104 protein-coding genes, 5 tRNA genes and 1 pseudogene (1 of these 110 running past the window's edge) are annotated in these 112,910 nt (G+C 64.1%); 67 read left to right on the forward strand and 43 right to left on the reverse strand.

All coding sequences use genetic code 11. The features are described 5' to 3' along the window. Nucleotides 1–499: SDR family oxidoreductase (locus CCOS865_RS19565; RefSeq protein ID WP_119143877.1), on the forward strand; the 499-nt coding region annotated here is incomplete at its 5' end. 858 nt (nt 500–1,357) lie between these two features. On the opposite strand, the gene rimO is transcribed toward CCOS865_RS19565, so the two are convergent. Continuing rightward, on the reverse strand, nt 1,358–2,695 hold the full coding sequence (rimO, locus tag CCOS865_RS19570; RefSeq protein ID WP_119143879.1) for a 30S ribosomal protein S12 methylthiotransferase RimO: 1,338 nt from the start codon (nt 2,693–2,695) through the stop codon (nt 1,358–1,360). A gap of 234 nt (nt 2,696–2,929) precedes the next feature. Here rimO and CCOS865_RS19575 point away from each other — a divergent pair, with 234 nt between their 5' ends. Beyond that, nucleotides 2,930–4,828 carry a potassium transporter Kup gene (locus tag CCOS865_RS19575; RefSeq protein WP_119143881.1) on the forward strand — a complete coding sequence of 633 codons (1,899 nt, stop codon included), beginning with the start codon at nt 2,930–2,932 and terminating at the stop codon, nt 4,826–4,828. Nucleotides 4,829–4,864: 36 nt separating this feature from the next. Here the strand turns inward: CCOS865_RS19575 and CCOS865_RS19580 are convergent, their stop codons facing one another. The 5 genes from CCOS865_RS19580 to CCOS865_RS19600 all read right to left on the reverse strand — a co-directional run bounded on the left by CCOS865_RS19580 (nt 4,865) and on the right by CCOS865_RS19600 (nt 9,550). Continuing rightward, complete coding sequence (locus tag CCOS865_RS19580) at nt 4,865–6,157, reverse strand: virulence factor family protein (protein WP_119143882.1); 1,293 nt, start codon at nt 6,155–6,157, stop codon at nt 4,865–4,867. Next, a complete protein-coding gene (mprF, locus tag CCOS865_RS19585) occupies nt 6,157–8,799 on the reverse strand; it encodes a bifunctional lysylphosphatidylglycerol flippase/synthetase MprF (protein ID WP_119143883.1) in 2,643 nt (880 codons plus the stop codon). The genes CCOS865_RS19580 and mprF overlap by 1 nt, the downstream gene beginning before the upstream one ends. Before the next feature lie 252 nt (nt 8,800–9,051). After that, a tRNA-Met gene (locus CCOS865_RS19590) sits at nt 9,052–9,128 on the reverse strand. Between the two features lie 132 nt (nt 9,129–9,260). After that, nucleotides 9,261–9,337, reverse strand: a tRNA-Met gene (locus CCOS865_RS19595). Nucleotides 9,338–9,473: 136 nt separating this feature from the next. After that, nucleotides 9,474–9,550 (reverse strand) — tRNA-Met (locus CCOS865_RS19600). A gap of 220 nt (nt 9,551–9,770) precedes the next feature. Here CCOS865_RS19600 and dinB point away from each other — a divergent pair. Next, nucleotides 9,771–10,829 carry a DNA polymerase IV gene (dinB, locus tag CCOS865_RS19605; RefSeq protein WP_167469092.1) on the forward strand — a complete coding sequence of 353 codons (1,059 nt, stop codon included), beginning with the start codon at nt 9,771–9,773 and terminating at the stop codon, nt 10,827–10,829. A gap of 151 nt (nt 10,830–10,980) precedes the next feature. On the opposite strand, the gene CCOS865_RS19610 is transcribed toward dinB, so the two are convergent. The 3 genes from CCOS865_RS19610 to CCOS865_RS19620 all read right to left on the reverse strand — a co-directional run bounded on the left by CCOS865_RS19610 (nt 10,981) and on the right by CCOS865_RS19620 (nt 15,112). Then, the gene (locus CCOS865_RS19610) at nt 10,981–11,934 is read right to left on the reverse strand and encodes a hypothetical protein (RefSeq protein WP_119143887.1); all 954 of its coding nucleotides are present in this window, start codon (nt 11,932–11,934) and stop codon (nt 10,981–10,983) included. Between the two features lie 21 nt (nt 11,935–11,955). Further along, nucleotides 11,956–13,671, reverse strand: a complete 1,716-nt coding sequence (locus tag CCOS865_RS19615) for a proline--tRNA ligase (protein ID WP_119143889.1) — start codon at nt 13,669–13,671, stop codon at nt 11,956–11,958. A gap of 160 nt (nt 13,672–13,831) precedes the next feature. Beyond that, complete coding sequence (locus CCOS865_RS19620; protein ID WP_119143891.1) at nt 13,832–15,112, reverse strand: OprD family porin; 1,281 nt, start codon at nt 15,110–15,112, stop codon at nt 13,832–13,834. Between the two features lie 767 nt (nt 15,113–15,879). Between CCOS865_RS19620 and CCOS865_RS19625 the strand changes: the two genes are divergently transcribed. Both CCOS865_RS19625 and CCOS865_RS19630 read left to right on the forward strand, forming a co-directional pair. After that, on the forward strand, nt 15,880–16,299 hold the full coding sequence (locus tag CCOS865_RS19625) for an HIT family protein (RefSeq protein WP_119143894.1): 420 nt from the start codon (nt 15,880–15,882) through the stop codon (nt 16,297–16,299). A gap of 4 nt (nt 16,300–16,303) precedes the next feature. After that, nucleotides 16,304–16,510 (forward strand): SlyX family protein, encoded by a 207-nt coding sequence (locus CCOS865_RS19630; RefSeq protein WP_119143896.1) that lies wholly within the window; start codon nt 16,304–16,306, stop codon nt 16,508–16,510. 44 nt (nt 16,511–16,554) lie between these two features. Here CCOS865_RS19630 and CCOS865_RS28585 read toward each other — a convergent pair whose 3' ends face one another. After that, nucleotides 16,555–17,148 (reverse strand): cold-shock protein, encoded by a 594-nt coding sequence (locus CCOS865_RS28585; protein WP_119143898.1) that lies wholly within the window; start codon nt 17,146–17,148, stop codon nt 16,555–16,557. Between the two features lie 280 nt (nt 17,149–17,428). Between CCOS865_RS28585 and CCOS865_RS19640 the strand changes: the two genes are divergently transcribed. The 25 genes from CCOS865_RS19640 to CCOS865_RS19760 all read left to right on the forward strand — a co-directional run bounded on the left by CCOS865_RS19640 (nt 17,429) and on the right by CCOS865_RS19760 (nt 37,134). Further along, nucleotides 17,429–17,902 carry a Dps family protein gene (locus CCOS865_RS19640; RefSeq protein ID WP_119143900.1) on the forward strand — a complete coding sequence of 158 codons (474 nt, stop codon included), beginning with the start codon at nt 17,429–17,431 and terminating at the stop codon, nt 17,900–17,902. Nucleotides 17,903–18,084: 182 nt separating this feature from the next. After that, nucleotides 18,085–18,414 (forward strand): ribbon-helix-helix domain-containing protein, encoded by a 330-nt coding sequence (locus CCOS865_RS19645; RefSeq protein WP_119144840.1) that lies wholly within the window; start codon nt 18,085–18,087, stop codon nt 18,412–18,414. A 93-nt stretch (nt 18,415–18,507) separates the two neighbouring features. Then, a complete protein-coding gene (locus tag CCOS865_RS19650) occupies nt 18,508–18,729 on the forward strand; it encodes an FmdB family zinc ribbon protein (protein WP_119143902.1) in 222 nt (73 codons plus the stop codon). A 94-nt stretch (nt 18,730–18,823) separates the two neighbouring features. Further along, nucleotides 18,824–20,599, forward strand: coding sequence for an aspartate--tRNA ligase (aspS, locus tag CCOS865_RS19655; RefSeq protein WP_119143904.1), 1,776 nt, complete (start codon nt 18,824–18,826; stop codon nt 20,597–20,599). A gap of 111 nt (nt 20,600–20,710) precedes the next feature. Beyond that, nucleotides 20,711–21,457 (forward strand): YebC/PmpR family DNA-binding transcriptional regulator, encoded by a 747-nt coding sequence (locus tag CCOS865_RS19660; RefSeq protein ID WP_119143906.1) that lies wholly within the window; start codon nt 20,711–20,713, stop codon nt 21,455–21,457. 193 nt (nt 21,458–21,650) lie between these two features. Beyond that, the gene (gene ruvC / locus CCOS865_RS19665) at nt 21,651–22,175 is read left to right on the forward strand and encodes a crossover junction endodeoxyribonuclease RuvC (protein WP_119143908.1); all 525 of its coding nucleotides are present in this window, start codon (nt 21,651–21,653) and stop codon (nt 22,173–22,175) included. A gap of 108 nt (nt 22,176–22,283) precedes the next feature. Further along, nucleotides 22,284–22,901, forward strand: coding sequence for a Holliday junction branch migration protein RuvA (gene ruvA / locus CCOS865_RS19670; protein WP_119143910.1), 618 nt, complete (start codon nt 22,284–22,286; stop codon nt 22,899–22,901). Next, nucleotides 22,898–23,944, forward strand: a complete 1,047-nt coding sequence (gene ruvB, locus CCOS865_RS19675; RefSeq protein ID WP_119143912.1) for a Holliday junction branch migration DNA helicase RuvB — start codon at nt 22,898–22,900, stop codon at nt 23,942–23,944. The genes ruvA and ruvB overlap by 4 nt, the downstream gene beginning before the upstream one ends. Nucleotides 23,945–24,069: 125 nt before the next feature. Next, nucleotides 24,070–24,522, forward strand: a complete 453-nt coding sequence (ybgC, locus tag CCOS865_RS19680) for a tol-pal system-associated acyl-CoA thioesterase (RefSeq protein ID WP_119143914.1) — start codon at nt 24,070–24,072, stop codon at nt 24,520–24,522. Nucleotides 24,523–24,524: 2 nt separating this feature from the next. After that, on the forward strand, nt 24,525–25,220 hold the full coding sequence (gene tolQ, locus CCOS865_RS19685; RefSeq protein ID WP_119143916.1) for a protein TolQ: 696 nt from the start codon (nt 24,525–24,527) through the stop codon (nt 25,218–25,220). Nucleotides 25,221–25,234: 14 nt separating this feature from the next. After that, nucleotides 25,235–25,687, forward strand: coding sequence for a protein TolR (tolR, locus tag CCOS865_RS19690; RefSeq protein ID WP_119143918.1), 453 nt, complete (start codon nt 25,235–25,237; stop codon nt 25,685–25,687). After that, nucleotides 25,687–26,763 (forward strand): cell envelope integrity protein TolA, encoded by a 1,077-nt coding sequence (tolA, locus tag CCOS865_RS19695; protein WP_119143920.1) that lies wholly within the window; start codon nt 25,687–25,689, stop codon nt 26,761–26,763. The genes tolR and tolA overlap by 1 nt, the downstream gene beginning before the upstream one ends. Nucleotides 26,764–26,789: 26 nt before the next feature. Further along, complete coding sequence (gene tolB / locus CCOS865_RS19700) at nt 26,790–28,061, forward strand: Tol-Pal system beta propeller repeat protein TolB (RefSeq protein WP_244216160.1); 1,272 nt, start codon at nt 26,790–26,792, stop codon at nt 28,059–28,061. 54 nt (nt 28,062–28,115) lie between these two features. After that, entirely contained in the window at nt 28,116–28,613 is a 498-nt protein-coding gene (pal, locus tag CCOS865_RS19705; RefSeq protein WP_008090230.1) for a peptidoglycan-associated lipoprotein Pal, read from the forward strand. Between the two features lie 5 nt (nt 28,614–28,618). Next, entirely contained in the window at nt 28,619–29,437 is an 819-nt protein-coding gene (gene ybgF / locus CCOS865_RS19710; RefSeq protein WP_119143923.1) for a tol-pal system protein YbgF, read from the forward strand. Between the two features lie 158 nt (nt 29,438–29,595). Then, on the forward strand, nt 29,596–30,243 hold the full coding sequence (queE, locus tag CCOS865_RS19715) for a 7-carboxy-7-deazaguanine synthase QueE (RefSeq protein WP_119144842.1): 648 nt from the start codon (nt 29,596–29,598) through the stop codon (nt 30,241–30,243). A gap of 16 nt (nt 30,244–30,259) precedes the next feature. Continuing rightward, nucleotides 30,260–30,937 (forward strand): 7-cyano-7-deazaguanine synthase QueC, encoded by a 678-nt coding sequence (queC, locus tag CCOS865_RS19720; RefSeq protein WP_119143925.1) that lies wholly within the window; start codon nt 30,260–30,262, stop codon nt 30,935–30,937. A 58-nt stretch (nt 30,938–30,995) separates the two neighbouring features. Further along, a tRNA-Lys gene (locus CCOS865_RS19725) sits at nt 30,996–31,071 on the forward strand. A 720-nt stretch (nt 31,072–31,791) separates the two neighbouring features. After that, nucleotides 31,792–32,130, forward strand: a complete 339-nt coding sequence (locus CCOS865_RS19730) for a hypothetical protein (protein WP_208644556.1) — start codon at nt 31,792–31,794, stop codon at nt 32,128–32,130. After that, entirely contained in the window at nt 32,127–33,062 is a 936-nt protein-coding gene (locus tag CCOS865_RS19735; protein WP_119143927.1) for a magnesium transporter CorA family protein, read from the forward strand. Before CCOS865_RS19730 ends, CCOS865_RS19735 begins: the two co-directional genes overlap by 4 nt. Nucleotides 33,063–33,152: 90 nt before the next feature. Beyond that, on the forward strand, nt 33,153–33,455 hold the full coding sequence (locus CCOS865_RS19740) for a hypothetical protein (RefSeq protein WP_119143929.1): 303 nt from the start codon (nt 33,153–33,155) through the stop codon (nt 33,453–33,455). Next, a complete protein-coding gene (locus tag CCOS865_RS19745; protein ID WP_119143931.1) occupies nt 33,452–34,405 on the forward strand; it encodes a magnesium transporter CorA family protein in 954 nt (317 codons plus the stop codon). The genes CCOS865_RS19740 and CCOS865_RS19745 overlap by 4 nt, the downstream gene beginning before the upstream one ends. Then, nucleotides 34,402–35,301 carry a CorA family divalent cation transporter gene (locus CCOS865_RS19750; RefSeq protein WP_119143933.1) on the forward strand — a complete coding sequence of 300 codons (900 nt, stop codon included), beginning with the start codon at nt 34,402–34,404 and terminating at the stop codon, nt 35,299–35,301. Before CCOS865_RS19745 ends, CCOS865_RS19750 begins: the two co-directional genes overlap by 4 nt. 133 nt (nt 35,302–35,434) lie before the next feature. Continuing rightward, on the forward strand, nt 35,435–36,505 hold the full coding sequence (locus tag CCOS865_RS19755) for a sensor histidine kinase (RefSeq protein WP_119143935.1): 1,071 nt from the start codon (nt 35,435–35,437) through the stop codon (nt 36,503–36,505). Continuing rightward, nucleotides 36,502–37,134, forward strand: coding sequence for a response regulator transcription factor (locus CCOS865_RS19760; protein WP_119143937.1), 633 nt, complete (start codon nt 36,502–36,504; stop codon nt 37,132–37,134). The genes CCOS865_RS19755 and CCOS865_RS19760 overlap by 4 nt, the downstream gene beginning before the upstream one ends. 32 nt (nt 37,135–37,166) lie before the next feature. Here the strand turns inward: CCOS865_RS19760 and CCOS865_RS19765 are convergent, their stop codons facing one another. From CCOS865_RS19765 to CCOS865_RS19775, 4 genes and pseudogenes are all read right to left on the reverse strand, one after another. Further along, entirely contained in the window at nt 37,167–38,126 is a 960-nt protein-coding gene (locus tag CCOS865_RS19765) for a cation diffusion facilitator family transporter (RefSeq protein WP_119143939.1), read from the reverse strand. Between the two features lie 156 nt (nt 38,127–38,282). Beyond that, on the reverse strand, nt 38,283–39,038 hold the full coding sequence (locus CCOS865_RS28795) for a methyl-accepting chemotaxis protein (RefSeq protein WP_425272979.1): 756 nt from the start codon (nt 39,036–39,038) through the stop codon (nt 38,283–38,285). Nucleotides 39,039–39,140: 102 nt separating this feature from the next. Then, nucleotides 39,141–40,409: pseudogene (locus CCOS865_RS28800) on the reverse strand (methyl-accepting chemotaxis protein); the annotation flags it as partial. A gap of 58 nt (nt 40,410–40,467) precedes the next feature. Next, the gene (locus CCOS865_RS19775; protein WP_119143943.1) at nt 40,468–41,820 is read right to left on the reverse strand and encodes an APC family permease; all 1,353 of its coding nucleotides are present in this window, start codon (nt 41,818–41,820) and stop codon (nt 40,468–40,470) included. Between the two features lie 443 nt (nt 41,821–42,263). Between CCOS865_RS19775 and CCOS865_RS19780 the strand changes: the two genes are divergently transcribed. After that, the gene (locus tag CCOS865_RS19780) at nt 42,264–43,781 is read left to right on the forward strand and encodes a YdgA family protein (RefSeq protein ID WP_119143945.1); all 1,518 of its coding nucleotides are present in this window, start codon (nt 42,264–42,266) and stop codon (nt 43,779–43,781) included. Between the two features lie 243 nt (nt 43,782–44,024). After that, complete coding sequence (gene nadA / locus CCOS865_RS19785) at nt 44,025–45,083, forward strand: quinolinate synthase NadA (protein WP_119143947.1); 1,059 nt, start codon at nt 44,025–44,027, stop codon at nt 45,081–45,083. Between the two features lie 43 nt (nt 45,084–45,126). Here the strand turns inward: nadA and CCOS865_RS19790 are convergent, their stop codons facing one another. Then, a complete protein-coding gene (locus CCOS865_RS19790; RefSeq protein ID WP_119143949.1) occupies nt 45,127–46,560 on the reverse strand; it encodes a M48 family metalloprotease in 1,434 nt (477 codons plus the stop codon). 121 nt (nt 46,561–46,681) lie between these two features. Here CCOS865_RS19790 and CCOS865_RS19795 point away from each other — a divergent pair, with 121 nt between their 5' ends. Then, nucleotides 46,682–46,921 (forward strand): sulfurtransferase TusA family protein, encoded by a 240-nt coding sequence (locus CCOS865_RS19795; protein ID WP_119143951.1) that lies wholly within the window; start codon nt 46,682–46,684, stop codon nt 46,919–46,921. 20 nt (nt 46,922–46,941) lie between these two features. After that, nucleotides 46,942–48,012 carry an AI-2E family transporter gene (locus tag CCOS865_RS19800; protein WP_119143954.1) on the forward strand — a complete coding sequence of 357 codons (1,071 nt, stop codon included), beginning with the start codon at nt 46,942–46,944 and terminating at the stop codon, nt 48,010–48,012. Nucleotides 48,013–48,161: 149 nt separating this feature from the next. Here CCOS865_RS19800 and CCOS865_RS19805 read toward each other — a convergent pair whose 3' ends face one another. Both CCOS865_RS19805 and CCOS865_RS19810 read right to left on the reverse strand, forming a co-directional pair. Next, on the reverse strand, nt 48,162–48,635 hold the full coding sequence (locus tag CCOS865_RS19805; protein ID WP_119143955.1) for a peroxiredoxin: 474 nt from the start codon (nt 48,633–48,635) through the stop codon (nt 48,162–48,164). 10 nt (nt 48,636–48,645) lie between these two features. Then, on the reverse strand, nt 48,646–49,206 hold the full coding sequence (locus CCOS865_RS19810) for a glycine cleavage system transcriptional repressor (RefSeq protein ID WP_119143957.1): 561 nt from the start codon (nt 49,204–49,206) through the stop codon (nt 48,646–48,648). Between the two features lie 259 nt (nt 49,207–49,465). On the opposite strand from CCOS865_RS19810, the gene dapA reads away from it, so the two are divergent. From dapA to CCOS865_RS19845, 7 genes are all read left to right on the forward strand, one after another. Next, nucleotides 49,466–50,344: a 4-hydroxy-tetrahydrodipicolinate synthase gene (gene dapA / locus CCOS865_RS19815; protein WP_119143959.1), complete on the forward strand. Its 879-nt coding sequence runs from the start codon at nt 49,466–49,468 to the stop codon at nt 50,342–50,344. Between the two features lie 17 nt (nt 50,345–50,361). Beyond that, nucleotides 50,362–51,477: an outer membrane protein assembly factor BamC gene (bamC, locus tag CCOS865_RS19820; protein WP_119143961.1), complete on the forward strand. Its 1,116-nt coding sequence runs from the start codon at nt 50,362–50,364 to the stop codon at nt 51,475–51,477. Next, on the forward strand, nt 51,478–52,236 hold the full coding sequence (locus tag CCOS865_RS19825; protein ID WP_119143963.1) for an MBL fold metallo-hydrolase: 759 nt from the start codon (nt 51,478–51,480) through the stop codon (nt 52,234–52,236). It begins immediately after the preceding gene. Nucleotides 52,237–52,266: 30 nt separating this feature from the next. After that, a complete protein-coding gene (gene purC, locus CCOS865_RS19830; RefSeq protein WP_103436385.1) occupies nt 52,267–52,977 on the forward strand; it encodes a phosphoribosylaminoimidazolesuccinocarboxamide synthase in 711 nt (236 codons plus the stop codon). 92 nt (nt 52,978–53,069) lie between these two features. Beyond that, a tRNA-Ser gene (locus CCOS865_RS19835) sits at nt 53,070–53,159 on the forward strand. A gap of 166 nt (nt 53,160–53,325) precedes the next feature. Next, nucleotides 53,326–54,483, forward strand: a complete 1,158-nt coding sequence (locus CCOS865_RS19840) for an ATP-binding protein (protein ID WP_119143964.1) — start codon at nt 53,326–53,328, stop codon at nt 54,481–54,483. Between the two features lie 195 nt (nt 54,484–54,678). Beyond that, the gene (locus tag CCOS865_RS19845; RefSeq protein ID WP_119143966.1) at nt 54,679–54,870 is read left to right on the forward strand and encodes a DUF4223 family protein; all 192 of its coding nucleotides are present in this window, start codon (nt 54,679–54,681) and stop codon (nt 54,868–54,870) included. A 498-nt stretch (nt 54,871–55,368) separates the two neighbouring features. On the opposite strand, the gene CCOS865_RS19850 is transcribed toward CCOS865_RS19845, so the two are convergent. Beyond that, nucleotides 55,369–56,994 carry a methyl-accepting chemotaxis protein gene (locus CCOS865_RS19850; protein ID WP_119143968.1) on the reverse strand — a complete coding sequence of 542 codons (1,626 nt, stop codon included), beginning with the start codon at nt 56,992–56,994 and terminating at the stop codon, nt 55,369–55,371. Between the two features lie 305 nt (nt 56,995–57,299). Here CCOS865_RS19850 and CCOS865_RS19855 point away from each other — a divergent pair, with 305 nt between their 5' ends. From CCOS865_RS19855 to mqo, 3 genes are all read left to right on the forward strand, one after another. Next, nucleotides 57,300–58,619, forward strand: a complete 1,320-nt coding sequence (locus CCOS865_RS19855) for an NAD(P)/FAD-dependent oxidoreductase (RefSeq protein ID WP_119143970.1) — start codon at nt 57,300–57,302, stop codon at nt 58,617–58,619. Between the two features lie 70 nt (nt 58,620–58,689). After that, on the forward strand, nt 58,690–60,024 hold the full coding sequence (locus tag CCOS865_RS19860) for an MFS transporter (protein ID WP_119143972.1): 1,335 nt from the start codon (nt 58,690–58,692) through the stop codon (nt 60,022–60,024). 266 nt (nt 60,025–60,290) lie between these two features. After that, nucleotides 60,291–61,928, forward strand: a complete 1,638-nt coding sequence (mqo, locus tag CCOS865_RS19865) for a malate dehydrogenase (quinone) (protein WP_119143974.1) — start codon at nt 60,291–60,293, stop codon at nt 61,926–61,928. A 59-nt stretch (nt 61,929–61,987) separates the two neighbouring features. On the opposite strand, the gene CCOS865_RS19870 is transcribed toward mqo, so the two are convergent. Both CCOS865_RS19870 and CCOS865_RS19875 read right to left on the reverse strand, forming a co-directional pair. Further along, on the reverse strand, nt 61,988–63,076 hold the full coding sequence (locus CCOS865_RS19870; RefSeq protein ID WP_119143976.1) for a polyamine ABC transporter substrate-binding protein: 1,089 nt from the start codon (nt 63,074–63,076) through the stop codon (nt 61,988–61,990). 41 nt (nt 63,077–63,117) lie between these two features. Further along, nucleotides 63,118–64,419, reverse strand: coding sequence for an NAD(P)/FAD-dependent oxidoreductase (locus CCOS865_RS19875; RefSeq protein WP_119143978.1), 1,302 nt, complete (start codon nt 64,417–64,419; stop codon nt 63,118–63,120). Between the two features lie 135 nt (nt 64,420–64,554). Between CCOS865_RS19875 and CCOS865_RS19880 the strand changes: the two genes are divergently transcribed. Continuing rightward, nucleotides 64,555–65,463, forward strand: coding sequence for a LysR substrate-binding domain-containing protein (locus tag CCOS865_RS19880; RefSeq protein ID WP_119143980.1), 909 nt, complete (start codon nt 64,555–64,557; stop codon nt 65,461–65,463). A 4-nt stretch (nt 65,464–65,467) separates the two neighbouring features. Here CCOS865_RS19880 and CCOS865_RS19885 read toward each other — a convergent pair whose 3' ends face one another. Genes CCOS865_RS19885 through CCOS865_RS19895 form a run of 3 tightly spaced genes read right to left on the reverse strand, consistent with a single transcriptional unit; the run spans nt 65,468 to nt 69,907 of the window. Then, nucleotides 65,468–67,255 (reverse strand): IlvD/Edd family dehydratase, encoded by a 1,788-nt coding sequence (locus CCOS865_RS19885; RefSeq protein ID WP_119143982.1) that lies wholly within the window; start codon nt 67,253–67,255, stop codon nt 65,468–65,470. A gap of 33 nt (nt 67,256–67,288) precedes the next feature. Further along, nucleotides 67,289–68,680, reverse strand: a complete 1,392-nt coding sequence (locus CCOS865_RS19890; protein ID WP_119143984.1) for an MFS transporter — start codon at nt 68,678–68,680, stop codon at nt 67,289–67,291. A 45-nt stretch (nt 68,681–68,725) separates the two neighbouring features. Then, nucleotides 68,726–69,907 carry a fumarylacetoacetate hydrolase family protein gene (locus CCOS865_RS19895; RefSeq protein WP_119143986.1) on the reverse strand — a complete coding sequence of 394 codons (1,182 nt, stop codon included), beginning with the start codon at nt 69,905–69,907 and terminating at the stop codon, nt 68,726–68,728. Between the two features lie 115 nt (nt 69,908–70,022). Here CCOS865_RS19895 and CCOS865_RS19900 point away from each other — a divergent pair, with 115 nt between their 5' ends. The 6 genes from CCOS865_RS19900 (at nt 70,023) to CCOS865_RS19925 (ending at nt 76,641) form a co-directional block, all read left to right on the forward strand. Further along, nucleotides 70,023–70,967 (forward strand): LysR family transcriptional regulator, encoded by a 945-nt coding sequence (locus tag CCOS865_RS19900; protein ID WP_119143988.1) that lies wholly within the window; start codon nt 70,023–70,025, stop codon nt 70,965–70,967. Nucleotides 70,968–71,068: 101 nt separating this feature from the next. Next, nucleotides 71,069–72,652: an aldehyde dehydrogenase (NADP(+)) gene (locus CCOS865_RS19905; protein ID WP_119143990.1), complete on the forward strand. Its 1,584-nt coding sequence runs from the start codon at nt 71,069–71,071 to the stop codon at nt 72,650–72,652. After that, nucleotides 72,621–74,105: an MFS transporter gene (locus CCOS865_RS19910; RefSeq protein WP_119143992.1), complete on the forward strand. Its 1,485-nt coding sequence runs from the start codon at nt 72,621–72,623 to the stop codon at nt 74,103–74,105. The genes CCOS865_RS19905 and CCOS865_RS19910 overlap by 32 nt, the downstream gene beginning before the upstream one ends. Continuing rightward, nucleotides 74,102–74,842 carry an SDR family oxidoreductase gene (locus tag CCOS865_RS19915; protein ID WP_119143993.1) on the forward strand — a complete coding sequence of 247 codons (741 nt, stop codon included), beginning with the start codon at nt 74,102–74,104 and terminating at the stop codon, nt 74,840–74,842. Before CCOS865_RS19910 ends, CCOS865_RS19915 begins: the two co-directional genes overlap by 4 nt. A 28-nt stretch (nt 74,843–74,870) precedes the next feature. Then, a complete protein-coding gene (locus CCOS865_RS19920) occupies nt 74,871–75,719 on the forward strand; it encodes an ureidoglycolate lyase (protein WP_119143995.1) in 849 nt (282 codons plus the stop codon). Between the two features lie 10 nt (nt 75,720–75,729). Next, nucleotides 75,730–76,641 carry a 2-hydroxyacid dehydrogenase gene (locus CCOS865_RS19925; RefSeq protein ID WP_119143997.1) on the forward strand — a complete coding sequence of 304 codons (912 nt, stop codon included), beginning with the start codon at nt 75,730–75,732 and terminating at the stop codon, nt 76,639–76,641. 18 nt (nt 76,642–76,659) lie between these two features. On the opposite strand, the gene CCOS865_RS19930 is transcribed toward CCOS865_RS19925, so the two are convergent. After that, a complete protein-coding gene (locus CCOS865_RS19930; RefSeq protein WP_119143999.1) occupies nt 76,660–76,959 on the reverse strand; it encodes an ArsR/SmtB family transcription factor in 300 nt (99 codons plus the stop codon). An 88-nt stretch (nt 76,960–77,047) separates the two neighbouring features. Here CCOS865_RS19930 and xenA point away from each other — a divergent pair, with 88 nt between their 5' ends. Beyond that, nucleotides 77,048–78,139: a xenobiotic reductase XenA gene (gene xenA, locus CCOS865_RS19935; RefSeq protein WP_119144000.1), complete on the forward strand. Its 1,092-nt coding sequence runs from the start codon at nt 77,048–77,050 to the stop codon at nt 78,137–78,139. On the opposite strand, the gene abaF is transcribed toward xenA, so the two are convergent. From abaF to CCOS865_RS19985, 10 genes are all read right to left on the reverse strand, one after another. Beyond that, nucleotides 78,130–79,533, reverse strand: coding sequence for a fosfomycin efflux MFS transporter AbaF (gene abaF, locus CCOS865_RS19940; RefSeq protein ID WP_119144002.1), 1,404 nt, complete (start codon nt 79,531–79,533; stop codon nt 78,130–78,132). The two genes, xenA and abaF, sit on opposite strands and share 10 nt — an antisense overlap. A 37-nt stretch (nt 79,534–79,570) precedes the next feature. Beyond that, a complete protein-coding gene (locus tag CCOS865_RS19945) occupies nt 79,571–80,293 on the reverse strand; it encodes an amino acid ABC transporter ATP-binding protein (protein WP_119144003.1) in 723 nt (240 codons plus the stop codon). Then, the gene (locus tag CCOS865_RS19950; RefSeq protein ID WP_119144005.1) at nt 80,286–80,936 is read right to left on the reverse strand and encodes an amino acid ABC transporter permease; all 651 of its coding nucleotides are present in this window, start codon (nt 80,934–80,936) and stop codon (nt 80,286–80,288) included. The genes CCOS865_RS19945 and CCOS865_RS19950 overlap by 8 nt, the downstream gene beginning before the upstream one ends. 11 nt (nt 80,937–80,947) lie before the next feature. Beyond that, on the reverse strand, nt 80,948–81,613 hold the full coding sequence (locus tag CCOS865_RS19955; RefSeq protein WP_119144006.1) for an amino acid ABC transporter permease: 666 nt from the start codon (nt 81,611–81,613) through the stop codon (nt 80,948–80,950). Further along, nucleotides 81,606–83,378, reverse strand: coding sequence for a cis-3-hydroxy-L-proline dehydratase (gene lhpI / locus CCOS865_RS19960; protein ID WP_119144008.1), 1,773 nt, complete (start codon nt 83,376–83,378; stop codon nt 81,606–81,608). Before lhpI ends, CCOS865_RS19955 begins: the two co-directional genes overlap by 8 nt. Nucleotides 83,379–83,388: 10 nt before the next feature. Next, the gene (locus CCOS865_RS19965) at nt 83,389–84,207 is read right to left on the reverse strand and encodes an ABC transporter substrate-binding protein (RefSeq protein WP_119144010.1); all 819 of its coding nucleotides are present in this window, start codon (nt 84,205–84,207) and stop codon (nt 83,389–83,391) included. Between the two features lie 327 nt (nt 84,208–84,534). After that, the gene (locus tag CCOS865_RS19970) at nt 84,535–85,206 is read right to left on the reverse strand and encodes a GntR family transcriptional regulator (RefSeq protein WP_119144012.1); all 672 of its coding nucleotides are present in this window, start codon (nt 85,204–85,206) and stop codon (nt 84,535–84,537) included. Nucleotides 85,207–85,317: 111 nt separating this feature from the next. Then, entirely contained in the window at nt 85,318–86,589 is a 1,272-nt protein-coding gene (locus tag CCOS865_RS19975; RefSeq protein WP_119144014.1) for an NAD(P)/FAD-dependent oxidoreductase, read from the reverse strand. A gap of 89 nt (nt 86,590–86,678) precedes the next feature. After that, nucleotides 86,679–87,626, reverse strand: a complete 948-nt coding sequence (locus CCOS865_RS19980) for a dihydrodipicolinate synthase family protein (protein ID WP_119144016.1) — start codon at nt 87,624–87,626, stop codon at nt 86,679–86,681. Nucleotides 87,627–87,680: 54 nt separating this feature from the next. Then, nucleotides 87,681–88,607, reverse strand: a complete 927-nt coding sequence (locus CCOS865_RS19985) for a 4-hydroxyproline epimerase (RefSeq protein WP_119144018.1) — start codon at nt 88,605–88,607, stop codon at nt 87,681–87,683. Between the two features lie 279 nt (nt 88,608–88,886). Between CCOS865_RS19985 and CCOS865_RS19990 the strand changes: the two genes are divergently transcribed. After that, nucleotides 88,887–89,660 (forward strand): AraC family transcriptional regulator, encoded by a 774-nt coding sequence (locus CCOS865_RS19990; protein WP_119144020.1) that lies wholly within the window; start codon nt 88,887–88,889, stop codon nt 89,658–89,660. A gap of 15 nt (nt 89,661–89,675) precedes the next feature. Here CCOS865_RS19990 and CCOS865_RS19995 read toward each other — a convergent pair whose 3' ends face one another. Continuing rightward, complete coding sequence (locus tag CCOS865_RS19995; protein ID WP_119144022.1) at nt 89,676–90,560, reverse strand: LysR family transcriptional regulator; 885 nt, start codon at nt 90,558–90,560, stop codon at nt 89,676–89,678. Between the two features lie 144 nt (nt 90,561–90,704). On the opposite strand from CCOS865_RS19995, the gene moaB reads away from it, so the two are divergent. Then, a complete protein-coding gene (gene moaB / locus CCOS865_RS20000; RefSeq protein WP_425272970.1) occupies nt 90,705–91,268 on the forward strand; it encodes a molybdenum cofactor biosynthesis protein B in 564 nt (187 codons plus the stop codon). A gap of 117 nt (nt 91,269–91,385) precedes the next feature. Here moaB and CCOS865_RS20005 read toward each other — a convergent pair whose 3' ends face one another. Beyond that, the gene (locus CCOS865_RS20005) at nt 91,386–92,285 is read right to left on the reverse strand and encodes a bestrophin family protein (RefSeq protein WP_119144026.1); all 900 of its coding nucleotides are present in this window, start codon (nt 92,283–92,285) and stop codon (nt 91,386–91,388) included. Between the two features lie 20 nt (nt 92,286–92,305). Continuing rightward, nucleotides 92,306–93,310 carry a GTP 3',8-cyclase MoaA gene (gene moaA, locus CCOS865_RS20010; protein ID WP_119144028.1) on the reverse strand — a complete coding sequence of 335 codons (1,005 nt, stop codon included), beginning with the start codon at nt 93,308–93,310 and terminating at the stop codon, nt 92,306–92,308. Between the two features lie 291 nt (nt 93,311–93,601). Between moaA and CCOS865_RS20015 the strand changes: the two genes are divergently transcribed. Further along, nucleotides 93,602–95,932, forward strand: a complete 2,331-nt coding sequence (locus tag CCOS865_RS20015) for an FdhF/YdeP family oxidoreductase (protein WP_119144030.1) — start codon at nt 93,602–93,604, stop codon at nt 95,930–95,932. 21 nt (nt 95,933–95,953) lie between these two features. On the opposite strand, the gene CCOS865_RS20020 is transcribed toward CCOS865_RS20015, so the two are convergent. Then, nucleotides 95,954–96,412 carry an Lrp/AsnC family transcriptional regulator gene (locus CCOS865_RS20020; protein ID WP_119144032.1) on the reverse strand — a complete coding sequence of 153 codons (459 nt, stop codon included), beginning with the start codon at nt 96,410–96,412 and terminating at the stop codon, nt 95,954–95,956. 161 nt (nt 96,413–96,573) lie between these two features. Between CCOS865_RS20020 and CCOS865_RS20025 the strand changes: the two genes are divergently transcribed. Further along, nucleotides 96,574–97,755, forward strand: a complete 1,182-nt coding sequence (locus CCOS865_RS20025) for a trans-sulfuration enzyme family protein (RefSeq protein WP_119144034.1) — start codon at nt 96,574–96,576, stop codon at nt 97,753–97,755. A 108-nt stretch (nt 97,756–97,863) separates the two neighbouring features. On the opposite strand, the gene CCOS865_RS20030 is transcribed toward CCOS865_RS20025, so the two are convergent. Next, the gene (locus CCOS865_RS20030) at nt 97,864–98,100 is read right to left on the reverse strand and encodes an HP1242/YdcH family protein (protein ID WP_119144036.1); all 237 of its coding nucleotides are present in this window, start codon (nt 98,098–98,100) and stop codon (nt 97,864–97,866) included. 300 nt (nt 98,101–98,400) lie between these two features. On the opposite strand from CCOS865_RS20030, the gene CCOS865_RS20035 reads away from it, so the two are divergent. The 4 genes from CCOS865_RS20035 to CCOS865_RS20050 all read left to right on the forward strand — a co-directional run bounded on the left by CCOS865_RS20035 (nt 98,401) and on the right by CCOS865_RS20050 (nt 102,562). Next, nucleotides 98,401–100,038, forward strand: coding sequence for a phosphoethanolamine transferase (locus CCOS865_RS20035; protein WP_119144038.1), 1,638 nt, complete (start codon nt 98,401–98,403; stop codon nt 100,036–100,038). Between the two features lie 90 nt (nt 100,039–100,128). Then, on the forward strand, nt 100,129–101,262 hold the full coding sequence (rnd, locus tag CCOS865_RS20040) for a ribonuclease D (RefSeq protein WP_119144040.1): 1,134 nt from the start codon (nt 100,129–100,131) through the stop codon (nt 101,260–101,262). Beyond that, on the forward strand, nt 101,259–101,552 hold the full coding sequence (locus tag CCOS865_RS20045) for a YcgL domain-containing protein (RefSeq protein WP_119144042.1): 294 nt from the start codon (nt 101,259–101,261) through the stop codon (nt 101,550–101,552). Before rnd ends, CCOS865_RS20045 begins: the two co-directional genes overlap by 4 nt. Before the next feature lie 77 nt (nt 101,553–101,629). Continuing rightward, nucleotides 101,630–102,562 carry a D-2-hydroxyacid dehydrogenase gene (locus CCOS865_RS20050; protein WP_119144044.1) on the forward strand — a complete coding sequence of 311 codons (933 nt, stop codon included), beginning with the start codon at nt 101,630–101,632 and terminating at the stop codon, nt 102,560–102,562. A 152-nt stretch (nt 102,563–102,714) separates the two neighbouring features. Here CCOS865_RS20050 and CCOS865_RS20055 read toward each other — a convergent pair whose 3' ends face one another. Beyond that, entirely contained in the window at nt 102,715–103,308 is a 594-nt protein-coding gene (locus CCOS865_RS20055; protein ID WP_119144046.1) for a nitroreductase family protein, read from the reverse strand. Between the two features lie 170 nt (nt 103,309–103,478). Between CCOS865_RS20055 and CCOS865_RS20060 the strand changes: the two genes are divergently transcribed. Both CCOS865_RS20060 and CCOS865_RS20065 read left to right on the forward strand, forming a co-directional pair. Beyond that, nucleotides 103,479–103,928, forward strand: coding sequence for a YcgN family cysteine cluster protein (locus CCOS865_RS20060; protein ID WP_119144048.1), 450 nt, complete (start codon nt 103,479–103,481; stop codon nt 103,926–103,928). Between the two features lie 39 nt (nt 103,929–103,967). Further along, on the forward strand, nt 103,968–105,176 hold the full coding sequence (locus CCOS865_RS20065; protein ID WP_119144050.1) for a hypothetical protein: 1,209 nt from the start codon (nt 103,968–103,970) through the stop codon (nt 105,174–105,176). Between the two features lie 142 nt (nt 105,177–105,318). Here CCOS865_RS20065 and CCOS865_RS20070 read toward each other — a convergent pair whose 3' ends face one another. After that, entirely contained in the window at nt 105,319–105,669 is a 351-nt protein-coding gene (locus tag CCOS865_RS20070; RefSeq protein WP_119144052.1) for a YgaP-like transmembrane domain, read from the reverse strand. A 340-nt stretch (nt 105,670–106,009) separates the two neighbouring features. On the opposite strand from CCOS865_RS20070, the gene CCOS865_RS20075 reads away from it, so the two are divergent. The 5 genes from CCOS865_RS20075 to CCOS865_RS20095 all read left to right on the forward strand — a co-directional run bounded on the left by CCOS865_RS20075 (nt 106,010) and on the right by CCOS865_RS20095 (nt 112,089). Then, nucleotides 106,010–106,732 (forward strand): GntR family transcriptional regulator, encoded by a 723-nt coding sequence (locus tag CCOS865_RS20075; RefSeq protein ID WP_119144054.1) that lies wholly within the window; start codon nt 106,010–106,012, stop codon nt 106,730–106,732. A gap of 61 nt (nt 106,733–106,793) precedes the next feature. Next, nucleotides 106,794–108,113: an NAD(P)/FAD-dependent oxidoreductase gene (locus CCOS865_RS20080; RefSeq protein WP_119144056.1), complete on the forward strand. Its 1,320-nt coding sequence runs from the start codon at nt 106,794–106,796 to the stop codon at nt 108,111–108,113. 181 nt (nt 108,114–108,294) lie between these two features. Continuing rightward, nucleotides 108,295–109,623, forward strand: coding sequence for an MFS transporter (locus CCOS865_RS20085; protein ID WP_119144058.1), 1,329 nt, complete (start codon nt 108,295–108,297; stop codon nt 109,621–109,623). 71 nt (nt 109,624–109,694) lie between these two features. Then, complete coding sequence (locus CCOS865_RS20090; protein ID WP_119144060.1) at nt 109,695–110,597, forward strand: dihydrodipicolinate synthase family protein; 903 nt, start codon at nt 109,695–109,697, stop codon at nt 110,595–110,597. Between the two features lies 1 nt (nt 110,598). Further along, the gene (locus tag CCOS865_RS20095; protein ID WP_119144062.1) at nt 110,599–112,089 is read left to right on the forward strand and encodes an aldehyde dehydrogenase; all 1,491 of its coding nucleotides are present in this window, start codon (nt 110,599–110,601) and stop codon (nt 112,087–112,089) included. 119 nt (nt 112,090–112,208) lie between these two features. On the opposite strand, the gene CCOS865_RS20100 is transcribed toward CCOS865_RS20095, so the two are convergent. Then, nucleotides 112,209–112,679 (reverse strand): RNA methyltransferase, encoded by a 471-nt coding sequence (locus tag CCOS865_RS20100; protein ID WP_119144064.1) that lies wholly within the window; start codon nt 112,677–112,679, stop codon nt 112,209–112,211. A 59-nt stretch (nt 112,680–112,738) separates the two neighbouring features. Next, nucleotides 112,739–112,910: the final stretch of a YajD family HNH nuclease gene (locus tag CCOS865_RS20105; RefSeq protein WP_119144066.1), read on the reverse strand. It continues 194 nt past the right edge of the window; the window shows 172 of its 366 coding nt (coding positions 195–366); its start codon lies off the right edge, out of view — the gene reads right to left on this strand; it ends in the stop codon at nt 112,739–112,741.

The following is a 112,910-nucleotide window of genomic DNA, read 5'->3' on the forward strand; positions in this document are numbered from 1 at the left end:
CGCCAACCCGCACAACCACACCCTGGAGAGCTTGAGCCTGGCTCAATGGAACCGGGTGCTGGCGGTCAACCTCAATGGGCCGATGCTGTTGGCCAAGCACTGTGCGCCGTACCTGCGTGTGCATGCTGGGGCGATCGTCAACCTGACTTCGACCCGGGCGCGGCAGTCCGAGCCGGATACCGAGGCTTATGCGGCGAGCAAGGGCGGGCTGTTGGCGTTGACCCATGCCCTGGCGATGAGCCTGGGGCCGGAGATTCGGGTCAATGCTGTGAGCCCGGGGTGGATCGATGCGCGTGATCCAGCCCAGCGCCGTGCCGAGCCGTTGAGCGAGGCCGACCATGCCCAGCATCCGGCGGGCAGGGTAGGGACCGTTGAGGACGTGGCTGCGTTGGTGGCTTGGTTGTTTTCCAGACAGGCGGGGGTTGTGACTGGGCAGGAGTTTGTGGTTGACGGTGGGATGTGGTCGCAAGAGGATTTACACCTGAGCGGATGGCTATAAGCTGGAAGCTTTGAGAAAGGGACCGAGAGGTTCCTTTGTCGTTTTTGGGTGGGGGGGTGGTGGGAGCGGGCATATCCATTTTTTGTGGTGGGGCCACTGGCCCCTTCCGCCCTTACGGCGGGTCACTTTTTTTCTTGGAAAAAAGTAACCAAAAACCGCTTGCTCCTACATCCGGCCCTTCGCTGCGCTACGGGTTCCCTCACTCCGGTCTTGCTCCCGCGAGGACCGGGCTGTACGGGCCTTCCTGGCCCGCAGCCCTTGCCGGCCTTCCTGGCCGTCACCTCGCTTCGCAAGACCTCCGTTCGGCCTCCTGAAGTCGCAGTAGATCAAGATCACAAGCCAGATCAAGATCAAGGGCCAGATCAAGGGCCAGGGCAACGGCTGGCGAATCGCTGCGCTCTCGCGGGTTGATAAGAGCGGTATAGCTCGGCAGCGCCAGAATTTGCATTGACCTTCCGGCCATCGCGGGCAAGCCCGCTCCTACAGGTCGGCGCGGTCCTTGTAGGTGCGGGCTTGCCCGAGATGAGGCCCGAATATCCACCACCCATGCCACTATCGAAGATAACGCCAGCCCAGGCGCCACCCCTAACTTGGCGACCTCAGGAGGCCGGAGTGAGGGAACCCGCAGCGCAGCGGAGGGCCGTATGTGGGAGCCGGCGTTTTTTGGTTACTTTTTTCCAAGAAAAAAAGTGACCCGCCGTAAGGGCGGAAGGGGCCATAAGCGCCACCAAATCGAACGGATAAGCCCCAAAAAACCCAACGCATCTACACCGAACACACGCAAAAAAATACCCCGCAAGTGGGCGGGGTATTTTTAGTCGGCTGGGGCCGCCAGGCGCCCCCAGGGGGTGCAAGCCGTCAGACCGGCTCGGCCCACATGTCGTACTCGTCGGCATCGACTACCCGGCAACGGACCTTGTCGCCCGGCTTGAAGCCGTGGTCGCCGTCGATGAACACGCTGCCGTCGATCTCCGGCGCGTCGAAGAAGCTGCGGCCTACCGAACCTTGCTCCTCGACCTCGTCGATCAGCACTTCGATCTCGCGACCGATGCGCAGCTGCAGGCGCGCGGCGCTGATCGCCTGCTGGTGGGCCATGAAGCGGTCCCAACGGTCCTGCTTGATGTCATCCGGCACTTCGTCCAGGCCCAGGTCGTTGGCCGGGGCGCCTTCGACTGGCGAGTACTGGAAGCAGCCGACGCGGTCCAGCTGGGCTTCGCTCAGCCAGTCGAGCAGGTACTGGAAGTCTTCTTCGGTCTCGCCAGGGAAGCCGACGATGAAGGTCGAACGGATCACCAGTTGCGGGCACTGCTCGCGCCAGTTCTTGATCCGCGCCAGGGTGCGGTCTTCGAAGGCCGGGCGCTTCATCGACTTGAGCACTTTCGGGCTGGCGTGCTGGAACGGGATGTCCAGGTACGGCAGGATCTTGCCGGCGGCCATCAGCGGGATCACGTCGTCGACGTTCGGGTACGGGTACACATAGTGCAGGCGCACCCAGGCACCCAGGCTGCTCAAGGCTTCGCACAGCTCGAGCATGCGCGTCTTGACCGGGCGGCCGTTCCAGAAGTCGGTCTTGTACTTGACGTCGACGCCATAGGCGCTGGTGTCCTGGGAGATCACCAGGATCTCCTTGACGCCGGCCTTGACCAGACGCTCGGCCTCGCTCAGCACTTCACCCACCGGGCGGCTGACCAGCTTGCCGCGCATCGACGGGATGATGCAGAAGCTGCAGCTGTGGTTGCAGCCTTCGGAAATCTTCAGGTAGGCATAGTGGCGCGGGGTCAGCTTGATGCCTTGTGGCGGCACCAGGTCGATCAGCGGGTTGTGGTCCTTGCGCGGCGGGACAACCTCGTGGACGGCGTTGACCACCTGCTCGTACTGCTGCGGGCCGGTGACCGACAGCACGCTGGGGTGCACGTCACGGATGTTGCCTTCTTCGACACCCATGCAGCCGGTGACGATGACCTTGCCGTTTTCCTTGATCGCCTCGCCGATGACTTCCAGCGACTCGGCCTTGGCGCTGTCGATGAACCCACAGGTGTTGACCACCACGACGTCAGCGTCCTCGTAAGTGGGCACGACTTCGTAGCCTTCCATGCGCAGCTGGGTGAGGATGCGTTCGGAATCGACCAGGGCTTTCGGGCATCCGAGCGAAACAAATCCTACCTTCGGCGGGGTAGAAGCGGGGGTGGTGGACATAGCTAACCTCGGTATTGAAAGCGGCTGCCTGTTGGATAAACCGGGCAGTCCTGGCGGGCGCTTTAGGCGCCTCTGATCAAAAAGTGCGCAATTCTAGCGAGCGCACGGTCGCTTGACCAGCAGAAAAGCGACGAACGCTGCGCTATGCTTCGCGCCAGTGTAGTGGGGTATCGGTGATGCCCTGCCGCGCGGGCGAATTCAACCGGCCCCCAGGGCCGTCTGCAGGAGTGGTCGATGGGGCAGGCAAGCAGTCACGCCGAAGGCAGGCAGGGCGCGGCACGGCCGGTGAGCCTGCTGGTGGCCGCGGTTGGGGTGGTCTATGGCGATATCGGCACCAGCCCGTTGTACACCCTGAAGGAAGTCTTTTCCGGCAGCTACGGGGTGCCGCTGAACCATGACGGGGTGCTCGGCATCCTCTCGTTGATCCTCTGGTCGCTGCTGTGGGTCGTCTCGCTCAAGTACGTGACCTTTATCCTGCGCGCCGACAACCAGGGCGAAGGCGGCATCATGGCCCTGACCGCGCTGGCGCGGCGAGCCTCGGCGCCGTATCCGAAGCTGCGCAGGATGATGGTCGTCTGTGGCCTGATCGGCGCGGCGCTGTTTTATGGCGACAGCATGATTACCCCGGCGGTGTCGGTGCTGTCGGCGGTGGAGGGGATGGGCCTGGCGTTCGACGGCATCGACCACTGGGTGGTGCCGATCGCGGTGGTGGTGCTGGTCGGGCTGTTCCTGGTGCAGAAGCACGGCACGGCGAAGATCGGCATCCTCTTCGGCCCGGTCATGGTGGCCTGGTTCCTGGTGTTGGCCGCCTTGGGTCTGCACGGCATTGCCCAGAGCCCGGAAGTGCTGAAGGCGTTCAACCCGGCGTGGGCGTTGCGCTTCTTCGTCGTCCACCCGGGCATCGGCGTGGCGGTGCTCGGGGCGGTGGTGCTGGCACTGACCGGCGCCGAGGCGCTGTATGCCGACATGGGCCACTTCGGCCGCAAGCCGATTGCCCGTGCCTGGTTCATCCTGGTGCTGCCGGCGCTGGTGCTCAACTACTTTGGCCAGGGCGCGCTGCTGCTGCAGAACCCTGAGGCGGCGCGCAACCCGTTCTACCTGCTGGCGCCGGCCTGGGCCTTGCTACCGCTGATCGGGCTGGCCACCCTGGCCACGGTGATCGCCTCCCAGGCGGTGATTTCCGGTGCGTTCTCGTTGACGCGTCAAGCCATCCAGCTCGGTTACATCCCGCGCATGCAGATCCAGCACACCTCGAGCGACGAGCAGGGGCAGATCTACATCGGTGCGGTGAACTGGGCCCTGATGGTCGCCGTGGTGCTGCTGGTGATCGGCTTCGAGTCGTCCGGCGCCTTGGCGGCGGCCTATGGCGTGGCGGTCACCGGCACCATGCTGATGACCACCTTGCTGGTCGCCACGGTGATGCTGTTGCTGTGGAAATGGCCACCGCTGCTGGCGGTGCCGGTCCTGCTGGGCTTCCTGCTGGTCGACGGGCTGTTCTTCGCCGCCAACTTGCCCAAGGTGGTGCAGGGCGGCGCTTTCCCGGTCTTGGCCGGCTCGGTGCTGTTCCTGCTGATGACCACCTGGAAGCGCGGCAAGCAGATCCTTGTCGAGCGTATCGACGAGGCGGCGCTGCCGTTGCCGGTGTTCATCAGCAGCATTCGCGTGCAGCCGCCACACCGGGTCGAGGGTACGGCGGTGTTTCTCACCGCGCGGCCGGACGCCGTGCCACACGCGCTGCTGCACAACATGCTGCACAACCAGGTGCTGCATCACCAGGTGGTGTTGCTGACGGTGGTCAGCGAAGACCGGCCGCGGGTGCCGGAGCAGGAGCGCTTTGAAGTGGAGGCTTACGGTGATGGCTTCTTCCGCGTGCTGCTGCACTTCGGCTTCATGGATGAGCCGGACGTGCCACAGGCCTTGAAGCTGTGTCACCTGGAGGACCTGGACTTCAGCCCGATGCGCACGACCTACTTCCTCAGCCGCGAGACGGTGATCGCCTCGCGCCTGGAGGGTATGGCGCGCTGGCGAGGGGCGCTGTTCGCCTTCCTGTTGAAGAATGCCAACGGCAACTTGCGCTTCTTCAACCTGCCGTTGAACCGGGTGATCGAGCTGGGGACCCAGGTCGAAATCTGAAGAGACCGGGGGCTGCAATGCAGCCCCCGGTATCCGCTAGTTCTGCTCGGCGACGCTGGACTTGCCCTGGCGCGTCTCGATCTCGCCGATCAAGCGCTTGGCCAGAGCCGGGTAGTTCTCGTCGAAGTGATGGCCGCCTGGCAACTTGAGGCGCTCACCCACGGCGGTGTGCTCGGTGCAACCGCTCTCGTCGGTCTCTTCCACGCCATAGATGCAGACCACCTTGGCGGCTGGCATGCGGGCCATTTCCGGGCCGGTCGGCGCTTCCTGGCCTTCTTTGCCCAGCCAGCCCTCGACCTCGATCTCGAAGCTGCCACTGCGGGCGAAGGCCAGCAGGATCACCGCGTCGACCCGTTGCTGGTCTTCGGCCGGCAGGCGGTTGTAGATCGCCGGCAGGACGTCGGCGCCAAACGAATAGCCGGTCAGGACAAAGCGCTTGGTGCCCCATTTCTGCCGGTAATGCTGCATCAGCTCGGACAGGTCGGCCGCACTCTGCTCGGGGGTCTTGTGCTGCCAGTAATAGCGCAGGGTGTCGATGCCGACCACCGGGTAGCCAAGCTTGGCCATTTCGCCCGCCACGTCGCGGTCCAGGTCGCGCCAGCCACCGTCGCCCGAGAGGAACAGGGTCACCGTATCGGTGGTCTGGCCCGCCGGCACTTCCACCACCGGGATGCTCAGGGCGTTGCCGTCGTGGCCGACCAAGGCCTGGGTCAGCTGGCTCTTGAGCACCTGCGGCAAGTGGATGTCATAGTCGCTGATGCTGGTCTCGGCATTGGCCTGATCGCGCACGAAGGCCGCGCTGGCATCATCCGGGTTGTCGTTCCAGGCCACGTTCCAGTGGCCATGGGGCGCGGCTTTGGGCAGCGCCGGGCAGCCAGGCTGCTCGAGGTTGAAGTCCACCGAGATGGCCCGCGCCTTGTCGTCGCTTTGGCCCGCCAGCCAGCGCCATGCCTGCCCAGCGCCTGGGCCGATACCGGCAACCAGGGTCGGTGCTGCCGACAGGTGGGTAATCGCCTGGTCGAGCGCATCCTGCTGTTTGGCGCAGTTATTGGCCGGCAGGATCACCTGCACCAACTGCGCTTCGCCGGCCTGGCTCAGGTCGAGCAACTGCTTGTCGCTGAGGGCCTGGTCCTGAGGCACGCCAATCGCCACGCGGGCCTTGGCATGCACCCCGGGCGTGGCGCGGACCAGGCTGCTGCCATCGGTCAGGGTCAGGTGCTCGACACGCGCTTCAGGCGCGGGGCGGGTCCACAGCCAGAACCACACCGCGGCGGCGGCGAGGGCCAGCAGCAGGGCAATCAGTGCGTACTGCCAATAGCGTCGGATCATCAACGTTTCACCAATCCAGTCAGGCCGCCAGCAATCAGGGCGGCGGTATCGGCCAGTGCCACCAGCGGGTCGAGCCCGGCCGGCACGGCCATGTAACGAGGTTCCCAGTCCGGCTGGAACTTGTCCTTGAAGCGCCGCAGGCCCTGGAAGTTGTAGAGCTGCTCGCCGCGCTGGAACACCATCGAGCCCAGGCGCTGGGTCAAGGGTGCGCCACGCCGCGGCTGCAGGCCGGAAAGCGGCACCATGCCCAGGCTGAACCGGCCGTAGTCATGGCTTTTGTAATGCAGGATCAGGCCGACCATCATGAACTCCATGGTCAGCTTCGGCGCCTCGGGATGGGCGCGCATCAGGTCGAGACTGGCCAGTTCGTTGCTGTGCGTTTCCAGCAGGTTGGCGAAGGCCACCGGGCGACCCTGGAAGCGGATCAGGGCGATCCGGAAGTGCTGCAGGTAGCTGGGGCTGAAGCGGCCCAGCGAGAAGCCTTTCTCGCGCACGTTCTTGCCACTGAGCCAGGCGTCGGAGATCTCCTTGAGTTCCTCCAGCGGTGCCTGCCCAGGCTCGTGCACCTCCAGGCTGAGGCCGTCGCGGCCGCCGCGGTTCCAGGTGTAGCGCAGGTCTTTCATCTCCTTGCCCTTGGCTTCGAGGTCGAACCGGCGCAGGTCGACGCGCGCTTCTTCGCCGAGCTTGAGCGCGGTCAGGCCGATGTCCATATAGAAGGGCAGGTTCTCCGCGCGTACCTGGTAGAACACCGGGCGGGCATGGTGCAGGTCGCATAGGTCGCGGAACTGCCAGATCATCTCGGCGCGTTCCTGGGCCGGGCCGATCGGGTCGTACAACGCCACCAGGCTGCGACCGCGGCGGGCATACATGATGAACGCGTTGCCGTTGGGGTGGAACAGCAGCGCCTTGTCGCCGGTCAGGGCCAGGCCGCCATCGGGTTGGTCCGAGGCCAGCAGGATCTGGCTGGCGCGCTGCAGCTCCTCTTCATTGGGCAGGTGGATCACTGGGCGGGCGGTGCGCAGCAGCCAGGTCAGGGCGACGAACACCAGCAGCACCGCGCTGCCCATGGCCGCGCGCAGGCCGCGTGGCGCGTCCGCATCGAGGGTGAACTGCCACCATAGCTGGTGGCTGTAAGGTACGTCCTGGTAGGCGAACAGCAACAGCCATACCGACGCGCCGACCACGCAGGCGCTGGCCACCAGGTACACCGGCGAGAAGGGCAGCTCGAGCAGGCGGCTGGGGCGGTAGAACGAGCGACGGAACACCGCCAGCAGGGCTGCGGTAGCGGTCAGCAGGCTGGCCTCTTCCCAATCAAAGCCCTTGAGCAGCGACAGCAGGGCACCGACCAGCAGCAGCGTGGTGGTCAGCAGCCAGGCCGCGGACAGGCGTCGGCGCAGGCCCTGGGCCAGCAGCAGGCAAAGCACGCCGATCAGGCTGGCGCCGAAGTGCGAGGCATCGATCAGGCGGTGCGGCACCAGGAAGCCCATGTGCTCCAGGCGCGTATCGATCTCGGGGGTAGCCCCCGAAAACAGCAGCACCACGCCCGACAGGAACACCAGGATCGCCAGTACCGGCGCGGCCAGGCCCGAGGCTGCCTTGATCGCCTGCTGGGCGAACAGCAAGCGCCGTGCCTCGTTGGCCAGCAGCAGCACGCACGCCACCAGCAGCGGCAACACCACATAGATCAAGCGGTACAACAGCAGTGCAGCGGCGAGGGGCGCGGCGCCGAGCTGGTCGGCGAACGCCGCGAGCAGGATCGCCTCGAACACACCCACGCCGCCTGGCACATGGCTCAGCACGCCTGCGGCCAGGGCCAGCAGGTAGACCAGCACAAACGCCGCAAAGGGTGGCGCCTCTGGCAGCAGTAGGTAGAGCACGGTAGCGGCGGCAGCCACGTCCAGGGCGGTGATCAGCAGTTGCAGCCCAGCCAGTCGAGCCCCGGGCAGGCGCAAGGTGCGCCGGCCAAGCTGGACCAGCAGGCTGTCGCTCAGGGGTTGTTCGGCCAGTCGGCGGCGGTACAGGCCGATCACCACAACGGCGGTCAGTGCCAACACCGCAATGGCGATCCCGGCCAGAAGGCCCGGCGCCAGGCGCAGTGCGCTGGAGGCGGCTGGCAGGTCGCTGAGCGTCGCCAGTGCCGCCAGTGGCGGCAGCGCACAGCCGAGCGACAGGCTGGCGAACACCGTCATCCGTGCGACTTCGGCGGCGCCCAGGCCTTGGCGGGCATACAGGCGGTAGCGCACCGAACCGCCGGACAGCATCGACAGGCCGATGGCGTTGCCAATCGCAAATGCACTGAAGCCGCCCAGGAGCAGGGTGCGAGGCGGTAATTGCACCGCTGCGTAGCGGCTGGCCGACCACTCGTAGCCGAGCAGGATGACGAAGCCCACGCAGGTCGCCAGCAGGGCGCCGAGCAACGACGAGGCGGGCACGCTGAGCATGGCATCGTGCAGTGCGTAGATGTCCAGCTCACTGAGCAGGTGACGGCAGGCCACCAGCGCGATGCCGAACAGCAGCAAGGTCAGCGCCAGGCCGATCGGTTGCCGGTAGCGGCTCACGCGCTCGAGCCAGGTCAAGTGTTTGGCGGCCGCCGGCAGCGCCGCAGTCAGGGGCGTCTGGGATTCTGGAGTATGGGCTGTCATGCATTACCTCGGGCCAGCAGCGCGAGGTGGGGGGAAGGTGCGGCCAAGTGGAAGTCCCTTAGGAAAACGTATCCAGATATTACTCCGGGCGGAGACGGTTTCAGTCGTCCGGCACGGTTAAAGATAGTTCATCCGTAGGGGGGAGGCGCGCGGGGGTAAAGCAGGCGAGGGGCTAGCGAGGAGGGGGAGTCAGGACTCCAGAAACAACAAACCCCGCGCTGTTTAAAACAGGCGGGGTTTGTTCTGACGATATGGTTGCGGGAGCCGGATTTGAACCGACGACCTTCGGGTTATGAGCCCGACGAGCTACCAGACTGCTCCATCCCGCGTCAGTGGGGCGCATTCTACGGATATCTGAGACGCCGTCAAGGTTAATCTTTGATTTAAACTAATTATTTGACGGGCTTATCTGTAGGCAATAAAAAAGGCCACTGTTTTCACAGTGGCCTTTTTTCTGTATCTGGTTGCGGGAGCTGGATTTGAACCAACGACCTTCGGGTTATGAGCCCGACGAGCTACCAAGCTGCTCCATCCCGCGTCAGTGAGGTGGACTATACGCGCATTTCGCTGAGTGTCAAACGTTAACCTTTGATTTTCAAAGAATTATTCTCAGGCTACTTTTCTGACCACAACGAAAAAGGCCACTGTTTTCACAGTGGCCTTTCTCTTGAATCTGGTTGCGGGAGCCGGATTTGAACCGACGACCTTCGGGTTATGAGCCCGACGAGCTACCAGGCTGCTCCATCCCGCGCCTGTTGAGATGAATTCTACGGATTTGCCGTGGGGAGTCAAGCTATTTGTAAGAAAATTTCTTTTCTGTTCAATCTGTTAGCGTCCTGATTAAGCCTTCGGCTCAGCAACGGCGGGGCTTGCAGGCCGATTATCGTGCACCTGCCGGGCGTGGCTGTCTCACTACGGGCGCTTACGGTAATATCTGTATGAATTTACAGTGCTGACGGTCATCCATGTCTTTGCGCAAGATCATTCACATCGACTGCGACTGCTTTTACGCTGCGATCGAGATGCGTGACGACCCGCGCCTGGCCGGGCGGCCCATGGCGGTCGGCGGCGCTGCAGAGCGGCGCGGGGTGATTGCGACGTGCAATTATGAGGCGCGTGCGTACGGCGTGCGTTCGGCGATGTCGTCGCGGCATGCGCTCAAGCTCTGCCCGGACCTGTTGATCGTCAAGCCGCGCTTTGAGGCGTATCGCGAAGCCTCGCGCGAGATCCAGGCGATCTTTCGCGATTACACCGAGCTGATCGAACCCTTGTCGCTGGATGAAGCGTACCTGGATGTCAGTGACAGCCAATGGTTTGCCGGCAGCGCCACGCGCATCGCCGAAGATATCCGCAAGCGGGTCGCCAAGACCCTGCACATCACGGTGTCGGCGGGCGTCGCGCCGAACAAGTTCCTGGCCAAGATCGCCAGCGATTGGCGCAAGCCCAACGGCTTGTTCGTGATCACCCCGGGCGAGGTCGAAGCCTTCGTCGAAGCGTTGCCGGTGGCGCGCCTGCATGGCGTGGGCAAGGTCACCGCCGACAAGCTGACGCGGCTGGGTATCGAAACCTGCATGGACATGCGTGACTGGTCGAAGCTGGCGCTGGTGCGCGAATTCGGCAGTTTTGGCGAGCGCTTGTGGGGGCTGGCGCGGGGGATCGACGAGCGTCCCGTGCAGAATGACAGCCGTCGCCAGTCAGTCAGTGTCGAGAACACCTATGACACGGACCTTGCGGATTTGAACAGTTGCCTGGAGAAGCTCCCCGCGTTGCTGGAGAGCCTGAACGAGCGGGTGGCGCGAATCGACAGCAGCTATAAGGCGGACAAGCCGTTCGTGAAGGTCAAGTTCCATGATTTCAGCCAGACGACGCTGGAGCAGGCGGGGGCAGGGCGGGATCTGGAGAGCTATCGGCAGCTCTTGAGTCAGGCGTTTGCCCGGGGTGGCAAGCCGGTGCGGCTGCTGGGGGTAGGGGTGAGGTTGCGCGATCTGCGTGGCGCGCATGAGCAGATGGAGTTGTTTCCGAGCGCTTGACCTGGGGTTGCTGGAAGATTTTGGGGCCGCTTCGCGGCCCTTCGCGGGCAAGCCCGCTCCCACAGATACTGCGTCGCCCTGAGGATTACGAGTACCTGTGGGAGCGGGCTTGCCCGCGAAGGGGCGCAAAGCGGCCCCAGGTTCGTCAATCTTACTGCCGGCCCGGATCCGCCACCAAGCGTCCAGCCTGCTTGGTCAGCGCCTGGAGAAACTCCTGCTGCAGCTCCGGATCATTGCGCGTCAGCTCGATCAGGCTCTGTTCCAGCTCGCTCGCTTCCTCTTCCAGCCCCAGCTCGGACAGCCGCTTGACCCGATGTACCCACTGGCCGACATCGTCGTCCTCGAGGTCGTCGAAGATCAGCTCATGGGCTTCCAGCAGCTTGCTGCGCAGCGTACCGCTGACCAGCAGGCTGGCGTCGCCACGAATGCCGTTGTCCTCATCGACCACCTGCAGGTGCAGGGTGCCGATGCGGCTGAGGTTCTGCTCGGAGAAGGGCGCATCGAGCAAGTTCAGGCGCAGTACGCCATTGCGGTCGGTGGTCAGCTCATGGTTGAGCTTGCCCGCCTTGACCTCGACCAGGCGCTCGCTCCAGGGCAGGCTGGTGAACTCCTCGCGCTTGCCTTTCTCGACTTCGCTGATCCCCGCCAGGTTCTGCTGGGCGCGGCCGTTGGACGGCGCGTTCATGAACGGGTTGAGCCCGGCCACGCCGTAGCTCAGCCAGTCATGGGTGACGCTGTCCGGCAGGTTGCCCAGGGCGAACAGGTTGACCACGTTGGCGCCAACCCCGGCGACCACCGCCACCGCGCCCAGCGGGATCTCGTAGACCTCCCGCCAGGGTTGGTAGGGCGTATAGCGGTCATAGCGGCGGGTCACTTCGAATTCAGTCACTTCGAAGCGCTGCTGCTCATGGACCCGCACGCGGCGCTGGGGAAGCTCCATTACCTTGGGTTCGCCGACGTCGATCTGCAGACTGTGCTCGAGCAGCTTTCGCTCGACGCGTTCCTCATGCTCGCTGCGCTGGGACATCTGGTTGGCGCAGCCGCTGACGAACAGGGCGCCGCAGAGTGCGGCGCCCCCCAGGGTAAAGGTACTTCGCTTGTACATGATCACTCGCGCATTGGGCTATCAGCGGCGGATGCGGGCTTGCAGGAAGGTCAGCGCCTCGGTCAGCGGCAACACTTGGGCATCCTGCTCGGTGCGGTGCTTGTATTCCAGGTTGCCCTCGGCCAGGCCGCGGTCACTGACCACGATCCGGTGCGGGATACCGATCAGCTCCATGTCGGCGAACTTGATGCCGGGGCTGGTTTTCTTGTCGCGGTCGTCCAGCAGCACTTCGTAACCGGCGGCGGTCAGCTCGGCGTAGAGCTTGTCGGTCGCTTCGCGGACCACTTCGGTTTCGTAGCGCAGCGGCACCAGGGCGATCTGGAACGGCGCCAGGGCGTCATTCCAGACGATGCCCTTGTCGTCGTAGCTCTGCTCGATGGCTGCCGCGACCACGCGCGACACGCCAATACCGTAGCAGCCCATGGACAGCACCACTGGCTTGCCGTTCTCGCCCAGTACCTGGCACTTGAGCGACTCGCTGTACTTGGTGCCGAGCTGGAAGATGTGCCCGACTTCGATGCCGCGCTTGATCACCAGGGTGCCCTGGCCATCCGGGCTCGGGTCGCCTTCGACGACGTTACGCAGGTCGGCGACCTGAGGGACCGGCAGGTCGCGTTCCCAGTTGACGCCGAAGTAGTGCTTGTCGTCGAGGTTGGCGCCGATGCCGAAGTCGCTCATCAGGGCGACCGAACGGTCGATCACGCACCCGAGCGGCAGGTTCATCGGGCCCAGCGAGCCGGCACCGGCGCCGATCGCTGCACGCAGCTCGGCATCGGTGGCCATGACCACAGGGTCGGCAACCTGCTCGAGCTTGGCGGCCTTGATTTCGTTGAGTTCGTGGTCGCCACGGACCACCAGGGCGACCAGCTTGCCCTCTTCGGCGCCGTGCACGATCAGGGTCTTGACGGTCTTTTCGATCGCCAGGTTGTAGTTCTCGACCAGTTGCGCAATGGTCTTGGCGTCTGGCGTGTCGACCAGGCGCAGCTCTTCGGCAGGCGCCGGGCGCACGGTTTCGCGCGGGATGGCCTCGGCCTTCTCGATGTTGGCGGCGTAGTCGGAGCTGTCGCTGAAGATCACATCGTCTTCGCCAGAGGAGGCCAGGACGTGGAATTCGTGCGAGTAGCTACCACCGATGGAGCCGGTGTCGGCCTGCACCGGACGGAAGTCCAGGCCCAGGCGGGTAAAGACGTTGCTGTACGCCTGGTGCATGCGGTCGTAGGTTTCCTGCAGGGAAGCCTGGTCAGCATGGAACGAGTAGGCGTCCTTCATGATGAATTCGCGGCCGCGCATCAGGCCGAAGCGCGGACGAATCTCGTCACGGAACTTGGTCTGGATCTGGTACATGTTCAGCGGCAGCTGTTTATAGCTGGACAGCTCGTTACGTGCCAGGTCGGTGATGACCTCTTCGTGGGTCGGGCCAACGCAGAAATCACGACCGTGACGGTCTTTCAGGCGCAGCAGCTCGGGGCCGTATTGCTCCCAGCGGCCGGATTCCTGCCACAGTTCGGCAGGCTGGATGCTCGGCATGAGCACTTCCAGGGCGCCGGCGGCGTTCATTTCCTCGCGCACCACGGCTTCGACCTTGCGCATTACCCGCAGGCCCATCGGCAGCCAGGTGTAAAGGCCGGAGGCCAGCTTGCGGATCATGCCGGCACGCAGCATGAGCTGGTGGCTGATGACCACTGCGTCAGCAGGGGTTTCTTTCTGGGTGGCGAGCAAATATTGACTGGTGCGCATGGGGGGCCGTGTCGATTGCCTAAGACGTTGAAATGACCCCGCATTCTACGGGGGCGAAACGAAAGCGTACAGGATGCCCCACAGCGGGGCAGTTGTCAGCCAAGAAAAAGCCCGGCGTGATCGCCGGGCTTTTTCAAGTGCGGGGCACTGCAAGCCAGGCTTACAGGATGCTCAGCGGGTACTCGACGATCAGGCGCAGTTCGTCCAGGGAGTTGGAGTAGACCGCAGCCGAGGAACGGTAGGTCGCCTGACGTACGCGGAAGCTCAGGTCTTTGGCCGGGCCTTCCTGCAGCACGTACTTGATGTCGATGTCGCGTTCCCACTCTTTGCCGTTGTCGGTACCCGCGACTTTCGCGTCGGTACCACGCACGTAGCGGGTCATGAAGGTCAGACCCGGTACGCCGAATTCGGCGAAGTTCAGGTCGTAGCGAGCCTGCCAGGATTTCTCGTCTTCGGCGTTGAAGTCGGAACGCGCGATGGAGTTGGCCAGGAAGATCGTGCCGTTACCGTCGATACCGTAGGAGTAGCCGCCATCACCGGTCATCTTCTGGTAAGCGACGGTGAAGGTGTGAGCGCCAATGTTATAGGCGCCGGACAGGCTGAATGCACGGTTGTCGAGCTTGTCGCCATCGTACGCGCGCGATTCGCCTGCGCCTTCACTCTTGGTGTCGTAGACGTTGAAGTCGAACACCAGGCCCTGGGTGTCGGAGATCGGCAGCGCCCAGTTGACGTTGGCGTAGTATTTGCGCCAGAAGTCTTCAACTTTGGAGTAGTACAGGCTGGTGCTCAGGCTGTCGGTGAACGCATAGGTACCGCCGACCACGTCAGCTTGTTTCAGGCGGAAGCTGTCGCGGTTGGTCTGCTCTTGCGCGGTCAGGCTGGTGAAGCGACCGGCATTCAGGGTCAGGCCTTTGATTTCGTTACTGGTGATCAGCGTGCCGGTAGCGGTTTCTGGCAGCAGGCGGCTGTCATCGGTAGCGAACACTGGAAGGGCGACGAACTGGTCACCGGCTTTCAGTACGGTGTCGGAGATGCGGAACTTGATAGCCGCGCCGCCTTTCGAGTAATCATCCTGCGAGCGCCCATCGGAGCCGGTTGGGAACAGGCCAGTGCCGGAGAAACCGCGGCCGCTGTCGAGTTTCAGGCCGAGCAGACCGATCGCGTCGAAGCCGACGCCCACGGTGCCTTGGGTGAAGCCGGACTCGAAGGTGCCGATGAAGCCTTGACCCCATTCGCGCTGATCGTGACGCAGACCGGCAGCCCTGTTGGCCGGGTCTTCCTTGTTGCGGTAGTCACGGCTGAAGTACAGGTTGCGCATCTTTACAGACAACGAACTGTCTTCTACGAAGCCCTTGGATTCATCTTGCGAAGAGGCGATTGCCAACTGCGAGGTCCCTGCCGCAACGGCCAGGGCGATCATGCTCCACTTCATCACGCGCATCGTGATTTGCTCCTTTGGTTTTTAGGAAGAGTACCGCTGCACCCAAGAGTTTTAGTTATAGGGGCAGCTCTTTCTTGTTATGTCGGCGAAAATGTATATCACGCTGACTGTATTTGGCGAGATGTAAAAAGTAACTTTTCAGAAACTTTATGACCTGTCGCTTTTAGTTAATTCCATGTCGCAAATCACGCCCCCGGTTAAAAGGCGTCTACCCCAGCGTTGCCGCAATCGCTGTAATGAATGTGTCATAAACGCCATTCCAACGAGTGAAACTCCCTGGTTGCTCCAAAGCCGCTATGGGTATCTGTCGCGTCCCCTCTGCTCAATGCAGGGGTCGTGCCGACTTGGCGTTGAATGAATGCAACAAGCGTGCTCATTTTCACATCGTGTTGATGAAATTTTCACATTCGCCCGTTGGCATTGGCTCAAACCACCAGAAACACGGGGCGCGAGCTGTCTGATGGTGTGCCAATAAAGCAGGGGTGGAATAACAGTAAGGTTGCTAACTAAGTCAATGTGTTACCGCTAACTGTTCATCCTGAGTAGTTTTACGGGGTCGGCAGTGTGACTGCCGCCGGAATCGGCCTCATTTTGGTGCGAAAAGTAGCGTTGTGTTACCGCCTTGGGGCTCGTTGCCAGTCGGATCAAGCAAAAGTGCACCGATTCACACCATAAATGTCGCAATTCATGCTGCTGAGTGTGAAGCACGGTATCCTTCGCCCATTGCGCCTGCGTGTGGCGGGTTGTCTGATTTGAAGGAGATTGCCGTGTTCGTCCTGGATTCGCGTCTGCAGCAGGATTCCATCGTGCTGGGGGATTTTGCGCTGTGCCGTCTGTTGCTGAGCAAGGACGCCAACTACCCGTGGTTCATCCTGGTGCCGCGTCGTGCCGAGATCAGTGAGCTGTTCGAGCTGGATCCGGCCGACCAGCAGCAGCTGTGGCAAGAGACCACCTACCTGGCCCAGGCGCTGAAACAAAGTTTCGCCGCTGACAAGATGAACGTCGCCACCTTGGGCAACGTGGTCAGCCAGATGCACATGCATGTGATCGTTCGCCGCCGCGACGACGCTGCCTGGCCAGCACCGGTCTGGGGCAAGGTGCCCGCGCTGGCGTACAGCGAGGCGCAGCTGCTCGCGCTGCGTCAGCGTTTGCGCGACGTGCTCAACGATGACTACAAGGAGGCTTGAGGCGATGTCGCTGGAATCACAGATGATCGACCTGCAAACCCGTCTGGCGTTTCAGGATGACACCATCCAGGCGCTCAATGACGTCGTCGTCGAGCAGGGGCGGGTGATCGATCGCTTGCAACTGCAGATGGCCGAATTGATCAAGCGCTACGAGGATATGGTCGGGCAGTACGGCAGTGAGGGAGAGGAGGCGCCGCCGCCTCACTATTGAGCGGCGCCGCTTGCGGGAGCGTGGCTCCCGCAAGGTGGACACGATCAGCGGCGGGACACCGCGATCACGTCTTCGGCCTGCAGGCCTTTGTCGCGGTGCATCACCGAGAACTCCACGCGCTGGCCTTCGACCAGGACGCGATGGCCCTCGCCCCGGATAGCGCGAAAGTGCACGAAGATGTCGTCGCCCGAGTCGCGGGAGATAAACCCGAAGCCCTTGGACGTGTTGAACCACTTGACCGTGCCGGTATCGCGCTTGTTGGCATCCAGGCCAGTGCTGGCGCTGGCGCGGGCTTTCTTGCCGTTGCGGCTGAAGCCGGCGGCCAGGTGCAGGGCCACTGCCAGGCCGGCGCAGAGCAGTGCGGGCAGGTTACCCAGCTCCGGACGGGCCAGCAGGGTCACGGTCTGCAATACCACGGCCAGCACCAGCAGGGTGCTGGCCAGGTATTGCAGTTGTTGCCGCGCGCCCCTGTAGTACATCGGTACCACCGGTGCCAGGAGCAGGTTGAGCAGGCCGAGCAAGGCCAGGTAGACGGCCTCCGGTTGCTGCAGGAAGGGTGTCGCTTCAGTTCTGAGGCTGGGTATGAGCGAGAGCAGCAAAGCCGCTACGCCCGTCACCAGATGGACGATCTTGAACATAAGGGTTGGCTCGCGTTGATAAGGCCGATCACAGGAAGAGCGGGCAGCGTGGTGCGCAGGAGAGAGAAAGCGCGATCACACGACTGGCCAGCCTATGCTCCCGGCAATGACAATCCGCACGGGTGGCACCCTGCCTATTTAACAGCAAAGGCGCAGGCTTCTCAAACCGAGGGGATGACGGGGTGTTGCCTTGCCCTGTGTCACCTGCAGCCTCAGGCAAGTCTTGCTACAGTGTTCCCCGCCCGCTTGACTCATCAAGCCTTATGGAAAGGGGAACTTCATGGCAATCGATATCGGTATCAGTGAAGAAGATCGCAAGTCCATCGTCGATGGGCTGTCCCGCCTGTTATCGGATACCTACGTGCTGTATCTGAAAACCCATAACTTTCACTGGAACGTCACCGGTCCGTCGTTCCGCACCCTGCACCTGATGTTCGAGGAGCAGTACAACGAGCTGGCCCTGGCGGTCGACTCGATCGCCGAGCGGATTCGCGCGCTGGGCTTCCCGGCCCCCGGCTCCTATGACTTCTATGCCCGTCATTCGTCGATCAAGGAGGAGCCGGGGGTGCCGCCTGCGGATGAGATGATCCGCCAGTTGGTCGAGGGTCAGGAGGCGGTGACGCGCACCGCGCGGAGCATCTTCCCGGTGGTCGACAAGGTCAGCGACGAGCCGACCGCCGACCTGCTGACCCAGCGCATGCAGGTGCACGAGAAGACCGCCTGGATGCTGCGGGTGCTGCTGGAAGGTAAATAAGCACGCTTCGATCCGCCACAAGAAGCCCGGTAACGCTAGCGCTGCCGGGCTTTTTCGTTTGCGCCTGGGAAGCCTTTGCCGCTGCTTCCGGGCGGCGTTGCAGGGCTTCATTGGCTGCCATGTTCCCTGCGCTTCGGCACAGGGGAGAGTCCCTTGGCGATGGAGTGGCAGTGATGGAAGTCATGGTGCAAACGAGCAAGCGCAGCGCTTGCCAGGGCAGGTGGCCAGTAAAGGCCTGGGTCGATCCGTTCAGTGCCGAGTTCGACATGTTACAGATACGGCCGGTGTCGCGGTCGGTCAGGCTCAACGGGTTTGCCACCTGCCTGCGGCTCGAGGAGGTCTACTGGGGGGTCCTCGAGCGTATCGCCGAGGCCAATGGCTGCTCGGTGAGTGCGGTGTTGTCCTACGTCGATCGGGAAGTTCACCTGCGCCATGGCGGGGTGAGGAACTTCAGCGGGCTGATCCGGGTAATCTGTGTGGCCTGGTTGCGCGATCCGCCAACCGTGCGTTGATCGCCGGGCGGGCTGCACAGCACTCCTTAACCATATATAATCCCGCTTTTTGCTGCCCCGGCAGCCAGTCGTTGTGGTTGACGAGAGACACCCATGCCCCTTTATGACTATCAATGTGCATACTGCGATCATCAATTCGAGACGCTGCAGAAGATCAGCGCCGCGCCCTTGACCGATTGCCCGGCCTGTCAGGCGCCGGCATTGAAGAAGCTGCTGTCGGTACCTGGCTTTCGCCTGAGCGGCACTGGCTGGTACGAAACCGACTTCAAGACCGGGGCAAAAAAGAATCTGGCCGGCGGCGACAAGGCCGACTGAGTTGAATTGCACCGAGCGGGTCTTGCAGTATTAGCCCTTCTGGGCGGCCAAGGCCTCCACCGAATACACGAATCACGAGAAGCGAACCACCATCATGATGCGCAGCCATTATTGCGGCCAACTGAACGAGAGCCTGGACGGCCAGGAAGTCACCCTTTGCGGCTGGGTCCATCGTCGCCGCGACCACGGCGGGGTGATCTTCCTCGACATCCGTGATCGCGAAGGCATGGCCCAGGTCGTGTTCGACCCGGATCGCGCCGAAACCTTCGCCGCCGCTGACCGCGTGCGCAGCGAGTACGTGGTGCAGATCACGGGCAAGGTGCGCAAGCGCCCTGAAGGTGCGGTCAACGCCAACATGGCGTCCGGTGGCATCGAGATCCTCGGTTACCAGCTGACCGTGCTCAACGAAGCCGAAACCCCGCCGTTCCCGCTCAACGAATACTCCGACGTCGGCGAAGAAACCCGCCTGCGCTACCGCTTCATCGACCTGCGTCGTCCGGAAATGGCCGAGAAGCTGCGTCTGCGTTCGCGCATCACCACCAGCATCCGTCGCTTCCTCGACGAGAACGGCTTCCTCGACGTCGAGACGCCGATCCTCACCCGTGCCACCCCAGAAGGCGCGCGCGACTACCTGGTGCCGAGCCGTACCCACGCGGGCAGCTTCTTTGCCCTGCCGCAATCGCCACAGCTGTTCAAGCAGCTGCTGATGGTCGCCGGCTTCGACCGCTACTACCAGATCGCCAAGTGCTTCCGCGACGAAGACCTGCGTGCCGACCGCCAGCCGGAATTCACCCAGATCGACATCGAGACCAGCTTCCTCGACGAGTCCGAGATCATGGGCCTCACCGAGAGCATGATCCGCAAGCTGTTCAAGGAAGTGCTGGACCTGGAGTTCGGTGACTTCCCGCACATGACCTTCGAAGAAGCCATGCGCCGCTACGGTTCCGACAAGCCAGACCTGCGCAACCCGCTGGAACTGGTCGACGTTGCCGACCAGCTCAAGGATGTCGACTTCAAGGTCTTCGCCGGCCCGGCCAACGATCCGAAGTGCCGCGTCACCGCCCTGCGCGTGCCCGGCGCCGCCAGCATGCCGCGCAGCAAGATCGACGAGTACACCAAGTTCGTCGGCATCTACGGTGCCAAGGGCCTGGCGTACATCAAGGTCAACGAGCGCGCCAAGGGCGTCGAAGGCCTGCAGTCGCCGATCGTCAAGAACATCCCTGAGGCCAACCTCAATGTGATCCTCGATCGCGTTGGCGCGGTCGATGGCGACATCGTCTTCTTCGGTGCCGACAAGTTCAAGGTGGTCAGCGAGGCCCTGGGCGCACTGCGCATCAAGGTCGGCAACGACTTCAACCTGCACACCTGCGAGTGGGCACCGATGTGGGTCGTCGACTTCCCGATGTTCGACGAGAACGAAGACGGCAGCTTCTCTGCGCTGCACCACCCGTTCACCGCGCCGAAGTGCTCGCCTGAAGAGCTCGAGGCCAACCCGGCCACCGCGCTGTCGCGTGCCTACGACATGGTGCTCAACGGCACTGAGCTGGGTGGCGGTTCGATCCGTATCCACCGCAAGGAGATGCAACAGGCGGTGTTCCGTCTGCTGGGTATCGAAGCGGCAGAACAGGAAGAGAAGTTCGGCTTCCTGCTCGACGCGCTGAAGTTCGGTGCACCGCCGCACGGTGGCCTGGCCTTTGGCCTGGACCGCCTGGTGATGCTGATGACCGGCGCCCAGTCGATCCGTGAAGTGATCGCCTTCCCGAAAACCCAGAGCGCCGCGTGCGTCATGACCCAGGCCCCAGGCCTGGTCGACGCCAAGGCCCTGCGTGAGCTGCACATCCGTCTGCGCGAGCAGACCAAGGTCGAGTAAGCGCGACCCGGGTGCATCCGCGCGGGTGCACCCACGCGCTTCGGCGCAGATTTCTTCGTGTTCCGCCCTTCGGGGCGGAACCTGTTTCTGATTCAAGGATTCGGAGTCGTTATGGCTGGTCATTCCAAGTGGGCGAACATCAAGCACCGCAAAGAGCGCCAGGATGCCAAGAGAGGCAAGGTCTTCACCAAGTGGATCCGCGAGCTGACCGTCGCGGCCAAGCAGGGCGGCGCCGACCCCGCGTCCAACCCGCGTCTGCGCTTGGCCCTGGACAAGGCCCTGGGCGCCAACATGAGCCGCGACATCATTGATCGGGCGGTAGCGCGCGGCGCTGGCACCAACGAGAGCGATGACGTCGAGGAGCTCAGCTACGAAGGTTACGGCCCAGGTGGCGTGGCCATCATGGTCGAGGCCATGACCGACAACCGCAACCGTACCGCGGCAGCCGTGCGCCATGCGTTCTCCAAGTGCGGCGGCAACCTCGGCACCGACGGTTCCGTGGCCTACCTGTTCGAGCGCAAGGGGCAGATCAGCTTCGACGCCGGCATCGATGAAGATGCCCTGATGGAAGCGGCCATGGAGGCCGACGCCGATGACGTGGTCAGCAACGACGACGGCTCGTTCGACGTCTTTACCTCCTTCAACAGCTTCTATGCGGTGCGTAACGCCCTCGAAGAGGCAGGCTTCAAGGCCGCCGACGCCGAGATCGTGATGCAGCCGACCACCAGCGCCGAGCTGGACCTGGACGGCGCGCAGAAGGTCCTCAAGCTGATCGACATGCTCGAAGACCTGGATGACGTGCAGAACGTCTACTCCAATGCGCAGATCTCTGACGAGATCATGGAGCAGCTGGGTTAAGGTAGACTCCAGAGGCCCTTGGGCCCGTCAGTCAGTCTTCTAGTGCGTGCACTGGCCTAATCGCGGGCAAGCCCGCTCCTACAGTGATCATCGGGATTACTGTAGGAGCGGGCTTGCCCGCGATTAGGCCAGTGCCGCCAACGAGACCCTCACTGAGACAATGCTGTCCCTCATTTTTCAACTTGCAGGCGCTATGACTCTGATTCTTGGTATCGACCCCGGTTCGCGCATCACCGGTTTCGGCGTGGTTCGCCAAACCGCGCGTGGTTGCGAATACGTGGCGTCGGGCTGTATCCGCACCGGCGCCGGTGAATTGCCCGAGCGGCTGCAGATCGTCTTTCGCGGCGTCAGCGAGATCATCCAGCAGCACGGCCCGGTGACCATGGGGATCGAGCGGGTGTTCATGGCGCGCAACCCGGACTCGGCGCTCAAGCTCGGTCAGGCGCGGGGTGCGGCGATCGTCGCGGCGGCCGAGGCGGGCCTGGAAATCGCCGAATACAGCGCCACCCAGGTCAAGCAGGCCGTGGCCGGCACCGGGGGTGCCAATAAAGAGCAGGTGATGCTGATGGTCATGCACCTGCTCAAGCTCACCCAGAAGCCGCAGATCGACGCCTCCGACGCCCTGGCCATCGCCTTGTGTCATGCCCACACCCGTTCCAGCCTGATCCCCCATGGGCTGACCACGGCGCGGCGGCGCGGCGGGCGCTTGCGTCTGTAGTCGCTTCATGCGCTGATACACATTTTGACCGGGTGAAGCGTTCACTCGGCGCATTTGCTGATAGGGTTGACCGGTCGTTGACCGGCGCCCGTGAGGAAGGATCAAAACGTGATTGGACGTTTGCGCGGCACCCTGGCGGAAAAACAACCGCCGCACCTGATTATCGACGTCAATGGCCTGGGCTACGAGCTCGAGGTGCCCATGACGACCCTGTATCGCCTGCCCAAGGTCGGCGAGCCGGTCACCCTGCACACCCACCTGGTGGTGCGCGAAGACGCCCATCTGCTCTACGGCTTTGGTGAAAAACGCGAGCGTGAGCTGTTCCGCGAGCTGATCCGCCTCAACGGCGTCGGCCCGAAGCTGGCGCTGGCCTTGATGTCCGGCCTGGAAATCGACGAGCTGGTGCGTTGCGTGCAGGCCCAGGACGCCTCGGTGCTGGTGCGTGTGCCCGGGGTCGGCAAGAAGACCGCCGAGCGCCTGCTGGTCGAGCTCAAGGACCGCTTCAAGGCCTGGGAAACCTCGCCCTCGATGTTTGCCCTGGTTTCCGATGGCCCGGCCCCGGTGGGCGGCGCGTCCACTGCCGAGGCCGATGCGGTCAGCGCGCTGGTGTCGCTGGGCTACAAGCCCCAGGAAGCCAGCAAGGCCGTGTCCGCGATCAAGGACAAGGCCGGCCTGAGCAGCGAGGACCTGATCCGTCGCAGCCTCAAAGGGATGATTAGCAAGTGATCGAGACCGACCGACTGATCGCCGCCTCCGGCCGCGACCGCGAAGAGGTGCATGACCGCGCGATTCGCCCGCTGAGCCTCGATGAATACATCGGCCAGCCGGTGGTGCGCGAACAGATGTCGCTGTTCATCCAGGCCGCCCGTGGCCGCAGCGAGTCGCTCGACCACACCCTGATCTTCGGTCCGCCCGGCCTGGGCAAGACCACCCTGGCCAACATCATTGCCCAGGAGATGGGCGTGTCGGTCAAGAGCACCTCGGGGCCGATCCTCGAGCGGCCGGGTGACCTGGCGGCGATGCTGACCAACCTCGAGCCGCATGATGTGCTGTTTATCGACGAGATTCACCGGCTGTCGCCGATCGTCGAAGAAGTGCTGTACCCGGCCATGGAAGACTTCCAGCTGGATATCATGATCGGTGAAGGGCCGGCCGCACGCTCGATCAAGCTCGACCTGCCGCCGTTTACCCTGGTGGGCGCGACGACGCGCGCCGGCATGCTGACCAACCCCCTGCGCGACCGCTTCGGTATCGTCCAGCGGCTGGAGTTCTACAGCGACAAGGACCTGGCCACCATCGTCACCCGCTCGGCCGGGATCCTCGGCCTGGTCATCGACCCCTTGGGCGCCTTCGAGATCGCCCGCCGTGCCCGTGGCACCCCGCGGATCGCCAACCGCCTGCTGCGCCGGGTGCGCGACTATGCCGAGGTGCGTGGCAAGGGTGAGATCACCAAGGCCGTGGCCGACCTGGCGCTGAACCTGCTGGACGTCGACGAGCGTGGCTTCGACCATTCCGACCGGCGCCTGCTGCTGACCATGATCGAGAAGTTCGACGGCGGGCCGGTGGGGGTCGACAACCTCGCCGCAGCGATCAGCGAGGAGCGCCACACCATCGAGGATGTGCTCGAACCCTACCTGATCCAGCAGGGCTACATCATGCGCACGCCGCGCGGGCGTGTGGTCACTCGGCATGCCTACCTGCACTTCGGGCTGAACATTCCCGGGCGCCTGGGCGATGCCGGAGATTTTTCCGATGCGACCGATGAATGACAGATCGAATCGGGGTTTTCGTGGTCCTACCGCAGGCATGCCCATGGCGCGCTGGCATTAAGACATTATTTAAGCAAAAACAGTTGCCCGGGCGGATTGGCAAGCTGAGGAGTAAGCACTAGAGTATGCGCGCGCAAAATGGGCTTGAATCGTTCGCACACCGCTGTCGCGTCTATTACGAAGATACCGACGCAGGTGGCGTGGTGTATTACGTCAACTACCTGAAATTCATGGAGCGTGCGCGCACCGAGCGGCTGCGACACCTGGGCTTTTCCCAGCATCAACTGGCCGGGCAGAACCTGTTGTTCGTGGTTCATTCCACCGAGGCGCGCTACCACGCGCCGGCACGCCTGGACGACGAATTGCGGGTAACCGCGCAGGTCGTCGAGGTGAACCGCGCCAGCCTGCGCTTCGTGCAGCAGGTCTGGCGCGAACAAGATGCAACGCTGCTCTGCGAAGGGCAGTTCCTGGTGGCCGCCGTGCGCGCCGACACTTTCAAACCCCGAGCCATCCCCCCAGCGCTGCGCGACGCCTTCCTGGCGGGCGGCACGGGTACTCAATCGAATGCAGGAGAATAAGCGTGGAAGCTAACGTCGTCGACCATACCTCCATGTGGAGTCTGGTCAGCAATGCCAGCATCGTGGTGCAGCTGGTAATGCTGATCCTGGTGGCCGCCTCGGTCACCTCATGGATCATGATCTTCCAGCGCAGCACAATGCTGCGCGCCGGTCGTCGTGCGCTGGATGCCTTCGAGGAGCGCTTCTGGTCAGGCATCGATCTGTCCAAGCTGTACCGCCAGGCTGGCAGCAACCCCGACCCGGATTCCGGTGTCGAGCAGGTCTTCCGGGCCGGTTTCAAAGAGTTCTCGCGTCTGCGTCAGCAGCCGGGTGTGGATCCCGACGCGGTCATGGAAGGCGTAGGCCGGGCCATGCGCGTGGCGATCTCGCGTGAGGAAGAAAAGCTCGAGCAGAGCCTGCCGTTCCTCGCCACCGTTGGTTCGACCAGCCCGTACATCGGTCTGTTCGGTACCGTGTGGGGCATCATGAACTCCTTCCGCGGCCTGGCTTCGGCCCAGCAGGCGACCCTGGCCACCGTGGCTCCGGGCATCGCCGAAGCGCTGATCGCCACTGCCATCGGCCTGTTCGCGGCGATCCCTGCGGTCATCGCCTACAACCGTTTCGCCGCACGCAGCGAAGTGCTGATCGGTCGTTACTACACCTTCGCCGACGAGTTCCAGGCGATCCTGCACCGTAAAGTGCATACCAGCGAAGAGTAATCAGGTAGAAACCCATGGGACGAGTTCGCCACAAACGCAAGCCGGTCGCCGAGATGAACGTGGTGCCCTACATCGACGTGATGTTGGTGCTGCTGGTCATCTTCATGGTGACCGCGCCCATGCTCAACCAAGGGGTGAAGGTCGACCTGCCCAAGGTTTCCAGCGAAGCCTTGCCGCAGGACAACAACGTCCAGATCCTGACCATCTCGATCAAGTCCGACAAGACCTACTACTGGAACCTTGGCAGCGAGGTCGACACCGACAAGCAGATGGACAAGGCCATGACCTTGCCGGACATGACCAGTGCAGTGACCAAGATCATTGCCGCCGGCCGTGACCAGGGCAAGCAGACCCAGGTCTTCATCCGTGGCGACAAGGCTGTCGATTACGGCTCGGTCATGGGCGCCATGGGCGGGTTGCAGAAGGCCGGTGTCGGTAACGTTGGCCTGATTACCGAGGCGCCCTGATGCAGCAGCGAGAGCCATCCGCCTCGGAAAGCTTGTTCTGGCCCAGTGTCTGGGCCATCGGCTTGCACGTGCTGGTGTTCGCGATGCTGTTCGTCAGCTTCGCCATGACACCTGAGCTGCCACCGTCCAAGCCGATCGTCCAGGCTACGCTGTACCAGCTCAAGTCCAAGAGCCAGGCGACCACCCAGACCAATCAGAAGATTGCCGGGGAAGCGAAGAAAACCGCTTCACGCCAGACCGAAGTCGAGCAGCTGGAGCAGAAGAAGGTCGAGCAGGAAGCCGTGAAGGCCGCGGAACAAAAGAAAGCCGACGCCGCTCAAAAGGCTGAAGAGGCCCGCGAAACCGCCGAGGCGAAAAAAGCCGAGGAAGCGGCCAAGACAGCTGAGGCCAAGAAGGCTGCCGAGTCCAAGAAAGCCGACGAAGCGAAGAAGGCCGCTGAAAAGCAACAGGCCGACATCGCCAAGAAGAAAGCCGAAGAAGAGGCGAAGAAAAAAGCCGAAGAAGAGGCCAAGAAGGCGGCAGCCGAGGACGCCAAGAAGCAGGCGGCCGAAGACGCCAAGAAGAAAGCAGCTGAGGACGCCAAGAAGAAGACGGCGGCCGAGGAAGCCAAGAAAAAGGCAGCTGAAGAGGCCAAGAAAAAGGCCGCGGCAGACGCCCAGAAGAAAAAAGCACAGGAAGCGGCCCGCAAGGCGGCAGAAGACAAGAAAGCCCAGGCCCTGGCCGAGCTGTTGTCCGACACCACCGAACGGCAGCAGGCTCTGGCTGACGAGCAGGGTGACCAGGTAGCCGGCGACTTCGACGACCTGATCCGCATGCGCGCCGCCGAGGGCTGGGCACGTCCGCCTTCTGCACGCAAAGGCATGACAGTGGTTCTGCAGATCAACATGCTGCCGGACGGCACCCTTACCAGCGTCAGCGTGTCCCGCTCCAGTGGTGACGGGCCCTTTGACAGCTCGGCAGTGGCTGCCGTGAAGAACATTGGTCGTTTGACCGAAATGCAGGGCTTGAAGCCGAACGAGTTCAATCCGTATCGTTCGTTCAAGATGACATTTACACCTGAGGATCTAGCGCTGTGATTAAACTCCTTCGAGGACTGCTGGTCATGCTCTGCTGCGTGGCAGGTATGGCCGTTGCAGAGGAAAAGAACATCCTGGTCACCAGCGGCAGCGACCGGGCCACGCCCATCGCGGTAGTGCCGTTCGGTCTGCAGGGTGGCAGCGTGCTGCCAGAAGACATGGCCGATATCATCGGCAATGACCTGCGCAACTCCGGCTACTACTCGCCGATCCCACGGCAGAACATGATCAGCCAGCCTAGCCAGGCCAGCGAAGTCATCTTCCGCGACTGGAAAGCCCTGGGCGCCCAGTACGTGATGGTCGGCAGCATCGTGCCATCCGGTGGTCGCCTGCAGGTCACCTACGCCCTGTTCAACGTCGCTACCGAGCAGCAAGTGCTGACCGGCAGCGTCGCCGGCAGCGTCGACCAGCTGCGTGACATGTCGCACTACATCGCCGACCAGTCGTTCGAAAAGCTCACCGGCATCAAGGGTGCGTTTTCCACCCGCATGCTGTACGTGACCGCCGAACGCTTCTCTGCCAACAACACCCGCTACACCCTGCAGCGCTCGGACTACGACGGTGCACGTGCAGTCACCCTGCTGCAGTCGCGTGAGCCGATCCTGTCGCCGCGCTTCGCGCCGGATGGCAAGCGCATCGCCTACGTGTCGTTCGAGCAGCGTCGTCCGCGTATCTTCGTCCAGCACATCGATACCGGTCGCCGTGAGCAGGTCACCAACTTCGAAGGCCTCAACGGTGCACCGGCCTGGTCGCCGGATGGTTCGCGCCTGGCATTCGTGCTGTCCAAGGACGGCAACCCGGACATCTATGTGATGAACATGGGTTCGCGCCAGATCAGCCGTGTTACCGCAGGCCCGGGTATCAACACCGAGCCGTTCTGGGGTAAAGATGGCAACACCCTGTACTTCACCTCCGACCGTGGCGGCAAACCGCAGATCTACAAGACTTCGGTAAGTGGCGGCAGTGCCGAGCGAGTAACTTTCGTCGGTAACTACAATGCCAACCCGAAACTTTCGGCGGACGAGAAGACGTTGGTGATGATTCATCGCCAACAGGGCTTCACCAACTTCAAGGTGGCGGCACAAGACCTGCAGCGCGGAAGTGTAAAGATTCTCTCCGAGACCAGTCTTGATGAGTCTCCCACTGTTGCGCCCAACGGCACCATGCTAATCTACGCCACCCGCCAGCAGGGCCGGGGAGTCTTGATGCTCGTCTCTCTCAACGGACGCGTGAGGCTCCCGCTTCCTACCGCGCAAGGCGAAGTCAGAGAACCGTCCTGGTCCCCTTACCTGAACTGATTGCGGCGTAACACGTTTTGCTTAACACACTGGGGTTTCATTAGGAGTTTCACGATGGAAATGCTGAAGTTTGGTAAATTCGCTGCGCTGGCTCTGGCCATGGCTGTAGCTGTAGGTTGCTCCTCCAAAGGTGGCGACAACGCCGGTGAAGGCGCTGTTGATCCTAACGCTGGTTACGGTGCCAACACTGGCGCTGTTGATGGCAGCCTGAGCGAAGAAGCCGCCCTGCGCGCAATCACCACCTTCTACTTCGAATACGACAGCTCGGACCTGAAGCCAGAAGCCATGCGCGCTCTGGACGTTCACGCCAAGGACCTGAAGTCCAACGGCAACCGTGTTGTTCTGGAAGGCAACACCGACGAGCGCGGCACCCGCGAGTACAACATGGCTCTGGGTGAGCGTCGCGCCAAAGCCGTCCAGCGTTACCTGGTTCTGCAGGGTGTTTCCCCTGCTCAGCTGGAACTGGTTTCCTACGGTGAAGAGCGTCCAGTTGCCACCGGCAACGACGAGCAATCCTGGGCTCAAAACCGTCGCGTAGAACTGCGTAAGTAAGTCCTATGCGAATGTGCCGCCGTGCTTTGACCGTCCTCGCACTCAGCCTGCCGCTCGCGGCCTGGGCTGAGGTTCCAGTAGTAGATGACAACGCGAGCAGTTATCCGCCCGCGGGTTATGGCACGAGCGGCGCCTATGCCGGAGCGGGGGCTTCGACCCCCGCTTCTGCACAGGGCCAGCTGTTCATGCAGCTGCAACAGATGCAAGACCAGCTTTCCCGCCAGCAAGGCATCATCGAAGAGTTGCAAAACGATGTGTCGCGCATGAAGCAGGAAAACCTGGAACGGTACCAGGATCTGGACCGTCGCATTAACAGTGGTGCCGCGCCTGCCGCGACTCCCGATAATTCTTCAACCGGTGGCGCACCTGATGCTGCCGCCGGTGCAGCTGCCGGCGCCGCCGCTGGCGCTGCCGCGCAACCCCCTGCCGCCAGTGGCGAGCCGGGTGATCCGGCGAAAGAGAAGCTCTATTACGATGCTGCTTTCGACCTGATCAAGCAGAAGGACTTCGACAAGGCCAGCCAGGCATTCAACGCCTTCATGCGCAAGTACCCGAACAGCCAGTACGCCGGTAACGCGCAGTACTGGCTGGGTGAAGTGAACCTGGCCAAAGGCGACCTGCAAGGTGCCGGTCAAGCCTTCGCCAAGGTCAGCCAGTCGTACCCGAAACACAGCAAGGTGCCTGATTCGCTGTACAAGCTGGCCGATGTCGAGCGCCGTCTTGGCCACACCGACAAGGTCAAGGGCATCCTTCAGCAGGTCGTTACCCAGTACCCCGGCACCTCCGCCGCGCAGCTGGCTCAGCGAGACCTGCAGAAGCTGTAAACGGCCTGCTTGAAAGAAACCCGCGCTTGTCGCGGGTTTTTTCGTTAGAATCTTTGCCCTTTTACGTAAACACGCTGCTGCGGATAACGCCTTGTCGAGTCCGCGACAGTGCCTGACGGAGGCGGACAGCCTGTTTAGCTGTCACGCCCGTGGCGATCATGCAAGATACCTTACGCATTACCGAAGTCTTTTACTCGTTGCAGGGTGAAACGCGAACGGCTGGGCTGCCCACCGTATTCGTGCGCCTGACCGGCTGCCCCCTGCGCTGCCAATACTGCGACAGCGCCTATGCCTTCACCGGCGGCACGGTGCGCACCCTCGATTCGATCGTCGAGCAGGTGGCAGGCTTTCGCCCGCGCTATGTCTGCGTCACCGGCGGCGAGCCGCTGGCCCAGCCCAACGCGTTGCCGCTGCTGACGCGCCTGTGCGATGCCGGTTATGAAGTGTCGCTGGAAACCAGCGGCGCGCTGGACATTGCCCGGGTCGACCCTCGCGTCAGTCGCGTCGTCGACCTGAAGACCCCAGGCTCTGAAGAGTCGCACCGCAACCGCTACGAGAACATCGAACTGCTGACCCGTAACGATCAGGTCAAGTTCGTCATCTGTTCGCGCGAGGATTACGACTGGGCGGTTTCCAAGCTGATCCAGTACAACCTGGAGCAGCGCGCCGGTGAAGTGCTGTTCTCGCCCAGCCACCATCAGGTGAGTGCCAGCGACCTGGCCGACTGGATCGTCGCCGACAACCTGCCCGTGCGTTTCCAGATGCAGCTGCACAAGCATCTGTGGAATGACGAACCGGGCCGCTGATTCAAGGGGAATCAACATGACTGACAAACGCGCGGTAATCCTGCTGTCCGGTGGCCTCGATTCGGCCACCGTGGTGGCCATGGCCAAGGCCGATGGCTATAGCTGCTACACCATGAGTTTCGACTACGGCCAGCGCCACCGTGCCGAGCTCGATGCGGCGGCCCGCGTGGCCCGTGATCTGGGAGTGGTCGAGCACAAGGTGATCGGCCTGAACCTCGATGGCATCGGCGGCTCGGCGTTGACCGACAGCAGCATCGACGTCCCCGAGGCCCCGAGCGAAGGCATCCCGGTTACCTACGTGCCGGCGCGCAACACCGTGTTCCTGTCGCTGGCGCTGGGCTGGGCTGAAGTGCTCGAAGCGCGCGACATCTTCATCGGTGTCAACGCCGTGGACTATTCCGGCTATCCCGACTGCCGTCCCGAGTTCGTCGAAGCCTTCGAGCGCATGGCCAACCTGGCGACCAAGGCGGGGGTAGAAGGGCAGGGCTTCCGTATCCAGGCGCCGCTGCAGAACATGAGCAAGGCGCAGATCGTCCAGGCCGGCATGGCCCGTGGTGTCGACTACAGCCTGACCGTGTCGTGCTACCAGGCCGACGACCAGGGCCAGGCCTGCCGCAAGTGCGACAGCTGCCGCCTGCGCGCTGAAGGCTTCAAGGCTGCCGGTGTCGAAGACCCGACCCGTTATTTTTCATAAATTTTTCTATGGGGTGTTGATTTCTCGTTAGAAATCAGTATTATACGCGCCATCGAACGGGTCGTTAGCTCAGTTGGTAGAGCAGTTGGCTTTTAACCAATTGGTCGTAGGTTCGAATCCTACACGACCCACCATCTTATGAAAAAAGCCCGCCTACTGGACAAGTAGGCGGGCTTTTTTTCGTCTGTTGCATTGTCAGCGTGCAACCGCTCTGTACCGTGGCGGGTCTTTCCATGGCTCCCCCGTTCTCAGATATACCTTGGTATATCTTCTCTGTCCTCACGTCACTTAAGTACACCCCAATGGCAGCTGGTCGCGCGTAGCGTCGGATGAGAAAATTCCGTCCGTCGCCTCATCGCGTCAACGCCCCCGGCCGGGTTCAGGCCGCTACCGAAGAGAACCGATCATGGACCCCGACCCTGCCCCTGTTTGGCGCCTTTGCATGCGCCATCCCAGCTTCCTCAAAAACATGATTATCACGTATCGGACACAGGCTCTGAGGCTCTCGCTCATCTGAACGCGTGAGGTGCCTTGGTGGCGGAGTGCCCCAAGGAAAACCCATGCGGCTTTACAATGTTCTCCCCCCGCACGCTCTACCTGTGTGCCGCTCGCGCCATCGCCCGATCCCACCCCTTCGCGATTCTTTCGCGCTGCTGGCGTTGCCCAGCGACCGGCCATTCGCCAATAGCCTGTCCAGCCGTGTCGGTTCAGGCCTACCTCGCCCACCCAGGCCACCGCAAACGGCAGTGCCCGGCGCCTGAGTCGTTACCTCCCTCTACTGCACCGCCTCGCAAGCCTGTGGCGCGCTTTCGCGCAGGCCGAGCACCTGGCTGCACCCATGACGAGACCGCACCATGCAAACAATCAGCAGCGCTCCACCTTCGAGCGGCTTGGCCGCCAACGCCGTCCTCCTGCCGCTGGTCTGGACCCGAGCGGCGCGCCGCCCCTCCACCCGCCGTCCTGAAGTGCCGAAACGCTGGTCGCGCTATGAGCGTCTGTCGTTCTCGATGCTGGGCTACACCTGGGGGATTCTGATCGTGGCTGTGGCCGCCTTGCACATCGGCAACTATCAGCTGGAAACCATAACCTCCTCCACCTCGGGCTCGCATTCCGCTTTCCATGACGGCGCTCAGGCGATCAAGCCTGATCAGCAGAGCCCCCAACCGCTGCCCCATGAAGGAGCCAAGCCATGACCCAGAACGACGTTCCTGACGCCGGTTGCTGCCCGGCGGGTGCGCATGGCTGGCTGCGTGTCAGCACCGATGCGCCGAGCAAGCTGGATGAAATCAGGCAGACACTGGGTGTCGATATCGTCCGTACCCTGCAAAGCAACCTGAGCCAGGACGGCGAGTTCTTCTTTTTCCCGATTACCTTCCTGAGCCTGGAGCAGGGGCGTAAGCAGGGCAGCCGGGTGGTGTTCGTGCTCGGCCGCGACACGCTGATCTCGCTGGAGCCTGCCCCTGCGCCACAGCCGCTTGAGGTGGCATTGCAGAGGCTGCAGCGTGACGCCTGCACGGTCGCGGCCTTCGAAAGCTTCGCGATCATTCTGCAAGCGATCAACGACGCGACCGACGAGTTGCTGGACGCGCTGAATGACGACCTGGGCAGGGTGCTGGTACAGACCAACTCGGTGCTCAACAGCCTGGAGGCGCGCGATCGCGACTTTGGCGCCAGTGATGTCATCTCCACGCAGCTCGATCTCGGCGAAGTCGAAGAGTTGCTGTCCGACTGCATCGAAAGCCAGCTGCAACTGGCGTTGGCTGCCCGTCACACGCTGGCGCGCCTGCCCAGCGTTCATGCGCATCTGCAGGGGCTGTTCCGCACGCTGATCGATGACATTGAAGCCGTCGAGGAGCATGTCAGCTTCGTCCATGACCGCGTACGTCTGCTGCAGACCACCAACAACATGGCACTGAGCGTCAAGCAGAACCAGATCGTAAAAGTCTTCTCGGTGGTTACCGCGGTGTTCTTGCCGGCCATGCTGATCTCGACGTACTACAGCATGAACATCGTCAACATGCCGATTCTCGAGTGGCAATACGGTGAGCCCATGATCATTGCGCTCACGGCCGGGCTTGCGCTGTTGCCACTGCTCTATGTGAAGCACCGCGGCTGGTTGCGCTAGACGCCGCCCTCGAACCTGCGGAACACGGTGCACGCCGACGTAGCCTGTTCGCCGCCGGCAAGGCCATCCTCCCCTACAAGGACTCCACCGATGCCACACACTCCGAACCCTTCGACCGCCGCGTCGGCCAGCCTCCAGGGGCTGGTCTGGAACGCCGACCTGACCCTGCAGAACGACTCGAACCCCGCTGCCGTGCAGCGTCGGGAGGCCATTGACCGGGCCCGCGCGAGCCGCCCGCGCACCGCACAGATCGAGCGTGAAATCATGATCGCCGTGATTGTCCTCTACGTGCTGATTCTCGGCAGTTTCGCCGGCCTGCACCTGTACGGTGAGTACGCCATGCCCGCGCAAACCGAGCAGGCCGTTGCGGCCGAAGGAGGGCAGCAGCCATGATCCAGAATCAATCCGACCAGCCGCTGGCCTGCGGCCATGCCGACAAGCGCCTGCAGGCGTCCGGCTGGCTGCGGCTGTGGGCCCGGCAAGGCGAGCAACTGGCGGGCGCGCAGCGCGAGCATGGCCTTGACCTGTCGCCGGGGCGCGGACGCGCTGCAATCGAAGAAGGCGACTTCATCGTCATCCCGGTAGAGATGGTCATCCGCGCCGCGGATCAGTATCTGGAGACCACCGTGGTCTTCGCGCTGGGCAAGCACGTCTTGATCAGTGTGGAGCAGGACGTGCGCCTGGGCGCACTGGACCAGGCCAGCGAGCAGCTGCTCGAGACGCTGGAAGCCGGTGGCACGCTTGATCCGATGGCGATGATGTTCACCCTTCTCGAGGCGCTCAACGACTCAGCGCATGCCGCCATTCGCGAAATCTCCGCACGCCTGGACGAACACAGCGAAGCCGTGGCCGCCGCCAGCGGGGGGTTCGAGATGTCCAAGTGTCAGGCAGGCGTTGCCGACATTGCCAGCACGGCCATTGCCCTCGGGGAGGCCGAAGAACTGGTCGCCAAAGCGGTGGAGGGGCAGTTGATGCTGGCTCGCGCGGGCCGTTGGCTGCGCCGGTTCACCAGTGATGCCCGGTTGCAGCAGAGCCTGCCTACGTTGCTATCGGATATCCATAGCCTGCGCCGTTACGCGCGTTTCCAGCATGACAAGATCCGCAACCTTCAGCAGTCGCTGATGACCACGCTGGATATCAAGCAGAACCAGGTGATCAAGGTGTTCACGGTGATCACTGCCGTCTTCACGCCACCCACCCTGGTGGGTGCGTTCTATGGGCAGAATTTCGCTTACATGCCCGAGCTGCAGCTGCCATGGGGCGAGTGGATCGTCATGCTGCTCACGGGGCTGTTTGCGTTGGTCCCACTGGCGTACATCAAACGCAAGGGGTGGATGCGATGAAAGCACTCTATGGAATGCCCGCCTGGTGCCGGCTGCATGCTGCCAACCCGCAGGCGCTGGAGGACCTCAATCAGCAGCATGGCGTCGATCTGCAGCCCAGGAGCATTGCGCGGCCAGGTGCCACGATGCGCATCCGCTGCGCTCGCTTGCAGGGCCAGCAGGTATTGGTGACGGACCTGCTCTGGCGCCAGGGAGATGATGACCAGACGGTGTTCACGGTGGAGACCGGACACCGCGTGCTACGCCCCAACCAGGCCCTTGAACGGATCCAGGCGCAGGGCTTGTCATGTGACAGCTCACAGTCCATCTCTCTGGTGCTGCTGCACCAGTTGCTGGGCCAGACCGCCATGGTGCTCGATCGCATCGACCAGGGGCTGACCGTGTCCATGCTAGCGCTGCGGGCGTTCCAGTTGAACGCGGGCACCGACCGCAAGCGCGGCGCGGAAGACCTGAGCGATGTCGATAACCACCTCACTGCGCTCAATGGACCGCTGTCGTTCGTGCTGCAGTCGCTGGACGACCTCGAACAGGCCGCGCTGCGGCTTCGCCGTGCGACGATGCGCCCGTCGTTGCTGGCCGCAAGCCATGTGGATGGCTTGGTTGCGGAGATCGAGGGCGTGCAGCGCCGCGCGCGCTTCACGCTCGAACGGCAACGCTTCCACCGCCGTGCCGCTGGCGAAACCGTCGCCATCAGCGACCTCAATGTGACCAAGGTGTTCAGCGTGCTGTGGGCCGCCTTCATTCCGGGTACGGCGCTGATCAACTGGTACGGGCAGAATTTTCGGGTGATGCCCGAGCTGTCGTGGGATGGCTCACTGTGGACGCAGTTGTTCGCCGTGCTGGTACTGACCGCCGTACCGATCATCATGGTCAAACAATCCGGCACGCTGCGCTGACAAGGTTTGCGCCGGGCTTGACCGCGGGTCATGCGCTTTGAGGTACGCTGCGCATGAAATCGCTGCGGGGACCCGGAGGGCGCGATGCTCGGCAACCGGGGTATCACTGCAGCACCATGGAGCCAGCCCTGTCATGACACGACAACCCGCGCACAGAGCCTCGCAGCCCTACCGGGCCACACGGCTCGCGTTCATGGCGATCGCGATGGCGGCGATCTTTCTGCTCGACACGGCCACCAGCTACGAGATCGCCGGGTCGGTGTTCTACACCGTGGTGATTCTGACGGCGGCGCGCCTGCTCAAGCAGCGTGCGCTGATCATGCTGACGGGCACCTGCATCGCGATCACGCTGCTCAGCTTTGCCATGACCCAGCAAGGGGATTACCGCGCCGGCCTCGTCAACATGACCATCAGCATCGTCTCGATCCTGATCACCGGCTACCTGGTGTGCAAGATGGAAGCCGCACGCGCCGCAGCCCATGATGCGCAGGCCCGGCTGATGCGTATCTCGCGTGTCAAAAGCCTGGAAGGGCTCACCACCTCGATCGCGCACGAGGTCAACCAGCCGCTCGCGGCCATCGTCACCAGCAGCAACGCCTGCCAGCGCTGGTTGGCGCAGCATCCTGCCAACCTGGACAAGGCCCGGCAGGCGGTCGAGCGCATCCTCAATGATGCAGGCCGTGCGAGCAGCATCATCGCGCGGGTACGCAGCCTGACCAAAGGCGACCCGCCGGACAAGACCGCGTTCGCCTTCAACGACGCCGTGCAGGAAGTGCTCACCCTGTCACAAGGGGAAATGCTGCGCGGCAGCATCGCGCTCACGGTCGATCTGGCAGCCGACCTGCCGCGCGCGCTGGCTGACCGCGTACAGATCCAGCAGGTGATGGGCAACCTGATCCTCAATGCCATCGAGGCTACGCTCCCGGTAGCGGCTGCCCGACGCGTCATTCACGTCGGCTCCAGGTGGCAGGGCGAGACGATCGTCTTCGCCGTGTCAGACACCGGCATCGGCCTGCCCAGCGGCGTTCGCGAGCACGTGTTCGAGGCCTTCTGGACCACCAAGGAGGAGGGCATCGGCGTCGGTTTGAGCATCAGCCGCACGATCATCGAGGCCAATGGTGGTCACCTCTGGGCCGAATCTAATGACCACGCTGGCGCGGTGTTCGCGTTCAGCCTGGCTACCACCGACAAGGAACCCGCATGAACAAAGCCGCCTCTCAGGCAAACGCGCCACAGCCGATTGTCTACGTGATCGACGACGACAGTTCGGTTCGTGCCGCGCTGGCGGACCTGCTGGCTAGCGTGGGGCTTGAGGTGCGGGTCTTTGCCTCCACGCGGGCGTTCCTCGCCCATCCACGTGAGGATGCCCCGGGTTGCCTGGTCCTGGATGTGCGGATGCCAGAGCAGAGCGGCATGGACTTCCACCGGCAGATGGAGGGCTTGGGCTTGCACCTGCCGGTGGTGTTCATCACCGGGCATGGCGACATCGCCATGGGTGTGAAAGCCATCAAGACCGGCGCGATCGACTTTCTCACCAAGCCGTTCCGTGATCAGGAGCTGCTGGACGCCATTCAGCTGGGGATCGAGCGGGATCGCCAACGCCGCCAGCGAGACGCCGCGGCGGCCGAGCTAGGCAGCCGCTGGCGATTACTCAGTGAGGGTGAGCGCCAGGTCGCCGGCCTGGTGGTACAGGGTCTGCTGAACAAGCAGATCGCGCATCAGCTGCACCTCAGCGAGGTCGCCGTCAAAGTGCGCCGCGCTCATGTCATGCGCAAGATGCAGGCGCGTTCGCTGGCCGATCTGGTGCGCCTGCTCGAACGTCTCCCGGCGTAACGCGCCAGCCCATGCGCGCGGGCGCGCCTAGGCTATTCGGCCCATTCCGGATCGCCGGTGAACACCACCGTGATCCAGCGGTCCGGCCCTTCGCCGCCCACCGCGTCGCCAATCTCGTTACGCAGCGCATCCCATTCGGCGATAGTGCGCGCCGGCATGCTTGTCGGCACGATGAAGTACAGCTCGATCTCGCGCGAGCGGCCGACCTTGGCCACATAGGCCCGGTACGACTGCAAGCCGTGCCGGCTGACAAACGCCTGGGCCACCGTGTCGACGTGTTGCTTGAGGTCGACCGGGGTGACCAGGAAGATCTCCGCCAGTGCTTGGCGCACCACCGACAGCGGCAACGGGATGATCACCAGGCACACCAGGCCGAGCACCGCCGGGTCGATGTACGGCGAGATCCACGCCCAGCGCGTGCCCTGGATGGCCAGGCCGACGCAGAAGGCGATCAACAGCGCAGCGGTAATGCTGGCCGACATCACCCAGCCCTTGACGTCCATGCGCACGAAGTCGGAGTTGAGCGTACGGTTGGCGCGGGCTTCGACGATGGCGATGGTGACGCAGGCGATCACCGTCAATACCGCGTAGATCAGCGCCAGGCCGAACTCCAGGTCGCGGCCGCCTTCGAGCAGGCTGCTCACGGCGTTGATCAGTGCGTAGATGGCGACCCCGCTGAGGAGGATGCCATTGAGTGCCAGGACCATCGGCTCCAGGTGCCAGAAGCCCATGGAGAAGCGCTCGCGCAGCTTGCGCGACATCTGTGCGCTGGTGACGTGTGCGGTGATCAGCTTGACCACCACCAGCGACAGCCCGCTCATGCTGGCGTCGACCAGCGAGTAGACGCCGTCGAAGACGATCGAGAAGGAGCCCGAGGCGAGGCCGAAGCCGATGCCGATGGTGGCGATGAACAGGGTGACGGCGATCGAGGCGCGGAGCAGGCCTTGTTCGCTGGTGATGTCGAAGAATGAAGTCTTGCTGGGGGCTTCCATAAGTAGAACTCTTTTCAAAGGCGGTGCTGCTGTGGTGTCTGTGCCGGCCTCATCGCGGGTAAACCCGCTCCTACAGGGGTCGCTGCAAGGCCCAAAATTTTGGGCTGCACAGAAAACCTGTGGGAGCGGTTTTACCCGCGATGAGGCCGGCGCGGACTAAACGCGGAACTGTTCCATCAATGCTTGCTGCTGGTTGGCCAGGCGGTTCAGCGCCTGGCTGATGCGCGCCGACTCATCGGCCTGCCCGGACAACGACTCGGTGACGTCGCGGATCCCGGCGACGTTGCGGTTGACCTCTTCGGCCACCGCGCTCTGCTCCTCGGCCGCCGAGGCGATCTGCAAATTCATGTCGGTGATCACCGCCACAGCCTCGCCGATCCGCTGCAGTGCCGGCAAGGCCTGTTCCATCTGGCCGGCGCTGTCCTGGGCCTGGCGCTGGCCGGCGTGCATGGCACCCACCACATCCTGGGTGCCTTGTTGCAGGCCTTCGATGACCTGGCGAATCTCCTCCACCGACACCTGGGTGCGCTGGGCCAGGTTGCGTACCTCGTCGGCGACCACGGCGAAGCCTCGCCCGGCCTCGCCAGCGCGGGCGGCCTCGATGGCGGCATTGAGGGCGAGCAGGTTGGTCTGCTCGGCAATCGCACGGATCACCTCCAGCACCGAGCCGATCTGCTCGCTGCTGCTCTCCAGGGCGCGCGCCTCGCGCATCGCCGCGTTCATGTCGGTGGCCAGCCGGTCGATCGCCATACGGGTATCGGCAACCCGTTGCAGGCCCTCGCGGCTGGCCTGGTCGGCCGCACGCGCGGCTTGTGCCGCCTGGGCCGCGTTGTGCGCGACATCCTGGGCGGTGGCGCTCATTTCGTTGGCTGCCGTGGCGACCTGCTCGATTTCACGCTGCTGTTGCTGCATGCCGTTGCTGGTCTGGCTGGCGATGGCGGCGGACTGGTCGGCGGTGCCGCGGGCCTCGTGCAGGGAGCCTTTGACCTGGGCGATCACCGGCTGCAGCTTGTCGAGAAAGCGGTTGAACCAGCCGGTCAGCTGGCCCAGCTCATCCTCGCGGGCGTAGTCCAGGCGACGGGTCAGGTCGCCTTCGCCGCTGGCGATGTCGCGCAGGCGTTCGGCCACCGCCAGGATCGGCCGGGTGACGCCGCGAGCGGTCAGCCAGACCAGCAGCAAACCCAGCACGGCGGCTGCCAGGCCGATCAGCAGGCTGCTGACATTGGCCTCCTGGTTACGCGCAGCCAAGCGTTGGTTGAGGGCGATCGCCGGTGCCTGCAGGACCGCTTCGGGCAGCTCCAGCAAGACCTGCCAGGGCGCTGCGTCAGGGATCGGCGCAAAGGGTTGGGAGATGCGCATCTGGCCCTCATCGAGGCGCTGCACCGGCTGGCCGGCGCGGATCGACGCCAGTAGGTCCTGCGCGTGCGGGCCAAACGCCTGGGTCAGCGACTGGCTTAGCCGTGCGCTGTCGCGGCTGTGCCCCGCCAGCAGCCCGGCCGGGCTGACGATGCTCACCTGGCCCTGGCCATCGAACAGCTCCTGGCGACCCGCCAGGCTCAGCTGCTGCAGGTTGTCCAGGCCGATGTCGAGGCCGATCACGCCGATCACCTTGCCGTTGTCGAGCAGGGGCAGGGCGATGCTGGTCATCAATACCTGACGGCCATTGACCTCGTCGAAGTAGGGCTCGAGCACACATGCCGCGGCAGTCTCCTGCGGGCAGGTGAGCCAGCGGTTGTAGGGCAGGCCGTTGCTGCCGATGCTGTTGTCGGCGAGCATCGACTCGGGCATGGCTTCTGCCTCCAGAGTGCCGGGGCGTGGCTGCGACCAGTACAGCGAGAAGCGCCCGCTGTCGTTGCTGCCTTGCTGATCCTGGCCGACGAAACGGGCGTCCTGCCCGTCGAGGGCGTTGGGCTTGAACACCAGGTAAAGGCCGATCAGGTCGGGGTTGCCGGCCAGTGCGGCGCGCGCCTGGGCATTCAGCGCGGCGCGCAGGTCGGTGTCGCCGCGCTGCCTGAGCAACTGCACCACACGGCTGAAGCCATTGCCGTACTGGTAGGCCGCCATGAAGTAGCGCTGGATGCGCAGCGCCTGGGCTTCGGCGTGGGCCTGCAGGCGCAGGCGCGCGCTGTGGTCGAGCAGCTCGGTGTTGGCCGCGAACACCTGGGCGGCGCTGCGCCGGGCCTGGGTCAGCGAAGTGGCCACCAGCAGGGCGACGATCACCAGCAGGCAGAGGCCGGCGAGCAGGGTGATCTTCCACTGGATGGAGAGGCGGCGCAGGAGCATGGTTTTTCCTTCTCGAACAGGCCGACGCCCGCGTTCGGGCGGGCGTCGGCAGGGCAGGTCATTCAGCGATGCAGTTGGGCGGTGCGACCCGGAAGGCCTTGGTCATCCAGCCGAGGTAGATCAGCCCGAGCAGCGCCCAGGCGCCGCCGAACAGCAGCGAATGCGCGTTCAGGTCCAGCCACAGGGAGACGATGATGCAAAAGCCGATGGTTGGCAGCACCAGGTACTTGAGGGTGTTCGCCAGGCCCTTGTTGCGCTTCTCGCGCAGGTAGCAGTGGTTGATCACCGACAGGTTGACGAAGCTGAACGCCACCAGTGCGCCGAAGTTGATTACCGAGGTCGCGGTGACCAGGTCGAAGAAGATCGCCGACAGGGCAACCAGGCCCACCACGGCGATGTTCAGTACCGGCGTCTTGTAGCGGGCGTGCAGGCGGGCGAAGACCCTGCTGGGGATCACCCCGTCACGCCCCATCACGTACAGCAGGCGCGAGACGCTGGTCTGCGAGGCCAGGCCCGAGGCGATGGTGTTGATCACCGTGCAGGCGATGAACACCGACTGGAACAGCTTGCCGCCGACATACAGGGCGATTTCCGGCAGCGCCGCCTCCTGGTCGTGGAAGCGCTGCATGGTCGGGAAGTACGCCTGGATGAAGTACGACACCAGGATGAACACCAGCCCGCCGATCAGCGCGGTGAGGAAGATCGCCCGGGGAATGGTCTTCGCCGGGTCGCGGGTTTCTTCCGACAGGCAGGTGACCGCGTCAAAGCCCAGGAACGAGAAGCAGAGAATGGTCGCGCCGGCGGCGAGGGCGCTGAACTGCGTCTGCGGATCGACGAACGGGGTCAGGCTCCACGCCGTACCCAGGCCTTCGCCATGGTCGAGCCCGCGCATGCAGAGGTAGATGAACACGGCAATGATCGCCACCTGCACGGCGACGAACAGGGCATTGAAGTGCGCCACCAGGTTGATGCTGCGCATGTTCACCAGGCTGATCAGGGTGACGAACCCGGCCACCCAGATCCATTGCGGCACCTCGGGGAACATCGCCGACAGGTACAGCTTGGCGAGCAGCGCGTTGACCATCGGCAGCAGCAGGTAGTCGAGCAGTGATGACCAGCCGACCAGAAAGCCCACATGCGGATTGATCGCCCGCTGGGTGTAGGTGTAGGCCGAGCCGGACTGCGGGAAGCGTCGCACCAGGGTGCCGTAGCTGATGGCGGTGAACAGCACGCCCAGCAGCGCCAGGATATACGCGCTGGGCACGTGCCCGGCGGTGATGCCGGAAACAATGCCGAAGGTATCGAATACGGTCATTGGCGTGAGGTACGCCAGGCCAATGATCACCACATGCCAGAGACGCAGGGATTTGCGCATCTGGCCGTTGCCGGGAGTGCTCTGGTCAGGCTGCATGCGGGTGAGGCTCCTGGGCCTGGACAGCGAAGGAGGCGGATTGCGGGCACGGCAAGGTCATGCGGGTGGGCTCCATGTTGTTCACCTTTTATGTTGGAGCGGCAGTTGGCGCGAGCGCGGGCTGATGTGTGCAGACGGCCCTGGGCAGCGTGGTGAAAATAAAAAACGATTCGGCAGGGGGCGTCAAGTTAAACATGACAAAGTGTTACGGTAATGCGTCGATAATCGGTTTATTTAGCTTTTGTGCTGCTTTTTAGTGCGTTTCTTAAGGGTTTTGGCCGATTTTGGTGTCCGTAAAAATTTACGAATGCAAAGTCGTGGACACACCGTGGGCAATAAATTGCCCGTGGAGGACACCGCATCCGGTCATGGTCGGTGGTACCCTTTGCGCCCAGCGCGACCGCTGTCGCGCATCCCCCTATGGACAGCAATCGGTTCAATTCATGAAGAAATCAGTAGGCATCCTTTCCGGCCTGGCCGTCGCCATTGCCATCGCAGCCACCGCGGGCGCGTGGTACACCGGCAAGCAATTGCCTGCGGAGCTGGCCAGCTCCGTGGCCCGGGCCAACGAAGAGCTGGTCAAGGCCACCGCGGGTACCGGCGGCAGCATGAGCCTCGAGCTGGCCTCGCTGGAGCAGCACTTCTTCTCCAGTACCGCGCATTACCGGCTCAAGGCCAAGGATGTCTGGCTGGGCGAGGGCGCTGCGCTGAACTTCGACGTCGGCATCGTCGACCAGCTCGAGCACGGGCCGTTCCCGTGGTCGCGGGTCAAGGCCTTCAAGCTGTTGCCGGTAATGGTCGAGAGCAACAGCAGCCTGGAAAAGGATGATTTCACCGCGTCCTGGTTCAGCGCTGCCGGCGACCAGTCGCCGGTCACCGGCCGGGTCAGCGTCGGCTATGGCGGCCACATCGACAGCGATATCCGCCTGGCACCGGTCAAGCTCAACGAGCCCAACGGCAACACCCTGGACTTCTCCGGCATGCAACTGCTGCTCAGCGGCGACCAGCAAGGCAAGGCGGTGAAGATCCACGGCAATGCCGAGCGCCTGGAAATGAAAGTGGTCGGTGATGACCATCCGCCAGCGACCTTTACCTTCGAAGGCCTGAAGGTCGGTGGCGACCTCGCCAGCACCGGCCACGACATGGTCTACGTCGGCAATCTGGACGTGTTCCTCGGCCAACTGCAGGCGACCCTCGGGCCGAAGCAGGAGGTGCTGCTGGTCAAAGGGCTGGAGCAGAACAACCTGTACAGCGCCGAAGGCCAGGACAAGCTGGGCGCGCGCATCGAGTACAAGGTGTCCGACATCAACTACGCCGGTCGCCCGGTCGGCAGTGGGCAGATGGTGGTGACCTTGAAGTCGCTGGACATCCCCGCGCTGCAATCGCTGGCCGAGTGGTACCAGACCAAGATGCCGCAAGTGCAGGAAATGCAGCGCGCCACGGCCGCAGGCGAGCCGATGCCGGCGTTCGACATGACCGAGGACGAGAAGACCAAGGTGCTCGCCGAGGTGCAGAAGATCCTCGTCGCCAAGCCGAAACTGGCCATCGAACAACTGTCGTTCAAGACTGCCAACGGCGAGAGCCGCTTCAGCCTGGCGCTGGACTTCGCCAATCCGGCGTCGTTCGACCTGCCGCCGGACCAGTTGGGCAAGCAGTTGATCAGCCAGTTGAAGGGTGAGTTGTCGGTGTCCAAGCCGATGGTCGGTGACCTGGCGACCCTGCAGGCGCTGCTCGATGGCCAGACCGACGCCCAGGCGATTGCCCAGCAGTCGAGCCAGGCAGGCGAGATGGTCGGCATGATGGCGGTGCAGAGTGGCATGGCGACCGTGAAGGGCAACGACGTGGTGTCGAGCCTGCACTATGCCGAGGGCATGGTCGACTTCAACGGCAAGAAGATGACCGTCGAGGAGTTCGCCATGATCCTCGCGGCTCACCTGGCTGCGCTGTCGCCGCAAGGCTGATACCTGTTGGCTGTGCCGCCCCCGCGCCTGTGGCGTTGAGGGTGGCACGGCGGGCAGTGCCGCTGTCCTACAAAAATCGCTTTTGCATTGACCTGATTGTCTGTAGCCTTCGGCGCGATAATAATCCGCGCCCGCAGAGGGCCGTGATGGCCTGTAAGAGGCCGTCCGGCACCATTAGCCGATCTGCCAGGGCCGGGTGATACACTCGACTGACGCGCACGCGCGCCCGCAGGTCCAGCGATCATGACCCAGATTTCCGAACGCCTGTTGGTTCAAGCCCACCTTGATGCCAAGCAGCCCAACCCCCTGACGCCCGCGCAGGAGGCCGAGTACCGTGCGGCCATCGCCGCCGAGCTCAAGGCCCAGAACGCAGTTCTGGTCGCCCACTTCTACTGTGACCCGGTGATCCAGGCCCTGGCCGAGGAGACTGGAGGCTGCGTCTCCGACTCGCTGGAAATGGCCCGTTTCGGCAAGAACCACCCGGCCGACACGGTGATCGTCGCCGGCGTGCGCTTCATGGGCGAGACGGCGAAAATCCTCACCCCGGAAAAACGCATCCTCATGCCGACCCTGGAAGCGACCTGCTCGCTCGACCTGGGGTGCCCGGTGGAGGAGTTCTCGGCGTTCTGCGACAAGCACCCCGAGCGCACCGTGGTGGTCTACGCCAACACCTCGGCGGCGGTCAAGGCACGTGCCGACTGGGTGGTGACGTCCAGCTGCGCGCTGGAGATCGTCGAGACCCTGATGGACAACGGCGAAACCATCATCTGGGGGCCGGACCAGCACCTGGGCCGCTACATCCAGAAGAAGACCGGCGCCGACATGCTGTTGTGGGACGGTGCCTGCATCGTCCACGAAGAGTTCAAGTCGCGCCAACTGGCCGACATGAAGGCGCTGCATCCCGATGCTGCGATCCTGGTGCACCCGGAGTCGCCAGAGGCGGTGATCGACCTGGCCGATGCGGTGGGCTCCACCAGCCAGCTGATCAAGGCGGCGCAAACCCTGCCGAACAAGACCTTCATCGTCGCCACCGACAGCGGCATCTTCTACAAGATGCAGCAGCTGTGCCCGGACAAGGAGTTCGTCGCGGCGCCGACGGCGGGGAATGGCGGCTCGTGCCGCAGCTGTGCGCATTGCCCGTGGATGGCGATGAACACCCTGGAGCGCACGCTCGACTGCCTGCAGAAGGGCAGTAACGAGATCTTCGTCGACCCGGCGTTGATCCCGCGGGCGATCAAGCCGCTCAACCGCATGCTCGACTTCACCCAGGCGGCGCGGATGAAGTTGTCGGGTAACGCCTGATCCATGCGTAACGGGGGCCGCTTTGCGGCCCCCGTTCATTTCTCTAGCGCATCATGTCCTTGACCATGCGCTGCTGCTCAAGAATCTGCCGCTGACGCGCATCGATCTGCGATGCGAGTGGGAAGTTGCTCCCCGCCCGGCGCTTGGCAAAATCCAGCTGCTGCACCGCCTGGTCGAAATCGCCAACCAGGGTGAAGTACTCCGCGCGCGCCCGGTGCAGGCCAATGGTGTTGCCCGACAAGCCACGCACCTCGGCCACTTCGTACCAGACATCCGGGTCATCCGCACGCTTCTTGATCAGGTCATTAAGCACCTTCTCCGCCTCGGCGGGCTTGCTCTGCTTGATCAGCAAGTCAGCACGCACCTGCTGCAACGGATAGTTGCTCGGGTACAGTCCGCGCAGCCGCTCGACGCGCTGCTGGGCGTCCGCCAGGCGGTTGTTGGTGATGTCCAGGTCGATCTGCGCCAGGTTGTAGGTCAGGTCGTTGGGCGCCTTGGCCAGCAGCGGCTTGAGGTTCTCGCGCGCCTCGTTGAGCCGGCCGCCCTTGATCTGCGCCAGGGCCAGGCCATAGCGCGCGGCGTCGAGGTTGGGGTTCTGGTCGAGCTGGTCACGAAAACGCTTGGCGGCCAGCCCCGGCGTCTCCTCGTAGGTCAAGGCGACCCGGGCGCGGATCAGCTGATAGCGCAGGCTGTCTTCGACGCCGCCCTTGGGCATCTGTTCGGCGCGGTTGCGGGTGTCGGCGATCCGCGACTCGGTGACCGGGTGAGTCAGCAGGAACTCCGGCGGCTTGGCGCCGTAACGGTACTGGCGCGCCAGGCGTTCGAACATGCTCGGCATGGTGCGCGGGTCGAAACCGGCTTTTTCCAGGTTCTGGATGCCGATGCGGTCGGCTTCCTGTTCGTTCTGCCGCGAGAAGCGCCGCTGCTCCTGGATCGCCGCGGCCTGGGTGCCGGCGATCAGGCCGATGCCGGCGTCGCCGCCACCGCCCGCCGCCAGGACGATCCCGGCCAGTAATGCCGCCATCATCGGCAACTGCATGCGCTGCTGGGCCTCGACCCCGCGGGCGAAGTGGCGTTGCGACAAGTGCGCCAGTTCGTGGGCCAGCACCGAGGCATATTCGCCTTCGCTCTGGGCATTGAGGAATAGCCCACCGTTGACCCCGACGATGCCGCCCGGGGCGGCGAAGGCGTTGAGCTCGCGGCTGTCGATCAGGATGAACTCCAGGCGCCGGTCCTGCAGCTGGCTGGTCTCGGCCAGTTTGTACACGCTGGTCTCGACGTAGTCCTTGAGCTGCGGGTCATTGAGCTGCTTGACGTTGCCGCGCAGCAGGCTCAGCCAGGCGCGGCCCAGCTCATGCTCCTGTTGTGGCGAAACGATCGCAGAACTGGCATCGCCCAGTGACGGCAGGTCGTCGGCATGGCCGGGAACGGCCATCAGGCAGGCCAGCGTCAGCAGGGTGGGGCGCAGTAGATTCATGCATGAAGCTCGCGTCGGATCAAAGATCCCTACTGTAGCCCGCTCACACCTTGGCGACCAGTGGCGGTATCCTACGAGACTTGTCTGCCATGCACTGTTGCCCCCGCCAGGAGCCCCTCGGATGATTGAAACCCTGACCTGCGACGCCGAACTCGACGCCCGCGGGCTGAACTGTCCCTTGCCGCTGCTCAAGGCGAAAATGGAATTGAACCGCCTGGCCAGTGGCGCCGTGCTCAAGGTGATTGCCACCGACGCAGGTTCGCAACGCGACTTCAGCACTTTTGCTCGCTTGTCCGGTCATACGCTGCTGCATGAAACGGCCGAGTCCGGCACCTATACCTACTGGCTGCGCAAGGCCTGAGTTTTCCCCAAGGATCGTCAATGTTCAAAGTGCTTCGCGACTGGATGCAGCGCTACTTCTCCGACGAGGAGGCGGTGGTGCTGGCGGTCCTGCTGTTCCTGGCGTTTACCGCAATTCTGACCCTCGGCGGCATGCTCGCGCCGGTGCTGGCCGGGCTGGTCCTGGCGTTTCTCATGCAGGGGCTGGTCAACGCCCTGGAGCGCATGAAGGTGCCGAGCGGGGTGGCGGTGGGCCTGGTCTTTGCCCTGTTTATGGGCGCCTTGGCGGTGTTCCTGCTGGTGCTGGTGCCGCTGCTCTGGCATCAGTTGATCACCTTGTTCAACGAGCTGCCGGGCATGCTCGGCAAATGGCAGTCACTGTTGCTGCTGCTGCCCGAGCGGTATCCGCACCTGGTGAGCGACGAGCAGGTCCTGCGCGCGATCGAATCGGTGCGTGGCGAGATCGGCAAGTTCGGCCAGTGGGCGTTGACCTTCTCGCTGTCGAGCCTGCCGCTGCTGGTCAACGCGATGATCTACCTGGTGCTGGTACCGATCCTGGTGTTCTTCTTCCTCAAGGACCGCGAAATGATCGCCCGCTGGGTCAGCGGATACCTGCCGCGTGAGCGCACCCTGCTGACGCGGGTAGGCGACGAGATGAACCGGCAGATCGCCAATTACATCCGCGGCAAGGGGATCGAGATTCTCATCTGCGGGATTGCCACCTACATTGCCTTTATCAGCCTGGGGCTCAACTACGCCGCGCTGCTGGCGCTGCTGGTGGGCTTGTCGGTGGTGGTGCCGTATGTCGGGGCGGTGGTGGTGACCGTGCCGGTGACCCTGATCGCGCTGTTCCAGTGGGGCTGGGGGGATCAGTTCATCTACCTGATGGCCGTGTACGCGATCATCCAGGCCCTGGATGGCAACGTACTGGTACCGCTGCTGTTCTCCGAGGCGGTGAGCCTGCACCCGGTGGCGATCATCTGCGCGGTGCTGCTGTTTGGCGGTTTGTTCGGGTTCTGGGGGATCTTCTTCGCGATCCCGCTGGCGACCTTGTTCAAGGCCGTGCTGGATGCCTGGCCGCGGCAAGAGCCGGCAGTGGCGCCGCTGCTTTAACGGCTGGGGCCGCTTTGCGGCCCTTTCGCGACACAAGGCCGCTCCCACAGGTTCGCTGTCAACCTTGAAGCCTGCTCAGGACCTGTGGGAGCGGCCTTGCCGGAGCGCCGGACCGGTCGGAAAGGGCTGCGCAGCAGCCCCAATCAATCTCAGGCCTTGTGCAGGGCCTCGGCGGCTGCCAGCACGGCATCGACGTGCCCTGGCACCTTGACCCCACGCCATTCCTGGCGCAGCACGCCATCCTTGTCGATCAGGAAGGTGCTGCGGTCCACCCCCAGGTATTCCTTGCCGTACAGCTTCTTCAGCTTGATCACGTCGAACAGCTGGCACAGTGCCTCGTCCTTGTCGCTGATCAGCTCGAAGGTGAAGCCCTGCTTGGCCTTGAAGTTCTCGTGCGACTTGATGCCGTCACGCGAGACGCCAAACACCACGGTGTTGGCCGCCTGGAACGCCGCGTGCTGGTCGCGGAAGCCCTGGCCTTCGGTGGTGCAGCCGGGGGTGCTGTCCTTGGGGTAGAAGTACAGCACCACCTGCTGGCCCTTGAGGTCGGCCAGGCTGACGGCCTGGCCGCTGGTGGCCTGGGCCTGGAAGTCGGCAACGGGTTGATCGAGTGCTACGGCCATTGGGGTTTCCTTACATCGGGTTCTGTGGGCGCCACGGTTCGATCAGCGCATCCAGGTTCAGCGCGTCGGCGAAGTCCAGGAACTGGTCACGCAACCAGCTGATCTGGGTGCCGGCCGGCAGGACCACGGTGAACTGGGCATTGAGCATGCTGCTGCCGGTCTGCGGGGCCAGGTAGGTATCGCAGGTCATGGCTTCCAGCTCGACCTGATGGTCGAGGAAGAACTGGCACAGCTCGTTGATGATGTCCGGGCGGTAGGCGGCGCTGACGTAGGCCACGTAAGGCAGGGCCTGAGGGCGCACCTCCTGGTCGGCGCTGCGTACCACGTCGAGGGTCAGGCCGTGCTTCTTGCCCAGGCCTGGCAGGGTGGCTTCGAGGCGCGCCAGGGCGTCCCAGCTGCCTCCAACCTGCAGCACCAGGGCACTGGTTTCGCCATGGCGCGACAGGCGCGAGGTGACCACCGCGCAGCGATTGTCGACGGCGGCACGGCTGAGGACATTGGCCAGCTCCATGGGATTAGGGCCCAAGGCACTGATGACAAGGAATTGTTCGCGGACTGTGGGGGTGGACATGCAGCATTCCTAAAGCGATGAGCGGTCGGGGCAGGACGGGGGCAAGCCTCCTTTTCAGCAGGTCCCGGGCCGGTATGGGCGGTCATGGACGCACGCGGGGAGCACTGTCGACGGCCCGGCGGGCCGCGCTGCACCGATCAAAGGATCAAGGGTAACGAAAAGCCGCGCCGAGGGGAATGCTCCGCCCGCCAGCTTCGCTTGTGCAAGGCCGATGGCGCCAGTACCATTACCGCTCTCTTTTTCCGGCAGGAGCAGTTACATGATTGCGGGCAGTATGGTGGCATTGGTCACACCCATGGATGCACAAGGGCGTCTTGATTGGGATAGCCTCGGCAAACTTGTAGACTTCCACCTGGAAAAAGGCACGCATGCGATCGTCGCCGTCGGCACCACCGGCGAGTCGGCAACCCTCGATGTCGAAGAGCACATCCAGGTCATCGAATTCGTCGTCAAGCGGGTTGCCGGGCGTATCCCGGTGATCGCTGGCACCGGTGCCAACTCCACCTCCGAAGCCGTGCACCTGACCCAGAACGCCAAGAACGCTGGCGCTGATGCCTGCTTGCTGGTCGTGCCGTACTACAACAAGCCGACCCAGGAAGGCCTGTACCTGCACTTCAAGCACATCGCCGAGTCGGTCGACATCCCGCAGATCCTCTACAACGTGCCTGGCCGCACCTCCTGCGACATGCAGGCCGAGACCGTGATCCGCCTGTCGAGCGTGCCGAACATCATCGGCATCAAGGAAGCCACCGGCGACCTGGCCCGCGCCAAGGCCATCATCGATGGCGTCAGCAAGGACTTCATCGTGCTCTCCGGCGATGACCCGACTGCGGTCGAGCTGATCCTGCTGGGCGGCAAAGGCAACATCTCCGTCACCGCCAACGTCGCCCCGCGCGAAATGGCCGATCTGTGCGAGGCCGCCCTTGCGGGCAATGCCGAGAAGGCCCGCGCGATCAACGAAGCACTCATGCCACTGCACAAGGACCTGTTCTGCGAAGCCAACCCGATTCCGGTGAAGTGGGCACTCGTAGAGATGGGCCTGATGCACAAAGGTATTCGCCTGCCACTGACTTGGCTGAGCGAACATTGTCACGAAAAAGTCCGTACTGCCTTGAGCCAGTCCGGCGTACTGGTTTAATCGAGGAAGTACACCGCATGAAGCGACTGGCTGGTCTTTCCGCCCTTGCCCTGATCATTTCCAGCACCAGCGGTTGCGGGTGGCTGTGGGGCGACGAGGGTTATTTCCGCGACCGTGGCAGCGACTACCTGCAGGCGCAACCGACTGCGGCCATGCAGCTGCCGCCGGACGCGACCAACGTCAAGCGTCTCGATCCGCTGCTGCCGATCCCGCGTAACGTCGCCGACGATACCGCCACCGGCGAGTACGAAGTGCCGCGTCCGCAACCGCTGTCGGCCGGCGCCGATGTCAGCGACTTCAGCCTGCAGCGCAGCGGCAACAGCCGTTGGGTGCTGGCCCAGCGCGCACCAGCCGAAGTCTGGCCGGTGGCGCACCAGTTCTTTGAAGACAACGGTTTCCGCATCGCTGAAGAGCGCCCGCAGACCGGCGAATTCACCACCACCTGGCAGCGCTTCGACGAGCTGTCGGCGTCGCTCGGCCAGCGTCTGGCCAGCTCCGCCAGCAGCGCCGAAAGCGAAGTCCGCGTGCGTGTACGGATGGAACCCGGCGTGCAGCGCAACACCTCCGAGGTGTATGTGGTCAGCGTCGAGCGTGCGGCCGGCAGCACTGCCGACAGCGACTTCCCGTCCAGCTCGAGCAACACGGCGGTGGATGCCCTGCTGGTCGATGAAATGCTCGCCAGCATGAACCGCAGCGCCGAGAAGGGCGGTTCGGTGTCGTTGCTCGCCGCGCGCGACTTCGACGCCCCAAGCCGGGTCAGCCTGAGCGAAGACGGCAGCGGCAACCCGGTCCTGTACCTGGGCTCCGACCTCGACCGCGCCTGGTCGGGCGTGGGCCGTGCACTGGAGCAGGGCGAGTGGCGGGTCGAAGACATCAACCGCAGCCTGGGCCTGTACTACATCAACTTGTCCGAGAAGCCTGACGACAAGCAGAACCAGCCGGGCTTCTTCAGCCGCCTGTTCGGCAGCGAGCCGAGCAAGGAAGAGCGTGAAGAGCGTGCCGAGCGTTACCAGGTACGCCTGAGCAAGGTCGGCGAAAGCGTGCAGGTCACCGTCGAGAAGAACATCAACACCGTGGCCCCGGCCGATGTCGCCCGCCGCGTGCTGAGCGTCATTCAGGACCACCTGGGTTAAGTGCGCTTCGCGGTACTCGGAAGCGGCAGCCAGGGAAACGGCACGCTGATCGCCAGTGGTGACACGTTCATCCTGGTCGATTGCGGGTTCTCCCTGCGTGAGACCGAGCGGCGCCTGGCGCTGCTCGGGGTAGCGCCGGCGCAGCTCAGCGCGGTGCTGGTCACCCACGAACATGCCGACCACGTGCATGGCGTGGGTTTGCTGTCGCGGCGCTACAATGTACCGGTCTACCTCAGCCAGGGCACCTTGCGCGGTTTGCGCAAGCCGGTGGAGGTGGCCGGTTTCCTCGCGTGTGGCGACACCCTCAACATCGGCGCGTTGCAGGTCAGCGCGGCGCGGGTCGAGCACGATGCGCACGAGCCGCTGCAATACGTGATCAGTGACGGTCGCCGGCGCTTCGGCATGCTGACCGACCTCGGTTGTTACGACAGCCGCCTGTTGGAGCGTTACCAGGGCCTGGATGCATTGCTGATCGAGGCCAACCATTGCCGTGACCTGCTGGCGCGCGGTCATTACCCGCGCTTTCTCAAGCTTCGGGTCGGCGGCAGCCAAGGACATTTGAACAACCACCAGGCCGCAAACCTGGTGGCCGAGCTGGGTTGGCAGCACCTGCAGCACCTGGTGCTGGCGCATCTCAGCAGCAAGAACAACCTGCCACACCTGGCCCGCCAGTGCTTCGTCGACACCTTGGGGTGCGACCCGGACTGGCTTCAGGTGGCAAATCAGGAACACGGGCTCGACTGGCGCGAAATCGCCTAGCCCACCTACTCAAGCAAGCGGAGCCCAATCATGGAAAAACGCGACGAACTCTACCGCGGCAAGGCCAAATCGGTTTACAAGACCGACGACGCCGACCGCTTGATCCTGCTGTTCCGTAACGACACTTCGGCGTTCGACGGCAAGCGTATCGAACAGCTCGACCGTAAAGGCACGGTGAACAACAAGTTCAACGCCTTCATCATGCAGAAGCTCGAAGAAGCCGGTATCCCGACTCAGTTCGACAAGCTGCTGGGCGACAACGAGTGCCTGGTGAAGAAGCTCGACATGATCCCGGTCGAGTGCGTCGTGCGTAACTACGCCGCTGGCAGCCTGGTCAAGCGTCTGGGCGTCGAGGAAGGCATCAAGCTCGAGCCGTCGACCTTCGAGCTGTTCCTGAAGAACGACGAGAAGGGCGACCCCTTCATCAACGAATCCCACGTTGTCGCATTCGGCTGGGGCACCGCCGAGCAGCTGGTGGAGATGAAGAAGCTGTCGCTGAAGGTCAACGAAGTGCTGAACAAGCTGTTCGATGACGCCGGCCTGCTGCTGGTCGACTTCAAGCTCGAGTTCGGCGTCTTCCACGGTCAGATCGTCCTGGGTGACGAGTTCAGCCCGGACGGCTGCCGCCTGTGGGACAAAGAAACCCGCAAGAAGATGGACAAGGACCGCTTCCGCCAGGGTCTGGGCGACGTGATCGAAGCCTACGAAGAAGTCGCCAAGCGCCTGGGCGTGCCGCTGTAAGGCCCGCATTGACGCAAGCGTTTGATACCACGCGAATTTTTTTCAAATAAAGGTTTGCGTTTGGCGAAATCGCTGGTATGATGCGCGCCATTGGAGAGATGCCGGAGTGGTCGAACGGGACGGATTCGAAATCCGTTGTACTGGCAACAGTACCTAGGGTTCAAATCCCTATCTCTCCGCCATACATGTAGTAGATGAAGCCCCTGAGAATGTGAATTCTCAGGGGCTTTTTCGTTGTGGGCGGTTTTAATAGGTTGGTCGGTGGCAATCTAGCTAAATCTAGCTATTACTAGCTAAATTCGCTAGATTTTACTAGCTATGGCTAGAGTCCGCTTTCCGAGGTGTTGAATGGACCCGTATCGTAATCCCTTTGCCCCAGGTGCGGGGAGCAGGCCACCTGAGTTGGCTGGCAGAGATGTCGTACTTGAGCATGCCAAGGTTTCTTGCGGGCGCGCTGTCAACGGACGCAGCGCAAGGTCCATGATGCTGTTGGGGTTGAGGGGGACAGGTAAGACAGTATTGCTCAATGAAGTGGGAAAAATCGCTGAAGACGCAGGGCTTTTGGTGTCCAAGGTTGAGTCGCCCGAAGATGAGAGCCTAGCGCGACTGCTCTACCCTGAAATGCGCAAAGTCATGCGCTCGCTTTCCACGGTGGAAGCCGCCAAGCAGATTGCCAATCGCGGACTCAAAGGACTGCGCGGATTTGCCTCTATTTTCAAAATAGATATTGCAGGTGTAGAGGTAGGTGTGGAGCCGGAGCCAGGTCTAGCAGACAGTGGTGATCTTCAATACGATCTTCCAGATCTTTTCAACGTAATTGGGCGAGCCGCCAAGGCCGCTGGCAAAGGCTGGATCTTGCTCATAGATGAAGTCCAGTATCTTGCAGAGTCAGACCTGCGTGCGTTGATTGTCGCAGTACACCGCATGTCGCAGGAAGGGTTGCCTATTATTCTTGTAGGCGCAGGACTTCCACAGGTTGCTCGTCTGGCGGGGGAAGCGAAATCGTACGCCGAGCGTCTTTTCCTGTATCCGGAAGTCAGTGCACTTGATCCTGCGGCTGCTACGTTAGCGGTGCAAAAACCTATAGTGGATGAGGGTGCCGCTATTGGTAAGACGGCCTTGAACGAAATCGTCGTACGCACTAAGGGTTACCCGTTCTTCATCCAGGAGTGGGCGTCCACTGCATGGAACTTGGCTGAAGGGCCCGAAATTACGCTGGATGATGTAGTTCGTTCGTATTCTGAAACCCTGGCATTGCTGGATGCTGGTTTCTTCCGAGTCCGAATCGATCGGTTGACGCGGTCCGAGGTGCTTTTCGTCAAAGCAATGTCGGAGCTTGGCGACGGGCCTTACGCCATGAGTGATATCGCTAAGGCAATGGAGCGTACTCAATCATCATTGGGGCCGACCCGAGCGAACATTATTGCCAAAGGCATGATCTACAGCACGGATCATGGTTACCTTGACTTCACCGTACCGCTTTTTGCGGAGTTCATGCGGCGCTAGATCCCTGGTGCTTCCTAAATGCCAAGCAGAAAAGTTATTCAAGCACTATTACATCTCGGTTGATGTCGACTCGAGTGGTGCGATCGGAACTCAGCCTGGCCCTCATCAACCCCAGCGTTTGATCGCCCCCGGCAATTCCGGTAAGCTGCGCCGCGCTATCAGTATGATGGCGCATCATAATTTAAAGGACTTTGTATGAAAAAGCTGTTCAAAGCTACCGTTGCTGTAGCCGTCGTATCGGGTGTTGCTCTGCTGTCGGGTTGCACCGGCCAGGTCTACAACCAGCAAAAGAATTGCTCTTACGACTACCTGTTCCACCCTTCGGTTTCTGTATCTAAAGTTATTGGCGGCTGCGGTCCGATCGATAAGCTGCCACAGCAGCAGTAATTTTAGATGGTGTATGACTGAGCCGACTTTGGCTTAGTCCAAAACCCCCTGTCATGTACGTGGCAGGGGGTTTTTGTTTGTGTGGTTTTTTTCAGGCCGTGTCAAGGCGACCAGGTGCATGGCTTGAGTCTTGTGGGGGGGGGGTGAGATCGAGCGCCGCCCGCGCGGCGCATCGCGGGCAAGTCGGATCGCCGCACCGCCGCTCCTACATTTGTTGCAACGCGCCATGGCCTGTGAGAGAGGCGTTGTCAGCCTTGGTGCATGGCGGAAGTCAGCAGGGAGTCCATAGAGGTCGACTCAAGATTGTCGTCGTATAAACAAGGCTAAAACGTCGGTCTGTCAGGCCATGGCGCGTTGCAACAAGTGTAGGAGCGGGCTTGCCCGCGATGCGCCGCGCGGGCGGCGCTCGATCTCACGGGCGCAGAAAACTTCGCGGCATGCGCCTGTTAGCCCTCATGCCCTCTCAACAATAACCCTGTGTGTCCACACCCGGCACCCTCAAAGCCTGAACTGCGCCACCTTCCCATTCAAATCCACCGCCAGCCGTGACAGCTCCTGCGCCGCCGCACTGGTCTGGTTGGCCCCCGCCGAGGTCTGCATCGACAAGTCGCGGATGTTCACCAGGTTACGGTCCACCTCGCGGGCCACCTGCGCTTGCTCTTCCGAGGCACTGGCAATGACCAGGTTGCGCTGGTTGATCGAGGTGATGGCCTCGGCGATCACTTCCAGCGCCTGACCGGCCGCCTGGGCGATCTCCAGGGTGCCGTTGGCCCGGCCCTGGCTGTTGTGCATGGCACTCACGGCGCGCTCGGTGCCGTTCTGGATGCCGGCGATCATCTGCTCGATCTCTTCGGTGGACTGCTGGGTGCGGTGGGCGAGGGCGCGCACCTCGTCGGCCACCACCGCAAAGCCACGTCCGGCCTCACCCGCGCGGGCGGCTTCGATGGCGGCATTGAGCGCCAGCAGGTTGGTCTGCCCGGCGATCGCGCCGATCACGTCGAGCACCCGGCTGATCTCGTTGGCATTGCTCGCCAACTGCTCGATCTCTGCAGCGGTGCCGGTGACATCGCTGACCAACTGCTGGATCGAGGCCAGCGCGCGGTTGACCTGGTCACGGCCGGCGCGGGTGTTCTGGTCGGCGCCCCTGGAGGCATCGGCGGTGCTCACCGCGTTGTTGGCGACCTCTTCGACGGCGGCGGTCATCTGGTTGACCGCAGTCGCCGCCTGGTCGATCTCGGCGCTCTGCTGGTGCAGGCCACGGCTGGTGTCTTCGGTGACGCTGTGCAGCTCTTCCGAGGCCGAGGCCAGTTGCCCGGCGGACGCGGCGATGTGCCGCAAGGTGTCGCGCAGGCTGTCTTGCATGCGGCTCAGGGCAGCGAGCAGCAGCGCGGGCTCATCGCGACCGACAATCTCAATGTCGCGGCTCAGGTCGCCGGTGGCCACCCGCTCGGCGACCGCCACGGCCTCGGCCAAGGGCACGACGATGCTGCGGGTGAGCAGGGTGGCGATGCTCACCAAGGCGATCAAAATCACCACCAGCGAGGCGACCGTCACTACCAGCGCCTCGTCGGCGGCGGCGTTGGTGCGCTCGGTGGCGGCGTAGGCGCCTTTGCTGTTGAAGCTGATCAGGGCGTTCATCGCCGCCATCATGCGCTCGGCCTGCTCGCTCAGCGCGCCGCTGACCTGTTGCCTGGCGGCTTCGAGGTCGTTGCGTTGGACGCTGTCGGTGATCTGCCGCTGCAGGTCGTGATAGACCGTGTAGGCGCTGGTGAACGCGTCAAAGCGGGTGCGGCCTTCGGTAGTGGTGACGGTGCGCTCGTAGGCGGCAATGTCGCGCTCCAGGTCCGCGTTGACCCGATCGAGCTGGGCCAGGCTGCGTGCACGCTCGCCGCCGTTGCTGTGCAGCACGCTGGCCATGAGCAGGATCCGCGTCTGGCCGAGGTTGCTGCTGAGGTCGCCGAGCGATACCACGGCGGGCATCCAGCCACCGCGGACGTCTTGCGAGGCGGCGTTCATGCGTTGGGTCTCGTACAGCGAGACCAGCCCCATCAGCAACACGAACAGCCCCAGCAGGCTGAACAGCCCTGCGGCGCGTTTGCCGATCTTCACATTCCTTAACTGCATCCATTGCTCCAAGACGACGGCGGGGGCAGGCATCAGGCCCGCTGGCGAGTGCCGGAAGCGGACGTAGATGCGCTGCTCTGTGCGAGGCTCTCGCCTCATTATACAAATTGTCTACAGAAATAATTGCACACTGCCAGCATCGCTGGCTAGTCACTTGAGCCACCGTGTTGCCTCACTCGCTTGCGCCGCAAGCCATTCAATTACCTGCATCTTTAAATAGTAGACAGTGTGTATACAGGCGGTAGACAATGACAAAATGTCGCACCCCGCAGTCCTTGGATCAGAACAATTAACTGGAGTAGGCAATGCACAAGATCACATCGCTCCCTGGCGACGACGCGCGCCCAGGCTGGTTCCACACCAGCCCGGCGCGTCAACCGCGCCCTGGCCACAGCGGGCGCAAGGACGCCCGTTGGACCATCGTCGGTGCCGGCCTTACCGGCCTCGCTGCGGCGCGCCAGCTGGCGCTGAACTTCCCCGATGACGAGGTCGTGCTGGTCGAGGCGCAGCAGGTGGGGTTCGGTTCGTCCGGGCGCAACGCCGGCTTCGCCATCGATGTGCCGCACGACATCGGTGCCAAGGACTACATCGGCGATGTGACCACCGCGACCAAGGTCCTCAAGCTCAACACCCTGGGCCAGGACTACCTGCGCGAGATCGTTGCCCAGTACGGCATCGACTGTCAGATGTCCGCGTCGGGCAAGTACCAGGCGGCGGTCGGTGAAAAGGGCATCGCGATCCTCGAGGCCTACCGCAGCGGCCTGGAGAAGATCGGCCGGGCCACGACCATGATCGACGCCAAGGACCTGCCCGAGCACATCGGCACTTCCTACTACAACAAGGCCCTGCACATTCCGGGCACCTTGCTGCTGCAGCCGGCGGCACTGGTCAAGGGCCTGGCCGACAGCCTGCCGGCCAACGTGACCCTGTACGAGCACACCGCGATCACCTCGATCGAGCAGGGCGACAAGATCACCTTGGTGCACGACCGCGGCATGATCGTCACCGACAAGCTGATCCTGGCCAACAATGGTTTTGCCTCGGCGTTCGGCTTCCTCAAGGGCCGCCTGCTGCCGACCTTCCTCTACGGCAGCCTGACCCGCCCGCTGACCGATGACGAACAGGCCCGGCTGGGCGGCCAGGGCGTGTGGGGGGTGATCCCGGCGCACCCGTTCGGCAGCACCGTGCGGCGCACCGTCGACAACCGCATCCTGATCCGCAACAGCTTCAACTTCTATCCCGACGGCCGCCCGCGCGCCAGCGCCCTGCAGCGCCACCTGCCGACCCACCGCAAGTCGTTCGAGCGGCGCTTCCCGATGCTCGGCAAGGTCGACTTCGAGTACTCCTGGAGCGGTGCGATCTGCCTCTCGGAAAACCACGAAGGCTTCTTCGGCCAGCTGGCGCCCAACGTCTACGGCGCCACCTGCTGCAATGGCCTGGGCATCACCCGTGGCACCGCCACCGGCAAGCTGCTGGCGGACTGGCTCGCCGGTGAGCACAACGAGCACATCGACTTCCTGTTGTCGTCGCCGGGCCCGAACAAGACCCCGCCGCAGCCGTTCCTGTCGATCGGCGTCAACTCGGTGCTGAAGTGGGGCCAGTTCCGCGCCGGCCTCGAAGTCTGAGCCCACAAGGCCCATCCCGCAGGCACGCCAGTGCCTGCGTCGTACTGTTCAACATGATCAAGGGAGACTCATGCGTTCTACCATCCAACCCGTCATGATCGATGACGTGGCAATCAATGCGTTTCACCAACTGCTGACCCTGCGCACCGGCCTTGGCTGGGTGATGGTTGGCTATATTCTCAGCATCATTGGCGTGGCGACCCTCGCCATGTCCGAGGCGCTGCAACTGTCTGGCTTCTGGCAGGGCATGGTCGCCGCCATGGCGTTGCTCGGGGTGTTCGCGGGCGGCTTCTTCGGTGGCTGGCTGACCGACCGCATCGGCCGGCAGAAGCTGGTCTACGCGGCGCCGGCGATCGTCCTGCTGACTTCGCTGGCGATGTTCTGGGTAGAGGACGGCCTGACCCTGTCGATCCTGCGCCTGCTGTGCGGCCTGGCCGTCGGTATCGAGTACACCGCCGCAGGTTCGCTGCTGACCGAGTTCATCCCGCAGAAATCCCGTGGGTCGCGGTTGTCGCTGCTGACCGTGCTGTGGTTCGTCGGTGCGGCGCTGGCGTATATCGTCGGCAACGTGATGATGGCCGACGCCAGCGCCGACACCTGGCGCAACGTCATGGCCAGCCCGGCGATCCTCGGCGCGCTGCTGCTGGTGATACGCCTGGGCACCCCTGAATCGCCGCGCTGGCTGCTCAGCAAAGGCCGCCGCGAGGAGGCCGAACAGGTGATCCGCAAGGTCTACGGCGACGACTTCTCGCTGCGCAACATCACCGATGACAGCGCCTCGGGCAAGGCCATGTCGTTCATCGGTGCGCTGCGCGCGGGGTATGGCAAGCGGATCTTCTTCGTCGTGTCGTTCTGGGCCTGCGCGGTCATCCCGCTGTTCGCGGTCTACGCCTTCGTGCCCAAGCTGTTCAGCGCCCTGAACCTGACCGGTAACCTGGCGGCCTACGGCTCGGTCGGGATCACCCTGATGATGGTGCTGGGCTGCATCATCGCCACCTGGATGATCAACTATGTGGGTCGGCGCACCATCATCATCCACAGCTTCCTCTGGTCGGGCCTGTCGTTGCTCGGGCTGGCGCTGTTGCCCGATGCCGAGGGCTGGCTGGTGCTGACCCTGTTTGGCGCTTACGGGCTGTTCATCGGCGGCGCGCAGGTGCTCGAGTTCGTCTACCCGAACGAACTGTTCCCGACCGAGATCCGCGCGTTCGCCGTGGGCATGGGCGCTTCGCTGGCGGCCTTCAGCTCGGCCATCGGCACCTGGCTGGTACCGATCTCGCTGGAGCAGTACGGCATTGGCAGCACCCTGCTCGCCGCCACGCTGATCACCATGCTCGGCCTGGCGGTGTCGCTGGTACTGGCGCCGGAGACGCGCTCGATGAGCTTGCAAGAGGCGGCCGTGCTGTAACGGCGGGTGTTTGCGGGGCGCCGGCGCGGCGATTGGTCACTGAGACATCCCGCCGCCTTGCGCTCCGTCCGCCAATTTGTTTGTGCTGGCAATTAAGTTACAATCGGAAAAACGTTTCAGCCTTGTCCGGTCAATTCGACCTTGGGCTGGCGTCCCTGTTTCTAAGCTGCTGACTCCAATGATCAATAACAAGCGCGCGCTGACGGACATGGAACAACGAGGCCCCGCCTAGGCCTTCCTTACGTGCTAACGATTGGAATTGATCAATGTTCAAGAAAGCTGGCAAGACCCTGCTGGGTCTGGCTGTCGCAGCGACCCTGATGCAGGCGCACGCTGAAGAAGCCAAGAAAGTCGACGTGCTGCTGGTCGGCGGCGGCATCATGAGCTCGACCCTGGCGGTCTGGCTCAACGAGCTCGAGCCGAGCTGGTCGATGGAGATGGTCGAGCGCCTCGACGGCGTCGCCGAAGAAAGCTCCAACGGCTGGAACAACGCCGGTACCGGCCACTCGGCGCTGGCCGAACTGAACTACACCCCGGAAGACAAAGACGGCAACGTCAACATCTCCAAGGCCATCGAGATCAACGAAGCGTTCCAGATTTCGCGTCAGTTCTGGTCCTGGCAAGTGCGCCAGGGCGTGCTGAACAATCCGCGCTCGTTCATCAACAGCACCCCGCACATGAGCTTCGTCTGGGGTGATGACAACATCAAGTTCCTCAAGAAGCGTTACGACGCGCTGCAGGCCAGCCCGCTGTTCCGCCCGATGCAGTACTCCGAAGACCACGCGCAGATCGCCAAGTGGGTCCCGCTGATGATGGAAGGGCGCGACCCGAACCAGAAGCTGGCCGTGACCTGGACGCCGATCGGCACCGACGTCAACTTCGGCGAGATCACCCGCCAGTTCGTCAAGCACCTGCAGACCCAGCCGAAGTTCGACCTCAAGCTGTCCAGCGAAGTGCAGGACATCACCCGCAACGAGGACGGCTCCTGGCACGTCGAGTACAAGAACCTCAAGGACGGGACCGAGTCGGCCACCGACGCCAAGTTCCTGTTCATCGGTGCCGGCGGCGGCGCACTGAAGCTGCTGCAGAAGTCGGGCATTCCTGAAGCCAAGGAATACGCAGGCTTCCCGGTCGGTGGTTCGTTCCTGGTGACCGAGAACCCGACCGTGGCCATGCAGCACATGGCCAAGGCCTACGGCATCGCCTCGACCGGCGCGCCACCCATGTCGGTTCCGCACCTGGACACCCGCGTGCTGGACGGCAAGCGGGTCATCCTGTTTGGCCCATTCGCGACCTTCTCGACCAAGTTCCTGAAGAACGGTTCGTACCTCGACCTGCTGAGCAGCACCACCCTGCACAACGTCTGGCCGATGACCAAGGTCGGTGTCGAGCAGTACCCGCTGGTCGAGTACCTCGCTGGCCAGCTGATGCTGTCGGACGATGACCGCTTCGCTGCCCTGCAGACCTACTTCCCGCAGGCCAAGAAAGAAGACTGGCGCCTGTGGCAGGCCGGTCAGCGCGTGCAGATCATCAAGCGTGATGCAGAGAAGGGCGGCGTGCTCAAGCTGGGCACCGAAGTCGTCACGTCCCAGGACCGCAGCATTGCCGGCCTGCTGGGCGCCTCGCCAGGTGCCTCGACCGCAGCGCCGATCATGCTCACCGTGCTCGAGACCGTGTTCAAGGAAAAGGTCGCGACGCCTGAGTGGCAAGCCAAGCTGCACGAGATCGTGCCGAGCTACGGCACCAAGCTGAACGACTCGCCTGCCGCCGTGCAGAAAGAGTGGGACTACACCGCCGAGACGCTGCAACTGTCGAAGCCGCCGGTGATCGATCAGAGCGTCGGCAGCGATGCCTCGCCGAGCACCCCGGTCGAGAGCAACCCTGCCAGCGATATGGCCCTGTAACCAGGCGCTAGCGTCACCCGAACCACGAGCCTCCCGGGCTCGTGGTTTTTTTTGCCCGTTTACTTGCCGCTGAGCACCCGCGTCCACAGCCGGGTACTCAAGCGCATCCCCGCCGGGGTCATGGTCTGGATCGGGAACAAGGTATCCAGCACGGCCTGGGGAGGATACACCGCCTCGTTGCTGCGCAGCGCCTGATCGACCAAGGGCAGGGCCGCCGCGTTGCCATTGGGGTATTTGACCGCATTGCTGATGTCGGCCATGACCTTTGGCTCGAGCAGGTAATTGAGGTACGCATAGGCGTTGTCCAGGTGCGGCGCCCCCTTGGGGATCACCACCATGTCGACCGCCACGGTCGAGCCTTCGCGCGGAATGCTGTAGCCCAGCTGCACCCCGTTGCCCGCTTGCTGGGCACTGCTCATCGCCTGCAACACATCGCCGCTGAAACCGATGGCCACGCAGATATTGCCGTTGGCCAGGTCACTGACGTACTTCGACTGATGGAAGTACTGGATGTACGGGCGCACCGCCAGCAGCGCCGCCTCGGCCTGCTTGAGGTCTTCCGGCTTCTGGCTGTGCGGGTCCAGGCCAAGGGTCTTGAGGGTGATGGAGATGATCTGCGTGGGGTTGTCGAGAAACGCCACGCCACACTGGCTGAGCTTCTCGATGTTCTCCGGCTTGAACAGCAGCTGCCACGACTGGGTAACGTCGACGTCGCCAAAGATCGCCTTGACCTTGTCGACGTTGTAGCCGATCCCGGTGGTCACCCACAGGTAGGGGATGGCATAGCGGTTACCCGGGTCGCTGGCCTCGAGGATCTTCATCAGCTTGGGGTCGAGGTTGTGCCAGTTGGGCAGCTTGCTGCGGTCCAGTTCCTGGATCGCCCCGGCCTTGATCAGCCGCGGCAGGAAGTGGTTGGACGGGCTCGCCAGGTCATAGCCGCTGCCGCCGGTCATCAGCTTGGCTTCGGTGGTCTCGTTGCTGTCGACCAGGTCGTAGGTCGGCTGCACGCCGGTGCGCCGGTTGAACTCGGCCAGGGTGTCGTCGGCGATGTAGCCGCTCCAGTTGGCGATGTTGACCGCTTCGGTGGCGTTGACCGCGCACGCCAGGAGGGTGCTGATGGACAGGGCGAGGCAGGTGCGCTTGAACATGGGTTTTCTCTCTTGTTGTTGGGGTGTGTGCGCCGGATCGATCAACGTTCGTTGCGCGCCCGGTGAACCTCCCAGGCCATGCGCACGCTGGCGCCGATGTCGAAAAACGGCTTGGGTGGCAGGTAGCCCGGCGCGGCCTGGCTGAGCACATCGCCGAGCAGCGCTGAGTCGGCGCCGCTGGCCAGCTCGACCAGCAAGCGACCCCACAAGGTGCCGCGGGCCACCCCGGAGCCGTTGCAGCCGGCGACCGCATGCAGGCCGTCGGCAACCCGGGCGAAGTACGGCTCGCCCGAGCGGGTGCCACTGAGGTGGCCGGTCCAGGTGTAGTCGAAGTCGCTCGCCTGGATCCCCGGGAAGCGTTTTTGCAGCCCGAGCAGGTGGCGCTGTTGGCGCACCGCCAGTGCGCTGGCATCGAGGTCGCGTTGGCGGTATTCGACGGTGTTGCGGATCAACAGCCGGCGCCCCGGCAATAAGCGCAAGGTGCAGCCGCCGGGCAAGGTCGAGAGCACGCCCCAGCCGCGAGTGTCGAACAGCGCCTGCCAGTGAGCCTCGTTGAGCGGCCGGGTGATGCTGGCGCTGAGCTCCAGGGGGAAGGTGCCACTGCGGTTCAGGCCGACCCGCGGCAGGAAGGCACCGACACACACCAGCACCTGGCGCGCCTGCACTTCGCCGGTGGCCGTGGTGACCTTCCAGCCCTGGCCATGGGCACGCTGCAGCGAAGTCACCGCGCTGTTTTCATAGACTGCGACCTGCTCGGGCAATGTGTCGGCCAAGCCTTTGACGTATTGCGCGGGTTGCAGCAAGCCGTTGCCGCCAGCGCAATGAATGGCCCGGGTGTAGAAGCCGGTACCGAGGCGCCGCTCGAGCGCATTGGCCTCTAGATAGCACGCCTCGGCGCCCACCGCTTGCAGGGTCTGCACGGCCTGTTCGGGGTTTTCCAGGTGGGCGGGCTCATGCACCGCGAAATGATAGCCGCCGTTATCCAGCTCGCAGGCGATACCCAGCTCACGGATGCGCTGGCGCACCTCGTTGCCCGCCGCGACGCCAATCCGCGAGGCCACCTGGTAGCCGGCAAACCCTGGGGTGTCGAGCAGCTCGCCAGCGCCGGGCAGCTCATGGCTGACGACGAAGCCGGAGTTGCGCGCCGAGGCGCCTTGGGCGATGCGCTGGCGGTCGAGCAGGACCACCCGTTGCCCGGGGAAGCGAGCGGCCAGGGTGTGGGCCGCCGAGAGCCCGGTGATGCCGCCGCCGATGATCAGCCAGTCGGCCCTGTGCGTGCCGGCAAGGCGTGCGCGGGGCGCGGACTCGCCGGCCAGGGCGATCCAGCCACAGTGGTTGTTCATTGCTGGGCACTCCTTCACAATCAATGCGCAGGAGTTATCGTAAGCAACCCCATGCATGCGCCGTTAGAGCTAATCTACGGGCAGTTCATGGGCTGAATCTAACGTTAAAAAATCATCCATCCATTCGGAATTCGCATGGATAACACACTCCGTCTTCCTTCGTTGCAAGCCCTTCAGGCGCTGGTGCGGGTCGCTGATACCAGCAACTTCACCGAAGCCGCACGCCAGTTGCACCTGACCCAGAGCGCCATCAGCCGCCAGGTCCAGCAACTTGAAGAGTACTACCAGACCGCGCTGTTCGAGCGCACCAGCCGCAAGGTCGCCCTGACCGCGCACGGGCGTGAGGTGTATGACGTGGCGCAGGCGATGTTGCGGACCTTGCGCGACCTCGAGCAACGTCTGGCGCCGCCTTCCCAGGACCGGCCGTTTCGCATCCGCATCTTCGTGTCGCTGGCCGTGCGCTGGCTGTTGCCGCGCTTGAGTTCGTTCTACGCCATCAACCCTGGGTTGTGCCTGTCGATCGAGACGGTCAGCGGCGAGCGGGTCGACACCGGCGGGGATTGCGATGCCTACGTGCTGTACCTGCCAGAGGGGCTGGACGAGCGGCCACTGACGCCGCTGTTCGATGAATACCTGATCCCTGTGTGCGCGCCGCAATTGAGTGGCGGCCACGCGCCGCCGCGCTCGCTCGACGCGCTGGCCGGGCATGCCTTGATCCACGGCTCGACCGGCCGGCATGAATGGACGTTGTGGTTGCAGGCGCAGCAGGATCAGGCCGAGCGCAGCTTCAAGCACCTGCTGTTCAACCTCGACGACCTGGCGCTGGACGCTGCTGCGAGGGGGCTTGGCGTGGCGATGACCGACAGGATGCTGGCCCATGACGCGCTGGTACGCGGCGACCTGGTGCTGCCGTTTGGCCAGGCCCTGCGTACCGGTGGCGTGTATGCGTTGTGGCTGCGCGACAGCGGGGTGACACACCCCGCGTGCAAGGCGGTGCTCAGCTGGTTCGAGGAGCAGGTGGAGCAGACCACCAGCGCCCGCTGAGGGGCTAGTGGGAGTGGCGCGGCATGCCGCCTTCGCGGGCGATCACCTTCATGTGCAAGGTCGCCGGCTCCAGGCAGCCGCCGGTGGACAACTGGCCGACCAGTTGGCGATACAGCTCTTGCCATGGCGTCTGCGAGGCGGGGATGTTCGGCGTCCAGGCGGCGCGGCGGCGGAGCATTTCTGCCTCATCCACCAGCAGGTCGACCCGCCGATCATTGAGGTCGACGCGCAGCCGGTCGTTGGTCTGCAACAGTGCCAGCCCGCCGCCCACGGCTGCTTCCGGTGACATGTTGAGGATCGACGGGCTGGCCGAGGTGCCGCTCTGGCGGCCGTCGCCCAGGCACGGCAGCGAGTCGATGCCGCGCTTGATCAACGCGGCCGGTGGGGCCATGTTGACCACCTCGGCGCTCCCCGGATACCCCACGGTGCCGGCGCCACGGATGACCAGGATGCAGCGCTCGTCGATGTCCAGCGACGGGTCTTCGATGCGTGCGTGATAATCCTCGGGGCCTTCGAAGACGATGGCCCGGGCCTCGAAGCTGTTCTCCTTGCCAGGCTCGGACAGGTAAGTCTTGCGGAACGCTTCGCCGACCACCGACATCTTCATGATGGCGCTGTCGAAGAAGTTGCCGCTGAGCACGATGAAGCCTGCGCCGTGCTTGAGCGGAGCACCGTAGGGCAGGATCACGTCGCGGTTGCTGGTGACCGCGTCGCCGACGATCTGGCCGATGGTCTTGCCACTGACCGTGGCGCAGTCCTCGTGCAGGCGACCGGCTTTCTGCAGTTCGTGCATGACCGCCGGTACGCCACCCGCGCGGTGGAAGCCTTCGCCGAGGTACTTGCCAGCTGGCATGCAGTTGACCAGCAGCGGCACGCTTTCACCGACGCGCTGCCAGTCGTCCAGCGACAGCTCGATGCCCATGTGCCGGGCGATCGCGATCAGGTGCGGCGGACAGTTGCTCGAGGCGCCAAGGGCCGAAGCGACGGCAATGGCATTCTCGAACGCCTGGTGGGTCATGATCGAGGACGGGCGCACGTCCTGCAGGACCAGCTCGCAGATGCGCCGGCCGGTGGCGTAGGCCATCTGCCCACGCTCGCGATAGGGTGCCGGGATGCTCGCGCAGCCAGGCAAGGACATGCCCAGCGCTTCAGCCAGGGCGTTCATCGACAGCGCTGTACCCATGGTGTTGCAGTGGCCTACCGACGGCGAGGCTGCGGTGGTCATTTCCATGAAGCCTTCGTAGTCGATCTCACCGGTGGCGAGCAGGTTGCGTGCATGCCAGAGCACCGTGCCCGAGCCGATCAGCTGGCCCTTGTGATGGCCATCGAGCATCGGCCCGCCCGACAGGACGATGGCCGGCAGGTCGGTGGTGGCCGCGGCCATCAGGCAGGCCGGGGTGGTCTTGTCGCAGCCGGTGGTAAGTACCACGCCGTCGAGCGGGTAGCCGTGGAGAATCTCCACCAGGCCGAGGTAGGCCAGGTTGCGGTCGAGTGCAGCGGTCGGGCGCCGGCTCTGCTCGGCGATCGGATGGACCGGAAACTCCATGGGGATGCCGCCGGCGTCGCGGATGCCGGCCTTGACCCGTTGCGCCAGCTCGATGTGGTGGCGGTTGCAGGGGGTGAGGTCACTGCCGGTCTGGGCGATGCCGATGATCGGCCGCCCCGACTGCAGCTCTTCGCGGGTCAGGCCGTAGTTCATGTAGCGTTCGACATACAGCGCGGTCATGTCGGCGTGGCTGGGGTCGTCGAACCATTGCTGGCTGCGCAGGTGGCGTTTTGGCGTGTGGCTCATCTCAAGGTCTCTCTTGTCTTTATGGGGCGCAGATCAGCGTTGCAGGACGCTGGCGTGTGCAGGGGCGGGGGAGGTGGCGGCGCCACGTCCGATCGCGTCATCGAGCAGGGTCAGGTCACGTCCGCGGGTTTCGGTCGAGAGCAACGTGCCCAGCAGGGTAAGCCCGGTCAAGGCCAAGGTATACAGCGCCAGTACCCAATAGGCGCCGCCGGCCATGCCGACCAGGAAGATCCCCAGGATCGGTGCCACACCGCCGGACAGCATCGCGCCGATTTCTCGCGACAGTGCCACCCCGGAGTAGCGATAGCGGTTGCCGAACAGTTCGGTGAAGTGCGCGCATTGGGCGCCGAGCATGCTGTTGGCGGCCAGGGCGAAACCACCGACCACGGCGATGCACACCAGGGTCGGCTCGCCGCTGTCGATCATCCACCACGACGGCAGCGCCCACAGCGCACCGAACAGTGCACCCCCGCGGTACACCGCGAGGCGGCCATAACGGTCGGAGAGGGCGCCGAACAGCGGCGTGGTAAAGATACTGACGATGCTCGCCGCCAGTACCGCGTTGGTGCCGATGCCGGCCAGGTTGGCACCGTTCTCGCCCAGGTGACGGCTGGCAAAGCCGGTGAGAAAGGCGATCGAAACGGTGGCGTAGAGCGTCGAGCAGCCGGTTTCCGCCATGCGCATCAAGGTGGTTGCCAGCAGCGGTCGGCGGGCGTTGCGCAGCACGGCGCGCATCGGCGATTCGATCACTTGCTGGCTCTGGCTGAGCTGCTGGAACACCGGGCTTTCCTTGAGCTTCAGGCGAATCCACACGGCCATGAAGATCAGCACCACGCTCGCCAGAAACGGCAGGCGCCAGCCCCAGTCGAGCAACTGCTCGGGGGTGAGCGTGGCCTGCAGCACGCGGAAGGTGATGGTCGCCAGGGCCAGCCCACTGAACACCCCGATGAACGGCAGCGCGGCATAGAAGCCACGTCGCTCGCGGGGCGCCAGCTCGGCCATGAGCGTTGCCGCACCGGTCTGTTCGGCGCCTGCGCCGAAGCCTTGCAGCAGGCGCAGCAGTACCAGCAGCACCGCCCCGACCGGGCCGGTGGGCAGCAGGCCGATCAGGGTGGTGGCGGTGCCCATCAGGGCGATGGTCAGCAGCAGGACCAGTTTGCGGCCCTTGCGATCACCCAGCGAGCCGAAGAACAGACCGCCGAACGGCCGCGCCAGAAACCCCGCACCGTAGGTGGCGAAACTCGCCAGCAGGGCGCCGGTGGTGCCCAGCGTGGGGAAGAAGATATGGCCGAAGATCAGCGCCGAAGCCAGCCCGTACAGGGCAAAATCGTAGTACTCCAGGGCACTGCCGACGGCGCCGGTATAAATGGCCCGGCGCAGTTGGCGCGGATCGGGCGTGGAGGTTGGGGTGGCCTCGGTTTGCATGGTCTGCCTCGCTTGTTGTTGTTATGGGTACGGCGGTTGGGCGGCTCAGCGGTTCAGCAGCCCTCGCTCGGCCAGGTTGCGCATCAGCGCGCCAAGGCCAAAGGTCCACGGCGCCGCCTGGTCGCTGCGGCTGACCTGGTTGTGCAGGGCGCCAAGCAGCGGGCTGGCGATCCGTACCTGGTCACCGGCCTTGTGGGTGAACCCGGCCCCGGGGTGGTCACGGTCTTCGGTGGGCGCGAACAGGGTGCCGAGAAACAGCAGGAAGCCATCGGGATACTGGTGATTGCCGTTGACGGTCTGGCTGACTAGGTCCGCAGGGTCGCGGCTGATCTGGTCCATCGAGCTGGTACCGGCGAGCACGAAGCCATCGTTGCCGCGCACTTCCAGCTCGACCACGCAGTTGCGCACCGCGTCGAGGTCGAAGGTCTCGTCGAACAGGCGGATGAACGGGCCGATCGCGCACGAGGCGTTGTTGTCCTTGGCCTTGCTCAGCAACAGTGCGCTACGCCCCTCGAAGTCGCGCAGGTTGACGTCGTTGCCCAAGGTCGCGCCGTGGATCCGGCCGCGGCTGTCGACCGCCAGGACCACCTCGGGTTCCGGGTTGTTCCATTGCGAGCCAGGGTGCACGCCGATCACCGCGCCGCTGCCGACGGCCGCCAGCACCGGTGCCTTGGTAAACACCTCGGCGTCCGGGCCGATGCCCACTTCCAGGTACTGCGACCACATGCCTTGTTCGATCAGCAGTGCCTTGAGCGCCTGCGCCTGCTCCGAGCCGGGCTTGACCGCCCGCAGGTTGTCGCCGATCACCGCGCAGACGGTGGCGCGCACGGCCTCGGCGCGGGCAGCATCGCCGCCGGCCTGCTCCTCGATCACCCGTTCGATCATGCTCGCGGCAAAGGTCACCCCGGCGGCCTTGATCACCTGCAGGTCCAGCGGTGGCAGCAGGTAGGCGCGGCTGCTATCGGGCTGCTCGCCACTGTTGGCCAGCAGCGCCTCGAGGCTACTGACGAAACGCCCGGGAGTGGCCCGCAGTGCTTGCAAGGGCGACTCGCATTCGAGCAGTTCGCTGAGGGTGGCAAAGCGTTCGGAGAGGTCGAACACGCCGTCGGCGCGCAGGGCGATCGGCGACGGGCCGGCGATCTGCCCCGGGATCCAGGCGCGGCCCACTAGGGTGCCGGTGAGGCCGTCGAGCGGCAGGGTGTTGGCGGGCGTCAGGGTCAGCGGCATGGCAATGAGTCTCTTGAGTCTTGAAAGCTGCACGCTAGGTAAGCGACGCGATAAACTCCAATGGCATATTTTCACTATTCGATAACAGCTGGTTATTGCACCAAAGGCGAATACCATGTCCGACCTGTCGTTTTCCCACGTTTGCAACTGGCTCAAGTTCCGCCACCTGTTGCTTATCGACACCCTGGGGCGGACCCGCAACATGCACCTGGCGGCGCAGCAGATGAACCTCAGCCAGCCGGCGATCAGCAAGATGCTCAAGGAGATCGAAAGCCTCCTGGGCTTTGCCTTGTTCGAACGCCAGCCGCGCAGCATGCCGCCCACCGCACTCGGCGAGCAGGTGCTGCGCTACGCCCAGGTCGCCCTCAACGATGCGCGCAACTTCGTCGATCAGATCGGCAGCCTGCGCCAGGGCGGCCATGGCCACCTCAAGGTCGGCGGCATCTTCGCCGCGACCGCGGTCGCCCTGCCGGACGCCATCGTGCAGATCAAGCAGCGCTGGCCGCTGTTGTCGATCGAAGTGGTGGAGCAGACCAGTGACCACCTGATGGCCATGCTGGAGGACAAGACGCTGCACCTGGCGGTCGCGCGGTTTACCGACGAAGCCCAGCGCCAGCGCTTCGACTTCCAGGCCCTGGCGCCGGAGCCCTTCTGCTTTGTGGTCAATCACCGTCACCCATTGTGTGAAGAAGGCCCGGTCACCCTGCAGCAGTTGCTCGAGTGGCCGTGGATTCTCTATCCCAAGGGCACGCCGATTCGCGGGCGGATGGAACGCGCGTTCGCTGAAGCCGGGGTCGGGGTACCGCGCAACACCATCGACACCATTTCCATGCAGACCTTTCTCAAGGTCCTCCAGGGCGGGCCGATGATCGGCATGCTGCCCCAGGCCATGGTCGAGCCGCACCTGGCCAGCGGCGTGCTGCGCATCCTCGACACCCCGTTGCACCTGGAGCCACAGGACTACGGCATCCTGACCCGCAAGGGCGAAACCCTCAGCGGCGCGGCGCTGGAGTTTGCCGAAATCCTCCTGGCCGACGCGCAGAAAGTGCGCGAGATCTGATAACCCCGTGTTATCGGATGATCCATAAATGCCATTGGGAAAGAATCGCAGGCCCGCCTAGATTAGCGTCCAGTGTTTTCCAGGATTGCCAAGGAACGTCCATGACTTCATACGCAGGTCAGCAATTTATCGGCGGTGCGCGCAGCGCCACGGGCCAACCGCTGTTGCACAGCCTCGACGCCCGTACCGGCGAGGCACTGCCAGGTGCGTTCTACCAGGCCAGCCCTGCCGAGGTGGACGCCGCTGCCACGGCTGCGGCGCGGGCCTACCCCGGTTTTCGGGCGCTGGCGCCAGAGCGGCGCGCCGCGTTCCTCGAGACCATCGCCGCAGAGCTCGACGTGCTGGGTGAGGACTTCATCGCCCTGGTCTGCCGCGAGACGGCGCTGCCGGCGGCGCGTATCCAAGGCGAGCGGGCCCGCACCAGCGGCCAGTTGCGCTTGTTTGCCGAGGTCCTGCGGCGGGGTGATTTTCTCGGCGCGCGCATCGACCGCGCGCAGCCGCAGCGCACGCCGCTGCCGCGCCTGGATATCCGTCAGTGCCGGCTGGGCCTGGGGCCAGTGGCGGTGTTCGGCGCGAGCAACTTCCCGTTGGCGTTTTCCACGGCCGGCGGTGATACCGCGGCCGCGCTGGCCGCCGGCTGCCCGGTGGTGTTCAAGGCACACAGCGGCCACATGGCCACTGCTCAAGCCGTCGCCGCCGCGATCGTGCGGGCCGCCGAGCGCTGCAAGATGCCCGCCGGCGTGTTCAACATGATCTTCGGCGCGGGCGTCGGTGAAGCCCTGGTCAAGCATCCGGCGATTCAGGCAGTCGGCTTCACCGGCTCGCTGAAGGGCGGCCGGGCACTGTGCGACATGGCCGCAGCGCGGGCACAACCGATCCCGGTGTTCGCCGAGATGAGCAGCATCAACCCGGTGATCGTTTTGCCGGGCGCGCTGGCGCAAAGGGGTGAGGCAATTGCGGGCGAGTTGGCTGCCTCGGTGGTGCTCGGTTGCGGGCAGTTCTGTACCAACCCGGGGCTGGTGCTTGGCGTGCGTTCCGCGCAGTTCAGTGCGTTTGTCGAGCAGTTGCAGGCACGTATCGCCGATCAGCCTGCGCAGACCATGCTCAACGCCGGCACCTTGCGCAGCTATGCGCATGGCGTCGCCCAGCTCAAGGCGCATGCCGGCATCCGCCACCTGGCCGGTGCCGAGCAAGCAGCTGAACAGGCCAGCCCGCAGTTGTTCCAGGCGGATGCCCAGCTGCTGCTGAACGCCGAGCCGTTGCTTCAGGAGGAAGTCTTCGGCCCGACCACGGTGGTGGTCGAGCTGACCGACCGCGCTGAACTGCTGGCGGCCCTGCACGCGCTGGGCGGGCAACTGACGGCGACCTTGCTCGGCGAGCCCGACGATCTGGCCGAGGCTGGCGACCTGGTCGCCTTGCTCGAGCACAAGGCGGGCCGCTTGCTGATCAATGGCTACCCGACCGGCGTCGAAGTCAGCGATGCGATGGTGCATGGCGGGCCGTACCCCGCCACGTCCGACAGCCGGGGTACATCGGTCGGCAGCCTGGCGATCGAGCGCTTCCTGCGCCCTGTGTGCTACCAGAACTTCCCACAGGCGCTTCTGCCCGAGGCGCTGCACGACGGCAACCCGCTGGGCCTGCTGCGCCTGGTCGATGGCCAGCCCAGCCGCGACCCTATCCGCTGAACCGCTGTACCACCGGGCGTGCTGCGCCCGGTGCCCTGTCGATAACAACAATCAGGCATGCACGACATGCCGAGGGGCTTCATCCATGCACAGCCAACCCGCTGCACCGGCCCGCGATCCGGGCTTCGAAGACCGTACCTACCGCAAGGTAATCCTGCGCATCCTGCCGATCCTGCTGTTGTGTTACATGGCTGCCTACCTGGACCGGGTCAACATTGGCTTCGCCAAGCTGGACATGCTCAACGACCTGCAGTTCAGCAACACGGTCTATGCCCTGGGCGCCAGCGTGTTCTTCTGGGGCTACTTCCTCTTCGAGGTCCCCAGCAACCTGCTGCTGCACCGCTACGGCGCGCGCTTCTGGATCGCCCGCATCATGCTCAGCTGGGCGATCATTTCCATGGCGGTGGCGTTCACCGTGCCCCTCGCCGGGTTCTTCCACGTTGAAGCCAGCACCATGTTCTACGCGCTGCGCTTCTTGCTGGGCATCTGCGAAGCCGGCTTCTTCCCAGGGGTGATCCTCTACCTCAACTACTGGTTCCCGACCCATCGGCAGAGCCGGGTGATGTCTGGCTTCCTCATGGCCATGCCGGTCAGCCTGACCTTGGGCGGCGTGCTCTCGGGGTGGTTGATGACCAGCCTCAACGGCTGGCACGGCATGGCCGGCTGGCAGTGGATGCTGCTGATCGAAGGCGTGCCGTCGATCATCATGGCGGTGGTGGTGTTCACCTGCCTGTGCGACAGCATCGACAAGGCACACTGGTTGTCGGCGGACGAGAAGCAGATGCTCAAGGCCAATCTGCAGCAGGATGAGCAGGGCAAGGTCTCGCGTCTGAGCGAGGTGTTCTTCAACCCGCGGGTATGGCTGCTGGTGTTCATCCTGCTGACCTTCAACACCGGGTTCTACGGCCTGGCCTTCTGGATGCCGTCGATCATCAAGAGTGCGGGTATCACCAGCAGCTTTGATATCGGCCTGTTGACCGCGATCCCCTATGGGGTTGCCGTGGTCGCCATGTTCCTCAATGCGCGTCACTCCAACCGCACCGGCGAGCGCCGCCTGCACGCGGCGATTCCAGCGTTCATTGGCGGCTGTGGGTTGATCCTCAGTGCCTACTTCTCGGCCAACCTGGTGCTCTCGGTACTGTTCCTCACCGTTGCTGCCTCCGGTGTGCTGAGCCTGATGCCGATCTTCTGGACGCTGCCGGGCACGGTGCTGTCCGGGGTCGCGGCAGCGGCGGGGATCGGCATGATCAACGCCATCGGCAACCTGTCCGGGTTCACCGGCTCGATGATCACCGCAGTGGCCGAGAACCTCACCGGCAACATGAACAACGGCACCTACGTGCTGGGTGGGTGCCTGTTCGTCAGTGCCCTGCTGATCATGGCGATTCCGGCAGCCATGCTTGGCCGTACTGAAGCACAGGCCAAGGCGCAGATGAAGCTGGAGGCCGCATGAACCTGAACGGAAAACGCGTGCTGATTACCGCCGCAGGGCAGGGCATCGGCCTGGCCAGTGCACAGGCCTTCGCAGCAGCGGGCGCCGAGGTGATCGGCACCGACATCAACCTCGATGGCCTACGCGATGAACCGGGCATTCAGGCCCGCCTGCTGGATGTGACCTCGGCCTCGGCGATCGAGGCGTTGTGCGCCGAACTGGGCGACATCGACGTGTTGTTCAATTGCGCCGGCTACGTCCACAGCGGGGCGATCCTGGCGTGTGACGAAGCCGCCTGGGAGCGCTCGCTGGCCATCAACGTGACGGCCATGTACCGGATGATCCGCGCCTTCCTGCCGGGCATGTTGCGCCGGGGCGGCGGCTCGATCATCAACATGTCGTCGGTGGTCTCCAGCGTCAAGGCGGTGCCCAACCGCTTCGCCTATGGCGCCAGCAAGGCAGCAGTGATCGGCCTGACCAAAGCGGTTGCCGCCGACCATGTCGGCGAGGGCATCCGCTGCAATGCGATCTGCCCGGGCACGGTCGAATCACCTTCGTTGCAGCAACGCATCGCGGCCCAGGCAGCAGCCCAGGGCAGCACGGCCGAGGAGGTCTATCGGCAGTTTGTCGGCCGGCAGCCCATGGGCCGTATTGGCAGCCCGCAAGAGATCGCCCAGCTCGCCGTCTACCTGGGCAGCGATATGTCGGCCTACACCACCGGCGGCGTGCACCTGATCGACGGCGGCATGAGCCTGTAACCCCTTTCAATCGAAACAGGAGATCAGCATGAAACTGTTGCGTTATGGCGACAAGGGCGCAGAGCGGCCGGGCTTGCTCGACAACGAGGGGCGCATTCGCGACCTCGCCGACCAGGTCGACGACATTGCCGGCACCGCGCTGGCACCCGAGCGCCTCGCACGCCTGGCCAGCCTTGACCCGGCAAGCCTGCCGCTGGTGGCCGGCAATCCACGCATCGGCCCGTGTGTCGGGCAGATCGGCAAGTTCATCTGCATCGGCCTGAACTACGCCGACCACGCCGCTGAAGCCGGCATGGCAGTGCCTGGCGAGCCAATCATCTTCAGCAAGTGGACCAGCGCCGTCTGCGGGCCCAACGACAATGTCGAGATCCCGCGGGGCTCGAGCAAGACCGATTGGGAAGTGGAACTGGGCGTGGTGATCGGCAAGGGCGGGCGCTACATCGATGAAGCCAACGCCCTCGAGCATGTCGCCGGCTATTGCGTGATCAACGACGTGTCGGAGCGCGAATGGCAGCTCGAGCGCGGCGGTACCTGGGACAAGGGCAAAGGCTTCGACACCTTCGGCCCGATCGGCCCATGGCTGGTCACCCGCGACGAGGTCCCCGACCCGCATGCGCTGGGTCTCTGGCTGGAAGTCGACGGCAAGCGTTACCAGGACGGCAATACCCGCACGCTGATCTTCCGCATCCCGCAGTTGATCGCCTACCTCAGCCGCTGCATGAGCTTGCAGCCGGGCGATGTGATTTCCACCGGCACGCCGCCGGGCGTTGGCATGGGCATCAAGCCCACGGCGGTGTTCCTGCGGCCCGGGCAGACTATGCGGTTGGGCATCGAAGGCCTTGGCGAACAGCGCCAGGTCACCGTCCAGGCAGATTGAGGGGGCGCCGATGAAGCCTGAGTTGCTGATGCTGGCGCCATTGCTGGCTGACTATGAAGCGCAGTTGGCCGAGCGCTTCGCGCTGGTCCGCTGCTATGACGAACGGGCCCGGCGGGCGGTGTTGAGCGAGCGCCCCGAACGCTTCGCTGCGCTGGTAACCAATGGCGGTGAGGGCGTGCCGACGTGGTTGCTGGAGGGGTTGCGCGGGCTGCGGCTGATTGCGGTAAACGGGGTCGGCCTTGATCGCATCGATCTGCACCTGGCACAGGTGCGCGAGATTCGTATCGCTACCACCGAGGATATCCTCACCGATGCCGTGGCTGACCAGGCGGTGGCCTTGCTGCTGGCCTTGCTCCGCCAGGTGTGTCTGGCTGACCGCTTTGTCCGGCAGGGGCAGTGGCGTCAGGGGGCGTTCCCCTTGCTCGGTACCAGCCTGCGCGGGCAGCGGGTTGGCATCATTGGCCTGGGCCGTATCGGCCTGGCCATTGCCGAGCGATTGCAGCCGTTCGGGGTGACGCTGGCCTATCACAATCGCCGCCCGCTCGCGGGTTGCGCTCATGCCTATCACGCTACTGCGCAGAGCCTTGCCGCCGACGCCGACATCCTCGTGGTGGCAGCGGCCGGCGGCGCGGCCTCGCGGCATCTGGTGAATGCCGACGTGCTTGCCGCGCTGGGCGCGCAAGGGGTGCTGGTCAACGTCGCCCGAGGCAGTGTGATCGATGAGGGCGAACTGGTGGCACGGTTGTGCGATGGCCGGCTGGGCGGCGCCGCGCTGGATGTGTTCGAGCATGAACCGCAGGTCCCCGAGGCACTGCTGGGCCTGGACAATGTGGTGTTGCAGCCGCATCTGGGCAGCGCCACCTTGCAGACCCGCCAGGCCATGGCCCGGTGCGTGGTGAATGCAGTGCTGGAAGGTTACTGAGGGCAGGCCGGGCCGGGCTCACTGCTGGCGCAAGATGCTGTTCAGCAACCCCGGAAAGCGCCCATCGAGCTCATCGCTGCGCAGCGAATTCATGTGCGTGGTGCCGACATTGCGGGTGTGCACCAGCCCGGCATCGCGCAGCACCCGAAAATGGTGCGACATGCTCGACTTCGGCCGGCCGCCGTCCAGCTCGCCGCAGCTGGCTTCGGCAACGCCGGCCAGGTGGCGGACAATTTCCATGCGCACAGGGTCGCTCAGGGCGTAAAGCACGCGCTCGAGGATCAGGTCGTCGGGTGTGGGATGTTTGTAGGCTCGCATGCCTCACATGATAACGGGGGTTTCACAAATTGCCATAGTTCGAATATGATCGAACTATCGTATCTGAAATCACCCCTGGAGCGTTGCCATGTCCGCCCTGTTCGAACCCTATACCCTCAAGGACGTCACCCTGCGCAACCGCATCGCGATCCCGCCGATGTGTCAGTACATGGCCGAGGATGGCCTGATCAACGATTGGCACCACGTCCACCTGGCCAGCCTGGCCCGTGGCGGTGCCGGCCTGGTGGTAGTCGAGGCCACTGCGGTCGCGCCCGAAGGGCGGATCACCCCCGGTTGCGCCGGTATCTGGAGCGACGCCCAGGCCCAGGCCTTCGTGCCGGTGGTACAGGCGATCAAGGCTGCAGGTTCGGTGCCGGGCATCCAGATCGCCCACGCCGGGCGCAAGGCCAGCGCCAATCGGCCGTGGGAAGGCGATGACCACATCGGCGTCGATGACGCCCGTGGCTGGGAGACCATCGCGCCGTCTGCCATCGCCTTTGGCGCACACCTGCCCAAGGTGCCTCGGGCCATGACCCTGGACGACATCGCCCGCGTGCGCCAGGACTTCGTCGATGCCGCCCGTCGTGCCCGTGATGCCGGCTTTGAATGGATCGAGCTGCATTTCGCCCACGGTTACCTCGGCCAGAGCTTCTTCTCCGAGCACAGCAACCAGCGTACCGATGCCTATGGCGGCAGCTTCGACAACCGCAGCCGCTTCCTCCTCGAAACGCTGGCCGCCGTGCGTGAAGTGTGGCCAGAAAACCTGCCGCTGACCGCCCGTTTCGGCGTGCTGGAATACGACGGCCGTGACGAGCAGACCCTCGAGGAATCGATCGAGCTGGCCCGTCGCTTCAAGGCCGGTGGCCTGGACCTGCTCAGCGTCAGCGTCGGCTTCACCATTGCCGAGACCAACATCCCCTGGGGCCCGGCGTTCATGGGCCCGATCGCCGAGCGCGTGCGCCGCGAAGCCGGGTTGCCGGTGACGTCGGCGTGGGGCTTCGGTACCCCGCAGTTGGCCGAGGGTGCGCTGCAGGCCGGGCACCTGGACCTGGTCTCGGTAGGCCGGGCGCACCTGGCCGATCCGCACTGGGCGTACTTCGCGGCCAAGGAGCTGGGGGTCGACAAGGCCTCCTGGACCCTGCCTGCGCCGTACGCGCACTGGCTGGAACGTTATCGCTGAGAGGTCACGCCAACGGCGCTGGCAGCCGTCGCCGCGGCCTGCTGATGCGCCGCGACCCGCGCCGCTGATTCCGCATCCACCTGGTGCAGCGACTTGCCGCGGGTCTCCCGCGTCAGGCCCACGGCAATGATCGAGATCATTGCCGCGCCCACCAGGTACCAGGCAATCGGCGTCGAACTGTGGAACTCATTGAGCAGGCTGATGGCAATCAGTGGTGCCAGTGAGCCGGCAAAGATCGGCGCCACCTGGTAGCACAGCGACAACGCGGTGTAGCGCACATGGGTGGGGAACATTTCGGCCATCAGTGCCGAGTAGGGCGCATAGGTCATCGACTCGATGGCCAGGCCCAGGGTGATCGCCGCCATGATCAGCCAGTTGTTGCCGGTGTCCATCATCGGAAAACCCACGAACCCCCAGAACGCCGTGAGCACCGCACCGGTCAGGTACACCGGCTTGCGCCCGATCAGGTCGGACAGGTAGCCCATCAGCGGGATCAGGAAGAAATGGATCAGGTGGGCGCCGAACATCAGCAGGAGGATCTGCGAGGTGTCCTTGTGCACCACCAGCTTGAGGTAGGTGATGGAGAACGTCACCACGGTGTAGTAGAGGATGTTTTCGGCGAATCGCGCACCGATCCCGACCAGTACCGCGCGCCAGTGATGGCGCAGCACTTCGACCACACCCAGTTGCGCGGTCTTGTTGTGGGCCTGGCGCGCCTGCGCTTCCTTGAAGATCGGCGCATCGTCGACGCTGGTGCGAATCCAGTACCCGATCAGCACCACCACCGCAGAAAACCAGAACGCCACACGCCAGCCCCAGGCCAGAAAGTCTGCTTCGGAGAGGTTCGACGACAGCAGCAGGAGCGCGACCGTGGCCAACAGGTTACCGGCCGGCACCCCGGCTTGTGGCCAACTGGCCCAGAAGCCGCGGCGGTTGTCCGGGCAGTGTTCGGACACCAGCAGGATCGCCCCGCCCCATTCACCGCCAAAGGCAAACCCCTGGATCAGCCGCAGCAGCACCAGCAGGACCGGTGCGGCGTAGCCGATGCTGTCGAAGCCGGGCAGGCAGCCCATCAGGAAGGTGGTAATGCCGACCACCACAAGGCTCAGTTGCAGCAGGCGCTTGCGGCCGAACTTGTCACCGTAGTGACCGAACACCAGGCCCCCCAACGGGCGGGCGAGAAAGCCCACGGCGTACAGCGCGAAGGCGGCGATGATGCCGTCGATCGGGCTGTCGGTCTGGCGGAAGAACAGCTGGCCGAACACCAGTGCCGATGCCGTGCCGTACAGGAAGAATTCATACCATTCGGCCACCGTCCCGGCCATGGCGGCAGCGACCACGCGCTTGAGGCCGGCAGGTGAGGTGGCGCTGTGAGTGTTTGGCTGAGTGGACATGATCGGGTTTCCTCCAGAAGCACTGAACCAGGCAGGGTTATTTGACCGATTTGAGGAACTCGGCGGTTTCCGCCTTGAGCGGGTTGCCGATGACCTGATCGGGCGAACCGATCTCGTGCACCAGGCCGTTGCGGAAAAACGCCACGCGGTCCGACACATCGCGGGCAAAGCGGATCTCGTGGGTCACCAGGACCATGGTCATGCCGTCTTCGGCCAGCATGCGCATGGTGTCCAGCACTTCGCCGACCAGTTGCGGGTCGAGCGCCGAGGTGGCTTCGTCGAACAGCATGTAGTCCGGCGACATGGCCAGCGCGCGGGCGATCGCCATGCGCTGTTGCTGGCCACCGGAGAGCTTGCCGGGGAACACCTTGAGCTTGTCGCCAAGGCCGACGTGGGTCAGTTGCCTGACGGCCAGGGCCTCGGCCTCCTGCTTGCTTTTGCCGAGCACCTTGCGCGGCGCGAGCATGACGTTCTCGAGCACCGTCAGGTGCGGAAATGCGTTCCATTGCTGGAACACGATGCCGATCTTCTGCCGCAGCCGGTTGAGGTCGCAGGCGCGGTCGTGGACTTCGATGCCGTCGACGCGGATGCTGCCTTTCTGGATCGGCTCGAGGCCGTTGATGCACATCAGCAGGGTCGATTTACCGGAGCCTGACCCGCCGATGATCGACACCACTTCACCCTTGTTCACCGTCAGGCTGACGCCTTTGACCACGTCGAGGTGGCCGAAGGATTTGTGTACGTTGTCGATCTCAATCATTTTCTTGCCACCTTCTTTCCAGACGGGCGCCCAGGCGTGCAACCACCAGGCTCATGACGTAATAGATAAGCCCGGCGATGCACAGCACCAGCAGCGGCTCCTGAATCCGGGTGACGATGGTTTGCGAGGCGCGCAGCAGTTCGACGATGCCGATCCACATCACCAGGGCGCTGTCTTTCATCACCCCGAGCACCAGGTTCAACCAGCCGGGGAAGGCCACCCGGGTGGCCATCGGCAGGACGATCCAGCGCAGGTCCTGCAGGTAGCTCAGGCCCAGTGAGCGACTGGCCCGGCGCACCGACAGCGGCACCGCCAGCACGCCGCCGCGGACCACCTCGGTGAAGTACGCCGCGGTGTACACGCCGAGCACGATGCAGCCGACGCTGAAGGCACTGATGTTCAGGCCGACGATGCTCTTGAAGGCGTTGAACAGCACGAACTGGATCAGCAGCGGCACACTCCGGAACACATCCAGGAGCCAGGCCAGGGGCAGGCTGGCGCGCGGTGCCAGGGCCCGCAAGAGGCCGAACAGCAGGCCGGCGAAGGTGCCCATGAGAATCGCCCAGAAGGTCAGCTGCAAAGTGACCCAGGCGCCGTCGAGCATGAACAGCAGGTCGTTCCAGGTGAAACTGGTAGTCAGCATGAACACAGTCCTCAGTAGCGGAACAGCCGCCAGGCCAGGAGCCGGGCTACCGCAACGATCGCCTTGGCGATCAGGTAATACAGCACCGCCGCGATGGCAAAGAACTCGAAGGTGCGGAAGGTCTTGACGTTGTATTCCTGGGTCACCCCGGTGAGGTCGTTGTTGAGGCCGACGACGACCCCCAGCGAGGTCATCAGCACGGCCCAGACCATCTGGTTGCTCAACGGGTAGAACACCACCCGCAGCAACTGCGGGACGACGATCATCCGATAGGCCTGGAAGGCGCTCATGCCCAGCGAGCGCGCTGCGCGGACCTGGGTGGTGGGCACGGCCTTGAGGCCGCCGCGGAAGTTCTCCGCCAGGTAGCCGGCATTGTTGAAGGTGATCCCGGCCAGCAACGCCAGCCACGAGCTGACGTGCAACCCCAGCGAGCCGAGGCCGAAGTACAGGATGTAGATCTGAAACAGCGACGGGGTGTTGCGGGCGATCGATACCCAGCCGTTGCCGATGCCGCGCAGCAGCGGGTTGGGCGCTTCGCGCATGACCGTCAGGGCGAGCGCGATCAGCACGCCGAAGATCATCGACAGGGCGGCCGTCTCGAACGTTACCCAGGCGCCGCTGAGCATGTCGGGCAACGCCCGCAAGGCTGCCCGCCACTGAAAGGTGTAATCAAACATGGGGCAGGCGCTCCTTGGCTACGGCAGGTTCCAGCCAGGCGGGCAGGCGCCCGCTGGCCTTGGCGGTGCAGGCGGCGTCGACACAGTCGGCGAGGCTGGCGAAATGCACGGCGCGGCCCACCAGCCCCGGTGCGTAATGGGCGTACTTGCCCGAGTTGGTCATCAGCGTGCGCGCCCCAGGCGGAATCACCGGTTCGCCGAGCATGCACCAGCAGGTATCGGTCACCAGCAGCACGCCGAAGGCTTCCAGCACTGCGAGGTGGCCGGCCGTGCGCGCCTGCTCCAGCACGCCGCGCCCGCAGGTGATGGCCACCACCACCGCCGGGTGCTTGCGCCGGCCTTGGCAGAGCTGGGCCAGGTGGGCGAACTCGCTCAGGGAAAAATGCGGGTTGCCCAGCGACACCACCTCCACCTGGTCGGTGCGCGCGCTGTTCAACGCACGCCAGCTGAGCAGCAGCTCGGCCGGGCTCAGGGTGACGGCGGCGAGGGTTTCGGCGGTGAGCACCTGCGAGGGCTCGAGCGCTTCAGGGGTGACGCCGGCAATGTGAAACAGGGGCGCGCTCGAGGTGGTGGCGAACGCCGCGCCGAAGGCCTTGAGGTCGTCCAGGCTCGGCGCCGCGTGCTCGAGCCCGAGCACCAGCGGCACACGGCTGCCGGCCAGGGCGCCGATGTGGTAGCCGAGCAAGGGGTAGAAGGCATCGTCGGTGCGGCCCAGGTCAGGCACCTCGACCTGCCATTGGGCCTTGCGCTGGGCGTCCAGGTGGCAGCCGATCAGCGGTGCACGGCCGGTCAGGGCGATGCAGATATCCAGGTAGTCGGGGTACTTCAGGGTGCGCGCGCCGAGCACGCTGTTGGCGTACACCACGGCATTCGATTCGGCCCAGACCACTTGCTCGCCCAAGGCCGGGGCAGTCTCCAGCAGGTACGGCGCGCAGGTAAAACTGAGCTGCGCGCCCATCGCCATGTAGGCATCGCCCAGCGCGCTGGCCGGAACGCCCAATGCCGGGTCGATGCCCAGTTCACGCCAGCGGCGCTGGTCGACGGAAATCGAGTTGAGGGTGGTCGGTACCCTGACCGCCGCGCCCCATTCCAGCAACTGCTGGGCAAAGTGCAGGCTGGCAGGCCCGGTGTAGATGCAGCCATCGATGTGCGCCTGGCTGATGTCCAGCAACTGCGTGGCGCCCTGCAGCTGCGCCATGCGCACCACCAGCTGCATGGCCACCTGGGTCGCCTTGCCGTAGTCACCGGCGAGCATGGCCTGGTCTTCGGCGCTCAGTTGCAGGCTCGCAGGCGCGCTGTCGACGACTGCCGTGCGCGGCTGCCAGGGGCCGGCTGGCGGTGCTTGATAGAGCTCCAGCAGCGCGTTCTCGACCCGCGCAAATGTACTGCCCTGCAAGCCGGCGAAGGCCGCCTTGCCGATGCACAGCACCGGCAGCGAACGCGCGAACAGGGCTTCGGCGACCAGCACGCCCAAGGTCAGGATCTCATCGGCTTCTGCCAGCACCAGCGCCGCCGGGGCGTGGCCGTTGCTGATCAGTTCCATCAGCACGCTGCTGCCGGTGCACGAGCCCCGGCCGCTGGGGATGGCCAGGACCCGCCCCGCCAGCCGCTGGCCGCTGAGCGGGTGATGGCGATCGATCACTTCGCCGGTAAGCGGATCGACGCCGCCCCAGAAACTCAGGCCGACCTCGGCGAACAGCAGTTCGCCTTGCGCCGCACCGGCGACCAGGCTGCGCCCGTGCAGCGGGTTGAGTGAACCTGACATGCGCGAGGCCTCAGTAGTAAACCTGCGGTACGGTCAGGTCGGTGGTGGGGATGTCAGTGCCGACCCATTTGACGAACAGCTCCTGGTAGCGACCGGTACGCACCTGCTGGTTGATGAACAGGTTCAGGTAGTTGATCAGGCCGTACTCGTTGCGCTTGGCGCCGAGCGAAACGAAATCAACCACGTACGGGGCGTTGCCTGCGACCTTGAGGTTTTTGTACTTGCCGGATTTCAAGGTTGCGGCGGCGACGGTGTTGGTCACCACGGTGGCTTCGATATGGCCTTGCGCGACCGCCAGGATGGTGTCGTTCTGCGATTGGTAGGCGCGGAAGCTGCCGGTGCCCCAGCTTTTTACGTCCTTCTCCAGGGCCAGCGCTTCAAAGGTGCCGCTGGTGTTGCCGAGGGCTTTGCCCTTGATGTCGTCGAAGGTGTTGATGCCGGTGTCTTCGCGGGTCAGCACGACCATCTGGAAGGCAAAGTAGGGCACGGTCAGGCCGACGGTCTTGGCCCGCTCGAGGGTGTCCGAGGTGGACGCCACGATCACGTCGGCGCGGCCGGAGATCAGTGCCGGGATGCGGTCGGGGAAGGGTGTTTCGACGATTTCGGCATCCACGCCGAGCACTTTTGCCAGGTCATTGCAGTAGTCCACGTCAAACCCCGCCGGGGCGTTGCTGGCATCACGAAAGCCCATCGGCGGGAAGTCCAGGGTGACTGCGCAACGCAGTTTGCCGGCGCCGATGATGTCGTCCAGTTTGTCGGCCTGGGCGGTCGCCATGAAGCTCGAAACGAATACAGCGCTGAGGGCTAAAGCGAGGGATTGCTTTTTCATGAAGGCCTCGTGTCGGTGTGTGCTGAACATCGTATAAGGGCATTTCGTATACGATATAAAGCATAGCAATGCGCGTGCCTGTTTATGCCTGGCAGGGGTAAACCCGCGTGCATCGTTGTGGGCCATGCCCTGCAGGGCGGGGGCTGACTCCGGGGTACGGTCAGGCGCTGACCGGGGATGTTACATATCGGAGCACGGTGGGTATCTGCGCCCCCCAAGGGAACACAGGTGCTACTCAGGAGGCGTTAGAGAGCGGGGGATGCGGGCGGGCGATTGCCCTCCCGCTGAGGCGGCTGTTGCGCCGGGCAGGCCAGCGCAACTGGATCATCACTTGGCGCTGGGCAGGTGTTCGAAGAGGGTCTTGCAGACCCCGGCAATGTGCTTGTCGAGCAAGCCAACCGCCCGCTCCACGTCACCTTCACGGCACGCCTGAAGTATTTCGCGATGCTCGTGATCAGCCCGTTCCTTGCCGGCCGAAAGGCTCATCTGCATGCGCAGGTAACGCTCCAGCTTGTCGTTGACCGAGCGGATCAGGTTGATCAGAAACGGCCGTTGTGCCGGTTCGTACAGGCAGGCATGCAACTCCCAGTTGAGCTCCGCCCAGCGCCCCACATCGTTTTCACCGATGAATTCCTGGCAGATGCGCTCGGCGCGTTCAAAGGTGGCGTCGGTCATGTTGGGGATGGCCAGGCGCAGTACCTTGTCTTCGAGCAGCATGCGCACTTCGAACATCTGCGCCAGCTCCGACTCCGACATCCGCGTGACCATCGCCCCACGGTTGCGCTGGAACATCACCAGGCCTTCGGCTTCAAGGCGCTTGAGCGCTTCGCGCACGGGGATCTTGCTGACATTGAACTGGCTGGCGACGTCGTCCTGACGGATAGGTTCGTCTTCGCCGAATTGCCCGGCGATGATTGCATCACGCAGGTGGCGGGTGATGATTTCCGAGGTGGAGGGGATATTGCCCAGGTCCGGAACGTTCAGGCGGGGTGGTTTCACGGTACATGGCCGGTCGGGATGGAATTATGGATATGGTATACGAGATTTTTATCCACATCGCGAGCAATGCCTCAGTGGTCATTGCCCGCGCTTGCAGCGCCGGCCGCGGGGTCAGAAACGATCGAGGCGGTAGGCGGCGAGGTGCGCCTGGGGTTCGCCCTGCACCAGGCGGCCCAGCCACTCGGCCGTTACCGCAGCCTGGGTCAGGCCCAGGTGTTGATGGCCAAAAGCGAGCAGCACTCGCCCCTCGCAGACCTGGTCGATCACCGGCAACGAGTCCGCCAATGACGGCCTGAAGCCCATCCAGGGTGTCGCGCCGGTGGCGTCCAGGTCACGCTCGAACAGGCCCTGGCTCAGCCGGTGCAACTGCCAGGCACGTTGCATGCTGGGCGGCCGCTCGAGGCCGGCGAACTCCACCGTGCCGGCCAGGCGCAAGCCCTCTGTCATGGGCGTCATGATGAACTTGCGCTCCAGCGAAGTGACCGCGAACGGCAAGCGCTGGTGCTCGTTGGGCAGCATCAGGTGATAACCGCGTTCGGTGTCCAGCGGCACCTGCTTGCCGGTCAGCGCGGCGGTCAGCCTGGCCGAGTGTGCGCCACAGGCGATCAACACCTGGCGCGCCGTCAGCGCACCCTGGGCACTGCTCAGGGTGACGCCCCCGGCATGCACTTGGCCTGTGTGCACCTCCTGCTGGACGAAGCGCACGCCGAGTTTCAGTGCGGCGTCGAACAGCTCACAGACCACCTGGTATGGGTCGAGGAAATGCCCGGTAGCCGGGAAGAACAAGCCGCCCTGGATCTGCCGACTCAGCTGCGGGGCCGCCTGCTGCACCGCCTGCGCCGACCACGATTGCACCGGCACCGCCTGCTGTTGCAGGCGGGCTTGCAAGGCCTCGAGCGCTGGCCGCGACTCCGGCCGTTCGAACACCAGCAGCGAGCCGTCTTGCTTGAGCAGCTGGCTGCGCTCGATCGAGCCCAGCAACCGCTGCCAGGCACCCAGGCTGCCTTCGTTGAGCGTGCGGATGCCGGCCACGCTGCGCTGGAACGGCGCCGCACGCAGGTTGAGCAGCAGGCGAGTGAACCAGGGCAGGGCGCGCGGCAGGTATTTCCAGTCAAGGCGCAACGGCCCCATCGGGTCCATCAGCATGGACGGCAAGCGCTTGAGGATCGACAGGTCGGCAATCGGAAACACCTGCTCGGTGGCCAGGTGCCCGGCATTGCCGAACGAGGCGCCGTGACCGGGCGCCTGACGATCGACCAGCAGTACCCTCCGGCCCTGGCGGGCCAGTTGCAGGGCGCAGGCGACGCCAACGATACCGGCGCCGACAATGGCGATGTCGGCGTCAGGTTGCCCGGGCGTGAGCACGTTGCCTGTCAGGGTCATGCGGGCGTCCTTTTCAACGGTGCGAAGCCTTCAGTGCGTGCACCAGGCGGAGGAGAGGGCGGCGCCTGGACGGCGCCGCGGGTGAGGTGTCAGGCGAGGTTGTGCTCGGCCGACCAGTTGCCGTACCAGGTGCGGAACAGCGTGTACTGCGCTTCGGCGTAGTTACGCTGGGCGTCGGTGAGCACGTCGCTTTCGTTGAAGTGCAGGGTGTATTCGCGGTCGCCGTTGAGCACCATCAGGTGCTTGTAGTACAGCACCAGGTCGCAGCCTTCATCGAACGACGACAGCACGGCCAGTGCCGCTTCCAGCTCACGCGCCAGGCGCCGGGCCTTGGCGTCGCCCTGGGCAGCCTGCTTGCTCAGCGCCACCAGTTGCAGCACTTGCTGCGGCAGGGCGTTGCCGATGCCGGTGATCGCGCCGGTGGCGTTGCAGTTGACGAAGCCATGCACCACCTGGGTGTCAACGCCGACCATCAGGGTCACGTCGTTGTCCTGGGAGGTGATGTGCTCGGCGGCGTAGCGCAGGTCGGCGCCGCCGCCGAACTCCTTGAAGCCGATCAGGTTGGGGTGCTCGCGACGCAGTTCGAAGAACAGCTCGGCACGGGTGGCGAAGCCGTAGTAAGGGCTGTTGTAGATCACCGCCGGGAGTTTCGGCGCGGCTTGCAGGATGGCCGCGAAGTGGGCTTTCTGGGCGGCGGGCGAGGCGCCGCGCGAGAGTACCCGGGGGATCACCATCAGGCCGGCGGCGCCGACTTTGGCGGCATGCGCGGCGTGCGCCACCGCTTCGCGGGTGTTCACCGCGCCGGTGCCGACGATGGTCGGGATGCCGGCGGCAACCAGGCGCGCCACGCCTTCCTGGCGCTCGGCCTCGGTCAGCAGCGGCCAGTCGCCCATCGAGCCGCAGTAGACCACGGCGCTCATGCCGGCTTCGATCAGCTCGCGGCCCTTGCGCACCAACGCGTCGAAGTCAGGTGTGCGGGCAGGGGTGCACGGGGTCATCAGGGCAGGCATGCAGCCGGTGAAGATGTTGTCGCTCATGGTTGTCACTCCTTGCGGCATTCAGTCAGATAGGGTGTCGAGAGAACCTGCGGCTCAGATGCCCCAGGCGAAGGGGTCCTGTTCGTCGATCAGCAAGGTGCTGTCGGCGCTCATGTGGGCGCGGCCGGTGATGAACGGGCGGATGCGCTCGCCGTGCCATTCGAAGCGCCCTTCGAAGCGGCTGCCGGTGATGCTCGCCTGGGTCCAGGTCTGGCCCTCGGCGAGCTTGCCGTCGGCCGCCAGGCACGCCAGCTTGGCGCTGGTGCCGGTGCCGCAGGGCGAGCGGTCGTAGGCTTTGCCGGGGCACATGACGAAGTTGCGGCTGTCGGCGTCGGGGTCGTCGGCGAACAGCTCGACGTGGTCGATCACACCGCCGTCTTCGCCGGTGATGCCCTGCGCTTCGAGGGCCTTGAGCATCGACCAGGTGTACGCGGTCAGCGCTTCGACGTTGTCCAGCTCAAGGCGCTGGCCGTGCTCGGAGACCAGGAAGAACCAGTTGCCGCCCCAGGCGATGTCGCCGTGCACCCGGCCATGCCCCGGCACGTCCACCGCGACCTGTTGGCGGTAGCGGTAGGACGGCACGTTGCCGACCGTGACCGCGCCGTCTTCATGCAAAGTGGCGCTGACCTGGCCGACCGGTGTGTCGATCAGGTGCACGCCCGGGTTGATCAGCCCCAGGTGCTGCAGCGAGGCGACCAGGCCGATGGTGCCGTGGCCGCACATGTTCAGGTAGCCGGCATTGTTGAAGAAGATCACCCCGCAGGTGGCCTCGGCGGACACGGGCGGGCAATACAGCGCGCCGACCAGCACATCATTGCCGCGTGGCTCCAGCAGGCAGGCGCGGCGCCACGGGTCATGCTGCTCGCGCAGCTCGTCGCGTTGCTCGGCCATGCTCCGCCCGGTCAACGCCGGGAAGCCGCTCATGACCAGGCGGGTCGGTTCGCCGCCGGTGTGGGAGTCGATCACGTGTATGCGTTTCATCAGCGCGTCCTGGTTGCAGCGGGCGTGCCCGCAAGGGAGTGATTGGCGGCGTGAGGCGGGGTTCATGACCGCAGCGTTATGGATTTTCTGGCGGTGTGCATGGGCTATAGAGTGGCGCCCGGCGGGGGCTGCGTTCTTGATGGTTTTCTACAAAGTGGATGACGAAATCAGCACAATTGGCAGCTGGGTGTTGGAGTCGACGTTGCCCTGGGATAGGCTGCAATCTCGGCAATGCGTTGCCTTGGCAGGCACTGCCAGCGCACCCTCTGAGGACCCGCCATGACCCGCAACAGCCTCGCAGCGCTCTACGCCAACCTCGATCAGCATCGCCCTGCGACCATCGAGGCGCTGCTGGCCAGCGTCGCCTTGCTGTTGCCGATCCTCGACGCCATCCCCAACGCCGCGATCTTCATCAAGGACGCCCAGGCGCGCTATGTGTTGGCCAACCGCACGCTGGTCCAGCGCTGCGGCCTCAAGCAGTTGACGCCGCTGCTCGGCAAGACCAGCGCCGAGGTGTTTCCGGCACAGCTGGGCCCCGGCTACACCGAACAGGACCGTCGCGTGCTGGAGCAGGGGTGGGTGCTGCAGGACCAGCTGGAGTTGCACCTGTACGGCAGCCGCGAAGCGGGCTGGTGCCTCACCCACAAACGCCCGCTACGCAATCCGGCCGACCAGATCATCGGCCTGGTGGGCATTTCGGTCGACCTGCAGAGCGCCGCCGACAGCCACCCGGCCTACCAGCGCCTGGCCGCCGTCGACGCGCATATCCGCCAGAATTTTCACCAGCCGATCAGCATGGGCGAACTGACCCGAATCGCCGGTATCTCCGTGGCGCAGCTGGAGCGCTACTGCAAGCGGGTGTTTCACCTGACGCCGCGGCAGATGATCCACAAGGCCCGGCTGGAGCATGCCCACCGCCTGCTGCACACCACGCTGCCGATCATCGAGGTGGCCCTGCAATGCGGCTATACCGATCACAGCGCGTTCAGCCGCCAGTTCAAGCAGTTGACCGGCTTCACCCCCCGCCAGTACCGGCAGGCGACAGGGCGGTGAAAGCGGCCATCGCGGTCAGGCGCTGAACAACGCCCGCGCCTCGGCGAAGCACTGCTCGGCGATCGCCGAACGCGGCTCGCTGCGGCGCAGCAACAGGCCGACCGGGCTGAGCACGCTGGCGTCGGTGACGGGGATGATGCGCATGTGTTCGCTGAGGTCTTCCAGGCCGCAGTCGAGCGGCATCAATGCGCAGCAGATGCCACTGGTGATGGCCTGGATCAGCTGGAAGGTCGAGTCGCTTTCGAGCACCGCCAGCGGCTCCAGGCCACGGCTGCGGAAACTCAGGTCGAGCGACTGGCGGTAGTGCATGCCCTTGCTGAGCAGGCCGAGGGGGATGTCGCCGAGGTCTTCCCAGCGCAGTGCGCGCTGCGCCAGCGGGAAGTGGCGGACGTCGTGCAGCAGGCCCATGGTAGTGGTGCCCAGCTCGATCACGTCGAAGAAACTCGCGTTGACCTGGTCGAGGTAGCAGATGCCCAGGTCCAGCTGGTTGCGGCTGAGGCCGTCGACGATCTGCTCGGAGGTGTGCGAGCTGAGCTGAAAATGCAGCTCGGGGTATTTTTCGCGCAGCGGCAGCAGCAGGTGCATCGGGTTGAAACTGGCCAGCGGTACGCTGCCCAGGCGCAGGCTGCCGACCACCTGGCCGCGGCAACTGGCGGCCTCGGCCTGCAGACCATCGTGCGCGGCGAGCAGGGTGCGGGCCCAGGCCAGGATGCGCTCGCCGGCTTCGGTGAACCCCTCGAAGCGCTGACCGCGCTTGACCAGCACCAGGTCCAGTTCGTCCTCGAGGTTGCGCAGGCGCATCGACAGGGTCGGCTGGGTGATGTGGCACAGCGCGGCGGCCTGGCCGAAATGGCGGGTCTGGTCGAGGGCGAGGAGGAACTTGAGCTGCTTGATGTCCATGGGGCGGCCTGCACGATCTGAGTCTGTCGACCTTAACCAAGTCGGCGGTGGGTGGCCAATGTTAAGTGGGCGATAGAGAGCATTGATCACCCGGTACGTCATATCGATTGGACGCTTGCCGGGCTTGCCTCTAGCGTGGCGGCAATGCCAATTCGCGAGGAAACCCAGGTGAGTGTGAAACCGGACGCGGTATTCGTACCGCTCAATATTGCCGTGCTGACCGTCAGCGATACCCGCAGCTTCGACACCGACACCTCGGGCGAGCTGCTGGCCACCCGGTCGGTGCAGATCGGCCACCGCCTGGTCGAGCGGGTGCTGCTCAAGGACGACTTGTACAAGATCCGCGCCCAGGTCGCGACCTGGATCGCCGATGACCAGGTGCAGGTGGTGCTGATCACCGGTGGCACGGGTTTTACCGGGCGCGACAGCACGCCCGAAGCCGTGGAGTGTTTGCTGGACAAGCGTATCGACGGGTTTGGCGAGCTGTTCCGGGCGTTGTCGATCCTTGATATCGGCACCTCGACCGTGCAGAGCCGGGCGTTGGCCGGGTTGAGCAATGGCACCTTGGTGTGCTGCCTGCCGGGCTCGACCGGGGCGTGTCGGACGGCGTGGGAGGGGATTCTCGCCGAGCAACTGGATGCCCGTCACCGCCCATGCAATTTCGTCCCACACCTGAAGCCGGTGGGCCCGTGTGACAGCCGAGGTTGAGTTGACCCTGCCGGCCTCATCGCGGGTAAACCCGCTCCTACAGGACTCTGCGGCGTTGCAAAAACCTGTAGGAGCGGGTTTACCCGCGATGAGGCCACCAGGTTCTACACAAGCCCCTCAGCTCAACACATGCTCCACCGGCAGCAACACCGGTGGCAGCGGGGTATGCCCCAGCGCCGCCAGCACATCACGCTCGAGGGTGCGCACCAGAGCATCGGTCGGCAAGTCGTTCTCATCCCGGCCAAACGGGTCTTCCAGCTCGTTGCCGATCGCATCCAGCCCAAAGAACGTGTAGCTGACGATGGTCGTGAACAGCGGCGCCAGCCAGCCCAGCGGCGTGGCCAGGGCAAACGGCAGCAGCAGGCAGAAGATGTAGATGGTGCGGTGCAACAGCAGCGTGTAGGGAAACGGCAGCGGCGTGCCCTTGATCCGCTCGCAGGTCGCCTGCACCTCCGACAGCCCCAGCAGCCGCTGCTCCAGCAGGGTATACCGCCACTCACTGATCTGCTGAGCCTGGGCGAGGCGTGAACAGTGCCCGCCGATCTCTTGCAGGATCCCGTCACAGACGTTGTGCGGGCTGATCGCCGCCCCTTCGCTGAGCCATGGCCGCGCCGCCTCCAGCGGCGCCTCACCGCGCAGCCCGGCGTTCAGCGCATGGGCAAACCCACACAGCCCGCGCAGCAACTCGCCGCGCACCCGCTCATCGGCAATCACCGCGCTCTCACGGACGAACGAGCGCACCTCGATGATCATCTTGCCCCACGCCTTGCGCCCCTCCCACCAGCGGTCGTAGCAGGCGTTGTTGCGAAAGCTCATGAAGATCGACAGCGACAGGCCAAGCAAGGTGAACGGCGTGGCGCTGACCGGCGAGAACATCTGCGGGTAACGCCGCTCGACCAGCACGATCAGGGCCGCCAGCAAGGTTACCAACAGGCAGCGCAGGGCAATGCGCTTGACGATCGAGCCCTTGAGGGTGAACAGCACGCGCAGCACATCGGGGCGGGAATGGACGATCATGGCAATCCAGAGACGGCCGATCAGCCGCCGGTCATGTTCATGAAGCGCAGGATCTGCACCTCGCCGCCCACCTCGAAGTGGTGGCGATAGGGCTTGAGCTGCACGGCCTCGCGGATGGCACTTTCCAGCCGCTCGCGGTCACCGGGGTGGGCCCGCAGCACCTGCTTGAGGTCCAGCGAATGCTCGTTGCCCAGGCACAGCAGCAAGCGCCCTTCGACGGTCAGGCGCACGCGGTTGCAGGTGGCGCAGAAGTTGTGGCTGTGCGGCGAAATGAAACCGACCCGGGTCTGCGGCGCTTCGGCCAGGCGCCAGTAACGCGCCGGGCCTTGCGACGATTCGGCCGATTCGATCAGGGTGAAGTGGGCGGCAAGGCGCTCGCGCACGTCGTCACTGGAGCAGTACGACTCGTCGCGCTGGTGCTCGCTGATGAGCCCGAGGGGCATTTCTTCGATAAACGAGATGTCCAGCTCGCGGTCGATGGCGAAGCGCACCAGGTCGACGATTTCACCGTCGTTGCGGCCCTTGAGCACCACGCAATTGAGCTTGGTGCGGCGGAAACCGGCGTGGCGGGCGGCGTCGATGCCGGCAATCACCTGGTCCAGGTCGCCGGTCCGGGTGAGTTGCCGGAACAGCGCGGGCTCAAGGCTGTCGAGGCTGATATTCAGCCGGCTGACGCCCGCGTCGAACAGTGGCTGCGCCAGGCGGCCCAGTTGCGAGCCATTGCTGGTCAGGCACAGTTCACGCAGGCCGGGCAGGGCGGCGATGCGCCCGCACAGCTCGACGATGCCCTGGCGCACCAGCGGCTCGCCACCGGTCAGGCGGATCTTGCGGGTGCCCAGAGCGACGAAACGCTCAGCCACCTGGTACAGCTCTTCGAGGCTGAGGATCTGCTGGCGCGGCAAGAACTGCATGTCTTCGGCCATGCAATAGACGCAACGAAAATCACAGCGGTCGGTGACCGACATGCGCAGGTAGTCGATTCTTCGGTTGAAGCCGTCGATCAGGGCCTGGGCGGTGTGTTTCACGGGGGCGCTCGAAGGGTGGCGGCGGGCAGTGCGCCGGGGATTCACTCCACGCTATAACCTGCGCGGGCCGGCGTCAAATTGCTTTCCCCACTCGGTTGATCAGTCTCGTCTATCACCGGCGAAGGCCACGGATATCAAGGCGTGCAGAGCAGCCCTGGCGATCATCGACAGGGCCTATCAGCCTGTAAGGCATATCGATTGGACGCCGCAGGGCTGGCTTCTTAGGCTGGGGAAAACAGCGGGCGACTCGACCCGCTGAACCTTTTGATGCCCCGCGTGAGGATCCACCGCATGAGCAAAGACCAACACATCCGGGACTACAAGGGCCCCGCCGCCGGTTGGGGCGCGCTCAAGAGCGTGACCAAGAGCTGGCTGGGCAGTGAAAACGCCTTCAAGAACCTGCGCGTGATGCTCAAGACCAACCAGAACGGTGGCTTCGACTGCCCGGGCTGCGCGTGGGGCGAGTCGCCGGAAAGCGACGTGGTCAAGTTCTGCGAAAACGGCGCCAAGGCGGTCAACTGGGAAGCCACCGGCCGTTCGGTGGATCCGGCATTCTTTGCCCGCTACAGCGTCAGCGCGCTGGCCGATCAGACCGACTACTGGCTCGAATACCAGGGTCGCCTGACCCACCCCATGCGCTACGACGCCGCCACCGATCATTACCGCGAAGTCAGCTGGGACGAAGCCTTTGCGCTGATCGCCGAGCACCTGCAGGCGCTCGAGTCGCCCGACCAGGCCGAGTTCTACACCTCCGGCCGGGCCAGCAACGAAGCGGCGTTTCTCTACCAGCTGTTCGTCCGCGCCTACGGCACCAACAACTTCCCCGACTGCTCGAACATGTGCCACGAAGCCAGCGGCGTCGGCATGGGCGCCAGCCTCGGCGTCGGCAAGGGCACCGTGGTGTTCCATGACCTGGAGCTGGCCGACGCGATTTTCGTGATTGGCCAGAACCCCGGCACCAACCACCCGCGCATGCTCGAACCGCTGCGCGAGGCGGTGCGCCGTGGCGCCCAGGTGGTCTGCTTCAACCCGCTCAAGGAGCGTGGCCTGGAGCGTTTCCAGCACCCGCAGCACCCGTTCGAGATGCTCAGCAACGGCTCCGAACCGACCACCAGTGCGTACTTCCGGCCGTCGCTGGGCGGCGACATGGCCGCCATGCGCGGCATCGCCAAGTACCTGCTGCAATGGGAGCGCGAGGCCCAGGCCAACGGCGAGCCGGCGGTGTTCGACCATGCGTTCATTGCCGCCCACACCAGTGGCGTCGATGACTACCTGGCCGTGCTGGACGCCACCTCGTGGGCACACATCGTCGAGCAGTCCGGGCTTACTCAGGCCGAGATCGAGCTGGCCGCGCGCATGTACCGCAAAGCCGAGCGGGTGATCATGTGCTGGGCCATGGGCGTCACCCAGCACCGCCATTCGGTGGCCACCGTGCAGGAGATCGTCAACCTGCAACTGTTGCGCGGCAACGTCGGCAAGCCCGGCGCCGGGCTGTCGCCGGTGCGTGGCCACAGCAACGTGCAGGGCGACCGCACCATGGGCATCGACGAGAAGCCCAAGGCACCGTTGCTCGACGCCCTCGAGCAGCGCTTCCAGTTCAAGGTGCCGCGTGCCCACGGGCACAACGCGGTGCTGGCGATCCAGGCCATGGAAGCGCAGCGCGCCAAGGTTTTCATCGCCCTGGGCGGCAACTTCGCCCAGGCCACGCCAGACACCCCGCGTACCCATGCGGCGCTGCGCAACTGCGCGCTGACCGTGCAGATTTCGACCAAGCTCAACCGCTCGCACCTGGTCACCGGCCGCGATGCGTTGATCCTGCCCTGCCTGGGGCGCACCGAGATCGACCTGCAGGCCAACGGGCCACAGGGCGTGACCGTGGAAGACACCTTCAGCATGGTGCACATCTCCCACGGCCAGTTGAAGGCGCGCTCACCGCACATGCGCTCGGAGCCGGCGATCATTGCCGGGATCGCCCAGGCGACGTTGGGCAAGCATCCGATTGACTGGGCGTATGCCGTCGCGGATTACAGCCGTATTCGTAGCATGATCGCCGACGTTATCCCCGGCTTCGCCAACTTCAATCAGCGCCTCGAGGAGCCCGGGGGGTTCCACCTGGGCAACAGTGCGGCCAACCGGGAGTGGCGCACCAGCACCGGCAAGGCGCGGTTCATGCCGAGCGTGTTGCCGGAGCAACTGATCAACGCCCAGGTGCTGGCGCGGGGCGATAAACCTGACCTGATCCTCCAGACCTTGCGCTCGCACGACCAGTACAACACCACGCTGTATGGCCTGGATGACCGTTATCGCGGGGTGTTTGGCCTGCGCGAGGTGGTGTTCGTCAACGAGGCGGACATTCGCCGCCTGGGCTTCGAGCCGGGTGAGCAGGTGGACATGGTGTCGCTGTGGGAGGACGGGCGTGAGCGGCGCGTGTCCGGGTTCCGCCTGGTGGCGTTCGATGTGCCCGAGGGGCAGGCCGCGGCCTACTATCCGGAGACCAACCCGTTGGTGCCGTTGGAGAGCTATGGCGAAGGGACCTACACGCCGACCTCCAAGTTCGTCGCGATCAGGCTGGAAAAGGCCAAGGCCGGCAACCGCATCGACCTGGTGGCTGCCGCTGAGTGATGAGGGCAGGCAACGCCTGATCTAACGATGTACGGGATACGCCGTGGTGTACTTCATCTGCTCCATGGCGAAACTCGAGGTGATATTGGACAGCCCATCGGTGCTGGTGATCAGCTTCTTGTAGAAGCGGTCATACGCTGCAATATCACCCACCACCACCCGCAGCATGTAGTCCCAGTCGCCGGACATCCGGTAGAACTCCATCACCTCTTCGAAGCCGCTCACCGTCGCGGCAAACTGCTCGAGCCAGGTGCTGTCATGGCGCTGGGTCTTCAGCTGGACGAACACGGTCAGCCCCAAGCCCAGGCGCTGCGGGTCGAGCAGCGCCACCCGGCCGCGAATGTAGCCCTCTTCTTCCAGGCGCTTGACCCGCTTCCAGCAGGGCGTGGTGGTGAGGTTGACGGCTTCGGCCAGGTCCTTGAGGGACAGCGAGGCGTCGCGCTGGAGCAGGGTGAGGATGTGCTGGTCGAAACTGTCCATATCGGCGGGCGGCTGCTTTGAGAAAAATTTCCTCGAGATTAGCCCAGTGAGAGCATGCGGAGAATACGTTGCGGGTAAAACCGACAAGGCTATTCCACACTCGGCCTGCCGCCATCGGATATGCGATAGTGACGTCTTTCAACCCGTCTCCTTTCCCGTCCATGGGCCCGATCATGTCCGACAAGCCGCGCAATTTCGCCACCCGTACCATCCACGCTGGCGAGCAGTCCAGCGTTGCCGACAACGCCATCTTCCCGGCCATCGTCACCTCCAGCTCGTTCATCAAGCGCGGCCTCGACGACCACCCGGAGTACGCCTACAGCCGCGTCAGCAACCCGACCCGGCACGCCTACGAGACCTGCGTCGCCGCGCTCGAAGAAGGCGTTGGCGCGGTCGCCTGTGCCTCGGGCGTCAGCGCCACCGCGACGGTCCTCGAACTGCTCTCCAAAGATGCCCACGTAGTCGTCATGAACGGTGTCTACGGCGGCACCTTCCGCTTGCTCGAAGACTACCGCGCACGCACCTCGGGGCTGACCACCACCTACGTCGACCTGAATGACCTGGACGCCGTTGCGGCGGCGATCCGCCCGGACACCCAGTTGATCTGGATCGAGTCGCCGACCAACCCGCTGCTGCACCTGGTCGATATCAAGGCGGTCTGCGCGCTGGCGCGTGAGCGCGGTGTAATGACCTGCATCGACAACACCTTCTGCTCGCCGTGGAACCAGCAGCCGATCACCCTCGGCGTCGACCTAGTGATGCACTCGGCGAGCAAGTACATCGGTGGCCATTCCGACCTCACCGGTGGCGTGGTGGTAGCCGCCAACGACGAGCTGCTCAAGCGCCTGCGCAAGATCAGCATGGCCGTGGGGGCGATCCAGGGGCCGTTCGACTGCTACCTGGCGCTGCGTGGGCTGAAGACCCTCGACGTGCGCATGGAGCGCCAGAGCGCCAATGCGCTGCGCGTGGCGCAGTACCTCGAAGCGCACCCGCAGGTCGAGCAGGTGTACTACCCGGGGCTGGAGAGCCACCCGCAGCATGCCCTGTGCACCCAGCAGATGCGGACCGGCGGTGCGGTGGTGACGCTGCGTATCAAGGGGGATAGGGCGGCGGTCAATCGCCTGGTCGAGGCGCTGTCGATCTTTGTCCTGGCCGATTCGCTGGGTGGGGTGGAGAGCATGATCAACCACTCCTGGAGCATGTCGCACAACTCCCTGAGCCCGGAGCAGAAGGGGCACATGGGCATCAGCGAAAACCTCCTGCGTCTGTCGCTGGGGATCGAGGACTACCGCGACCTGATCGAAGACCTGGACACCGCACTGAAGGCTTCGGCACAGGGTTGAAACAACTGGCCTCATCGCGGGTAAACCCGCTCCTACAGGGTTTGCAGCGCTGCTGAACCTGTAGGAGCGGGTTTACCCGCGATGAGGCCGGAACAGGTGATTGAAAGATCAGGCCTTGGGCGGGTGGATAATCCGTTCGATCTTGTCCTTGATCAGCAAGCGTTCCTTGCGCAGCCGGTTGACGGCCTCGTCCGGCGTGGCATTGCCCTCGGCGGCCACCACCTGCTTGTCCTTGCCGTTGTATTCCTTGTGCAGCTTGTGCAGCGCCGGGTCCTTGTCGATCAGGGCCTGAAAGTCATCGGCGGTAATGTGCAAATCAGCGAGCAGATCATGCGGTACGGGCATTTCTTCACCTCTGTTCAGGGGTTGGCGAAAGGCGTTGAACCTTGAGGATAGCCGCCTTTGCCCAAGTGAGGGAGTGAGCCGGGCACCGGAGCGCTGGCGTGCCCTGAAACCCCGGCGAACTTCAGCGCGCTGGCTGAATGGCGGCTGAATGAACTTGATTTAACCCCGCAACAGCGCCGTGCAATTGTTTGTTGGCGTCTTTTTCACAAAAAATTGAGGGTACACTTTCCACAATCCGGACCACTTCTCCAGGGGCCGACTCGGCCGCCTGGCCGATAATCAATCTCGATTGCGGACACCATGCGCACACTCAAAATCCTGCGGACCGAATGGGTCACGTTGCTGGCCAGCCTGTACCTGTTGATTGGCTTCAACAGCCTGCTCTGGGAACACCTCGAGGCGGTTGTGCCGCCCGGTATGGTTGGCCTGTGGCTGATGCTGGCGTTCGCTGTGATGATGTTTTTCGCGTTCAACCTGCTGCTCACCCTGGTCGCCTTCCGCTATGTATTGAAACCGGTGTTGGTGCTGTTGTTCATGAGTGGTGCGGCAGTCGCTTACTTCATGAATCAATATGGCGTACTTATCGATGCTGGCATGTTTCGTAATGTCGCCGAAACCAACATCAGTGAAGTGCGTGATCTGCTCTCATTGAAGTTTGCCTTATACATCGTGTTGTTAGGGGTACTGCCCTCGGTGGTGCTGTACAAGGCGCCGATCGCCTACCGGCGCTGGCACCGCGAAGTGTTCGGCAAGCTGCTGGTCAGCGGCGCCTGTGCGCTCGCCATCGGCTCGGTGGCGCTGGTCAACTACCAGGGCCTGGCCTCGCTGTTTCGCAACCACCACGAACTGCGCCTGATGCTCACCCCGAGCAATGTCGTCGGCGCCTCGTTCGGTTATGTCAGTGAGCGCCTCGGCAGTGCCGCCAGGCCCTTCCAGCAGTACGGCGCGGATGCCCACCGGGATGCCGCCTGGCAGCACCATCAACGCAAATCGCTGACCGTGCTGGTGGTCGGCGAGAGCGCCCGGGCGGAAAACTTCGGGGTACTCGGCTATGCCCGCGATACCACCCCACGGCTGAGCAAGGAGCAGGGCCTGCTGGCGTTCGCCGATGTGCACTCGTGCGGCACTGAAACGGCGGTGTCGGTGCCGTGCATGTTCTCTGGCATGCCGCGCAAGGACTACGACGCCAGTGTCGCGCGCAATCGCGAGGGGCTGCTCGACATCCTCCAGCGCGCCGGCCTCAGCGTGCAGTGGCGGGACAACCAGTCAGGCTGCAAGGGCACCTGCGACCGGGTGCAGTTCGTCGATGTCAGCAACCTTCAGGACCCGGCCCTGTGCGCCGAGGGCGAGTGCCACGACGAGATTCTCTTGCAGGGCCTGGCGCAACTGCTCGACAGCCTCGACCAGGACACCGTGCTGGTCCTGCACCAGATGGGCAGCCACGGGCCGGACTACTACAAACGCTACCCCGCCGCGTACGAGCGCTTCACCCCGGTGTGCCGCAGCAATGCCCTCAACCAGTGCGACCAGCAGGCCATCGTCAACAGCTACGACAACACCCTGGGCTACACCGACCAGGTCCTGGCCTCGCTGATCGACCTGCTGCGCAGCCGCCAGGCCAAGGTCGACACGGCGATGCTGTACCTCTCCGACCACGGCGAATCGCTGGGTGAGTACAACCTGTTCCTGCACGGCACGCCGTACATGCTGGCGCCTGAGCAGCAGCGCCATGTGCCGATGCTGGCGTGGTTCTCCGACAGCTACCGCGAGGACTTCGGCCTCGACACCGAGTGCCTGGCCCGCCTGCGGGACGCGCCGCTCAGCCAGGACAACCTGTTCCACTCGATGCTCGGCCTGCTGCAGGTGCGCAGCGAGGTCTACCAACAGTCACTGGACCTGTTCGCCGGCTGCCGGCCATGGCTGGCGGCAGGCCGCTGAGGTGCGCCCGGGAAGGCGCGATGGTCGCCAGGTTTCGCGCGCAGAGCCCGCGCCGTATATACTGCGCGCCAATGATTGTGGGAGAGCCTCGTGGCCATCGAAATACACTGGATCCGTGACGACCAGAGCCTGGCCGAACACTGCCGCAGCTGGCGCCAACTGCCGTTTGTAGCGCTCGACACCGAATTCATGCGGGTTGACACCTTCTATCCGAAAGCCGGCCTGCTGCAGGTCGGTGACGGGAAGAAGGCCTTCCTGATCGACCCGCTGCTGATCGGCGACTGGCAGCCCGTCGCCGACCTGCTCGAAGACAGCGCCGTGGTCAAGGTCGTGCACGCCTGCAGCGAAGACCTCGAAGTGCTGCTGCGCCTGACCGGCAAACTGCCTCAGCCGCTGTTCGACACCCAGTTGGCCGCGGGCTACCTGAACATTGGCTTCTCCATGGGCTATTCGCGCCTGGTGCAGGACGTGCTCGGCCTCGACCTGCCCAAGGGCGAGACCCGCTCCGACTGGCTGCAGCGCCCGCTCTCGGAGACCCAGGTCAGCTACGCCGCCGAAGACGCCGTGCACCTCGCCGAGCTGTTCACCGCCCTGCGCCCGCGGCTGTCGGACGACAAGTACGCCTGGGTGCTGGAAGACGGCGCCGAGCTGGTCGCGCAGATGCGCCGCGAAGTCGAACCCGAGACGCTTTACCGCGACGTCAAGCTGGGCTGGAAGCTGTCGCGCCAGCAACTCGCCGTGCTGCGCGAGCTGTGCGCCTGGCGTGAGCGCGAAGCGCGCAGCCGTGACGTGCCGCGCAACCGCGTGCTGCGTGAGCATTCGCTGTGGCCGATGGCCAAGACCCAGCCCGACAACCTGTCGGCGCTGGCCAAGATCGACGACATGCACCCGCGCACCATCCGCCAGGACGGCGAGTACCTGCTCAAGCTGATCAAGCAGGCCGCCAGCGTGCCGGCCGAGCAGTACCCGCAGGCGTTGCCGGAGCCCTTGCCGATCGAAGCCTCGGGCATCCTCAAGCGCCTGCGCACGGTCGGCCAGGCCGAAGGCGAGCGGCTGGGCATCGCCCCGGAACTGATGCTGCGCAAGAAGACCCTCGAAGCCCTGCTCAAGAGCGGCTACCCCAACGGTCCCTATCAACTGCCCGATTCGCTGCGCGGCTGGCGTCGCGAGCGTATGGGCCAGGCGCTGCTGGATGATCTGGCAGCCGCCGGAGAATCCGCATGAAACGTATCTGTTCGATCTACAAGAGCCCCCGCAAGGACGGCATGTACCTCTACGTGCTCAAGGCCGATGCCCTGGAGCGCGTACCCGCGGCGCTGCTGCCAGCCTTCGGCACGCCGATGCACGCCTTTGACCTGGTGCTGTCGCCCGAGCGCAAGCTGGCCCGTGAAGACATCACCAAGGTCCTGGAGAACCTCGACAGCCAGGGTTACCACCTGCAGATGCCGCCCGCCGAAGACGAGTACATCGAGCACCTGCCTGAAGAGCTGCTGCGTCGCAACGACCCGGTCTGAGCCCGCGCATCACCCCTCTACCGCCAAGCGGCCCGCCAGTCGGGCCGCCTTTGTTTTCTGCCAAGGTTGTCTTTTCGATGCGCGTACTGATCGCTGAACAGGACCATGCCACTTACGCTGGCCTGCTGGCTGACAGGGCTCCCGACCTGGAGGTCCTGACCAGCGGTGACTCTGCCAAGTTGGCCCGCCTGGCCCCGCAGTGCACGGTGTGGCTGGGCCAGCCCGACCTGCTCGCCACCTTGCTGCGCCAGGGCCACAAGCCGGACTGGATGCAGTCGACCTGGGCCGGCATCACGCCGTTGCTCGCCGAGGGTTTGCCGCGTGATTATCGCCTGACCCGCGCGGTCGGCATCTTTGGCCAGGTGATGGCCGAATACATGCTGACTTACATGCTCGGCCATGAGCGCGAGGTGCTCTCGCGGCTGGTCAGCCAGGTCGAGCGGCGCTGGGATGACCGCCCGGGGCGGAGCCTCGAAGGGCGCCAGGTCCTGATCGTCGGGACCGGCGATATCGGCCAGCGGGTGGCCGAGTTTCTGCTGCCGTTCGGGGTGACCCTGCGCGGCGTTGCCAGCAGCCCTCGCGAGCAGGCACCGTTTGTCGAGGTCGCAGGCCTGGACCAGCTGCCGCGGATGGTCGAGGCGGCGGACTATGTGCTCAATCTGCTGCCGGATACCCCGGCGACGCACGACCTGTATGACGCGGCGCTGTTCCAGCGCTTCAAGCCCAGTGCGTTGTTCGTCAACGCCGGGCGGGGTGTGGCGGTGGTCGATGCGGACCTGGTCGAAGCCTTGAAGCAGGGCCACCTGGCCGGTGCGGTGATCGATGTCTGCCGGCAGGAGCCTTTGCCGGCGCGGCATCCGTTCTGGACCGCCTGGGGGCTGCTGCTGACCGGGCACAGCTCGGCGCCGACCTCACCGACGGCGATGGTGCGCTTGTTTGTCGAGAATGTGCGGGCGTATGCGGCGGGGCAGGCGTTGCGTGGGGACGTGGATTTCCAGCGGGGTTATTGATAGCCAGCCCCGGCCTCTTCGCGGGTAAACCCGCTCCCACAGGGGCAGTGGTGAACCCTGCAGGAACCGGTAAACCCAATCTTGCAGGGACAGTGGTGAACCTTGTGGGAGCGGGTTTACCCGCGAAGAGGCCAGGGCTGCCAGCCACTGTATTACAGGCTGAAATCACCCTCAGCCACCAGCGTGCTCAACGGCTGACGCGGGCTTGGCACTTCACGCGCCTGCAGCCCTTCGGCCAAGGTCGCCTTGTCACCCAGCTTGCCGATCGCAACCATGGCATGCAGGACATAGCCCTCAGGGATCTTCAGCTCTTTACGCGCCAGTTCCTGGTCGAACCCGGCCATGCCGTGGGTGTGCCAGCCGCTGAGGCTCGCCTGCAGCGCCAGATGGCCCCAGGCCGAACCGGTGTCGAAGGTGTGCCACAGGGCCGGGGTCTCTTCACTGGCGCCTGGCGCGGTGAAGGTGGTCTTGGAAATCACCAGCACCAGCGCCGACGCGTGTTGCGCCCAGCTGCGGTTGAACGGCACCAGCAGCTCCAGGTAGCGTTCCCAGCTCGGCGTGTCGCGGCGCGCAAACAGGAAGCGCCACGGCTGCGAGTTGTAGGCCGACGGCGCCCAGCGCGCGGCCTCGAAGAAGCTCAGCAGGGTCTCTTCGCTGATCGGCTCGGGGCTGAACGCCCGCGGCGACCAGCGGTTGATGAACTGCTCGTTGATGGCGTACTCGGCAATGCGTGGGTTGGCGCTCATGGCTGATCCTGCAGAGAGTGGGGTAAACCCCGCACGCTACTGCGTCTGGGCGGTACTGACAAGCGGTCTGGCTTTGCCGAATGCCAGGCTCTAGACTGGCGCCGCCGCGCTCCATGGGCAACCCTGGTGGCGCGCGCCTACGATAAAGAATATCTGCAGGAAACCGTGTGATGATGGCTGACAACGCGCCCTTCTGGCGGCGCAAGACCCTCGACCAGCTCAGCGCGCAAGAGTGGGAATCGCTCTGCGACGGCTGTGGCATGTGCTGCCTGCAAAAGCTCGAGGACGAAGACGACAACAGCGTCTACTACACGCGCATCGCCTGTAAGTTGCTCGACCTCGACAGCTGCCAGTGCAGCGATTACCCGAACCGTTTCAAGCACGTGCCGGACTGCATCCAGCTCACCCCGGGCAAGGCTGACCAGTTCAAGTGGCTGCCGCCGACCTGTGGCTACCGCCTGGTCAGCGAGGGCAAGGACCTGCCGGCCTGGCACCACCTGGTCTGCGGCGATCGCCAGCAGGTCCATGAGCAGCGTATTTCCCAGTCCGGGCGCATGCTCAGCGAAGACGCCGTGGACGAAGACGACTGGGAAGACCACCTGATTTTCCGCGCCGGCTGATCCCCCGGCCTTTCGCCTCTGCTGAACAAGGAGTTTTGTATGCGTCGCCCGCTGCTGTTGGCCCTCGCGCTGGCATTGTGCTCGCCGGCCTGGGCCAAGAAGGTCGATCTGGATTACCAGGTGCGCCTGCTGCCCGGCAGCGGCCAGGCCGAGGTGCGCCTGACCCTCGCCGAGGGCAGCGCGGTGCGCAGCCTTGACTTCGACCTGGGCAAGCAGGGCGCCTACAGCGCATTCCAGGCCGATGGCCAGTGGCAGCTGCAAGGCGAGCGCGGGGTCTGGCGGCCAGCACCGGGCAAGACCAGCCTCAGTTACCGTGTGCAGCTCGACCAGAAGCCGCACAGCGGTGCCTACGAAAGCCGCATCACGCCGCAGTGGGCGGTGTTTCGCGGCGATCAGCTGGTGCCACCGGCACGCCTCGACCAGCAGGACGGCACCGAACTGGTGGCGCGCCTGGCGTTTGATCTGCCGGCGGGCTGGAAGAGCGTGGAAACGCCCTGGCCGCGCATTGGCAAGCAGAAGTTTCGCATCGATAACGTCTCGCGGTTGTTCGACCGGCCGACCGGCTGGATGCTCGCCGGCAACCTCGGCAGCCGCCGCGCGCGCCTGGGCGAGACCGAGGTGACCGTGGTCGCGCCGCAAGGGCAGGGCATGCGGCGCATGGACACGCTGACCTTGCTGACCTTTGTCTGGCCGCAACTGCAGGCAGTGTTCCCGCGCAATCCGCCCAAGCTGCTGCTGGTCGGCGCGCGTGACGAGATGTGGCGCGGGGTGCTGGCGGGGCGCAATTCGCTGTTCCTGCACAGTAACCGGCCACTGATCGGCGAGAGCGGCAACAGCCCGTTGCTGCGCGAGCTGGTGCAGTTGTTTGCCCAGGTCAATGACCGCGATGGCAGCGACTGGGTTGGTGAGAGCCTGACCGACTATTACGCCACCGAATTGCTGCGCCGTGCGGGTGGCCTGAGTGATGACCGCTATGAAGCCTGGCAAGCGCGCTTGCACAAGCAGGGCGACAAGGTCACCCGGCTGCGGGGGAACCAGGCTGATCCGCGGCAGGTGGCGCGCGGTGTGCTGTTATTGCAGTCGCTCGATCGGGAGATCCGCCTGCACACCCAGAACAAGCGCTCGCTGGATGATGTGGCGCGCGGCCTGATGCGCTTGCCGAGCGTCAATACCGACGAATTCATCAAGATCAGCGAGAGCGTGCTGGGCCGCGAGTCCGAAGTGCTGCAGAGCAAACTGCTGCGCTAGTACTATTTTTGGGGCCGCTGCGCGGCCCTTTCGCGACACAAGGCCGCTCCCACAGACACGGCGCCGCCGCCCCTGTGGGAGCGGCCTTGCCGGGGCGCCGGACCGGTCGGAAAGGGCTGCAAAGCAGCCCCAAAGGGGCAACTCAAACCTTCGGCTTGCCGCCCAGCAGATCATTCCCCAGCACCGTCACCCCGCGCGTCGCCGCTTCAGCGCTCGCCCTGAGCACCTCCAGCTCCGCCGCACTGCGCTGGATATCACCGCGCAAACGCTGAAACTCCTGGCGGTGGCGCAACCACCAGGCCTTGGTCGAGCAATGGCCGCTGAAGCCCCGGGCCAGCGCGAGGCCGCCTACCGCCACCTGCAGCAAGCCGATCAGGCCGCCATGGCGCAGCCCCTTGCTGAGCATCAAGGCACCGCCGGCCAGCGAGCTGGCCCGCTCAAGTCCATGAACGTTGTGCTCCTTGGCCAGTAAGGAAGAATGAGTGTCGAGCATGGCAAGGTCTCCGTGGGAAGTGTAAGCAGCTGACCCTGGAGCACCTGCGGGCGTTCAGTCGATGTGCCAGGCGGCGTACCCCGCAGGCATCGCAGATTTCCAGGCGCATGTCTTGTCTGGAGCGATTCATGTCGTGTTTGGCAATGCAGCCTTCAGCGTGTTTAATCACACCCCTACGCGACGTCGGCAGATTTCTAAAATACCCTCTGCAGCCCAATGAATACGGGGTCTACAGAGTTTGTGCCGTTCATCGAAATAGCTGTAGACACATTGTCTAACAGTACCCTATAGTCATTATACAAATAGTAGACATAGCGCTATGACAACAAAGAAGGCCGCCATGAACGCCACTCCGCATGTTCAGCCCGTCAGCACCGAAGTGCCCCAGGACCGCAAGGCCGTCCTGGACCAGGCCCTGCGTCGGCGGATCCTCAGCATGGAGCTCGCCCCAGGCGCAGTGGTGGATGAACTGGCCCTGTGCGAAGAGTTCGGCCTGTCCCGTCCTCCGGTGCGAGAGCTGCTGCGGCAGATCGCTGCCGAGGGCTACATCGAACTCGAAGCCAACCGTGCGCCGCGCGTCGCGGCGATGAACCACCAGTCGCTGCACAGCTTCTACCTCGCCGCGCCGCTGATCTACGTCGCCACCAGCCAGCTGGCCGCCAGCTACGCCACGGCCGCTGAAATCGAAGTGCTCAAGGGCATCCAGGCGCAGTTCCGTCAGGCGATCAAGGATCGCGACGTGGAAAACCGCGTGCTCTACAACGATGCCTTCCACCTCGAAATCGGCCGCATGGCCCACAACGACTACCTCATGCCCAGCCTGCGTCGACTGCTGATCGACCATACCCGCCTGGGCAAGATCTTCTACCGTCACCCGACCACCGACGACATGCAGCGCGACCTCGAGATCGCCTGTGAACAGCATGACCAGATGATCGCCGCCATCGAGCGCCGCGATCCGCAGTCTGCCGGCCAGCTGGTGCGCGAGCACTTCGAGCTGTCCCGTCGGCGCATGGCCGAGTACGCCGCACCTCAGGGATTGGAAGTGCCGATCGAGATGTAACGGTTACAGGCACCGTAATGGGCGGTGACCGCATGTCAACAACAACACCCAGGTTCATGAGATGACAAGAATAACTTCGTTGCCTGCTGATGACGCCACCTGTGGCTGGTTCCACCTGAGCCAGGCGCGTCAGCCCCGGCCTGCGCACAGCGGTCAGACCAAGGCCCGCTGGGTGGTGGTCGGCGCCGGTTTCACCGGCCTTGCCGCGGCGCGTCAGCTGGCAACGAAATACCCCGATGACCAGGTCGTGCTGATCGAGGCGCAGGAGGTCGGCTACGGCACCTCCGGGCGGAACGCCGGTTTTGCCATCGACCTGCCGCACGACATCGGGGCCGAGGACTACATTGGCGATATCGAGATCGCCAAGACCATTCTCAAGCTCAACCTGGGCGGCCAGTCATACCTCAAGGAACTGATCGAACGCTACGCCATCGACTGTCAGTTCAAGCACTGCGGCAAGTACCAGGCGGCCGTCGAAGACCGCGGTATTGCGGTGCTCGAAGCCTACCGCCGTGGCCTCGACAAGCTCGACCAGCCGTACCAGATGATCGACGGCCGCGACCTGCCCGAGCACATCGGCACTGAGTTCTACCGCAAGGGCCTGTTCACCCCAGGCACCGCGCTGATCCAGCCCGCGGCCCTGGTCAAAGGCCTGGCGGACAGCCTGCCAAGCAACGTTTCGCTGTACGAGAACACCCCGATCCTGGATGTCGAATACGGCGACAAGGTGGTCCTGCGGCACGCCCAGGGCTCGATCATCGCCGACAACCTGGTGCTGACCACCAATGCCTTCGGCATGAGCTTCGGCTTCCTCAAGGGCCGCATGCTGCCGGTGTTCACCTACGCCAGCATTACCCGCCCGCTGAGCGAAGACGAGCAGGCGCGCCTGGGCGGCAAGCCCTACTGGGGTGTGATCCCGGCAGACCCGTTCGGCACCACCTTGCGCCGCACCGTCGACAATCGCCTGCTGGTGCGCAACAGCTTCAGCTACAACCCGGACGGGCGCAGCAACCGCAAATACCTCGAGCGCTTCGTCGAGCGTCACCGCGACTCGTTCGCCCGGCGCTTCCCGATGTTGCCTGCAGTCGACTTCGAATACACCTGGGGCGGTGCACTGGCACTGTCGCGCAATCACATGGGCTTCTTCGGCAAGTTGGCGCCGAATGTATTTGGCGCACTGTGCTGCAATGGCCTCGGTGTTACCCGTGGCACGGTCACCGGCAAGTTGCTGGCGGACTGGTTGGCTGGCGAGAAGGGCGAACTTATCGACTTCTTGCTGAACGCCCCGGGGCCCTGTGCAAACCCTCCGCAGCCCTTGGTTTCGCTGGGCTTGAACTTGAACTTGATGTGGGGGCAATACCGCGCCGGAAAAGAAAGCTGATCCGTTGACAGGTTAATTATTCGCGTGCAATCCGCTGGGCCTTAGTTGCCCGGCACGGGCGCCCCTTGCCCGAAAACAGGCGATCGAGCCCAGGCTTGATCAGACGAGGCTGAACAGTGTTTTCGGTTTCGCGGGTTTGTTCGCCTTGAATTAAGTGCATACAGAAGTGGCAGGAACAATAATGACAAGTCCGAATATTTCCGTTGAAGATGTACCGCTCAACCGTTTTCACCAGTTGCTCACCGTGCGTTCTGGCGGTGGCTCGTTCGTTGATGGTTATGTGCTGAGCATTGTGGGCGTGGCCTTGGTGCAGATGGCGGCCGGTTTGAGCCTGAACAGTTTCTGGCAGGGCATGATCGCCGCGTCCGCCCTGATCGGGATTTTCTTCGGTGGCTTCCTCGGTGGCTGGCTGACCGACCGCTTCGGCCGTAAACGCGTGTTCTTCGTTGGGCCGATCCTGTTCATGCTGGCGTCGATCAGCCAGTTCTGGGTCGAGTCGGCGCTGGTGCTGTTCCTGCTGCGCTTCGCCATCGGCATTGCCGTGGGCATCGAGTACCCGGTGGCGACCTCGCTGCTGGTGGAGTTCCTGCCCAAGAAGAACCGCGGGCCACGCCTGGCGACCCTGACCATCCTGTGGTTTGCCGGTGCCGCGTTCGCCTATGTGATCGGTGACCTGATCCTGCGCCACGGTGGCGACGAGTCGTGGCGCCTGGTCCTGGCCAGCCCGGTGGTGATTGGCGCGGTGCTGTTCGTGCTGCGCATGGGCACCCCCGAGTCGCCGCGCTGGCTGCTCAGCAAAGGCCGTGCGGCCGAGGCCGAGGCGGTCATCAAACAGGTCTACGGCAATGACTTCTCGCTGCGCAACCTGCCCGAGGAGCCCAAGCAGAAGAAGCTTTCGTTCACCAGCCTGCTGCACTCGGGTTACGGCAAACGCATGCTGTTCGTGGCGATGTTCTGGACGTGTTCGGTGATCCCGGTGTTCGCCGTCTACGCTTTCGCACCCAAAGTACTCGCCGCACTCAACCTCAAGGGTGACTGGGCCTCGTTCGGCTCGGTGGCGATCACCTTCCTGTTCGTCATCGGCTGCATCATCGCCACCCGTCTGATCAACAGCATGGGCCGTCGGCGCATGCTGATCCAGAGCTTTGCCTGGTCGGGCATGGCGCTGCTGGGGCTGGCCGCGTTCCATGCCGGCTCCGAGGTGCTGATCCTCACCCTGTTTGGCGCCTACGCTCTATTCATCGGCGGCGCGCAGGTGCTGCAGCTGGTGTACCCGAACGAGCTGTTCCCGACCGAGATCCGCGCAGGCGCGGTCGGCGTGGGCACTTCGCTGTCGCGGGTCGGTGCCGCAGTCGGCACCTGGCTGGTACCGATGGCGCTGGACAGCTACGGCATCGCTTTCACCATGTACGCCGCGGCCATCGTCACCTTCATCGGCCTGGCGTTCTCCATCGCGCTGGCGCCGGAGACCCGTTCGTTGAACCTGCAGCAAGCTGCGTCCCTGAGCTGAACCACAACAACGCCGTGCCGTCGATCCGGCGCGGCCTGTACAAAACCGATCGTTGCACTGGAGAACTCACCGTGAAATTCGAAGGCATCTATACCCCGGCAATCACCCCATTGGCCGCAGACGGCTCCATCGACAAACCGGCGTTCGCCGAGGTCCTGGAATACCTGGTCGACTCGAAGATCCATGGCGTGATCATCGGCGGCTCCACCGGCGAGTACTACGCCCACACCGCCCAGGAGCGCTTCGACCTGGCCGCCCAGGCCAAGGACGTCCTCAACGGCCGCCTGCCGCTGATCGTCGGCACCGGTGGCATCCGCACCGAAGACGCGGTGGCGTTCGCCAAGCACGCCAAGGAAATCAAGGCTGACGCACTGCTGGTCGGTACGCCGCCGTACGCGCTGCCGACCCAGCAGGAAATCGCCATCCACGTCAAAGCCGTGGACCAGGCCGCCGGCCTGCCGATCATGCTCTACAACTACCCAGGCCGCATGAGCGTGAGCATGGGCGAGGAATTCTTCGACGCGGTCGCCGACGTCAAGAACATCGTCGCCATCAAGGAAAGCTCCGGCGACATGGCCCAGCTGCACCGCCTGGCCATCCACCGCCCGAACATCGCCCTGTCCTGCGGCTGGGACGACCAGGCCCTGGAATTCTTCGCCTGGGGCGCGATCAGCTGGGTCTGTGCCGGCTCCAACTTCATCCCGCGCGAGCACGTTGCCCTGTACGAGGCGTGCGTGATCGAGAAGGACTTCGCCAAAGGCCGTCGCATCATGGCTGAGCTGATGCCGCTGATGGACTTCCTCGAAGGTGGCAAGTTCGTCCAGTCGATCAAGTACGGCAGCGAGCTCCAGGGCCTGCGCACCGGTGGCGTGCGCGCGCCGCTGCAAGGCCTCGACGACAGCGAGAAAGAAGCACTGAAAGCGGTCGTCACGACCCTCAAGCGCAACATCGCCCAGATCACCGGAGGTGCCTGAAATGGCTGATTTGCTGAGCAAGGAACAATACGCCGAGATCGCTGCCAAGCTGGAACTGCGTACCCAGGCGTTCATCGATGGTGAGTTCCGTGACGCCATCTCGGGCCGCACCTTCGTCACCACCAACCCGGCCACCGGCAAGCAGCTGGCTGAAGTCGCCGCGTGCGACGTGCAGGACGTGGACGTTGCCGTGGCCGCGGCCAAGCGCGTCTTCGAAGACGGCGCCTGGTCCAAGCTGCAGCCCGGTGAGCGCAAGCACATCCTGCTGAAGTTCGCCCAACTGCTGGAAGACAACGCGCACGAGTTGGCCGTCCTGGAAGCGCTGGACAGCGGCAAGCCGGTCAGCGAATGTCAGAACGTCGACGTGCCGGAAACCATCCACACCATTCGCTGGCACGCCGAGCTGATCGACAAGATCTACGACGCAACCGCCCCCACCGGCAATGCCGCGGTGACCATGGTCGTGCGTGAAGCGATCGGCGTGGTTGGCCTGGTGCTGCCGTGGAACTTCCCGCTGCTGATGCTGGCCTGGAAGATCGCCCCGTCGCTGGCCGCCGGGTGCTCGATCGTGGTCAAGCCTGCCAAGGAAACCACCCTGACCGCCCTGCGCGTGGTCGAGCTGGCGCACCAGGCCGGCGTGCCTGCCGGTGTGTTCAACCTGGTACCTGGCGGTGGCCGTGAAGTGGGCGAGGCCATTGGCCGCCACATGGACATCCCGATGGTCAGCTTCACCGGCTCGACCGACACCGGCCGGCTGTTCCTCAAATACGCTGCCGAGTCCAACCTCAAGCGCATCGTCCTGGAGCTGGGTGGCAAGAACCCGGCCGTGGTCATGAACGACTGCGAAGACCTCGACGAAGTGGCCCAGTTCGTCACCGCTGGCGCGTTCTGGAACATGGGTGAGAACTGCTCGGCGTCGTCCCGCCTGATCGTCCACAAGGACGTCAAGGACGAGCTGCTGAGCCTGATGGCCAAGCACCTCAAGGACTGGAAACTGGGCGACCCGCTGGACCCGGACAACCGCCTCGGCGCGCTGGTCAGCAAGTCGCACTTCGAGAAGGTCAGCGAGTACCTGCAGTACGCGGCCGAGCAGAAGCTCAACGTGGTGCAGGGCGGCGAGACCGAGTCGGGCGTGTATGTGCAGCCGACCATCGTCGACGGCGTCGAGCCGGGCAGCCGTCTGTTCGTCGAAGAGATCTTTGGCCCCGTGCTGGCGGTGACCAGCTTCTCGACCATCGACGAAGCGATCGAGCTGGCCAACGACACCATCTACGGCCTGGCGGCTTCGGCCTACACCGGTAGCCTGCGCAACGCCCTGCGCCTGTCGCGGGAGATCCGTGCGGGGGTGGTGACGGTCAACTGCTTCGGCGAAGGCGATGCCTCGACGCCGTTCGGTGGCTACAAGGAGTCTGGCTTCGGTGGGCGTGACAAGTCCATCTGGGCCCACGATCAGTACACGGAGATCAAGACCATCTGGATCAACGCTTCGTAAGCTGATGACACGAGCAAGACCTGTGCTGTTCTGACGGAGCTCAGCACAAACCCGGGCCCCCGACCTCTACGCAGGTTGGGGGCTTTTTCGTGCCTCGCTGAGGGTGAGGCGGCGCGTGCCTACTTGAACTTGGGCCCCGAGCGGGTATTCAGCCCTTTGGCCAGCCGGTCATAGAGCACCACGTTGACCGTGGCCGCGAGGTTCATGCAGCCTTCGGTCGGGATATAGATGGTCTCTTCACACCAGGCCCGCACGCTCTCGTCGAGCGTGCCGTCTTCCGGGCCGAAGATGTAGATGGCCCGGTCCGGATGGGTGTACTCCGGCAACGGCCGAGCCCCTTCGACCAGTTCCACGGCCACAGGCGTACAACCCAGCGGAATGATCCGCTGCAGGTCATCGATGCCAATCAGGGGGATGTCGTAATGCACCCGCTTGGTATCAGTCACGAAATCGCGTGCGCGCTCGTAGCGCTTGCCGGTGTAGAACACCGAGTTGACGCCGTAGCAACCCGCCGCGCGCATCACCGAACCGACGTTCTCCGCAGACTTGGGATTGAACAGGCCGATGCAGCTGTACCGTTTGTTAGCCACGTGCCGGGGCCCTTCGCAAAAAAGACGCGATTATACGGGCTCGCCGGCCACTGTGGGGGTCAGTCTTTCTTCAGCAGCCCAGCCAGCCCGGCGAACGGGTTGTGGGTGGCCTTGGCGATGCTCGGGGTGCTGGTCGAGCCTTCGCTGAAGTACTGCTGGTCGGTGTAGCGCGAATGTTCGTTGTCGTGGCAGTACAGGCACAGCAGCTCCCAGTTCGAACCGTCCTGGGGG

Source organism: Pseudomonas reidholzensis, from assembly GCF_900536025.1.
GTDB classification, from domain to species: Bacteria; Pseudomonadota; Gammaproteobacteria; order Pseudomonadales; family Pseudomonadaceae; genus Aquipseudomonas; species Aquipseudomonas reidholzensis.

Coding starts and splice junctions, on each gene's coding strand:
- rimO (WP_119143879.1), bottom strand. CDS start 2,695: ATGTCCACCACCCCCGCTTCTACCCCGCCGAAGGTAGGATTTGTTTCG.
- CCOS865_RS19575 (WP_119143881.1), top strand. CDS start 2,930: ATGGGGCAGGCAAGCAGTCACGCCGAAGGCAGGCAGGGCGCGGCACGG.
- CCOS865_RS19580 (WP_119143882.1), bottom strand. CDS start 6,157: ATGATCCGACGCTATTGGCAGTACGCACTGATTGCCCTGCTGCTGGCC.
- mprF (WP_119143883.1), bottom strand. CDS start 8,799: ATGACAGCCCATACTCCAGAATCCCAGACGCCCCTGACTGCGGCGCTG.
- CCOS865_RS19610 (WP_119143887.1), bottom strand. CDS start 11,934: ATGTACAAGCGAAGTACCTTTACCCTGGGGGGCGCCGCACTCTGCGGC.
- CCOS865_RS19615 (WP_119143889.1), bottom strand. CDS start 13,671: ATGCGCACCAGTCAATATTTGCTCGCCACCCAGAAAGAAACCCCTGCT.
- CCOS865_RS19620 (WP_119143891.1), bottom strand. CDS start 15,112: ATGCGCGTGATGAAGTGGAGCATGATCGCCCTGGCCGTTGCGGCAGGG.
- CCOS865_RS19630 (WP_119143896.1), top strand. CDS start 16,304: ATGTCGCTGGAATCACAGATGATCGACCTGCAAACCCGTCTGGCGTTT.
- CCOS865_RS28585 (WP_119143898.1), bottom strand. CDS start 17,148: ATGTTCAAGATCGTCCATCTGGTGACGGGCGTAGCGGCTTTGCTGCTC.
- CCOS865_RS19640 (WP_119143900.1), top strand. CDS start 17,429: ATGGCAATCGATATCGGTATCAGTGAAGAAGATCGCAAGTCCATCGTC.
- CCOS865_RS19645 (WP_119144840.1), top strand. CDS start 18,085: ATGGTGCAAACGAGCAAGCGCAGCGCTTGCCAGGGCAGGTGGCCAGTA.
- CCOS865_RS19650 (WP_119143902.1), top strand. CDS start 18,508: ATGCCCCTTTATGACTATCAATGTGCATACTGCGATCATCAATTCGAG.
- aspS (WP_119143904.1), top strand. CDS start 18,824: ATGATGCGCAGCCATTATTGCGGCCAACTGAACGAGAGCCTGGACGGC.
- CCOS865_RS19660 (WP_119143906.1), top strand. CDS start 20,711: ATGGCTGGTCATTCCAAGTGGGCGAACATCAAGCACCGCAAAGAGCGC.
- ruvC (WP_119143908.1), top strand. CDS start 21,651: ATGACTCTGATTCTTGGTATCGACCCCGGTTCGCGCATCACCGGTTTC.
- ybgC (WP_119143914.1), top strand. CDS start 24,070: ATGCGCGCGCAAAATGGGCTTGAATCGTTCGCACACCGCTGTCGCGTC.
- tolR (WP_119143918.1), top strand. CDS start 25,235: ATGGGACGAGTTCGCCACAAACGCAAGCCGGTCGCCGAGATGAACGTG.
- tolA (WP_119143920.1), top strand. CDS start 25,687: ATGCAGCAGCGAGAGCCATCCGCCTCGGAAAGCTTGTTCTGGCCCAGT.
- tolB (WP_244216160.1), top strand. CDS start 26,790: ATGCTCTGCTGCGTGGCAGGTATGGCCGTTGCAGAGGAAAAGAACATC.
- pal (WP_008090230.1), top strand. CDS start 28,116: ATGGAAATGCTGAAGTTTGGTAAATTCGCTGCGCTGGCTCTGGCCATG.
- ybgF (WP_119143923.1), top strand. CDS start 28,619: ATGCGAATGTGCCGCCGTGCTTTGACCGTCCTCGCACTCAGCCTGCCG.
- queE (WP_119144842.1), top strand. CDS start 29,596: ATGCAAGATACCTTACGCATTACCGAAGTCTTTTACTCGTTGCAGGGT.
- queC (WP_119143925.1), top strand. CDS start 30,260: ATGACTGACAAACGCGCGGTAATCCTGCTGTCCGGTGGCCTCGATTCG.
- CCOS865_RS19730 (WP_208644556.1), top strand. CDS start 31,792: ATGCAAACAATCAGCAGCGCTCCACCTTCGAGCGGCTTGGCCGCCAAC.
- CCOS865_RS19735 (WP_119143927.1), top strand. CDS start 32,127: ATGACCCAGAACGACGTTCCTGACGCCGGTTGCTGCCCGGCGGGTGCG.
- CCOS865_RS19740 (WP_119143929.1), top strand. CDS start 33,153: ATGCCACACACTCCGAACCCTTCGACCGCCGCGTCGGCCAGCCTCCAG.
- CCOS865_RS19745 (WP_119143931.1), top strand. CDS start 33,452: ATGATCCAGAATCAATCCGACCAGCCGCTGGCCTGCGGCCATGCCGAC.
- CCOS865_RS19750 (WP_119143933.1), top strand. CDS start 34,402: ATGAAAGCACTCTATGGAATGCCCGCCTGGTGCCGGCTGCATGCTGCC.
- CCOS865_RS19755 (WP_119143935.1), top strand. CDS start 35,435: ATGACACGACAACCCGCGCACAGAGCCTCGCAGCCCTACCGGGCCACA.
- CCOS865_RS19760 (WP_119143937.1), top strand. CDS start 36,502: ATGAACAAAGCCGCCTCTCAGGCAAACGCGCCACAGCCGATTGTCTAC.
- CCOS865_RS19765 (WP_119143939.1), bottom strand. CDS start 38,126: ATGGAAGCCCCCAGCAAGACTTCATTCTTCGACATCACCAGCGAACAA.
- CCOS865_RS28795 (WP_425272979.1), bottom strand. CDS start 39,038: ATGCAGCAACAGCAGCGTGAAATCGAGCAGGTCGCCACGGCAGCCAAC.
- CCOS865_RS19775 (WP_119143943.1), bottom strand. CDS start 41,820: ATGCAGCCTGACCAGAGCACTCCCGGCAACGGCCAGATGCGCAAATCC.
- CCOS865_RS19780 (WP_119143945.1), top strand. CDS start 42,264: ATGAAGAAATCAGTAGGCATCCTTTCCGGCCTGGCCGTCGCCATTGCC.
- nadA (WP_119143947.1), top strand. CDS start 44,025: ATGACCCAGATTTCCGAACGCCTGTTGGTTCAAGCCCACCTTGATGCC.
- CCOS865_RS19790 (WP_119143949.1), bottom strand. CDS start 46,560: ATGAATCTACTGCGCCCCACCCTGCTGACGCTGGCCTGCCTGATGGCC.
- CCOS865_RS19795 (WP_119143951.1), top strand. CDS start 46,682: ATGATTGAAACCCTGACCTGCGACGCCGAACTCGACGCCCGCGGGCTG.
- CCOS865_RS19800 (WP_119143954.1), top strand. CDS start 46,942: ATGTTCAAAGTGCTTCGCGACTGGATGCAGCGCTACTTCTCCGACGAG.
- CCOS865_RS19805 (WP_119143955.1), bottom strand. CDS start 48,635: ATGGCCGTAGCACTCGATCAACCCGTTGCCGACTTCCAGGCCCAGGCC.
- CCOS865_RS19810 (WP_119143957.1), bottom strand. CDS start 49,206: ATGTCCACCCCCACAGTCCGCGAACAATTCCTTGTCATCAGTGCCTTG.
- dapA (WP_119143959.1), top strand. CDS start 49,466: ATGATTGCGGGCAGTATGGTGGCATTGGTCACACCCATGGATGCACAA.
- bamC (WP_119143961.1), top strand. CDS start 50,362: ATGAAGCGACTGGCTGGTCTTTCCGCCCTTGCCCTGATCATTTCCAGC.
- purC (WP_103436385.1), top strand. CDS start 52,267: ATGGAAAAACGCGACGAACTCTACCGCGGCAAGGCCAAATCGGTTTAC.
- CCOS865_RS19840 (WP_119143964.1), top strand. CDS start 53,326: ATGGACCCGTATCGTAATCCCTTTGCCCCAGGTGCGGGGAGCAGGCCA.
- CCOS865_RS19845 (WP_119143966.1), top strand. CDS start 54,679: ATGAAAAAGCTGTTCAAAGCTACCGTTGCTGTAGCCGTCGTATCGGGT.
- CCOS865_RS19850 (WP_119143968.1), bottom strand. CDS start 56,994: ATGCAGTTAAGGAATGTGAAGATCGGCAAACGCGCCGCAGGGCTGTTC.
- CCOS865_RS19855 (WP_119143970.1), top strand. CDS start 57,300: ATGCACAAGATCACATCGCTCCCTGGCGACGACGCGCGCCCAGGCTGG.
- CCOS865_RS19860 (WP_119143972.1), top strand. CDS start 58,690: ATGCGTTCTACCATCCAACCCGTCATGATCGATGACGTGGCAATCAAT.
- mqo (WP_119143974.1), top strand. CDS start 60,291: ATGTTCAAGAAAGCTGGCAAGACCCTGCTGGGTCTGGCTGTCGCAGCG.
- CCOS865_RS19870 (WP_119143976.1), bottom strand. CDS start 63,076: ATGTTCAAGCGCACCTGCCTCGCCCTGTCCATCAGCACCCTCCTGGCG.
- CCOS865_RS19875 (WP_119143978.1), bottom strand. CDS start 64,419: ATGAACAACCACTGTGGCTGGATCGCCCTGGCCGGCGAGTCCGCGCCC.
- CCOS865_RS19880 (WP_119143980.1), top strand. CDS start 64,555: ATGGATAACACACTCCGTCTTCCTTCGTTGCAAGCCCTTCAGGCGCTG.
- CCOS865_RS19885 (WP_119143982.1), bottom strand. CDS start 67,255: ATGAGCCACACGCCAAAACGCCACCTGCGCAGCCAGCAATGGTTCGAC.
- CCOS865_RS19890 (WP_119143984.1), bottom strand. CDS start 68,680: ATGCAAACCGAGGCCACCCCAACCTCCACGCCCGATCCGCGCCAACTG.
- CCOS865_RS19895 (WP_119143986.1), bottom strand. CDS start 69,907: ATGCCGCTGACCCTGACGCCCGCCAACACCCTGCCGCTCGACGGCCTC.
- CCOS865_RS19900 (WP_119143988.1), top strand. CDS start 70,023: ATGTCCGACCTGTCGTTTTCCCACGTTTGCAACTGGCTCAAGTTCCGC.
- CCOS865_RS19905 (WP_119143990.1), top strand. CDS start 71,069: ATGACTTCATACGCAGGTCAGCAATTTATCGGCGGTGCGCGCAGCGCC.
- CCOS865_RS19910 (WP_119143992.1), top strand. CDS start 72,621: ATGGCCAGCCCAGCCGCGACCCTATCCGCTGAACCGCTGTACCACCGG.
- CCOS865_RS19915 (WP_119143993.1), top strand. CDS start 74,102: ATGAACCTGAACGGAAAACGCGTGCTGATTACCGCCGCAGGGCAGGGC.
- CCOS865_RS19920 (WP_119143995.1), top strand. CDS start 74,871: ATGAAACTGTTGCGTTATGGCGACAAGGGCGCAGAGCGGCCGGGCTTG.
- CCOS865_RS19925 (WP_119143997.1), top strand. CDS start 75,730: ATGAAGCCTGAGTTGCTGATGCTGGCGCCATTGCTGGCTGACTATGAA.
- CCOS865_RS19930 (WP_119143999.1), bottom strand. CDS start 76,959: ATGCGAGCCTACAAACATCCCACACCCGACGACCTGATCCTCGAGCGC.
- xenA (WP_119144000.1), top strand. CDS start 77,048: ATGTCCGCCCTGTTCGAACCCTATACCCTCAAGGACGTCACCCTGCGC.
- abaF (WP_119144002.1), bottom strand. CDS start 79,533: ATGTCCACTCAGCCAAACACTCACAGCGCCACCTCACCTGCCGGCCTC.
- CCOS865_RS19945 (WP_119144003.1), bottom strand. CDS start 80,293: ATGATTGAGATCGACAACGTACACAAATCCTTCGGCCACCTCGACGTG.
- CCOS865_RS19950 (WP_119144005.1), bottom strand. CDS start 80,936: ATGCTGACTACCAGTTTCACCTGGAACGACCTGCTGTTCATGCTCGAC.
- CCOS865_RS19955 (WP_119144006.1), bottom strand. CDS start 81,613: ATGTTTGATTACACCTTTCAGTGGCGGGCAGCCTTGCGGGCGTTGCCC.
- lhpI (WP_119144008.1), bottom strand. CDS start 83,378: ATGTCAGGTTCACTCAACCCGCTGCACGGGCGCAGCCTGGTCGCCGGT.
- CCOS865_RS19965 (WP_119144010.1), bottom strand. CDS start 84,207: ATGAAAAAGCAATCCCTCGCTTTAGCCCTCAGCGCTGTATTCGTTTCG.
- CCOS865_RS19975 (WP_119144014.1), bottom strand. CDS start 86,589: ATGACCCTGACAGGCAACGTGCTCACGCCCGGGCAACCTGACGCCGAC.
- CCOS865_RS19980 (WP_119144016.1), bottom strand. CDS start 87,626: ATGAGCGACAACATCTTCACCGGCTGCATGCCTGCCCTGATGACCCCG.
- CCOS865_RS19985 (WP_119144018.1), bottom strand. CDS start 88,607: ATGAAACGCATACACGTGATCGACTCCCACACCGGCGGCGAACCGACC.
- CCOS865_RS19990 (WP_119144020.1), top strand. CDS start 88,887: ATGACCCGCAACAGCCTCGCAGCGCTCTACGCCAACCTCGATCAGCAT.
- CCOS865_RS19995 (WP_119144022.1), bottom strand. CDS start 90,560: ATGGACATCAAGCAGCTCAAGTTCCTCCTCGCCCTCGACCAGACCCGC.
- moaB (WP_425272970.1), top strand. CDS start 90,705: ATGCCAATTCGCGAGGAAACCCAGGTGAGTGTGAAACCGGACGCGGTA.
- CCOS865_RS20005 (WP_119144026.1), bottom strand. CDS start 92,285: ATGATCGTCCATTCCCGCCCCGATGTGCTGCGCGTGCTGTTCACCCTC.
- CCOS865_RS20015 (WP_119144030.1), top strand. CDS start 93,602: ATGAGCAAAGACCAACACATCCGGGACTACAAGGGCCCCGCCGCCGGT.
- CCOS865_RS20020 (WP_119144032.1), bottom strand. CDS start 96,412: ATGGACAGTTTCGACCAGCACATCCTCACCCTGCTCCAGCGCGACGCC.
- CCOS865_RS20025 (WP_119144034.1), top strand. CDS start 96,574: ATGGGCCCGATCATGTCCGACAAGCCGCGCAATTTCGCCACCCGTACC.
- CCOS865_RS20030 (WP_119144036.1), bottom strand. CDS start 98,100: ATGCCCGTACCGCATGATCTGCTCGCTGATTTGCACATTACCGCCGAT.
- CCOS865_RS20035 (WP_119144038.1), top strand. CDS start 98,401: ATGCGCACACTCAAAATCCTGCGGACCGAATGGGTCACGTTGCTGGCC.
- CCOS865_RS20045 (WP_119144042.1), top strand. CDS start 101,259: ATGAAACGTATCTGTTCGATCTACAAGAGCCCCCGCAAGGACGGCATG.
- CCOS865_RS20050 (WP_119144044.1), top strand. CDS start 101,630: ATGCGCGTACTGATCGCTGAACAGGACCATGCCACTTACGCTGGCCTG.
- CCOS865_RS20055 (WP_119144046.1), bottom strand. CDS start 103,308: ATGAGCGCCAACCCACGCATTGCCGAGTACGCCATCAACGAGCAGTTC.
- CCOS865_RS20060 (WP_119144048.1), top strand. CDS start 103,479: ATGATGGCTGACAACGCGCCCTTCTGGCGGCGCAAGACCCTCGACCAG.
- CCOS865_RS20065 (WP_119144050.1), top strand. CDS start 103,968: ATGCGTCGCCCGCTGCTGTTGGCCCTCGCGCTGGCATTGTGCTCGCCG.
- CCOS865_RS20070 (WP_119144052.1), bottom strand. CDS start 105,669: ATGCTCGACACTCATTCTTCCTTACTGGCCAAGGAGCACAACGTTCAT.
- CCOS865_RS20075 (WP_119144054.1), top strand. CDS start 106,010: ATGAACGCCACTCCGCATGTTCAGCCCGTCAGCACCGAAGTGCCCCAG.
- CCOS865_RS20080 (WP_119144056.1), top strand. CDS start 106,794: ATGACAAGAATAACTTCGTTGCCTGCTGATGACGCCACCTGTGGCTGG.
- CCOS865_RS20085 (WP_119144058.1), top strand. CDS start 108,295: ATGACAAGTCCGAATATTTCCGTTGAAGATGTACCGCTCAACCGTTTT.
- CCOS865_RS20095 (WP_119144062.1), top strand. CDS start 110,599: ATGGCTGATTTGCTGAGCAAGGAACAATACGCCGAGATCGCTGCCAAG.